The organism is Isoptericola hypogeus (assembly GCF_039531145.1).
GTDB lineage: Bacteria > Actinomycetota > Actinomycetes > Actinomycetales > Cellulomonadaceae > Isoptericola > Isoptericola hypogeus.
Genome location: NZ_BAAAPM010000003.1, coordinates 308601 through 391447, shown reverse-complemented (window position 1 = coordinate 391447; position 82847 = coordinate 308601). Strand labels below are relative to the sequence as shown.

The following is an 82847-nucleotide window of genomic DNA, read 5'->3' as shown; positions in this document are numbered from 1 at the left end:
CCTTCTGCCCGGCCCGCGGGTGACCATGGGCGGGTGAGCGCACCGCCGACCCGTACCGCCAGCAACCCCCGCACCGTCGAGGAACCCCGGCCGGTCCGGCTCCTGGGCCGTGGGAGCGAGCGGTTCGCGGCGGCGACGTCCGGCGTCTGGGCGACTCTGCAGGGCGTGGTGCTGTCGTACGCGGTGGTCGTGCTGCTCGCGGTCGTCGGCGTCCTCGGCGGGGCGCAGACGCCCGACGCTGCCTGGACGTCGGCGTTCGGCGTGGCCACCGGTCTCTGGCTGCTCGGGCACGGGGTGCCGGTGGCGGCGGGCGGCGCCACGATCACGCTCGTGCCGCTCGGCATCGGCGCGCTGGCCGTCTTCACCGCCTACGTCTCCGTGAAGCGGTCGACCCTCCCGACGCTCGCCGCCTGGGTGGGGGCGGTCGTCGCGTACGCGGTGGTCACCGCTGCCCTCGCCGCGGCGACGGGCGCGCAGGACCTGGGCAGGGTGGCGCTGGCCGTCGTCGGCGGCGCGGTGGTCGGGGGGCTCGGCGCGGCGCTCGGCATCCTCGTCCCGCCGGAGCGCCCGGTGGTCGTCGAGCCCGGCGGGAGGCTCGACCGGTGGGTGCCGGACGTGATGCGGCTCGGCATGCAGGCGGCCGCCGTCGCCCTCGCCCTCCTCGTGGCGGCCGGCGCGCTGCTGACCGTGGTGTGGGTGGTCGCGGGGCGCGCGACGTCGGACGACATCGTGGGCGGGCTCGCGCCCGGCTGGATCGGCGGCATCGTGCTCGCCGTCGCGCAGCTGGCGCTGCTGCCCAACCTGATCGTGTGGGCCACGGCCTGGCTGGCCGGGCCGGGGTTCGCGGTGGGGGCCGGGACCGTCTTCGCGGCGAGCGGGACCGTTGCCGGCCCGCTTCCCGCCGTCCCCCTGCTGGGCGCGCTGCCCGGCCCGGACTGGGCCGGGCCGGCCGCGGTCGTGTGGGGTCCGGCGCTGGTGGTCGGGTGCGGGGTCGCGGCGGGCGCCTTCGCATGGCGGCGGCTCGACCCCGACCGGGTGCGCTGGGCCGACGTCGCGTGGGTGCTGGCGGGGCTGGTGCTCGTCGTCGTCGCCGTCACCGGGCTGCTGCAGTGGTGGGCGGGCGGTGCCGTGGGCGCCGGGCGGCTCGCAGACGTCGGGGGAGACCCGCTGCTCGTCGCGGGCGTCGTCGCCGGGGAGGTCGGCGTCGGCGCCGCGGGCGCGCTCGCCTGGGCGCACCTGGGCCTCGGGGCGCGGCGACGACGCGGGTAGGCGCCAAGGCGGGCGCCGGTAGGCTGGCGGCCGTGCAGACCCCCTCCGGCCACCCTGTCGCGTCCACCTCCCCGGAGTCGACCGCGCAGGCGCGGCTCGTCGTCCTCGCGTCGGGCGGAGGCTCCAACCTCGCGGCCCTGCTCTCCGCGCACGACGACGCCGGGTACGGCGCGCGGGTCGTCGGCGTCGTGTCGGACAAGCCCGGCGCCGGCGCGCTGGACCTCGCACGCGACGCCGGCGTGGCGTCCGTCGTCGTGGCTCCGGCGGACTTCGAGGACCGGGCCGCGTGGAACGTCGGCGTCGCCGAGGCCGTGGCGGTGTTCCGGCCCGACTACGTGGTGCTCGCCGGGTTCATGCGCATCCTGGCGCCGTCCTTCGTGGACCGGTTCGCGGGGCGGATCGTCAACACCCACCCCGCGCTGCTGCCGTCCTTCCCCGGCGCGCACGGCGTGCGCGACGCCCTCGCCTACGGCGTCAGGGTCACCGGCTGCACGGTGCACGTCGTGGACAACGGCGTCGATACCGGGCCGATCCTCGCCCAGGCCGTGGTGCCCGTGGCCGACGGCGACGACGAGGCGAGCCTGCACGAGCGGATCAAGGTCGCCGAGCGCGCGCTGCTCGTCGAGACCGTCGGGCGCATCGCGCGCGAGGGGCTGCGGGTCGACGGGCGCAAGGCCGTCATCGGCTGACGGCGGTCGTCAGTCCGTCGTCTCGCGCTCTCGGGCGGCCTCGCGCGTGCCGTCGGGGTCGTCGCGCGGCGCGACGGCGGTGAGCACCTGGTAGACCTCGCGCGGGGTGTCGGCGCCGTCACGTGCCGCGGCGAGGCTGCGCTCCGACCAGCGGTTCAGGAGCTCCGAGAGCTCGTGCACCAGCTCGTTCCCCTCGTCGTGCGTGAGCAGCATGGTGGTGAGCATGAACGTCCGCCCGGTGCCGCGGGTCTCCTCGTGCTCGCCGTGCGCGAAGACCTCCGTGAGCCACTCGACGGTCGGACGCAGGATGAGGTCGGCGGCGCCGCCGGCGCTCGGCTTCACGTTGTAGCTGGTCGCGACGTTGGTCCAGACGCGGTCCCGCTTGTCGCGGGCGTGCTCGGGAGCCTCGACGATCATCCCGGCCTTGGCGAGCACGCGCAGGTGGAAGCTCACGGAGTTGGCCGGCTGGCCGATCGCGGCCGCGAGGTCGGCGGCCCGTGCGTGGTCGAGGACGGCGAGCTGCATGAGGATCCGCTGGCGCACCGGATGGGCGATGGCGCGCAGCGTCTCCGGGTCGCGGACCTCCATCGTCTCCATGCGGGGGTTCGGGTCAGGCACGGGCCGAGCCTAGCAAGAGCCCGCAGGGAACATTGCGCAATAGCTATTGCGCAATGAGAGTTGCGGGTCTACCGTCGTGGGCATGAGCCACACCACGGCCGCCGAGCCGTCCCGCGCGACCGCCGCCGAGCCCGCCGATGCGGCCGCCCCGCCAGTCGCAGCGGCGCCGCCGGACCCGGCCGCCCCCTCGGCACCGTTGCGGCGCAACCGGCCGTACATGCTGCTCATGTCGGGGCTGACCACCCAGTCCCTCGGGGTGAGCATCGCGAGGTTCGCCGTCCCGCTGCTGGCGCTGGAGCTCACGGGCTCGCCCACCGCGGCGGGAGTCGTGGCGGCCGTCGGCCAGACCGGGGCCCTGCTGGCCGCCCTCCCGGCCGGCGTCGTGGCGGACCGCACGGACCGGCGCAGGCTCGTTGTCGGGGCGGCGAGCGTCGCGGCCCTCTTGTGGGCCACCGTGGTGTTCGCCGGCGTCACGGGCGGGCTGACGGCGTGGCACCTCGCCGCCGTCCTCTTCGGCGCCGCCGTGGCGACCGCGTTCCTCGACCCTGCCATCAGCGGTGCCTTCCGCGCCGTCGTCCCGCAGGCGCAGCTGCCCACCGCGTACGCCGCCGCGCAGGGGCGGGACGCCGTCGCGGGGATGCTCGGCGGACCGCTCGGCGGCGTGCTGTACGGCATCGGTCACGTCGTCCCGATGATCGGAGCCGTCATCGGTGAGGCGGCGACGGCGATCTGCGCCTTCTTCGTCAAGGAGCCGCTGAACGGAGACGTGGCCGACCAGCGCGCCACCCGACCGCTGGTCGCGCTGAAGCAAGGGCTGCGGTTCGTCTGGTCGGTGCCCCTCTTCCGGGCGTGCCTCGGGCTGTTCGTCGTGGTGAACGTCGCGCTGAGCGGCATGATGATCGGCATCAACCTCGAGCTCGCCGGCAACGGCACCCCGCCGGTGCTCATCGGCGTCCTCGGCATGGTCACGGCGGGGTCGATGCTCCTCGGCGCCGTGGTCGCGCCCCCGCTCGTGGCCCGGCTGCGGCTCGGCGTCGTGACCGTGCTCGCGCTCGGGCTGCTCGTCGTCGCCTTCGCCGTCATGGCGCTCGTGCAGACCTACCTCGGGTACGTGATCCTCACCGGGGTGGGGGTGCTGCTCGTCCCGGCGGTGAACGCCGGGATGGCGGGCTACATCGCGGCGATCACGCCGGGGGAGATGCAGGGCCGGCTGTCCTCCGTGCTGGGGCTCAGCGGCGTGGCGGCGCTGCCGATCGCGCCGCTCGTGGGCGGCACCCTGCTCGACGTCGGCGGCATCGGCGTCGTGCTGTGGACGCTCGTGGCGCTGCTCGCCGCGACCACCGTCGCGCTCTCCCTGGTGCGGTCGCTGTGGAGCGTCGGGACGCCGGACACCTGGGCCGACGACGCGCTCCCGATGCCCGCGGAATGACGCCCCGACCGGGAGCTGTCGGAGCCAGGTCGGTCCATTCCCTCACCTGGCTCCGACAGCCCATGGGTCAGACGGCGGACCAGCCGCCGTCGGACGCGACGATCGCGCCGTTGAGGTTCACGGCGTCCCGCGAGAGCAGGAACGTGATCGACGCGGCGAGGTGCTCCGCCGTCGCGACCCCCGGGATGTTGCCCATGAACTTCCCGAGGCGGGCGCCGCCGAACTCGGCCTGGGCCGGCACCCGGATGCCGGTGGCCACGCCGCCGGGCGCGACGGCGTTGACCTGGATCCCCGTGCCCGCGTACATCACCGCCGAGGACTTGGTGAGGCCGACCACGGCGTGCTTCGAGGCGGTGTACGCGGCGCCCGCGGCGGAGCCGCGCAGGCCCGCCTCCGACGCGACGTTGACGATCCGCCCGCTACGGGCCGCGAGCATGCCGGGGACGACGGCGCGCATGAGGCGCATCGTGCCGTCGACGTTCACGCGCATCACGCGCTCCCACGTCGCGTCGGTGAGCTCGTGGACCGCGCCCATGTCGTCCATGATCCCGGCGACGTTCGCGAGGGCGTCGACGCGGTCGCCCGCGGCGCGAAGGATCTCCTCGACCGACTCGGAAGACGTGATGTCGCCCGCCACGGCGACGACCTCGGCGCCCGACAGGGCCTCGACCAGCTCGTCGAGCTTCTCCTTGGCGAGATCGACGGCGACGACGCGCCCGCCCTCGCGGGCCACCCGGGAGGCGACGGCGCGGCCGATGCCCGACGCGGCGCCGGTGACGATCACGGTCTGGCCGGTGAAACGACCCGGGATGATCTGCTCGACCCAGGGTCCGGTGCCGGGCGCGGCGGCGGGGGCGTCGTCCTCGGCGTCCTCGGGCGCCTCGGCGCGGTAGGCGGCGACGAGGCCGTCCACCATCTCGGCGGGGAACTGGCCGTTCGACAGCGTGACGAGCTGCCCCAGCGGGAGGTTGCGTGCCGGGGCCAGGGCCTCGGCCGACGCGCCGGCCTGCTCGAGGACGGCGCCGAAGATACGGCCGCCGACCGGGTGGTCGATCCACTCGCCGACGGTCGAGGATGCGGACAGGGCCATGGTGCACTCCTTGCTGGCAGGTCCCTCACGGGCTATCCGGACAACTCTGTCCGGTTGCTAGTGTAGTCCGGTGCCCGCCGACCGGAGCAAAGCCCGCCCGACCACCCGGAGCAACCCCGGACCCGCGGCGGCCGCGCGCAACCGTGCCGCCCTCCTCGCCGCCGCGCACGGGATCTTCGCCGAGTCCGGGACCGCGGCCCCGCTGAGCGCGATCGCCCGCCGCGCCGGCGTCGGGCAGGGCAGTCTCTACCGCCACTTCCCCGACCGGCTGGCGCTCGTCGCCGCGGTCGTGGAGGAGAACGTCGACGAGCTCGAGACGGCGTCCGGCCGGGACGCCGCGAGCCTGCCGGACCTCCTCGGGCTGGTCACGCGCCACGCCGTCGAGTCCGTCGGGGTGGTCGACCTGCTGGTCGAGGACCGGCCCGGCCGGATGCTCGCGCTGCGCGACCGGGTCGAGGCGGCGCTCGCCGCGCACCTCGACGCGGCGCTCGCCTCGGGCCGGGTGCCGGCCGGGACGACGACGGCCGACGTCATGCTGGGCGTCGAGATGGTGTCCGGCGCGCTCACCCGTCGCCCGTCGTCCGAGCGCCCGGCCCTGGCTGCGAGGGCCTGGAGCCTCCTCGGCATCGCGGTCACGCTGCCCCGGTGACGGCAGCGCGGGTGATCGGGCCCGGCGGTATTCGGTAGACTCGCCGCGGCCGTGACTGGCGAGGGTGGGTCACCACCGGGGAGCGGCCGACCGGTCGTCGACGCAGCACCGCGCGACCGGCCGCCATGCGCGCCGCCCGCCTGGGTGCGAGGGTCTTTCCGCGAGAACCCTGCCCCCGAGGAGAAGACATGTCCGGCGCAGCCTCCACCCCGCACATCACCGCCCCCGACGTCCAGCTCGCCGACGACGCCCAGCGCCCCGTGAAGCGCGCGCTGCTCAGCGTCTACGACAAGACCGGCCTGACCGAGCTCGCCACCGCGCTGCACGCCGCCGGCGTCGAGCTCGTGTCCACCGGCTCCACCGCCGCGCGCATCGCCGACGCCGGCGTCCCCGTGACCCGGGTCGAGGAGCTCACCGGCTTCCCCGAGTGCCTCGAGGGCCGCGTCAAGACGCTGCACCCGCGCGTGCACGCCGGCATCCTGGCCGACACCCGCAAGGCCGACCACCTCACCCAGCTCGCCGACCTGGGCATCGAGACGTTCGAGCTCGTCGTCGTGAACCTGTACCCGTTCGCCGCCACCGTCGCGTCCGGGGCCGGGCCGGACGACGTCGTCGAGCAGGTCGACATCGGCGGCCCGTCGATGGTCCGCGCCGCGGCGAAGAACCACCCGAGCGTGGCCGTCGTCGTCGACCCGGCGCGGTACGACGACGTGGTCGCGGCCGTCCAGGCCGGGGGCTTCACGTTCGCGGGGCGCAAGCGCCTCGCCGCCGCCGCGTTCGCGCACACCGCCCAGTACGACGTCGCGGTCGCCTCCTGGTTCGCCAGCGTCTACGCGCCGGACGAGATCGCGCTCGAGTCCCACATGCCCGACATCGCGGGCGCCACGTTCGAGCGCGCCGCCGTGCTGCGGTACGGCGAGAACCCGCACCAGCGGGCCGCGCTGTTCACGCGCACCGACGGCGCGGCCGGGCTCGCCCAGGCCACGCAGCTGCACGGCAAGGCGATGAGCTACAACAACTACGTCGACGCCGACGCCGCCTGGCGCGCCGCGCACGACCACGACGCGCCCGCCGTCGCGATCATCAAGCACGCCAACCCGTGCGGCATCGCCGTCGGCGAGGACGTCGCCCAGGCGCACGCCCGCGCGCACGCCACCGACCCGGTCTCCGCGTACGGCGGCGTCATCGCCGCGAACCGCGTCGTCACCCGGGCCGCGGCCGAGGGGATCGCGCCGATCTTCACCGAGGTCGTCCTCGCCCCGGGCTTCGAGCCCGAGGCGCTGGAGATCCTGCAGAAGAAGAAGAACGTGCGCCTGCTCGTCGTCGACACCCCGCCGCACGCCGTCGCCGAGAACCGGCCGATCTCCGGCGGCATGCTCGTCCAGGAGGTCGACCGCTTCCAGGCCGAGGGCGACGACCCCGCGTCCTGGACCCTCGCCGCCGGGGAGGCCGCGGACGAGGCCACCCTTGCCGACCTCGCGTTCGCCTGGAAGTCGGTGCGCGCCGCGAAGTCGAACGCCATCCTGCTCGCCTCGGGCGGCGCGGCCGTGGGCATCGGCATGGGCCAGGTGAACCGGGTCGACTCGTGCCGCCTGTCGGTGGAGCGGGCCAACTCGCTGGCCGAGGGCGACGCCGGCCCTGTCGAGCGCGCCCGCGGCGCCGTGGCGGCGTCCGACGCGTTCTTCCCGTTCGCCGACGGCCTGCAGGTGCTGATCGACGCGGGCGTGCGTGCGGTCGTGCAGCCGGGCGGGTCCATCCGCGACGCCGAGGTGGTCGAGGCCGCCCGCGCCGCTGGCGTCACGATGTACTTCACCGGCACGCGCCACTTCGCCCACTGACACCGCATCGCCGGTTGAGCTTGTCGAAACCTGTCTTGGTTTCGACAAGCTCAACCGGCGACGGCGTCCTTGAGCCGGACGGCGGGATCGGTGGCACGGCCGAGGTCCAGGCGTAGCGGCTCGCCGCGGTTCATCAGTCGCCGCACGCCGCCGACGTCGCGGGGCGAGTCGACGAGCAGCACCGCGCGGACCGTCGCGACGCCGTCGACGGGGGCGCCGGACGCCTGGCCGGGGTCGAGGTAGAGCGCCGCCCACGGACCGTCGCCGGGCGTCCCGCGCCAGACGACCGGGCCGTGCGCGGCGCCGTCCGTGGCCGGCAGGCCGAGCAGCGCGAGGTCGTGGCCGAGCTGCTGCGAGAAGACGTACGGCGCGTGCGCCTGCCCCGGCCCGACTCCGAGCACGGACCGGGCGGTCGCGTCCGGGTCGTGCAGCGCGGCCGACCAGTGCCCGCCAGGCACGGTGCCGAAGACCGGGTGCGCCCGGGAGGCCACGTCGCCCACGGCCCACACCCGCGGACGGCCGGGGACGGCGCCGTCCGCGTCCGTCAGCACGGCACCGCGCGCGTCGAGCGGGAGCGACCCGGCGAGCCACCGCGACGCCGGGCGGGCGCCGACCGCCGCGAGCACCAGGTCCGCCGGCAGCTCCTCGCCCGACGCCAGCTCCACGCCGGCCGGGCGCACCGCCGCCACGGGGACGCCGGTGCGCAGCCGCACGCCCGCCGCGTCGTACCAGCCGCTCAGGTGCGCCCCCACCTCGGCGCCGAGCTGACGGGTCAGCGGGCTGGCCGCCGCCTCGACGACGGTCGCGTCGGCGCCCGCGCCCGCGGCCACGCCCGCGATCTCGGCGCCGATCCAGCCCGCGCCCACCACGACGAGCCGCAGACCCGGCCGCTCCCGCAGCGCGGCGCGCAACCGGTCGGCGTCGTCGGCGGTGTGCAGCACGGCGGCCGATTCCCAGCCGGCCGGCCGCACCGGCTCGGAGCCGACGGCGAGCACGACGGCGTCCGCGACGAGCCGCGCGCCGGAGGCCGTCGTCACCTCCGCGCCGTCCGGGCGGGACTCGAGTCGGGTCGCCGGATCCGCGAGGCGCACGTCGTCGGCGAGCTTCTCCACGTCGACGCCGAGGTCGTCGCGCAGCCACACCGGCGCCGGTCGGGTGAGCAGTTCCTTGGACAGCGGGGGACGGTCGTAGGGCGGCACCCCCTCGGCGCCGAGCAGGGTGATCCGGCCGTCGAAGCCGTGGGCGCGCAGGGCCGCGACCGTCTGGGCTCCGGCGAGCCCTGCCCCGACGACCACGACGGAGCGCGGGGGGCGGGCGGGCGGGTCGAGGGCGGGTGCTGGTTCGGGTGCGGTCGGGACGCTCACCCTCCGAGGGTAGGCTCGGCTGCCGTGGATCCCCGAGCGCAGCCCGACCCGGCAGGGGGGCGCCCCGAGCCCGCGCCCGTGTGGCACTCCGTCGACCGCTCGGACGAGGGCGCGCCCGCCTCCGGGCGCCGTGTGCCCGGGCCGGAGCGCGCCATCGTCACCGTGCTGGTCGGCGTGGTGCTGGCCGTCGTGCTCGGCGTGCTGGTGGGCGCACGGCTGGGCACCCTCACCGTCGCGGTCACCCTCGCCGTCGCCGGGACGTGGCGCGCGACGTCGCCGTCCGGACCGATGGGCCTGGTGGTGCGCAGCCGCGGGTTCGACGTGCTCACGTGCTGGACGGCGGCCGTCGCCATCGGCGTGCTGGCGCTCACCGCCCCGGGCGTCGGCTGAGGCGGAGCGGAACCGCAGACTCGGCCGACCGACGGCCCGGCTGAGGCGGAGGTGCAGCGGAGGGTGCGGGCCGAGGTACGAGGCACGCGCCCGGAGCGGAACCGCAGACTCGGCCGACCGACGGCCCGGCTGAGGCGGAGGCTCTCGGAGACGACGAGGGCCGGCTCCCCGCGATCACGGGGAGCCGGCCCTCGGCGTGGCCGGGTCGAGGGTCAGGCCCTCGGGGCCTCGCCGTCGCGGCGGCGGTCGGTGTCGACGTCGGTGTCCGTGTCGGCCACGTCCGTGGCGGCCTCGTCGGACGTGTCGTCGGCGTCGTCGGGCTCCGCGCCGGCCAGGGCGCCGTCGTCGACCACGTCGTGCTCGGCCGGCTCGTCGTCGAGCGTGTCGCCGGCCTGCGATCCGACCTCGACCTGCGCCACGGCCGGGACCGGGGCGAAGGCGCGGTAGAAGAGCGCGGCGAGCGCGGCGCCGACCAGGGGGGCCCAGAGGAACACCTGGAAGAACTGGCCCCACGTCCAGCCGCCGGCGAACACGGCCGACGCGAGGGAGCGGGCCGGGTTCAGCGAGGCGTTCGTGACGGGCCAGGCGACGATGAGCATCGCGCCCAGCGTCAGGCCGATGACGACCGGCGCGTAGTTCACGGTGGTGCGCTTGCTGGTCACACCGAGGATGACGCCGACGAACACGGCGGTGACGACCACCTCGACGAGGACCGCAGCCCACATGGAGAACTCGGCGGGCGAACCCGACTGGGCGGTGAGCGCGGCGAGCGGCGAGTGGGTGCCGAAGCCGTTCGCGGTGCCCTGGAAGAGCGCGGCCTTGTCCGCGGCGCCGGTGAGCGCCGGGAACGCGTCGGGGATGATCGAGTACATGACGGCCGAGGCGGCGATGCCGCCGACGAACTGGGCGACCCAGTAGGGCAGCAGGTCGCGCCACGGTGTGCGGCCGGCGAGCGCCAGGCCGAACGTCACCGCCGGGTTGAAGTGGCCGCCGGAGACGCCGCCGACGGCGGCGATGGCGCCCATGACGAGGATGCCGCCGGCGAGCGCCACGGGCAGGATCTGACCGCTGTTGACCGCGTTGAACGTCGCGGTGCCGACGATGCCCAGCACCAGGACGAAGGTGCCGAACGCCTCGGCGGCGAGTCGGGCGAAGAGGCCGTGCTCGGGTGCCGTCGACTCCTCGACGGCGACCGCAGGCGTGCCGCTCTGTGCGGCGAGGTCCTGGGACATGAGGTCCTTCTCTGTTCGGGAGACGGGCGTCTCGGTGTGCCCCCGGGTGGGGGCGTTCTGTCGGCGACCGTGGTCGCGGCGGGCATGCTGCCACCGGGTTCTGGACGATTCCTGGGTGCCCCGGCCGGTGTCGTCCCTGGTCGCACCGTATCGCGCTCCCCGGCGCCGCGCGGGACGGTCGCGCGGGCGCGTCGCCGAGCCGTGGTGTCGGCACGGCGCGACGCCGGTCGCGAGATGCGGTCGACCCAGGCCGCCCGCTGCGCCACAGTAGGGGCATGACGACACCAGTGAACGTCACCGTCACCGGAGCAGCCGGCCAGATCGGGTACGCGCTGCTCTTCCGGATCGCGTCGGGCGCCATGCTCGGCCCCGAGGTCCCCGTGCGGCTGCGGCTGCTCGAGATCCCGCAGGCGGTGAAGGCCGCCGAGGGCACGGCGATGGAGCTGGACGACTGCGCGTTCCCGCTCCTGGCGGGGATCGACATCCACGACGACGTGGCCGCCGGGTTCGCGGGGACCAACGTCGCGCTGCTCGTGGGTGCCCGGCCGCGGGGTGCGGGCATGGAGCGCGCGGACCTGCTCGAGGCCAACGGCGGCATCTTCGGCCCGCAGGGCCGGGCCATCAACGACCACGCCGCCGACGACGTGCGGGTGCTGGTCGTGGGGAACCCGGCCAACACCAACGCGCTCATCGCGGCGTCGAACGCCCCCGACGTGCCCAAGGACCGCTTCACGGCGATGACGCGCCTCGACCACAACCGGGCGCTGTCCCAGGCGGCGGCGCGCGCCGGGGTGCCGGTGGCGCAGGTGCGGCGGCTGACGATCTGGGGCAACCACTCCGCGTCGCAGTACCCCGACCTGTTCCACGCCGAGGTGGGCGGCCGGCCGGGCGCCGAGCTGGCCGCCGACACCGCGTGGCTCACCGACGACTTCATCCCGACGGTCGCGAAGCGCGGCGCCGCGATCATCGACGCGCGCGGCGCGTCGTCGGCGGCGTCGGCCGCGAACGCGGCGATCGACCACACGCGCGACTGGACGCTCGGTACGCCCGAGGGCGACTGGACGAGCGCGGGCCTCTGGTCGACGGGGCAGTACGGGGTGCCGGAGGGGATCGTGTCCTCGTTCCCGGTGACGTCCTCGGGCGGGACGTGGGACGTGGTCGATGGCATCGAGATCGACGACTTCTCCCGGGCGCGCATCGACGCGAGCGTCGCCGAGCTGGTCGAGGAGCGCGAGGCGGTGCGGTCGCTCGGACTGATCTGAGCGGGGCGGATAAAGAGCGGCGGCCTGTCGGCGGGGGCACATAGGCTTCTCGGGCCATGATCCATGCCCCCGCTGTGACGCCCGACGCCACGTCCGCGCCCTCGCCCGTGCCCACCGACCCCTCCCGCCGGCTGGACTGGCGACGCCTGCGCGGGCCGGTCGCCGCCGTCGCCCTGCTGGCGCTGACGCTCGGCGCCGTCGGGACGGCGCTCGGCACCGTCATCGCGGGGCGGCTCGCCGACGACCCGACGACGGCGCTGCTCGCGCTCCTCGCGACCTGCGTCGTCGGGGCCGCCCTGTTCGACACGGCCGGCCAGGTGGTGTGGGCCGGCGTCGTCGACCGCGCCGAGGGAAAGCTTCGCGGGGACCTCCTCAGCGCGGCGCTCCACCAGCCGCTGGCCACGCTCACCGAGCAGGCGGTCGGCGAGGTGCTCGACCGGGTCGACGACGACACGCACGCCGTCGGCACGCTGGTGCGCCGCCAGCTGTGGGGCGCGGGGCGCACGCTCGTCGGGGTCCTGCCGATGTGGGTCGTCGCGGGCGTGACCTGGTGGCCGGCCTGGATCCTGTTCCCGGCGCTGGCCGCGCTCGCGGCGCTGCTGGTACGGCCGATGCTGGGCGAGATCGCCCGGCGGAAGGTGATCGAGGAAGCCGCCTGGACGGACCACGCCGCGGCGTTCGAGGAGTCCGTGGCCGCGCGCAACGACCTGCGTACCAGCCTGGGGCAGCCGTTCGCGATCCGCCGCCTCGCCCAGCGGTCGGCCGAGGTGCACCGCCGGTTCCGCGACGTCGTGACGGTGGAGGCGAAGATGCTGCGCCGCGCCGGGCTCGTGCTCGCCGCGCTGCTCGCCGGGGTCGCCGTGGCGGGCACCGCGTTCGCCTCCAGCGGCGGGCTTCCCGTGGACCGGCTGGTCACGCTCTTCCTGGTCACGGCGATGTTCGTGGGCCAGGTGGACAACCTGATCCACCACCTCCCGGACATCCAGGAGGGCCTGGGTGCGATCACCCGCATCCGGCAGATGCTGTCGGTCGTCCCGGAGCCCGCGGGCGGCGCCTCCGTGCCCGACCCCCGCTCGGGATCGAGCTGCGCGACCTGCACTTCTCGTACGCCGAGGGCACGTTCGCCCTGCAGGGCGTGAACCTGCGGGTGCCGGCCGGCGAGACCGTCGCGCTGGTCGGCCGCACGGGCTCGGGCAAGTCGACGCTCGCGTCGCTGCTGTCCCGGGCCGTCGAGCCGGAGCCGGGCTCCGTGTTCCTCGGTGGCACGGACGTGCGCGACCTGGACCTGCAGCAGCTGCGCGCGTCGGTCGGCGTCGTCACCCAGCGCACCGAGATCCTCGCCGGCACCCTCGCCGAGAACATCGCGCTCTTCGCCGACGTGCCCCGCTCCGACGTCGAGGCCGCCGTCCGCGAGCTGCGTCTGGACGACTGGGTGAGCGGCCTGTCCGACGGGCTGGACACGCTGCTCGGTCCCGGCGGCACCACGCTGTCCGCGGGGGAGGAGCAGCTGGTCGCCTTCGCGCGCCTGCTCGTGCGCGACGTGCAGGTCGTCGTGCTCGACGAGGCCACGGCGCGCATGGACCCGCTGACCGAGGCGCGCGTCGTCGCCGCGTCCGACCGGTTGCTCACCGGGCGCACCGGTGTGCTCGTCGCGCACCGGCTCACCACCATCGAGCGCGCGGGCCTCGTCGCGGTGCTCGACCACGGCCGCGTCGTGCAGCAGGGCCCGCGGGCCGAGCTCGCCGCGGCTCCCGGCCGATACCGCAGCCTGCTGGAGGCGAGCGCGTCCGACGGCGGCCTCGACGGGAGCGTCGACGGCGGGGTCTCGTCGGTCGAGCCTGTCGAGACCCCGGTCGAGCCCTCGTCGGTCGAGCCTGTCGAGACCTCGGTCGTCGCGACCGACGCCGTGGGAGGGCGCCGCCGCCGCGGCGCGCCACCCGAGCTGGCCGACCCGGGCGACGGGCCGAGCCTGGCCCGCGGCGTGCTGCACGCGCTGGTCGTGCGGCCGGCGTGGGGACTCGTGGGCGCGGTGCTCTTCCTGGTGGCCAGCCTGGTCTCCGCGCAGGGCGCGCTCACCGGCTTCCTGTTCGGGCACGCCGTCGAGGGCCTGGAGACCGGCGGCTTCCCGACGGTGCTGCTGGTGCTGCTCACGGTGCTGCTCGTCGCCGCGCCGCTGGCGCTCGCCCGCGCGCTGTACGTGTACCCGCGCTGGTGGGTCGAGGTGCTGCTGCGGGTGCGCATGGCCGTGCTGGCGGGCCAAACGCGTCAGCACCGGCTCACGGCCACGCCCCCCGGCGAGGTGGTGGCGCGCGCCATGGACGCCGACCGGTTCGTGCGGTACTCCGACCGCTGGGTGGACTTCGTCAACGGCCTGGTCATCGCGGGCGTGACGGCGCTGCTGAGCCGCTCGTGGCTCGCCGGCGCCGTGCTGCTCGCCGTCATGGTCGTCTCGGCCGCGGCGTCCGCGATCGGGCGGCCGATCGCCGGCCGCTCCGCCACGCGCTCGTCGGCCGCGCGCGCTGGCTTCGGGCGGGCCCTGGTCTCCGCGCTCGACTCCGCGCGCACGGTCAAGCTCGCCGCGCGCACGCCGCAGGTGCACGCCCACCTGCGCGAGGTCGACGCAGGCCGCGTGCGGGCCGCGATCTTCGAGCACCGGGTGCAGGCCGCCCTCGACGGCGTGCCGATGATCATGATCCAGCTCGGCGTCGTCGCGGCGTGGGCGGGCCTCCTCACCGGGACCTGGAGCCTGGCCACCGCGCTGCTCGTGTCCAGCGCCGTGAACGGCTTCGGCTGGTTCGGCGTCGTCGCCGGCGCGGTCGTGACGGAGGCGCCGGGCACCCGGTCCTGGCAGCAGGCCACCAGCCGGTTCGCGGCGGGCGCCGACCTCATGGACACCCCGCCCGGCGTGGACCTGGTCACCGGCGACGCCCCCGCGCCCGACCAGGGTCCGCGCCGGGAGCTGGAGCGGCTCGAGCTCGCCGGCATGACGGCGGTGCACGACGACGGCACCATCGGCGTCTCGGGCGTCGACCTGGCGGTGCGGCGGGGCGAGCTGGTGCTGCTGCTCGGGCAGGTGGGCTCGGGCAAGTCGAGCCTGCTCTCGGCGCTGGCGGGCCTGATGGAGCACACGGGCCGCATCCGGTGGAACGGCGCGGATGTCACCGACACCCAGACGTTCCTGCGGCCCGGGCAGGTCGCGCACGTCGCGCAGGTGCCGCGGGTGCTGTCGGGGACGTTCGCCGAGAACGTGCGCCTGGACCACGAGCGCGAGGTCACCGGGCCGGTCGCCGCGGCCCGGATGGAGCAGGACGTCGTCGAGGCCGGCGGGCACGGTGCCCTCGTGGGGCACCGCGGCGTCCGGCTGTCCGGCGGTCAGGTGCAGCGCCTGGCGCTGGCGCGCGCGCTGGCCGCCGACGCGGAGCTGCTGCTCGCCGACGACGTGTCCAGCGCCCTGGACGCGGCCACCGAGATCGAGCTGTGGGAGTCGCTGCGGGCGCGCGGCACCACCGTCGTCGGTTCGACGTCCAAGCGGGCGGCGCTCGCCCGGGCCGACCGCGTCGTCGTGCTGGTGGACGGCGAGGTGGCCGACGTCGGACCATGGCGCGACCTCTCGCCGCGCTGGAGCCACCTGGCGGGCTGACCCCCTCCGCAGGGGACGAGAAGGGCTGGAATCCGTACCCGGGTTCCAGCCCTTCGTCGTACCCGCCCGCTCTGCTCGTACCTCTTGCTGCAAACTTGCAGCAACGCTACAGTCGCGGCGGGTCGCGACTCGCGCGCCCGGACGACGAAGGAGTCCTCCTTGCCCGCTGTTGACGAGCCCCGCGCCCATCGGCTCCACAGTCCTCGACGGCCCGCGACCCGCGCGGCGGCGTCGCTTACTGCCGTCGCGCTCGCCGTCCCGGCCCTCGCCGCGGGGCTCGCGGGCGTCGCCGTGACGACCGCCCCGGCGGCCGGCGCCGCGGACCGCACCGCGACCCTCGTGGGCAGCCTCCAGACCGAGCTCGGCTGCGCCCAGGACTGGGACCCGGCCTGCGCGGCCACCGCGCTCGCTCCCGCGGGCGACGGCACGTTCACCGCCGAGCTCGACCTGCCCGCCGGGACGTACGAGTACAAGGTGGCGCTCGACGGCGGCTGGGACGAGTCGTACGGCCGCGAGGGCACGGACGCGAACGCGCCGCTGGTGCTCGGCGGCGACGCGCGGGTCCGGGTCACCTACGACGACACCACGCACCGCATCGCCGTGGTCCCGCTGACGCTGGCGGGCGGCTACGACGAGGCGACGGACGCGGCGCTGGTCGCCCCGCCGGTGCGCCAGGCCGGCTCGGACGAGCGGTTCTACTTCGTCATGACCGACCGCTTCGCCAACGGCGACGCGACCAACGACGCCGGCGGGCTCGAGGGGGACCGGCTCGCGACGGGCCTCGACCCGACGGACAAGGGGTTCTACTCCGGCGGCGACCTCGCCGGGCTGCGGGAGAGGCTCGACTACGTCGAGGGCCTCGGCACCACGGCCATCTGGCTGACGCCGTCGTTCCTCAACCGCCCGGTGCAGGGCACGGGCGACGACGCGAGTGCCGGCTACCACGGCTACTGGATCACGGACTTCACGCGGATCGACCCGCACCTGGGCACCAACGCGGAGCTCGAGGCGCTCATCGCCGACGCGCACGAGCGCGGCATCAAGGTCTACTTCGACATCATCACCAACCACACCGCCGACGTCGTCGACTACGCCGAGGGCACGTACGGCTACGTCGACCAGGCGACATCGCCGTACACCGACGCCGACGGGAACGCCTTCGACCCGGCCGACGTCGCGGGCACGGCCGACTTCCCGGCGCTCGACGCGGCGACGTCGTTCCCGTACACGCCGCAGGTCGCGCCGCAGGACGCGGACCTCAAGGTCCCGGCCTGGCTCAACGACCCGACGCTCTACCACAACCGAGGCAACTCGACGTGGACGGGCGAGTCCGTCACCTACGGCGACTTCGACGGCCTGGACGACCTCATGACCGAGGATCCGACGGTGGTGGACGGCTTCGTCGACGTCTACACCGACTGGGTCGACCTGGGCATCGACGGCTTCCGCATCGACACGGTCAAGCACGTGAACCCGGAGTTCTGGGAGACGTGGTCCGCCGCGGTCATGGACCACGCGCACGCGGCGGGCAAGGACGACTTCTTCATGTTCGGCGAGGTGTACGACGCGGATGCCGCCAAGACGTCCCCGTACGTGCGCGGCACGGACATGAGCTCCGTGCTCGACTTCTCGTTCCAGGCGGCGGCCACGAGCTACGCGAGCGGCAACAGCGCCCGCGGCCTGGCGAGCCTGTTCGCGAGCGACGACCGGTACACGACGCCCACGAAGTCCGCCTCCGCGCTCCCGACGTTCCTCGGCAACCACGACATGGGCCGGGTCGGGTACATGCTGGCCGGCACCGACGACCCGCTGGGCCGCGACGAGCTGGCGCACGAGCTCATGTACCTCACGCGCGGCCAGCCGGTCGTGTACTACGGCGACGAGCAGGGCTTCGCGGGCACCGGCGGGGACAAGGGCGCCCGCCAGAGCCTGTTCGCCACCCAGGTCGACGAGTACGCCGACCAGCCGCTCGTGACCGGCGAGCAGGCGGGCAGCGTGGACCGCTACGACACGGGCGCGCCGCTGTACACGCACATCGCCGAGCTGGCGGCCCTGCGCGAGGCGCATCCGGCGCTCGCCACCGGGGCGCAGTTCGAGCGGTACGCCGAGAACGGGGCGGGGATCTACGCCTTCAGCCGCGTGGACCGCACCGAGAAGGTCGAGCACCTGGTCGCGGTGAACAACGCGGCGTCCGAGAGGTCCGCGACCTTCGCGACCCTCACGCCCGGTGCGTCGTACGACGTCCTGTACGGCGGCCTGGCGGGCGAGGGCGAGACCCTGACCGCCGCCGACGACGGCACCGTGACCCTCACCGTGCCCGCGACGTCCGCCGTCGTGCTGCGCGCGGACCGCACCGTGGGCGCGGGCGGCGACGGCGCGATCGACGTCGCCGTCCCCGCGCCCGGCGCGGCCGTGACCGGCACCGCCGCCGTCGCGGCCGACGTCGACGACGACGCGTGGGCCGAGACGTCGTTCGCGTGGCGCGAGGTCGGCACCGGCGGGTGGCACCACCTCGGCACCGCCGAGGACACGACGCCGCGCGTCTTCCACGACGTCGACGACGACGCCTCCGACCTGGCTGAGGGCACGCTCGTGGAGTACCGGGCGGTGACGACCGACGCCGACGGCGACCGCGCGGCGTCGTCCACCTTCGCCTCCGTGGGGGTGGACGTCTCCGGCGCGGTCGGGGACATCGAGCCCGAGCCGGAGATCGACCTGGTCACCGTGCCGGGCAGCCACAACAGCGAGATGGGCTGCGCGGGCGACTGGACGCCGGACTGCGAGGGCGCGCGCCTGACCGAGCGCCCGGACGGCGTCTGGGAGGGGACGTTCGACCTGCCCGCCGGCGACCACGAGTACAAGGTCGCGGTCAACGGCTCGTGGGACCTCAACTACGGCGTCGGCGGCGAGGCGGGCGGCGTGAACGCCACCTACTCCCACGACGGCGGTGAGATCACGTTCTACTGGGACCCGGTGAGCCACGACTTCTCGTCGACGGCGCAGGGTCCGGTGGTCACGCTGGCCGGGTCGTTCCAGGACCAGGTGGGCTGCCGGAGCAGCTCGGGCGAACCTGTCGCCTGGGCGCCGGACTGCCTGGCGTCCTGGCTCAAGGACCCGGACGGGGACGGCACGTACACCTGGTCCACGGACCGGCTCGCCGCGGGCGCGTACGAGGCCAAGGTGGCACACGGCCTGAGCTGGGCCGAGAACTACGGCGTCGGCGGCGCGCCCGACGGCGCCAACTACTCCTTCAGCGTGGGCGACCCTTCGACAGGCTCAGGAGGGGCCCGCGAGACGGTGACGTTCTCGTACGACATCGCCTCCCACGTCCTCGAGATCGGGGTGGAGAACCCGCCGCTGCCCGGGGTCGGCCAGCAGGCCGCGCACTGGGTGCGGGAGGGCCTCCTGCTCGCGCCGGGCGACCTCGGCGCCGGCGAGGAGTGGACGCTGTGGGCGGCGCCCGACGGCGGGCTCGCGGTCGCGGACGGCGAGGTGCGGGGCCCGGACGGCGGGGAGCTGCCGGAGGGGGCCGCGTCGTACGCGCTCGCGCCCGCGGGGGACGTGCCCGACGACGTCGCGCGCGACTTCCCGGCGCTCGCGGGTCACGCCGTGCTCGCGCCCGTCGGCGACGACCCTTCGACCCTTCGACAGGCTCAGGACAGCGCAAGCTCAGGACAGCGCGGCGAGCCGCTGGGCCGCGCCGTCGTCGAGGATCTGCTGACGGGCCAGCTGCTCGTGACGCGGGAGTCCGGCGACGGACTGACGGCCGCGACCGGCGTCCAGGTGCCGGGCGTGCTCGACGACCTGTACGCCGAGGCGGCCGCGGACCGGGACCTCGGGGCGCAGCTGCACCCGAGCGGGAAGTGGGCGTCGTTCGCGCTGTGGGCGCCGACGGCGAAGGACGTGGACCTGCTGGTCTGGCCCGCGGGCCGCGACCTGGACGACGACCCGGAGCGCTTCGACGCGGTCCGCGAGCGCGACGGGTCGTGGACGCTCGACGGCAAGCGCGCGGCGAAGGGCCTCGCGTGGGACGGCGCCCGCTACCGGTACGCGGTCACGGTGTACGTGCCGGGCACCGGGAGGGTCGAGACGAACGTCGTCACCGACCCGTACTCGGCCGGCCTCACCCTCGACTCGACGCACTCGGTGGTGCTCGACCTCGACGACCGCCGGTGGCAGCCGCTGCTGTGGCGGCTCGCCCGCCAGCCCGTCGTCGAACGGCTCGTGGACCAGACGATCTACGAGCTGCACGTGCGCGACTTCTCGATCAGCGACGAGACGGTCCCCCCGCGGCTGCGCGGCACGTACGGCGCGTTCGCGGTGCCGTGGTCGGACGGCATGCGGCACCTGCGCTCCCTCGAGCGTGCGGGGCTGACGACGGTGCACCTGCTGCCCACGTTCGACATCGCGTCCATCCCCGAGGACCGCGCCGACCAGGAGACGACGGGCGACCTGTCCGGCCTCGCGCCGGACTCGGCGGAGCAGCAGGCGGCGGTGGCGGACGTCGCCGCGAGCGACGGCTTCAACTGGGGCTACGACCCGCTGCACTTCTCGGTGCCGGAGGGCTCCTACGCGGTGCAGGCCGACGGCGGGGCCCGCGTCGCGGAGTTCCGCACCATGGTGGGCTCGCTGCACGCGTCGGGCCTGCAGGTCGTGCTCGACCAGGTGTTCAACCACACAGCGGCGAGCGGGCAGGACCCGAAGAGCGTGCTCGACAAGGTCGTGCCGGGCTACTACCACCGGCTGAACCCGACGACGGGCGCGGTCGAGACCAGCACCTGCTGCCAGAACGTCGCCACCGAGCACGCGATGGCGGAGAAGCTGATGGTCGACTCCGTGGTCACGTGGGCCCGCGACTACAGGGTCGACGGCTTCCGCTTCGACCTCATGGGCCACCACTCGCGGGACACCATGGAGGCCGTCCGGACGGCGCTGGACGAGCTCACGCCCCGCAAGGACGGCGTGGACGGCTCGCGGGTGTACCTGTACGGCGAGGGCTGGAACTTCGGCGAGGTCGCGGACAACGCCCTGTTCACGCAGGCCACGCAGGGCCAGCTCGGCGGCACCGGGATCGGCACGTTCAGCGACCGGCTGCGCGACGCCGTGCACGGCGGGTCGCCGGTGGACGCGGCGTCGCGGTTCACGCAGGGCTTCGGCACCGGGCTGTTCACCGACCCGAACGGCCGGGAGGCGACCGAGGGCGAGCCGGGCAGCGTCAACGACGGCTCCGGCGACGAGGCCGCCGACCTCGGCCACCAGACCGACCTCGTGCGCCTCGGGCTCGCGGGCAACCTGCGCGACTTCGCGTTCCGGGCGACCGACGACGCCGCCGGCGAGGTCACGCGGGGCGAGGACCTCGACTACCGCGGGGCGCCGGCCGGGTACGCCGACTCCCCGGAGGAGGTCGTCACCTACGTCGACGCGCACGACAACGAGACCCTCTTCGACCTGCTGACGCTCAAGCTGCCGCAGGAGACCGCGATGGCGGACCGGGTGCGGATGAACACGGTCTCGCTCGCCACGACGGCGCTCGCGCAGACCCCGTCGTTCTGGCACGCGGGCACGGACCTGCTGCGCAGCAAGTCGCTGGACCGCAACTCCTACGACTCGGGCGACTGGTTCAACGCGATCGACTGGTCGGGGCAGGACAACGGCTTCGGCCGCGGCTTGCCGCCGGCGGCCGACAACTCCGAGGCCTGGCCGGTCCTGGCCCCGCTCCTGGCGGACCCGGCCCTCAAGCCGGCACCCGCCGACATCGAGGTGGCCTCCGACGCCGCCCGCGACCTGCTCGAGCTGCGCTCCTCGACCCGGCTGTTCCGGCTGGGCAGCGCCGCGCTGATCGAGCAGAAGGTGTCGTTCCCCGGCGCCGGGCCGGACGCCGCCCCGGGGGTCGTCGCGATGGCGGTCGACGACACCGTCGGCCGGGACGTCGACCGGCGGCGGGACGGCGTGCTCACGGTGTTCAACGCCTCGCCGGACGCCGTCACGCTGGAGCTCCCGGAGCTCGCCGGCCGCGACTACGCGTTGTCGCGCGTCCAGGCGACCGGGAGCGACGACGTCGTGCGACAGACGGGGTGGGACGCGCGCACGGGCACGGTGACCGTGCCCGCCCGCACGGTCGCCGTCCTGGTCGACCGGCAGTAGGACGACCGGTGGTCGAGCCCGCCGGGACCCGCCGCCGAGGTGCTGGTCTCGACGGGCTCGACCACCGTTGTCAGTCCAGGTGCGCGAGGCGGGGCCAGACGGCGTCCCAGCCGCCGACGGGGTCGCGGCAGATCATGACGGCGACGCCCTGCTCCTCGGTGTCGACGTCGACGCCGTTGTCGAGGCGGTCCGCGACCTCGCACGCCGCGAAGCTCCGCGACCACGCGGAGACGCCGTCCCCGACGACGACCGCGACCGTCGCGTCGTCGGGCGGCGGGCCGAGGGCGTGCAGGGCGTTGTGGCCGGAGTACACCGGCAGGTGGGCCGCGAACCGGTCCACGGCTCCCGCCTCGCCGTAGTTCTGGGTCACGACGACGGACCGCTCCCGGTCGGCGTCCGGCAGCGCGTCGTGGACCGCCTCGATCTGCCGCACGTAGTCCGGCCAGCCGACGGCGTCCCGCGCCGTCTGGTTGAGGTCGGGCACCGGCGTCTCGCCGAGCGTCGTCACGGGCACCAGCGGGAGGGCGATCAGCGCGCAGCCCACGGCGTTGAGCGTCACGAGCCCGACGACGGCGACCCGCCGCGCCGTCGTGCGGGCCCATTGCGCGACGACGACCGCCCCCGCGGCGAGGAACGCCGTGACCAGGCCGGACGCGTAGTAGACCTGCGCGCCCGCGGCGAAGGTGAACGCGAGGAGCACCGGGTAGGCGACCACGAGGCCGCGCAACGGGCGCCAGGCCGGCCGGCGCCAGAGCGCCACGAGGCCGACCACCCAGACCACCGCCAGCGGCGGTCCCAGGGTCAGCAGCTGGAAGAGCCACATGTCGACGCGGACGTCGGCGGCGTTCGCCGCGCGCAGGGCCTCGCCCATCGCCAGCTGCGGCCACCCGTGGCCCGCCTGGTAGAGCAGCTGTGGCAGGCCCACGACCTGCGCCGTCGCCGCGCCCGCCCAGGGCCAGGGCGTCGCCAGCGCGCGGCGCGGGCCGGCGACGAGGATCCCGACCGCGAGCGCGCCGAGCAGCGCGCCGACGAGCAGCTTGTTGTACATCCCGACGCCGGCCACCGCGCCCGCGACCACCCAGAACCGGTGGTCGGCCAGCAGCGCCCGTGCCACGCACCAGAGCACTCCGCCCCACACGACGAGGTCGAGGCTGGCCGTCAGGAACGTGTGGCCGAAGATCAGCGGCGTCGCGGCCGTGCCGAAGGCGCCCGCCGCGAGCACCTGCGCGCCTCCGCGCCCGCCCAGCTCCCGGGCCAGCAGTGCGGCCAGGAGCACGGCCCCGACGAGGCTGAGGGTCGCAGGTACCCGCATCGCCTCGACCGTGTCGCCGAGCATGCGGGTGAAGGCGCGGGCCAGCCCTGGTGTCAGCGGTGGCTGGTCGACGTACCCCCAGGCGGGGTCGAGCATGCGGAAGTAGAGCTCGTCCCGGTGGTACCCGTACCGGCCGCTCGTCGCGGTGAGGACGGCCGCGAGCGCCACGGCGACCGCACCGACGGGCAACCAGGCGACGGCGGGGAGCGTGCGCCCCGCCGTGGTCCGGCCTGCCGTCATGGTCACCGCGGCAGGCCGAGGGGATCGGCGTCGTGGTGCACGTGTCCACGGTGGCACACCGCGGTCGCGGCCCAGGCGACACGGCGACGTCGCTCCTGGCCGTTGTGTTCGGAGCCCGAACTAACGCGGGGTGCGGACAGGACCCTCGTCTCGGGCGGTGCGTTCGAGCAACGACGGGCGGTCCCGGCCGCCCGCTCCGGGGGCTCCGGCGCTGTGATCGGATCGTTATCGCCTTCACCCCCTCGGACCTTTGACTTCGGAAGTCGAAGACAGCAGGCTGTATTGCGGACCGGCTCGACCGGCCGGGTGCGCCCGGCCCGGAGGGCGCCGACGGCGATGGTCGCCGCCGGGGGACACTCGACGACGAGAAGGAGCGCGAGGATGCGACTCGCCAAGACCATGAGCGCGGTGGCCGCCGGTGCGGCACTGACGCTGGCGCTGACCGCCTGCGGCGGTGAGGGCGCCGGAAGCGGTGGAGAGAGCCCGGCCGCGGGGAACGGCGACGAGGAGATCAAGGTCGGCGTCGCGATGCCGACGGAGACCTCCGAGCGCTGGATCGCCGACGGCGACGCCGTGAAGTCGGGCCTCGAGGAGGCCGGTTACGAGGTCGACCTGCAGTTCGCGGGCGACGACATCCCGACCCAGACCCAGCAGATCGACCAGATGATCACCCAGGGCGCGGACCTGCTGATCATCGCGGCCATCGACGGCACGGCGCTGACCAGCCAGCTCGAGGCCGCCGCGGCCGAGAACATCCCGGTCATCTCCTACGACCGGCTCATCCGCGACAGCGAGAACGTCGACTTCTACGTGTCGTTCGACAACGAGAAGGTCGGCGTCGCGCAGGCCAACGCCCTGCTCTTCGGCCTGGGCCTCACCGACGAGGCCGGGGAGCCGACCGGCGAGAAGGGCCCGTTCAACATCGAGCTCTTCGCGGGCTCGCTGGACGACAACAACGCGCACTTCTTCTGGAGCGGTGCGATGAAGACGCTCCAGCCGTTCCTCGACGACGGCTCGCTCGTGGTCCCCTCGAACCAGACGGACATCGAGCAGGCCGCGACGCTGCGCTGGTCCCAGGAGGCCGCCCAGGCCCGCATGGAGAACCTGCTGACCTCCACGTACTCGGGTGACACCAAGCTCGACGGCGTGCTCTCGCCGTTCGACGGCATCTCCCGCGGCATCATCACCGCGCTCCAGGGCGAGGGAATGGGCCCGACCATGGAGGAGGGCCTGCCGGTCGTCACCGGGCAGGACGCCGAGATCGCGTCGGTCAAGCTCATCCAGGACGGCGTGCAGCAGTCCACCATCTTCAAGGACACGCGCCTGCTCGCCGACCAGGCCGTCGTCGCCGCGGAGGCGTTCCTCGCCGGCGAGGAGCCCGAGGCGAACGACACCGAGACGTACGACAACGGCGTGAAGGTCGTGCCGTCCTACCTGCTCGACGTCGTCACCGTCTACGCGGACAACATCCAGTCCGAGCTGGTCGACAGCGAGTACTGGACGCAGGACGAGATCGACGCCGGTCAGGCCTCCTGACCCGATCCACTCCCGCGGGTCCCGGCACGTCCACACGGGCGGGCCGGGGCCCGCTTCCCCGAAGGAGGGACGAGGGCGCATGAGCACGATCCTCGAGATGCGAGAGATCACCAAGGAGTTCCCCGGCGTCAAGGCGCTCGCCGGAGTGAGCCTGGACGTCACCGAGGGCGAGATCCACGCGATCTGCGGCGAGAACGGCGCGGGCAAGTCGACGCTGATGAAGGTGCTGTCGGGCGTGTACCCGCACGGCACCTACAGCGGCGACATCGTCCTCGACGGGAAGGCTGCGGAGTTCGGGTCGATCAACGACTCCGAGGCCGAAGGCATCGTCATCATCCACCAGGAGCTCGCCCTGGTGCCGTACCTGTCCGTGGCCGAGAACATCTTCCTCGGCAACGAGCGCCGCGGGCGCGGCGGGCTCATCGACTGGAACCAGGCCAACTCCGAGGCGCTGGCGCTGCTGCGGCGGGTCGGCCTCGACGAGAACCCCGTCACGCCCGTCAACCAGCTCGGCGTGGGCAAGCAGCAGCTCATCGAGATCGCCAAGGCGCTGTCGAAGAAGGTGCGCCTGCTGATCCTGGACGAGCCCACGGCCGCCCTGAACGACACCGACTCCGAGCACCTGCTGGGGCTCCTGCGCGGTCTCAAGGACCAGGGCATCACGTCGATCATCATCTCCCACAAGCTCAACGAGATCGCCGAGATCGCCGACCGCACCACGATCATCCGCGACGGGAAGACGATCGAGACGATCGACATGTCCGACCCGTCCTCCACCCAGGAGCGGATCATCCGCGGCATGGTCGGCCGCGACCTCGAGCACCGGTTCCCGGAGCGCTCGAGCGTGGTGGGCGACGAGGTGCTGCGCGTCGAGGACTGGACGGTCTTCCACCCGACGCAGGTCGGCCGCAAGGTCATCGACAACGCGTCGTTCACCGTGCGCGCCGGCGAGGTCGTCGGCATCGCCGGGCTCATGGGCGCGGGCCGCACCGAGCTCGCGATGAGCGTGTTCGGGCGTTCGTACGGCCGCAACATCTCCGGCCGCCTGTACAAGGACGGCAAGCAGATCCAGGCGCGCTCGGTCGCCGAGGCGATCGACCACCACATCGCGTACGCCACCGAGGACCGCAAGGTCTACGGCCTCAACCTCATCGAGGACATCCGGCGCAACATCTCCTCGGCAGGCCTGGGCAAGCTCGCCCCCCGCGGCTGGGTCAACGGCAACGAGGAGCTGCGGGTCGCCGAGGAGTACCGGCGGAGCCTCAACATCAAGGCGCCGAACGTCACCTCGGTGGTCGGCCAGCTCTCGGGCGGCAACCAGCAGAAGGTCGTGCTGTCCAAGTGGCTGTACACCGAGCCGGACGTCCTCATCCTCGACGAGCCCACGCGCGGCATCGACGTCGGGGCCAAGTTCGAGATCTACACGATCATCAACAAGATGGTCGCCGCGGGGAAGGCGGTCGTCGTCATCTCCTCCGAGCTGCCCGAGCTGCTCGGCACCTGCGACCGGATCTACACGCTCGCCTTCGGTCGCATCACCGGTGAGGTGCCCGTCGCGGACGCGACGCAGGAGCGCCTCATGGAGCTCATGACGATCGAGCGCGACCAGCCCATGCCCACGAAGGAAGACGCCTCATGAACGCCATCGCCGGGGTCCGGGACCTGCTGACCCGGAACATGCGCCAGAGCGGGATCTTCATCGCGCTCGTCGCGATCGTCGCCCTGTTCGCCATCCTCGACCCGATGTTCCTCTCGTCGCGGAACCTGACGAGCATCGTCCTGCAGTACACGTACATCCTCATCCTCGCGATCGGGATGGTGATGGTCATCATCGCCGGCCAGATCGACCTGTCCGTGGGGTCGGTGGTCGCGCTGACGGGCGCCGTGTCGGCGGTCGTCGTGATCCAGGGCGGCGCGCCCTGGTGGGCCGGTGTGCTCGCCGCGCTCGTCGTCGGCCTCCTCGTGGGGGCCTGGCAGGGGTTCTGGGTCGCCTACGTGGGCATCCCGGGCTTCATCGTGACGCTCGCCGGCATGCTCCTGTTCCGCGGCCTGACCTACGTCGTGCTGGACAACGTGTCCCTCTCGCCGTTCGGCGGCACGTACTACGAGATCGCCAACGGGTTCCTCAACGGCCTGTTCGGCGGTCAGGGCTACGACGTCTTCACGCTGGTGATCTTCGGCCTCGGCGTGGCCGGCTACGCCGTCTCCCAGTGGCGCACCCGCCGCGGCAAGATCGCCTACCAGCAGACGGTCGAGTCCATGCCGCTGTTCGTGGCGAAGATCGTCGTCGTCGCGGTCGTCGTCATGTGGTTCGGCTACCAGCTCGCCACCTACCGCGGCCTGCCGGTCGTGCTGATCCTGCTCGCGGTGCTGGTCATCATCTACTCGCTGGTCACGCAGCGGTCGGTGTTCGGCCGCCACGTGTACGCCGTCGGCGGCAACCTGCACGCGGCCCAGCTGTCGGGCGTGAAGGTCAAGCGGGTGAACTTCTGGATCTTCGTCAACATGGGCTTCCTCGCCTCCATCGCGGGCGTCGTGTACTCGTCGCGCGTCAACGGCGCGCAGCCCGGGGCGGGCAACATGTTCGAGCTCGACGCGATCGCGGCCTGCTTCATCGGCGGCGCGTCCACGTCCGGCGGCGTCGGCCGCGTGGGCGGCGCGATCATCGGTGGCCTGATCATGGCCGTCATGTCGAACGGCATGCAGCTCATGGGCGTGTCGCAGGCGGTCCAGCCGATCGTCAAGGGCCTGGTCCTGCTGCTGGCCGTCGCCTTCGACATCTTCAACCGGCGCCGCGCGGCCGCGCTGCGCTGACCGTGACGGTCCGGCAGCGCCGGGCCACGTCCCCGCGGCGCGCGGGGCGGCGGACGACCGCCGTCCCGCGCGCCGTCGCACCCTAGACTTCCCGGCGTGAGAGGACGGCTGCCGATGGTGGGGTCGCAGTCCTCGTTGCGCGAGGCCAACCGCGCCCGCGTGGTCGACGCCGTGAAGCGGCACGGCGGGCTCACCCAGGTCGAGCTGACGGGGGCCACCGGCCTGTCTCCGGCGACGGTCTCGACGATCGTCAAGGAGCTCGTCGGCGCGGAGCTGGTCGAGGTCCGAGGCACGATCCGTTCCGGGCGGCGGGCCCAGCTCGTGACGCTCGCACACCGCGTCGGCCTGGTGGCCGGCGTCCTCGTGGGCACGCGCCACCTGACGGTCGCGATCGCCGACGTCTCGCACGAGGTGCTGGCGGAGCAGGTGCTGCCGCTGCCGGACGAGCACCGCGCCGACACGAGCCTCGACCGGGCGGCGCTCCTCGTCGTCGACCTGCTGGACCGCGTCGGGGCCGGCCTGGACGAGGTGCTCGGCATCGGGATCGGGCTGCCCGCCCCGGTGGACGCGTCCTCGGGCCAGGTCACCGTGCGCGGCATCCTCCGGGGCTGGGACGGCGTGCCGGTCGCGCAGGTGCTGGAGAAACGGCTCGCGCGCCCGGTCTACGTCGACAACGACGCGAACCTCGGGGCGCTCGCCGAGAGCACCGTCGGGGCCGCCCGCGACGTGCACGACGCGCTCTACGTCCGCGCGGGGCACGGCGTGGGGGCGGGCATCGTCCTCGGCGGCCGCGTGCACCGCGGGGTCGCCGGGACCGCGGGCGAGATCGGGCACGTCCAGGTCGACCCGGGGGGCAACATCTGCCCGTGCGGGAGCCGGGGCTGCCTCGACACGGTGGTGGGCGACCGGGCGCTCCTCGAGCCGCTGCGCGCGAGCCACGGCCGCCTGACGCTGCGTGACGTCGTCCGGCTCGCGAACGACGACGACCCCGGATGCCGTGAGATCGTGGCCGACGCCGGCACGGTGATCGGAGGCGTCGTCGCGGGCCTGGCGACGTCGCTCAACCCCGAGCTCGTCGTCGTGGGCGGGGCGCTCGCCGAGACGGGCGAGGTGCTCCTCGGCCCGCTGCGGGACGCGCTGCGCCGGCGCACGCTGCTGCAGCAGGTCTCCCCGCTCGACGTCGTGCCGGCGCAGCTCGGCACGCGCGCCGAGCTGGAGGGGGCCCTGGCGCTCGCGCTGGCGCACACGGACGTCTTCGAGCGTCCCGACGAGACGACGCAGAGAGGAACCCCGTGAAGGCACGCACGCCGCTGCTCTCGCTGCGCGAGGTCAGCAAGTACTTCGGGGCCGTGGAGGCGCTCGTCGAGGTCGACCTCGACGTGCATGCCCACGAGGTCGTGGCGCTCGTCGGCGACAACGGCGCCGGGAAGTCGACACTGGCCAAGATCGTGTCCGGGGTGCTCACCCCGTCCTCGGGCATGGTGGAGATCGCGGGGGAGCAGGTGACGCTCGGCTCGCCGTCGGCGGCGAACCAGCTCGGGGTCGCGAGCGTGTTCCAGGACCTCGCCGTGTGCGAGAACCTCGACGTCACCGCGAACGTCTTCCTCGGCCAGGAGCTGCGCTCGCGCGTCGGGCTCCTGCACGACGGTGAGATGGAGACCGAGACGCGGCGGCTGCTGGACCATCTGACCGTGCGGATCCCGTCCGTGCGCACGCCGCTGCGCCACCTGTCGGCCGGGCAGCGCCAGGCCGTGGCGATCGCGCGCACGCTCATCGGCTCCCCGCGGATCGTCGTGCTGGACGAGCCGACGGCCGCGCTCTCGGTGGCGCAGACCGCCGAGGTCCTCACGCACATCGAGCGCCTGCGGGACCTAGGATTGGGCGTCATCCTCATCAGCCACAACCTCAACGACGTGCGGGCTGTGTCCGACCGCATCGAGGTCCTGCGGCACGGCCGCAACAACGGGTCGTTCCCCGCGACCGCCACGCACGAGGACATCCTGGCCGCCATCACCGGCGCGGCCTGACGCGGCCGTTCCGGTCAAACCGGACTCCACGCCTTCGTCAGGTCACCATCGGGACACGGCTTGTGTTCAGAAGTTGACGACAAGAAATCGTCCGGTCTAGCGTCGCCGGTGCCCGACTTACCGGACAGTCAGTGATTGCCTGTCCGTCGCTCGAAGGAGATGCGATGCCCGATCGCCACGCCGTGCTCGAGATGCGGTCGATCACCAAGGAGTTCCCCGGGGTCCGCGCCCTGGACGACGTGTCGCTCGAGGTCCGGGCCGGCGAGATCCACGCCATCTGCGGCGAGAACGGCGCGGGCAAGTCCACGCTGATGAAGGTCCTGTCGGGCGTCTACCCGCACGGCACCTACTCGGGCGAGATCGTCTACCAGGGCGAGGTCGTCGAGTTCAAGGACATCCGGTCCAGCGAGCACGCGGGGATCGTGATCATCCACCAGGAGCTCGCGCTGATCCCCGAGCTGTCGATCACGGAGAACATCTTCCTCGGCAACGAGGTCCGCGGGCGGATCGGCATCGACTGGGACGACGCCCGCCGGCGCGCGACCGAGCTTCTCGCCCGGGTCGGGCTGCGGGCGTCGCCGGACTCGCTGGTCAAGAACATCGGCGTCGGTCAGCAGCAGCTCGTGGAGATCGCGCGGGCGCTCGCGAAGGACGTCAAGCTCCTCATCCTGGACGAGCCCACCGCGGCCCTCAACGAGGACGACTCCGAGCACCTGCTCGACCTGCTGCGGGGCCTGCGCTCCAAGGGCCTGACGAGCATCATGATCTCCCACAAGCTCAACGAGATCGAGGAGGTCGCCGACTCGATCACGATCATCCGCGACGGCAAGGCGGTCGAGACGCTCGACATCGCCGCCGGCGAGATCAACGAGGACCGCATCATCCGCGGGATGGTGGGCCGGTCGCTCGAGTCCCGGTTCCCCGACCACACCCCCACGATCGGCGAGACCTTCTTCGAGGTCGACGGCTGGACGGTCGAGCACCCGGAGGTGCCCGGCCGCCTGGTGTGCAAGCAGTCGACGTTCTCCGTCCGGCGCGGCGAGATCGTCGGCTTCGCCGGCATCATGGGCGCCGGCCGCACCGAGCTGGCGCGCTCGATCTTCGGGCGCAGCTACGGCCGCTACCTGTCGGGCACGATCCGCATGGACGGCAAGCAGATCTCGGTGCCCGACGTCCTGTCGGCCATCCGGCACCGCATCGCCTACGTCTCCGAGGACCGCAAGGCGCTCGGCCTCAACCTGCTCGACACCATCAAGGAGACGGTCGTCGCGGCGAACCTGCGCCGGGTGTCGACCGGGCCGGTGATCGACGACGACAAGGCGTTCCTGTCCGCCGAGGAGTACCGCAAGTCCCTCGGGGTCAAGGCGCCCAGCGTCCGCGACGGCGTCTCCACCCTCTCGGGCGGCAACCAGCAGAAGGTGCTGCTCGCCAAGTGGATGTTCACCGAGCCGGAGCTCCTCATCCTCGACGAGCCGACGCGCGGCATCGACGTCGGGGCCAAGTACGAGATCTACGGCCTCGTGCAGCGCCTCGCGGACGAGGGCAAGGGCGTCGTCGTCATCTCCTCCGAACTCCCTGAGCTCCTCGGCCTCTGCGACCGGATCTACACCGTCTTCGAGGGGCGCGTGACCGGTGAGCTGTCGCGCGAGGACGCCACCCAGGAGGAGCTCATGCGCCTCATGACCGGCGCCCCGACGGCCGCCGCGCGCTGACCAGACCCACCCACGAGCACGAGAAGGAACTCACGACGATGTCGTCACTCAAGCAGCTGTTCGGCGGCGGGATCCGCCAGTACGGCATGGTGGTCGCGCTGCTCGCGCTCATCGCCTTCTTCCAGTGGAGGACCGGCGGCCTCGTGCTCACGCCCTCCAACGCGCAGAACATCATCATCGGGAACTCCTACATCCTCATCCTCGCGATCGGGATGGTCCTGGTCATCATCGCGGGGCACATCGACCTGTCCGTCGGCTCGGTGGCCGCGGTGACCGGCATCATCGTGGCCATCGCGCTGCGCGACTGGGGGATCCCCTGGTGGGTCGGCATCCTGCTCGGCCTCGCGGTCGGGGCGGTGATCGGCGCCTGGCAAGGGTTCTGGGTGGCCTACGTCGGCATCCCGGGCTTCATCACCACGCTCGCGGGCATGATGTTGTTCCGCGGCCTCAACCAGCGCATCGGCCACTCGTCGACCGTGCCGGTGCCGGAGCAGCTGCAGCAGCTGGGCGCGGGCTACCTGCCCGAGTGGGGACCGAACACGGGGCTCAACAACTCCACGCTGCTGCTGGGCGTCCTCGCGATCGCCGCCGTGGTCTGGTCGGAGCTCCGCCGCCGGGCCCGCGCCACGCGCCTCGGCCTCGAGCTGCCGCCGGTCTGGGTGGCGATCGTGCGGGTCGTCGTCGTCGCCGCGGTGATCGGGTACGTCACGTACCTGTTCGGCAGCGGCCGGTACGGCACCTCGTTCCCGATCCCGGGCGTCGTGCTCGCCGTGCTCGTCATCTTCTACAACTTCATCGCGTCGCGGACCATCGGCGGCCGTCACGTCTACGCCGTCGGCGGCAACCGCGCCGCCGCCGCGCTCTCGGGCGTGAACATCCGCCACGTGAACTTCTTCGTCATGATGAACATGTCGATCCTCGCCGCAGTGGCCGGCATGGTGTTCGTGGGCCGGGCCACGGCGTCCGGACCGTCCGACGGCAACATGTGGGAGCTCGACGCCATCGCGGCCGTGTTCATCGGCGGCGCCGCGGTCTCCGGCGGCGTCGGCACCGTCGTCGGGTCGGTCATCGGCGGCCTCGTGATGGCGGTGCTCAACAACGGTCTGCAGCTCATGGGCGTCGGCTCCGACACCACGCAGATCATCAAGGGCCTCGTGCTCCTGGTCGCCGTCGCCTTCGACGTGCACAGCAAGGTGACCGGCCGCCCGTCGATCATCGGGCTGGTCTTCCCGTGGCTCGGCAAGAAGGGCGCGACGCCCGGCACGGAGGAGCCGCAGGCCGAGCTGCCCGTCGCCGACGGGGCGAGCTCGCGCAACTGACCACCCTTCCCTGAAGCCTCTCTCCCTCCCCCAGGCATCCGACGACGGGTGCCTCGTAGAAGAAAGTTGGACCCCATGAAGACGAAGTTCGCAACGGGCCTCGTGGCCTTCGCGGCGGTGAGCGCCCTGGCGCTGTCCGGCTGCTCCGGTTCCGACCGCGGCGGTGAGACGCCGGACGAGGGCGGCGAGTCCGCGGCGGCCGGCTTCGAGGACGGCGCCAAGATCGGCGTCGCGCTGCCGCAGAAGACGTCGGAGAACTGGGTCCTCGCCGAGAACCTGTTCAACGACGGCCTCACCGAGGCGGGGTACGACCCGATCGTGCAGTTCGCCAACGGCGGCGTCTCGGAGCAGCAGAACCAGATCCAGGCCATGATCGAGCAGGGCGTCAAGGTGCTCGTCGTCGGTGCGATCGACGGCTCGCAGCTCGGCTCGCAGCTCGAGGCCGCCGAGAGCGCCGGCATCCCCGTCATCGCCTACGACCGCCTCCTGCAGAACACCGACGCGGTCGACGTCTACGAGGCGTTCGACAACTTCCACGTCGGCGAGCTCCAGGGCCAGGCCCTGCTCGAGGGCCTCGCGGAGCGCAAGGGTGAGGGCCCGTACAACATCGAGCTCATCGCCGGCTCGCCCGACGACGCGAACTCGAAGCCGTTCTTCGACGGCGCGATCAGCATCCTGCAGCCGAAGATCGACGACGGCACCCTGGTCGTGAAGTCGGGCCAGGTCACCCAGCAGCAGGCCGCCACGCAGGGCTGGGAGGCGGAGAACGCCCAGAACCGCATGGACACCATCCTGTCGGGCAGCTACAAGGACGACGACCTGCACGGCGTCCTGTCCCCGAACGACACCCTGGCGCGCGCCGCGCTGACGTCGGCCAAGCAGGCCGGCAAGGACGTCCCGGTCATCACCGGCCAGGACTCCGAGGTCGAGTCCGTGAAGTCGATCATGGCCGGCGTGCAGTACTCGACGATCTACAAGGACACGCGCCAGCTCGTCCAGGCGACGATCGACGCCGTCGACGCGTACAAGGCCGGCGAGGAGCCCACGGTCACCGACACCGAGACGTACGACAACGGCGTCAAGGTGGTCCCGGCCAACCTGCTCGAGCCGGTCATCGTGACCGAGGAGAACGCGGCGGACGTCTACGCGGGCGACCCGACGCTCGAGGACCTCACGATGTGATGCGGTATCCGGCGGCCTGAGCCGCCGGCGTTCGACGACGGGCCACGATCCTGCGGGATCGTGGCCCGTCGCCGTGTCGGCGCCGCCCGCGGCCCCTACCGGTCGTGCTCGCGCCCGAGGCCGAACCTGTCGTGCGGGTCGATGTGGGCCAGGACCTTGCCGAGCGCGCCGGAGAGCGCGGCGACCTCGTGGGCGTCGAGGTCGTCGTAGACGCTCTCCAGCACCGTGCGGGCGTGCCCGGGGGCGCTCGCGACGACCTTCTGCCAGCCGTCCTCGGTGAGCCGGGCGACCGTCGCCCGCTTGTCGTCGGGCGCGGCGGTGCGCACGAGGTACCCCCGGGCCTCCAGACGCCGGGCCACGTGCGACAGCCGGGGGAGCGTGGCGCTGGTGAGCCGCGCCAGCTCGCTCATGCGCAGCTCGCGGGACCGGGCCTCGGAGAGCATCGCGAGCACCACGTACTCGTAGTGGGTCAGTCCGGCGTCCCGGCGCAGCTGCTGGTCGAGGGCCGCGGGCAGCAGCTCGATCACCGCCTGCAGCCGGAGCCAGCTGCGCATCTGCTCCGCGTCGAGCCAGCGCGGCGCGTCGGACGGTCCGGTCGTCGCGCCTGCTGTCGCATCGGTCGTCACGGTGACTCCTCTTCGTCTCTCCGGTTCAGAAGGTTGACGCTACAACTATAGCGGCGTACGTTGGTTGTCACGTCAACCAAACCGGCTGGCGCGGAACCGAGGAGGACACCATGGCCACCATCAGCATCATCGGCAGCGGGAACATGGGCGCCGCGATCGCAGGGCTCGCGCTCGCGGGCGGCAACGACGTCCAGGTCGTCGCCCGCGACCGGGCCAAGGCGGCGGCCACCGGCGCCGACGTCACAGCGACCGGCTTCGGCGAGCCGCTGGTGGGCGACGTCGTCGTCCTCGCGCTCCCGTACCCGGCACTCGACGACGTCGTCGCGACCTACGGCGACCAGCTCGCCGGTCGCACCGTCGTCGACATCACCAACCCGCTGGACTTCTCGACGTTCGACTCGCTCGTCGTGCCGGCCGACTCGTCGGCCGCCGCGGAGCTCGCCGCGAAGGTCCCGGGCGCGACCGTGCTCAAGGCGTTCAACACCAACTTTGCCGCGACGCTCGCGAGCGGCACCGTCGACGACGTGCCGACGACCGTCCTCGTCGCGGGCGACGACGCCGACGCCAAGGCGGGCTTCGCCGCGGCGTTCGACGGGTCCGGGGTCCGGGTCGTCGACGCCGGCTCGCTGGCGCGCGCCCGCGAGCTCGAGGCCCTGGGCTTCCTGCAGCTCACCCTCGCCGCCGGCGAGAGGACGCAGTGGACCACCGGGTTCGCGCTGCTCTGAGCCGTCCGCGTCACCCTCCGCGTCACCCTCCGCGTCCCACCCCCAGGAGCCGATCATGACCCGCACCGCAGACCTCCTCGCGGCCGAGACCGCGATGGGCGCCGTCACCCTGCACGTCGGGGACCTCTCAGCGATGAGCGCCTACTACCGCGAGGCGCTCGCGCTCGAGGAGATCCCGGCGTCCGGAGCACGTGAGTCCGTGGCCCCCGGCCGGGTGGTGCTCGGCCGCGGTGGCGTGGCCGTCGTCGTGCTGCAGCACACGCCGGGCCTGCCGGCGGCGTCCCGCGGGCAGGCGGGCCTGTTCCACACGGCGATCCTCTTCGACACGGAGGAGGCGCTCGCCTCCGCCGTCGCGCACGCCGCGCAGCACCCGCTCTCGCGGTTCGCCGGCAACGCGGACCACTGGGTCTCGCGGGCGTTCTACTTCACCGACCCCGAGGACAACGGCGTCGAGCTGTACTGGGACCGGCCGCGGGACACCTGGCAGCGCGACGGCGACCGCGTGGCGATGGGCTCCGACTGGTTCGACCCGCAGCAGTTCCTCCGGCGCCACCTCACCGAGGAGGCGCTGGCCGGCACGGCCGGGCAGGCCGCGCAGGTGGGCCACGTCCACCTCCAGGTGGGCGACGTCCCGACGGCGCAGAGGTTCTACGTGGACACCCTCGGCTTCGAGATCATGGCCACGTTCCACGGCGCCCTGTTCGTGGCCGCCGGCGGCTACCACCACCACATGGCGATGAACACCTGGAACAGCGCCGGGGCCGGGCCCCGCGCCGCCACGCTGGGGCTGGGTCAGGTCGCGCTCACGGTGCCCACGCGCGACGAGGTCGGCGCCCTCGCCGACCGGCTGCGGCACGCGGGCGTCGCCACGCGCGACGACGGGCGGACCCTGAGGTTCGACGACCCGTGGAACACCCTCGTCGAGGTCTCCGTCGCCTGACGCGCCCAAACCCGGAACGCCGAACAGGCGGTTGACTCCGCTTTGGCCGCATCGCGGCCCGCATCACGGTGTCAACCGCCTGTTCGGCAACAGGGGGTGCCGGGGTGAGTCCTCAGCGGAAGACGACGGTGCGGTGGCCGTCGAGCAGCACGCGGTGCTCGGCGTGCCACCGCACGGCGCGCGCAAGGGTGCGCCGCTCGACGTCCTCCCCGAGGGCCACGAGGTCGGCGACGGCGCGTGAGTGGTCGACGCGCTCGACGTCCTGCTCGATGATCGGCCCCTCGTCGAGGTCGCCGGTGACGTAGTGCGACGTGGCGCCGATGAGCTTGACGCCGCGGTCGTGCGCCTGGGCGTACGGGCGGGCGCCCTTGAAGCTGGGCAGGAACGAGTGGTGGATGTTGATGACCCGGCCCTGCAGGTCGCGGCACAGCCCGTCCGACAGGATCTGCATGTACCGGGCGAGCACGACCAGCTCGACATCGAGCTCGGCGACCAGGTCCCGCAGGCGGTCCTCCGCCGCGGCCTTGGTGGCGGCGGTGACCGGCACGTGGTGGAACGGCTTGCCGTAGAACGCTGCCATGTCGGCCAGGTCGGCGTGGTTGCCGACGACGCCGACGACGTCGACCGGCATGTCCTGGTAGCGCTCGCGGTACAGGAGGTCGACCAAGCAGTGCGGGGCCTTGCTGACCAGGACGAGCGTCCGCAGGCGCCGGCCGACGACGTCGAGCTCCCAGGTCATCCCGAACTGCTCGGTCACGGGTGAGAGCGCGGCCTCGAGCTCGGCGCGCCCCGCTCGAGCCTCGACCTGCACCCGCATGAAGAACAGCCCCGACGCCGGGTCGCCGAACTGCTGCGACTCCGTGATGTTGCCGTCGTGGTCGGCGAGCACCCCGGCGACCGCGTGCACGATCCCGGGCCGGTCGGGGCACGACAGCGTGAGCACCCACTCGGTGGTGGCGTCGCGGTCCCCGAGGCTCGTCGTCACCCGGCCATTGTGCCGGACCGTCCCGCCCGACCGACGACACGTCCGTCGTCGTCTGCGACGATGAACCCATGAACGACCCTTCCGGCACCGACGCCAAGGACACGACGGCCACGGACATGCGGATCGCGCTGGTCGACGACGCGCACGCGGGCGAGCTGCTCACCCTCCGGCGGGCGGCGTTCGTCAGCGAGGCGCAGCTCTACGACGACCCGCACATCCCGCCCCTGACGCAGACCCTGCACGAGCTGCGCGACGACATGGCGCGCGACGACGTCGTGACGGTGGGCGCGTGGGAGGGGCACCGGCTCGTCGGGTCGCTGCGGCTCGAGATCGAGGGGTCGAAGGCGACGCTCGGCCGGCTCGCGGTGGCCCCGGACCAGCAGGCCCGCGGCATCGGCACGTCGCTGATGTTCGCCATCCTGCAGTTCCTGCCCGAGCAGGTCACGGAGATCTGGGCGTTCACCGGCAAGGACTCGAAGAACAACCTCGCCATGTACACCAAGCACGGGTACACCGAGCAGTACGACCGTGCCGCGGGCAAGCTCACGCTCACCTACCTGCGCCGCGTGCTCGGCGAGGTCGACGCGCGCAACGAGGCGTCGGGGGCCGACGGTGCCCGCGCGGACGACGCCCGTTGAGGTGAGCGACGTCGTGACCGGGCCGCGCCCGCGCCCCGGGCGGCGGCCGTCGATGGCGGACGTCGCGGCCGTCGCGGGGGTGTCGCACCAGACGGTCTCCCGGGTGCTCAACGACCACCCGAGCGTGCGCGGCGAGACGCGCGAACGGGTGCTCGCCGCGATCGCGACCCTCGGCTACCGCCGCAACAGCGCCGCCCGCGCGCTCGCGACGGCCCGGTCCACCACCCTGGGCGTCGTGACCACGGGCTCGGCGCTGTTCGGCCCCACCAGCACGCTCATCGCGATCGAGGGCGCGGCCCGCGACCACGGCTACTACGTCTCGGTCGCCACGCTGCGCCGGTACGACGCCGTGGCGATGCACGAGGCGCTCGAGCACTTCATGGACCAGGGCGTGGAGGCGATCGTCGTCATCGCGCCGCAGGACGACGTCGCGGCGGCCGTGGAGTCGTTCCGCGCGCCGGTCCCGGTGCTGGTGGTGGCCGCGCTCGAGCACCTGCCCGCCGACACGGGCACCACCCCGGCGGGGCCGACGACGCTGTCCCTCGCGGTCGACCAGCGGGCGGGCGCGCGCGCGGCGACCGACCACCTGCTCGACCTCGGGCACCGCGACGTGCTGCACGTCGCCGGGCCGCAGGACTGGTTCGACGCGCGCGAGCGCGCCGCGGGCTGGCGCGAGGCGCTGGAGGCGCGCGGCGTCGTCCCGACCCGCCCCCGGCAGTGCACCTGGTCGGCCGAGGACGGGTACGCCACGGGCCGGGACCTCGCCGAGGCGATCGCCGCGGGGGAGGGGCCGACGGCGGTGCTCGCCGGCAACGACCAGCTCGCGCTCGGCATGCTGCGCGCGTTCTGGGAGCGCGGTCTCAAGGTGCCGGAGGACGTGTCGGTCGTGGGCTTCGACGACGTCGCGGGCGCGGCCTACTTCGTGCCGCCGCTGACCACGGTGCGCCAGCCCTTCGACGTCCTCGGCGAGCGCAGCGTCGCGCTGGTCGTCGGCGCGCTCGACGGCCGGCGCGTGGCGACCGAGCGCATCGCCCCTCGGCTCGTCGTGCGGTCCAGCACGGGCGCGCCCGGGCGGGTCTGAGCCCGAGTCCGGCAACCTTCCGGCACGTTGACCTGCGCCCTCGGGTGTCGGTAGGTTCTCCGCGTCTGAAGTTCTACATCGTTGTAGAGGAGTGGGGATGCACAGTTCGACGACGAGGCGCGCCGCCGCGGTGGTGGCCGGCGCGCTGGCCCTGGCCCTGGCCGTGCCGACGGCGGCAGCGGTCGCGGGGACGACGGCGACGACCGGCGCGACGTCCGGCACGATCGACAGAGCGGCCGCGGCGCTCGCCGGCGGGGGAGTGAGCACGCTCGCGGACCTGCGCCGGCCCGACGTCCGCCCGGACGCGCTGCCGACAGGCGGCCTGTCGGTGACCGGTGAGACGGCGCCCATCCATGACCCGGCTCTGATCATCGACGACGACGGCACGTGGCGCGTGTACTCGACGGGCCTGGTGAACCGCGAGAACGGCGGCACGATCCAGATGTGGTCGAGCCACGACGAGGGCGTCACCTGGGCCAATGACGGCACGGTCTGGGACGAGATCCCGGCGTGGATCGATGAGCGGTTCGCCGGGCCGGACGGGCAGGGCACGCTGCCGGACAACCTGTGGGCGCCGGAGGTCTACGAGCACGACGGGACGTACTACCTGTACTACTCGGCGTCACGCTTCGGGACGAACACGTCCGTGACGGCGCTCGCCACCAACACGACCCTCGACCCGGAGGACCCGGACTTCGAGTGGGTCGACCAGGGGCCGGTCATCAGCTCCCCGAATGAGATCGCGGGCGGCAAGACGTTCAACGCCATCGACGCGGGCATCGTGGAGGGCGAAGACGGCACGCCGTACATGGCGATCGGCTCGTACTGGTACGGCATCTTCCTGGTCGAGCTCGAGTGGCCCAGCGGCACGCTCGCCGACGGCGCGCTGCAGAACGCCACGCACCTCGTCGACCGGATGATGGCGGGGAATCCCGTCGAGGCGCCGTACATCGCGGAGCACGACGGCTGGTACTACATGTACGTCTCGTTCGACGCCTGCTGCCAGGGCCTCGACAGCACGTACAAGGTGGCGGTCGGCCGCTCGCGCGACGTCACCGGCCCGTACCTCGACGCCGACGGTCGGGACATGGTCGACGGCGGCGGCACGATCATCCTCCAGTCGCACGGCTCGGTCGTGGGCCCGGGCGGGCAGTCGGTGTCGGACGGCGTCGTCGCCTTCCACTACTACGACGCCTCCAACGCGGCGGCCCCGGGCTTCCCGACCCTCGGCCTGCAGCGCCTGGCGTGGGAGGACGGCTGGCCGGTCGTCGACCAGACCGCCGCGGCACCGACCGTGACGGCAGCGCCCGATGACCTCACGGTGCGGGCCAACCGGCGCGCGAGCTTCGAGGTCGAGGTGTCGGGCACGCCCGTGCCCGTCGTCACCTGGGAGGTGTCGGCCGACGGCGGCACGACCTGGACAACCGCGTCCGCCCGCGCGACGCGCGCCGCGGACGGCACGGCGACCTGGACGATCAAGCACGCACGCCGCGACCAGGACGGCCTGCAGGTGCGCGCCGTCGTCGCCAACGCCCACGGCACCGTGCGCACCGACGCCGCGACGCTCGACGTGACCAGGCCGGACCACGGCCACGCGAGATAGTCGTCGCGGCACGCAGGCAGCCATCGGTCGAGCCCGCCTTGCCATGTGCGATGGCGAGGTGGTGCACCCAGAGAGGGCCTGCTCTCCTCGTCCCCGCGCAACGGTGAGGTGGGGTGCGAGAGGGTGGTGGCCATCGCCTCGCCACGTGCGACGGTGAGGTGATGCACGAGAGTTGGGTGGTGCTCGCCGCGCCACGTGCGACGGTGAGCTGATGCACGAGAGTTGGGTGGTGCTCGCCGCGCCACGTGCGACGGTGAGCTGATGCACGAGAGTTGGGTGGTGCTCGCCTCGCCACGTGCGACGGCGAGGTGATGCACGAGAGTTGGGTGGTGCTCGCCTCGCCACGTGCGACGGCGAGGTGATGCACGAGAGGGGTGGTCGGGTTCCTCCGCGCGGTCGTATCTTTCCCGAAGTGGAGCGCCCCCTGGGGCGCGTGAACGCGACCGCGCGGAGGAACCCGACCACCCCTCGGGCGCAACCGTGGTCTCGACAAGCTCGACCGACGGCGTCTCGACAAGCTCGACCGACGGCGTCTCGACAAGCTCGACCGACGGCGTCTCGACAAGCTCGACCGACGGCGTCTCGACAAGCTCGACCGACGGCGTCTCGACAAGGTCGACGGACGGGCTACGTTGCGAGGGGGTGTTGCCGCGGGGTCGCGTGACCTCGGAGGTTGGTGCCGCTGCATGTGAGCGCTAACATCATGCAGGCACTGACAGCACGCAGGGACGGACGACCGCGGCACGCGGCGGACGAGGACGGAGCAGCGATGGCGCAGCAGGGCGAGCCCCGAGGAGACGCCGCCGACGTGGCAGGTGTCCAAGCCGCGATCAGCGCGGGCCGCACGACGCTCGGCATCGAGCTCGGCTCCACGAACATCAAGGCGTGCCTCGTCGGACCGGACCACACGGTCCTGGCGAGCGGCGCGCACGCGTGGGAGAACGAGCTCGCGGACGGGGTGTGGACCTACTCGCTCGACGCCGTGCACACCGGGCTGCAGGGCGCCTACGCGGCGCTCGTGGGCGACGTCGAGCGGCGCTACGGCGTGCGACCCACGACGTTCGGCGCGCTCGGCGTGTCGGCCATGATGCACGGCTACCTCGCGTTCGACGCGGCCGGCGAGCTGCTCGTGCCGTTCCGGACCTGGCGCAACACGAGCACGGGCCGGGCCGCCGCCGAGCTGTCCGAACTGTTCGGGTACAACATCCCGTTGCGCTGGTCGATCGCGCACCTGTACCAGGCGATCCTCGACGACGAGCCGCACGTGCCCCGGGTCGCGTCGTTCACCACGCTCGCCGGCTACGTGCACCGCGCGCTGACGGGCCGGCACGTGCTCGGCGTCGGCGACGCCTCCGGCATGTTCCCGGTCGACCCGGCCACGCGGGACTACGACCAGCGCATGCTGGAGCAGTTCCGCCATCTGGCCGCCGCGAAGCGACCGGGCCTGCACGTCGAGGGCCTCCTGCCCGAGGTGCTCCCCGCGGGCGCCGACGCGGGCCGGCTCACGGCCGAGGGCGCCGCGCTCCTCGACCCGGCCGGCGGCCTGCGCCCCGGCGTCCTGCTGTGCCCGCCCGAGGGCGACGCCGGCACGGGGATGGTGGCCACGAACTCCGTCGCACCCCGCACGGGCAACATCAGCGCGGGCACGTCGATCTTCGCGATGGTGGTGCTGGAGAAGCCGCTGTCGAGCGTGCACCACGAGCTCGACCTGGTGACCACGCCGGCGGGCGACCTCGTGGCGATGGTGCACTGCAACAACGGCGCGAGCGAGCTCGACGCCTGGGCCGGGCTCTTCGGCGAGTTCGCCGCGGCGCTCGGGCACCCGAGCACGGCAGACGCCGTCTTCGGCGCGCTCTTCACCGCGGCGCTCGACGGCGCCCCGGACGGAGGTGGTCTGCTGGCCTACAACTACCTCGCCGGCGAGCCGATCACCGGCCTCGACGAGGGGCGGCCGCTGATCGTGCGCACGCCGGGCAGCCGCCTGACGCTCGCCGACTTCATGCGCACGCAGATCTACGGCGCGTTCGGCACCCTCGCGCTCGGCATGCGCGTCCTGGCCGGCGAGGGCGTCGGCATCGACGCGATGTTCGCGCACGGCGGCGTGTTCCGCACCGCCGGGGTGGCGCAGCGCCTGCTGGCCGGCGCCGTCGACGCGCCCGTGGCCGTCGGCACGACGGCGTCCGAGGGCGGCGCGTGGGGCATCGCCGTGCTGGCCGCCTTCGCCCGGGCCACCGCCGACGCCGGCGAGGGTGACGCGCCGACCCTGGACCGATACCTGACCGAGCGCGTGTTCGCCGGCGTCGACCTCGACGTCGCCGAGCCCGACGCCGACGACGTGGCGGGCTTCGCCGCCTACCTCGAGCGGTACACCGCCGGCCTCGCGATCGAGCGCGCCGCCGTCGAAGCCCTCTGAGCCGAGCACTGGAGCAAGCATCATGAGCACCCTCACCGAGGTCCCCGCCGCGCTGCGCGCGGCCGTCGACGCCGCCAAGGAGCGCGTCGCCGCCCTGCACGCCGAGCTGCCGCGCTGGGAGCTCGTCGTCTGGACGGCGGGCAACGTCTCCGAGCGCGTGGTCAACCCGGACGGGGAGGACCTGCTGGTCATCAAGCCGTCCGGCGTCTCCTACGACGACATCACCCCGGACGCGATGGTCGTGTGCCACCTGGACGGCACCCTCGTGGAGGGCGACCGGTCGCCCTCGTCCGACACGGCCGCGCACGCCTACGTGTACCGGCACATGCCCGAGGTGGGCGGCGTCGTGCACACGCACTCCACCTACGCGACGGCGTGGGCCGCGCGGGGCGAGGAGATCCCCTGCGTGCTGACGATGATGGCCGACGAGTTCGGCGGCCCGGTCCCCGTGGGGCCGTTCGCGATCATCGGCGACGACTCGATCGGCCGCGGCATCGTCGAGACGCTGCGCGGGTCGCGGTCCAAGGCCGTGCTCATGCGCAACCACGGGCCGTTCACCATCGGCACGGACGCGAGGTCCGCCGTGAAGGCCGCGGTGCTGTGCGAGGAGGTCGCGCGCGCGGTGCACGTCTCTCGCCAGCTCGGCGAGCCGCTGCCCATCGCCCAGGAGCACGTCGACGCGCTCTACGAGCGCTACCAGAACGTCTACGGGCAGCGCTGACGCGCCGGCCTCGTCGGTCGAGCCTGTCGAGACCACGAAGGCTCAACCACCGGACCGGGTTTCGACAGACTCAACCACCGAAGGAGACACCCCCATGTCCAAGCCGTACGCCGACCGCGAGGTCTGGTTCTTCACCGGTAGCCAGGACCTGTACGGCGAGGAGACCCTGCGCCAGGTCGCCGAGCAGTCCCGCGAGGTCGCCCGCGCGCTCGACGCGTCGTCCGACGTGCCGGCGAACGTCGTCTGGAAGCCCGTCCTCAAGGACGCGGACTCGATCCGCCGCGCCATGCTCGACGCCAACGCGGACGACAACGTGCTCGGCGTCATCACCTGGATGCACACCTTCAGCCCGGCCAAGATGTGGATCGGCGGCCTGGACGCGCTGCGCAAGCCGCTGCTGCACCTGCACACGCAGGCGAACGTCGAGCTGCCCTGGGCGGACATCGACTTCGACTTCATGAACCTCAACCAGGCCGCGCACGGCGACCGCGAGTACGCCTACCTGGCCACGCGCCTGGGCGTCGCGCGGACCACCGTCGTCGGGCACGCGTCGAACCCCGCCGTGACCCGCCGCGTGGGCACCTGGGTGCGCGGCGCCGCCGGCTGGGCCGCCACGCACGAGCTGAAGCTCGTCCGCTTCGGCGACAACATGCGCAACGTCGCCGTCACCGAGGGCGACAAGACCGAGGCCGAGCTGCGCTTCGGCGTCTCCGTCAACACGTGGGGCGTGAACGACCTGGTCGCGGCCGTCGACGCGGTGGACGACCCGGCCGTGGACGCGCTCGTCGCGGAGTACGAGGAGCTCTACGACGTCGTCGCCGAGCTCCGCCGGGGCGGCGAGCGCCACGAGTCGCTGCGCTATGCGGCGCGCCAGGAGATCGCCATGGAGGCGTTCCTGGTCGAGCGCGGCGCCAAGGCCTTCACGACCAACTTCGAGGACCTGGGCGCCCTGCGCCAGCTCCCCGGCATCGCCGTGCAGCGCCTCATGGGCAAGGGCTACGGCTTCGGCGCCGAGGGCGACTGGAAGACGGCCGTGCTGGTGCGCGCCGCGAAGGTCATGGGCGAGGGGCTGCCCGGCGGCGCGTCCCTCATGGAGGACTACACCTACGACCTCACGCCGGGCTCCGAGCTCATCCTCGGCGCGCACATGCTCGAGGTCTGCCCGTCCCTGACGACGTCGAAGCCGCGCGTGGAGATCCACCCGCTCGGCATCGGCGGCAAGGAGGACCCGGTCCGCATGGTGTTCGACGCGGACACGACCGAGGGCGCCGTCGTGGTGTCGCTGGCCGACATGCGCGACCGGTTCCGCCTCACGGCGAACGTGGTCGACGTCGTCCCGCCGACCCAGGACCTGCCGAACCTGCCGGTGGCCCGCGCGGTGTGGAAGCCCCGCCCGGACTTCACCACGTCGGCCGAGGCTTGGCTGACCGCCGGCGGCGCGCACCACACGGTGATGTCGACGGCGGCCGGCGTCGAGGCGTTCGAGGTGTTCGCCGACATCGCGCGCACCGAGCTGCTCGTCATCGACGAGTCGACCACGCGCCGCGGCTTCGCCGACCAGGTGCGCTGGAACCAGGTGTACTACCGCCTCGCGCAGGGGCTCTGACCCCAGACCGCTGGACGCGAGATCGACCTTCCCGTCGCGAGGTCGACCCACTGAGGGTCGACCTCACGACGGGAGGGTCGATCTCGTCGTGAGCCCGGCGACGAGCAGGTCGACGACGTCGGCCAGGGCGGCCTCGTCGGGTTCCTCGCCGATCACGAAGACGCTGAAGAACAGCGCGCCGCCGAGGACCCGGTGCACCGTCGCGACGTCGGGCCGCGTCGGCAGCTCGCCGCGGCCGGTGGCGCGGTCGAGGACGGCGTCCACCTCCGCGCGCTCGCCGGAGACGAACACGTCGCGCAGCCGGCGGGCGGCCTCGGGGGACCGGGCGACCTCCGCGACGACCTGCGGCGCGACCTCCCGAGCCGCGGGCGTGGTCATGTCGGAGAGCACGCGACGGGCGAGGGCCGCAAGGTCGCCGGCCAGGGACCCGGTGTCCGCCGTCGGCGCCGGGGCGGGGGAGTGCACGGCCGCCGCGAAGAGGAGCTCCGCCTTGGAGCGGTACCGGCGGTAGATCGCCGCCTTCGACGTGCCGGCGCGGGCCGCGGCGGCGTCCATGGTGACGGCGGCGTAGCCGACCTCGGCGAGCAGCTCCCGCGCCGCGCCGAGGACCGCCTCGTCGATCTCGGAGTCCCGCGGCCGCCCCGGCCCTTGACCTGTCCGCACCATGGTGGCAGCATACGATACGCCAGTATCGAAACTCGGGTAGCGAAATATCCCCGCGACGCGGGACGGGTCGCGGGTCTCGCGGGTGGGGTGACGAGGGTGCGCAACGTCGTGATGACCGGAGGGACGTCCGGGTTCGGGCTCGTCGCCGCGCGGCGCCTGCTCGCCGAGCCGGGCACGCGCCTGCTGCTCGGCACCCGGGGCTCGCCGGTGCCGGACGGGGCCGGCGGGGTGCCGCTCGACCTCGCCCGCCTGGACGACGTGCGCGCGTTCGCGGTCGCGGTGACCGAGCGCCTCGCGGGGGCGCGGATCGACGCGCTCGTGCTCAATGCCGGGCTGCTGCGTCCGGACGCCGACGGCCGGACGCCGGACGGCTTCGAGACGACGTTCGCCGTGAACCACCTGGCGCACTACCTGCTGCTGCGGCTCCTGGTGGGCCGGCTGGCCCCCGGTGGCGTCGTCGTCCTCACGACGAGCGGCACGCACGACCCGGCGGAGCGTGCCGGGCTCCCCGTGCCGCGGCACGCCGACGCCCGGCTGCTCGCCCACCCGGAGCGCGACGTCCGGGAGCGACCGGGCACCGCGGGACGCCGGGCGTACACGGCGTCCAAGCTGTGCGTCGTGCTGACGGCCCGCGCCCTCGCGTCCTCGCCGGTCGCGCTGGAACGGGGGATCGCGGCCGTCGCGTTCTGCCCCGGTCAGATCCCCGGCACCGGGCTCGTGCGGGACATGCCGCTGCCGCTCCGGGCCGGCTGGCGGCTCCTCGGCGGGCCGCTGCGCGCGCTGAAGCCCGGGGCGGGACGGCGGGCCGACGCGGGCGCGGCGCTGGCCGGGATCGCCCTCGGCGGCCTCCGGCCCCCGCCCTGCGAGAGCTATGCGGCCCTGCGCGGAGGGCGTGTCGTGTGGAAGGAGCCGTCTGTCCTCGCCCGCCGCGACGACGTGGCGCGGCGGCTGTGGGAGGAGAGTGCGGCGCTGGTCGGGCTCGACGCGCGAGCCGGGGGCCGTGCGCCGGCGACCTCGTGGAGCGGACCCCTTGCCCTCGGCGACGGTGTTACGGAATCGTGATCCCGAGGGCCGGGCATTCCCTGTCCCCTGAACCGGGCCCGCGCTATGTTAGCGCTCACAACGCAAGCTCTGCCGGAGGGTCGACGTCGACCCACGGACCGGGATCGACCGGTCGGCCGGCGTCTCGAGGAGGAGAACATGAGCAGGAACTTCCGACGCGCCGGGGCGGCGGTCCTCGCGGCCCTCACGGCGACCGCGCTCGTCGCGTGCAGCAGCGAGCAGGCGCCCCAGGGCGAGGGCGGCGAGGGCGAGAGCGCCGGCTCGAGCACGGACACGATCACGCTCGGCTTCTCGCAGGTCGGCGCCGAGTCCGGCTGGCGGGCCGCCAACACGAAGTCCATCCAGGACACCCTGACCGCGGAGAACGGGTTCGACCTCAAGTTCTCCGACGCGCAGCAGAAGCAGGAGAACCAGATCCAGGCGATCCGGTCGTACATCCAGCAGCAGGTCGACGTGATCGCGTTCTCGCCGGTCGTGGAGACCGGCTGGGACGCCGTGCTCGAGGAGGCGAAGGCCGCGGGCATCCCCGTGATCCTCACCGACCGCGCCGTCGACAGCGAGGACGACACCCTGTACGAGTCCTTCATCGGCTCGGACTTCGTCCTCGAGGGCCAGACGGCCGGCGAGTGGGCCGTCGAGCAGTACGACGGCGAGGGCTACAAGGCCGTCGAGCTGCAGGGCACCACCGGCGCCGCCCCGATGATCGACCGGCAGCAGGGCTTCGCCGACGCGATCGCGGGCAGCGACATCGAGATCATCGACTCCCAGACGGGCAACTTCACCCGGACCGAGGGCAAGCAGGTGATGGAGGGCTTCCTGCAGAAGTACGACGACATCGACCTCGTCTTCGCCCACAACGACGACATGGGCCTGGGCGCGATCGAGGCGATCGAGGCCGCGGGCAAGGTGCCCGGCGAGGACATCAAGATCATCACGGTCGACGCGGTCAAGGACGGCATGCAGGCCCTGGCCGACGGCAAGATCAACTTCATCGTCGAGTGCAACCCCCTGCTCGGCCCGGACCTCGCGGAGATCGCCAAGAAGGTCATCGCCGGCGAGGAGGTCCAGAAGCGCATCGTGGTCGAGGACCAGGCCTTCGACCAGGAAGCCGCCAAGGAGGCGCTGCCCGACCGTCAGTACTGACGGTTCCCGCCGGCCCTCCACGCGAGGGGCGGCCGTCCACCGAGACCCGCGGTGGGCGCGGCGAGCACGTGCCGCGCCCACCGCGTTCCACGGAAGGTCAACGATGACGAGCACTCCCGCCGGCGCGCCGGGCAGCCCGCCGGGCGCCTCCCCGGGCGGCGGCCTCCCCGACGCGGCGCGTCCGGTCGTCGAGATGTCCGGCATCTCGATCGAGTTCCCGGGCGTCAAGGCGCTCGACGGCGTCGACCTGCGGCTCTTCCCGGGCGAGGTGCACGCCCTCATGGGCGAGAACGGCGCCGGGAAGTCCACGCTGATCAAGGCGCTCACGGGCGTCTACGGCATCGACGCGGGCGAGATCCGCGTCGGGGGCGAGGCCAGGCTGTTCTCCGGCCCGGGCGAGGCGCAGGCCGCCGGCGTCGCGACGGTCTACCAGGAGGTCAACCTCTGCGAGAACCTCACCGTCGCGGAGAACATCATGCTCGGCAACGAGCCGCGACGGCTCGGTGCGATCGACTGGCGCCGCACGCGCCGCCAGGCCGCGGAGCACCTGGCCACCATGGGCCTCGACATCGACCCGGCCTCGTCGCTCGGCTCGCACTCCATCGCGGTGCAGCAGCTCGTCGCGATCAGCCGGGCCATGGTCGTCGACGCCAAGGTGCTCATCCTCGACGAGCCCACCTCGAGCCTCGACGCGGACGAGGTGGCGCGGCTCTTCACCGTGGTCCGGCAGCTGCGGGAGCGCGACGTCGCGATCCTGTTCGTCTCGCACTTCATCGAGCAGGTCTACGAGATCTCCGACCGCATGACGGTGCTGCGCAACGGCGCCCGCGTCGGCGAGTACCTCACGGCGGAGATCACTCGGGCCGAGCTGGTCTCGCGGATGATCGGCCGCACGATGGAGGTGCTCGACGACCTGCAGGTGCGCACCGAGCACACCGTGGACGCGGCCCAGGGCCAGGTGCCGTTCGTCCGAGCCGTCGGGCTCGGGCGCCGCGGCGGCGTGCAGCCGTTCGACCTCGACGTGTTCCCGGGCGAGGTGGTGGGCCTCGCCGGCCTGCTCGGGTCCGGGCGCACCGAGCTCGCGCGCCTGCTGGCCGGAGCCGACCGCGCCGACTCGGGCACGGTCGAGGTCAAGGGCGCGCCGGCCCGGTGGCGCACGCCGCGTGGCGCGATCGCGCACAAGATCGCCTTCTCGTCCGAGGACCGCAAGGCCGAGGGCGTCGTCGGCGACCTCACGGTGCGGGAGAACATCGTCCTCGGCATGCAGGCGGAGCGCGGCTGGCTGCGCCGGCTGCCCGGCAGGCAGGTCGACGAGATCGTGGACCGGTACGTGAAGGCGCTGAACATCCGTCCGGCCAACCCCGACGCCCTGCTGCGCAACCTGTCGGGCGGCAACCAGCAGAAGGTGCTGCTCGCCCGGTGGCTCGCCACCGCGCCCGAGCTGCTGCTCCTGGACGAGCCGACCCGCGGCATCGACGTCGGCGCGAAGGCCGAGATCCAGCGCCTCGTCGCCGACCTCGCCGGGCGGGGGATGGCCGTGGTCTTCATCTCAGCCGAGCTGGAGGAGGTGCTGCGCCTCAGCCACCGGGTCGCCGTCATGCGCGACCGCGAGAAGGTCGGCGAGCTGACCAACACCTCGGACTTCGGCATCGACGACGTCGTCGAGCTCATCGCGAGCGGAGGGGACCGCTGATGTCCGCCACCAGCCCGGCGCCCTCGACCGTGACCGCCTCCGGGTGGTTCGGCGAGATGGTGCGGCACCGCCTGTTCTGGCCCCTGTTCGCGCTGGTCGCGCTGCTGGCCGTCAACACCGCCTTCCGGCCCGACTTCCTGGCGGTCTCCGTCCTCGACGGGCACCTCTTCGGCTCGCCGATCGACATCCTGCGCAACTGCGCGCCGCTGATGCTCGTGGCGCTCGGCATGACGCTGGTGATCGCGACCCGCGGCATCGACCTGTCCGTGGGCGCGGTCGTGGCCATCGCCGGCGCGGTCGCGCTGACGTACATCGCCCGCTCCCCGGACCCGGGCTCGGTGACCACCGCGCTGACGGCGATGGGGATCGCGCTGGCGCTGAGCCTCGTGCTCGGCACCTGGAACGGGTTCCTCGTCTCGGTGGTGGGGATCCAGCCGATCATCGCGACCCTCATCCTCATGACCGCGGGCCGCGGCATCGCGATGCTCATCACCCAGGGGCAGATCACCACGGTGACCAGCGCCCCGTTCAAGACGCTCGGCGCCGGGTTCTGGCTCGGGCTGCCCGTGGCCACGCTGGTCGCGTTCGGCGTGTTCGCCCTCGTGGCCGCCCTCACCCGGCGCACCGCGCTGGGCATGCTGGTCGAGTCGGTGGGCATCAACCCGTCGGCGAGCCGGCTGGCAGGCGTCCAGGCGCGCACCATCGTGTGGACCGTCTTCGCGCTGTGCGGGCTGTTCTCCGGGCTGGCGGGGCTCATCCTGGCGTCGAACGTCATGGCGGCCGACGCGAACAACGCCGGGCTGTTCATCGAGCTCGACGCCATCCTCGCCGTCGTGATCGGCGGCACCTCGCTGGCCGGCGGCAAGTTCTCGCTGTCGGGGACGTTCGTCGGCGTCCTGATCATCGCGACGCTGACCCTCACCGTCACCAACCTGGGGATCTCCCCGCTGGTGACGCCCCTGTTCAAGGCGCTGGTGGTCGCCGCGGTGACGCTGGTGCAGTCGCCCGTGGTGCGGCGCAGGCTCGCCGAGAGGTCACGGCGGTCCGCCGCCCGTTCGAAGGTGGTGGCGTGATGACGACGACGACCCCGAAGGGCGCGGCCCGGGCCTCCGGACGCGGCGGCGGTGCGCGGGTGCCCGCGGTCGGCCGGCGGCTGCGGCTCGACCGGCGCTACCTGCCGGTGGTCGGGACGCTCGTGGTCCTCGCGCTGATCCTGGTGGTCGGCGGGGTGCGCTACGACAACTTCCTGTCCGTGGGCGTGCTGGCGAACCTGTTCATCAACAACTCGTTCCTCATCGTGCTCGCCGTGGGCATGACGTTCGTCATCCTCACGGGCGGGATCGACCTGTCGGTCGGCGCCGTGCTGGCGCTGTCGGGGGTGACGGCCGCGTACCTGCTGAACGCGGGGGTGCCGTCGGCGGTGGTCATCCCGCTCGTGGTGCTCATCGGGTCGCTGATCGGGCTCCTGATCGGCACGATGGTGCACGTCTTCGAGGTGCAGCCGTTCATCGCGACGCTCGCCGGGATGTTCTTCGCCCGCGGCCTGTGCTTCCTCATCGCCCCGGAGTCCATCCCGATCACCGACGAGGGCTTCGTCGCCCTCGCCGGCTGGGACACGTGGATCGCCGGGCAGTGGCGGGTGACGTCCAGCGTCGTGATCGCGCTCGTCGTGGTCGCCGTCGCGTTCTACCTGCTGCACTACACCCAGTTCGGCCGCACCGTGTACGCCATCGGCGGCGGGGAGGCCTCGGCGCGGCTCATGGGCCTGCCCGTGACCCGCACCAAGGTGCTCGTCTACGTCATCAGCGGCACCTGCGCCGGCCTGGGCGGGCTGCTGTTCGCGATGTACTCCCGCTCGGGGTACTCGCTGACCGGGGTGGCGATGGAGCTCGACGCCATCGCGGCCGTCGTCATCGGCGGCACCATCCTCACCGGGGGCACGGGCTTCGTGCTCGGCTCCGTGCTGGGCGCGCTCGTGCTCGGTCTGATCCAGACGGTCATCACGTTCGAGGGCACCCTGAGCTCCTGGTGGACCAAGATCGTGATCGGCGGGCTGCTGCTGGTCTTCGTGGTCCTGCAGCGCGTGCTCGCCGTCCGGCGCACCTGACGCACCGGACCTCACCACCCAGGGCGGCCGCGTCGCCGGCGTCGCGGCCGCCCCACCCCGACGTCGCCGGCACGCACCGAGACCGGGCGCTCGACCACCGCACTATGTGAGCGCTCACATGTTTGGCCCTCCCGACTTCTCGACGACGAGAGAGCGAGTCATGGACCGTCACCGCACCACGCCACCGGCACCGTCCGCACCGTCCGCACCGCCGGCCCGACGGCCGGCCGGCCGGCACGCCCGCGGCGCCGTCGCCCTGCTGCTCGCCGTCGCGCTCGTCGCCCTCGCCGGCATCCCGGCCGCCGCGGCGCTTCCCGACCGCGCCGCCGGCTCGGCCGCCCCCGCGCCTGCCCTCGCGGCGGTACCCGCCGCCACGCCGGCCGAGGCCGTCGCGGCCGACGCGGCGGGCGTCGTCGTCCCGCACCTGGACGACGTGCGCGGGAACGTCACGCTGCCGGCCACCGGCGCCGGCGGGTCGGCGCTCGCGTGGACCTCGAGCGACCCCGCCGTGATCGCCCCGACCGGCGAGGTGACGCGCCCCGCGCACGGGGCCGACCCGGTCGCCGTCGACCTCACCGTCACCGCGAGCCTGGACGGCGCGCAGGCCACGCGCAGGTACGCCGCGACCGTGCAGCCCGCGCCGGCCGAGCAGGAGTACGCCGGCTACTTCTTCCCGCACTTCGTCGGGGAGTCGACGGACGACGGCGAGGAGATCTACTTCGCCGCCAGCGAGGGCAACGACGCCGAGCGGTGGGTCTCCCTCAACGACGGCGAGTCCGTGCTCTCCTCGAGCCTGGGCACCGAGGGTCTGCGCGACCCGTTCGTCATCCGCTCGCCCGAGGGCGACCGGTTCTTCCTCATCGCGACCGACCTGCAGATCTACGGGGGCGGGAACTTCGGCGACGCCCAGGAGACCGGCTCGCGGAAGATCATGGTCTGGGAGTCCACCGACCTCGTGCACTGGTCCGACCAGCGCGAGATCGAGCTGGCTCCCGAGAACGCGGGCAACCTCTGGGCGCCCGAGGCGTACTGGGACGAGGCCGGCGGCGAGTACGTCGTGTACTGGGCGTCCGCCCTGTACCCGGAGGACGTCGCGCCCGAGGACCGGGACATCGCCGACTCCTACCAGCGGATGATGTACGCCACGACGCGCGACTTCGTGACCTTCTCCGACCCGCAGGTGTGGATCGACGAGCCGCAGGGCGACGGCCTCGGCATGATCGACTCCACCGTGGCGCGCCAGGGCGACACCTACTACCGCCTCACCAAGGACGAGTCGTACATGGGGATGCGGCAGGAGTCGTCGACCGACCTGCGCCGCACCCAGGGCGTCACCGAGGGCGACGGCTGGGACCTGATCGCCGAGCGCATCGGCTTCGGGCAGCCCAACCCGTGGGGCGGCACCTTCTCCGGTGGCGAGGGCCCGTCGGTCTTCCGCTCCAACTCGGGCGACACCTGGTACCTGCTGCAGGACCAGCCGTCGTACCACGGCGGCCAGGGCTACATGCTCTTCGAGACGGACGACCTCGCGTCGGCCGACTGGACCGCCGTCCCGGACGCCGAGCTCCCCGAGAGCCCGCGGCACGGCACCGTCCTGCCCGTGACGGCCGAGGAGTACCGGGCGCTGCTGGAGACCTACCAGCCCGAGCTGCTCGACGAGGGCGTCACGCTGGACCGCACCGAGGTGCGCCTCGTGCCCGGCGCCAGCGCGACGCTCGAGGCCACGGTGACCCCTGTCGACGCCGCGGACCGGTCCGTCGCGTGGTCGTCCGATGACGAGTCCGTCGCCACGGTCGACGCCGAGGGCACCGTCACGGGCGTGGCCGCCGGCACCGCGACGATCACCGCGACGTCGGCGCACGGCACCGCGACCGCGACGGTCACGGTGGCCGAGCCGACGGCCGCCCCGCTGCCCGACGGCGCGTGGGTCGACCAGTTCGACGGCGACGACCTCGACGCGCGGTGGGGCATCGACCGCGAGGAGGCGTCCGCGTGGTCGCTCGGCGGCGGCGCGCTGACGCTGCAGTCGCAGCCCGGCGACACCTACCAGGGCGACAACACGCACGAGAACGTGTTCCTCGTCGACGTGCCGGCCGGGGACTTCACCGCCCAGACGTCGCTGTCGGCCACGCCGGCCGCCGACTTCCAGGGCGCCGGGATCATCGCCTGGCAGGACGCGGACAACTACGTGCGCGCCGGCCTGACGCACGCGTCGGTCTTCGGCGACCCGCCCGTGGGCATCGAGACCGGCACGGAGACGGGGGCCGTCTACTCGTCCACGTTCGCGCCGCGGGCCGGCTCGACGGGGGAGACCTTGCGCCTGCAGCGCGCCGGCGACGAGCTGACCGTGTCCGTGTGGGACGACGTGGAGTGGACGCAGGTCGCGACCACGACGCTCGACCCCGAGACCACGCAGGTCGGCCTGTACGCGCTCGCGGCGGGCAGCGCGCCCAGCCACGAGGTGGTGTTCGACTACTTCGCGCTCGTGGAGCCGGAGGGCGCCGACGTCGTGCCGGGTGGCGAGTTCACGCTGCAGGGCGCGGACGGGCGGTACCTGGTGGACACTTCGACAGGCTCAGCACACCGCGACGGCGGGCTGGCGCTCGTCACCGAGCGGCCGTTCGCCACGACCAGCCTGGTCGCGACGGAGGTCGACACTTCGACGGGCTCAGTGCACCGCGGCGGGATCACGCTGGCGACGCCGGACGGCGACCCGCTCGTCGCCGACGGCGACCGGCTCACCGTGAGCGCGGCGGGCGGCGAGCCCGCCGTCGTGCGGCTGCGCGACGTGGGCGGCGGCAAGGTCGCGGTGCTGGTCGGCCCTTCGACAGGCTCAGGACAGCGCGACGAGGCGCTGGTCGAGCGCACGGACGGCGCGCTCGTCGTGGGCGACGCGGCCGAGGCCGCACGGCTCGTCGTCGTGCCGGTCGAGGTGACCGAGCACGAGCTGACGATCGACGCCGACGCCGAGCGCACCGACATGAGCGACGACCTGTACGGCGCGTTCTACGAGGACATCAACTACGCGGCCGACGGCGGCCTGTACGCCGAGCTCGTGCGCAACCGGTCGTTCGAGTTCAACTCCTCGGACAACGGCTCGTTCACCGGCCTCACGGGCTGGTCGCAGGTGGGTGGGGGCGACATCGCCGTCGAGAACGAGCGGGGCGAGTGGCTGAACGACTCGAACCGCTACTACCTCACGGTCGACTCGGACGGGTCGACCGGCGTCGCGAACTCCTCGTACAACGAGGGCGTGGCCGTCAAGGGTGGCGAGAGCTACGACGTCTCGCTGTGGGCCCGCACCCCCGTGGCGCAGGACCTCACCGTCCGGGTGGTCTCGGCCGACGGCGCGACGACGTACGCGACCGGGACCGTCGCGGTCGACGGCTCGGACGAGTGGGCGAAGGTCGCCACGACGCTGGCGGTCGAGGGGACCGCGAACGACGCCCGTCTCGAGGTCGTCTCCGGCGCCGCGGGCACGCTGCGCCTGGACATGGTGTCCCTGTTCCCGCAGGACACGTGGGTCGGGCCGGTCAACGGCAGGAGCGTGCTGCGCAAGGACCTCGCGGAGATGGTCGAGGAGCTGGACCCGAAGTTCCTGCGGTTCCCCGGCGGCTGCGTGACCAACGTCGGCACGTTCGACACGTACCTCGAGTCCGACGGCCAGGACCGGCGGCGCACGTACCAGTGGAAGGAGACCGTCGGCCCGGTCGAGGAGCGACCCACCAACTGGAACTTCTGGGGCTACAACCAGTCGTACGGCATCGGGTACCTCGAGTACCTGAAGTGGGCCGAGGACCTGGGCGCCACCCCGCTGCCCGTCGTCTCCGTCGGGGCCAACGGGTGCGGCTCGACCATCCCGGAGATGACCGACGACGAGCGCATCGACCGGTGGGTCCAGGACACCGTGGACCTCATCGAGTTCGCCAAGGGCGGCGTCGACACCGAGTGGGGCGCCGTGCGCGCCGAGCTCGGCCACCCGGAGCCGTTCGACCTGAGGTACATCGGCCTCGGCAACGAGGAGAACACCGACACGTTCCAGGCGAACTTCCCGCGCTTCCGCGACGCCGTCGCCGCGGCCTGGCCCGACGTGGAGATCATCAGCAACTCCGGCCCCGACGACACGGGCGCCCGGTTCGACGAGCTGTGGGAGTTCAACCGCGAGCAGGGCGTCGACATGGTCGACGAGCACTACTACAACGACCCGTCGTGGTTCCTGCAGAACGACGAGCGGTACGACTCCTACGACCGCGAGGGCCCGCACGTCTTCCTCGGCGAGTACGCGTCGCGCGGCAACACGTTCGGCAACGCGCTCGCCGAGGCGGCGTACATGACGGGGCTGGAGCGCAACTCCGACCTCGTCGAGCTCGCCTCGTACGCGCCGATGTTCGCCAACGAGGACTACGTGCAGTGGTCGCCGGACATGATGTGGTTCGACAACGACGAGGTCTGGGGCTCGGTGAACTACTGGAACCAGCAACTGTTCATGAACAACGTCGGCGACCAGGTGGTGCCGAGCACGCACTCGGGCCCGCCGGCGGCGGGGAACGGGACGCTCGACGGCGGCGTCTTCCTGTCCACCTGGGCCACCCGGGCGGCGTACGACGACGTCACGGTCACGGACAACGCGACCGGCGAGGAGCTGTTCTCGGACGACTTCTCGGGCGATGCGTCGCAGTGGGAGCCGGTCGGCGGCGAGTGGGCCGTGACCGGCGGAGAGTACGTGCAGTCCGGGACGGTCACCGACGCGCGGAGCGTGCCCACCGGCGCCTACGACGTCGACTGGTCGGACTACACGCTGGAGCTGGACGCCCGGAAGGTCTCCGGCAACGAGGGCTTCCTCGTCGGCTTCGCCGCCGGCGGCGCGAACGACTACTACTGGTGGAACCTCGGCGGGTGGAACAACACCCGCTCGGTCCTGCAGCGTGCGTCGGGCGGCTCGGCGAACGAGGTGAAGGCGGTCGAGGGGCACGCGATCGAGACCGGTCGCGACTACCACGTGAAGGTGGTCGTGGAGGGTCGCACGATCGAGCTGTACCTCGACGGCGAGCTGCAGCTGACCTACACGGAGCCCGCCGAGAAGTCGCTGTACCAGGTCGTCACGCACGAAGACGACACGGGCGAGCTCATCGTCAAGGTCGTCAACCCGGGCGCGACGACCGCGCGCACCGACGTCGCGGTGACCGGCGGGTTCGCCGTCGACGACCGGGTGGCCGTCACCGAGATGGTGGCCGACCCGTCGGCGACCAACACGAAGGCCGACCCGACCAACGTCGTGCCGGTCGAGCGCACGTGGGACGGGGGAGCGAGCGAGTTCACCTACGACTTCCCGGCCCACTCCGTGACCTTCCTCCGGCTGGCGGAGGCGGAGGCGGGGCCGGCGGCCTGGGACACGCAGGCCACGTACACCGCCGGCGACCGGGTGTCGCACGACGGCGCGGTGTGGGAGGCGACCTGGTGGACGAGGAACCAGACGCCCGGCGCGTCGGTGTGGGGCCCGTGGCAGGAGATCGCCGAGGCCGCCGACGGCACCGTGGTGTGGACGCCGTCGCGGATCTTCGTCGCCGGCGACGTCGTCATCACCCACGACGGGAGGACGTACACCGCGCGGTGGTGGACCAGGAACCAGGAACCGGGCGACCCGCACGGGCCCTGGACGCCGACCACCTGACCCACCTTCCACCGCGTCCGAACACGGGGTTGGCGTCGCAATCCGGCCGGATTGCGACGCCAACCCCGTGTTCGGACGCGGTGGAAGGGGTGCGGAAGGTGGCCCGCGAGCGGTCCACGGGGACGGCGTGTGCGGCAGGGTTGCCCACGAAACGGCCGGTTTGCCTGCTCCGCAAGGGCCTGCAAGTGGCGCAAGCCATTTGCGTGAAGAGGTGTACCCTCGAGCCATGTCGAGACGACTGGCCGACGTGGCCGCCAAGGTGGGCGTGAGCGAGGCGACGGTCAGCCGGGTGCTCAACGGCAAGCCCGGGGTGTCGCCGGCGACGCGCGACGCGGTGCTCACGGCGCTCGACGTGCTCGGCTACGAACGGCCCACCAAGCTGCGCGGCGACCGGCCGCGGCTCGTGGGCCTGGTGCTGCCGGAGCTGGCCAACCCGATCTTCCCGGCGTTCGCCGAGGTGGTCGGCGGGGCGCTCGCGCAGCAGGGGTTCACGCCGGTGCTGTGCACGCGGACCGCGGGCGGGATCTCGGAGGCCGAGTACATCGACCTACTGCTGGGCCAGCAGGTGTCGGGCGTCATCTTCGCCGGCGGCTTCTACGCCGAGCGGGACGCCGACCACGCCCACTACGAGCGCCTCGAGGCGCTGAACCTGCCGGTCGTGCTCATCAACGCGTCGATCGAGAGCCTCGACTTCCCGCACGTGTCCTGCGACGACCTGGTCGCCACGCAACAGGCGCTCGAGCACCTGGTGTCGATGGGCCACGAGCGGATCGGCCTGCTGCTGGGCCCCGAGGACCACGTGCCGAGCGAGCGCAAGCTGGCCGCGGCCCGCGGCTTCTCCGAGCGGCACGGGCTCGCGCCCCTGGAGGTCGCGCACAGCCAGTACTCGCTGGAGAGCGGGCAGGCGGCGACGAACCGCCTGCTCGAGGCCGGAGTGACGGCGATCCTGTGCGCCTCCGACCCGCTGGCGCTGGGCGCGATCCGGGCCGTGCGCCGGGCCGGCCTCGAGGTGCCGCGGGACGTGTCGGTCGTCGGTTACGACGACTCCGCGCTGATGAACTCCACCGACCCGGCGCTGACCACGGTGCGCCAGCCCATCGACGCGATGGGGCGCGCCGCCGTCGACCTGCTGGCGAACATGATCGCCGGCGGCTCCGTCTCGCGCGACGAGCTGCTGTTCGAGCCGGAGCTCGTCGTCCGCCGCTCGACGGCGGCGGCGCCGCGGGCCGCGTCCGCCTGAGGCCGCCCCTTCCGGACCGGCCGCCTCGGCCGGTCCTTCGTCGTGCCCAACCCATGCTGTGTCGCAGTTCGATAACGGTCCTGTCGAGTTCTTGCGTCGCAGGTGTGGTGTCGTTACGGTCCTGATCATCGACGACGATGCGAAGGAGGCTCACCGGTGAGCGACGGTCCAGACGCCGAGTGGTGGCGCAGCGCGGTGATCTATCAGGTCTACCCGCGGTCGTTCGCCGACGGGAACGGCGACGGCACGGGCGACCTCGCCGGTGTCCGGCAGCACCTGCCGTACCTCCGCGACCTGGGGGTCGACGCGATCTGGTTCACCCCCTGGTACGCGTCCCCGCTCGCGGACGGCGGCTACGACGTCGCCGACTACCGCGCGATCGACCCCGCGTTCGGCACCCTCGCCGAGGCCGAGGCGCTCATCGCCGAGGCCCGGGAGCTCGGGATCCGCACGATCGTCGACGTCGTGCCGAACCATGTGTCGTCCGAGCACCGCTGGTTCCGCGAGGCGCTCGCCGCCGCCCCGGGCTCGCCGGAGCGCGACCGGTTCTGGTTCGCCGACGGCAAGGGGCCGGACGGCGACGAGATGCCCACGCGCTGGGTCTCGAGCTTCCAGGGCGAGGTCTGGACCCGGACGACGAACCCCGACGGCACGCCGGGCCAGTGGTACCTGCACCTGTTCACGCCCGAGCAGCCGGACCTCAACTGGGACCACCCGGACGTGCGCCGCGAGCACGAGGACGTGCTGCGGTTCTGGTTCGACCGCGGCGCGGCGGGCATCCGCATCGACTCCGCGGCCCTGCCGGTCAAGGACCCGGCGCTGCCGGAGATCCCGGACACGTGGGGGCCGGGGGAGCACCCGCACCTGGACCGCGACGGGCTGCACGACGTCTACCGGGCGTGGCGCGCCGTCGCGGACGCCTACGACGAGCCGCGCGTCCTCGTCGGCGAGATCTGGCTGCCCGACCCCGAGCGGTTCGCGCAGTACCTGCGCCCCGACGAGATGCACACCGCCTTCAACTTCGACTTCATGACGCGCCCCTGGGACGCCAAGGAGCTGCGCGAGGCGATCCGGTCTACGCTCGAGGCGCACGCGCCGGTGGGCGCGCCGCCCACCTGGGTGCTGTCGAACCACGACGTCACGCGCCCGGTCACCCGGTACGGCCGCCAGGACAGCTCGTTCGAGTTCGCCCGCAAGAGGTTCGGCACGCCGACCGACCTCGACCTCGGCCGGCGCCGCGCGCGGGCCGCGGCCCTGCTCACCGGCGCCCTGCCCGGGTCGCTGTACCTGTACCAGGGCGACGAGCTCGGGCTGCCCGAGGCCGACGTGCCGCCGGGTGCGATCCAGGACCCGATGCACTTCCGTTCGGGCGGCGTCGACCCCGGTCGCGACGGCTGCCGCGTGCCCCTGCCGTGGGCGCGCTCGGGCGCGTCGTTCGGCTTCGGACCCGACGACGGCGCCCCGCCCTGGCTCCCGCAGCCCGCCGGCTGGGGCGACCTGTCGGTCGAGGCGCAGGACGGCGACCCGGGCTCGATGCTCGCCCTGTACCGCCGGATGCTCGCCGTCCGCCGCGCGGAGCCGGCGCTGCACGGCGACGGGCTCGCGTGGGTCGACCTGCCCGGCGCGGGCGACGACGTCCTCGCCTTCGTCCGCGGGTCCTCCGGCGGCGGCCCCGACGGCGGCCCCGGCGGCGGCCCCGACGGCGGCCGCGCCGTCGGGTGCGTCGTCAACCTCGGCGCCGACGCGGTCGCGCTGCCGGCCGGCGCCGAGATCCTGCTGACCAGCGCGCCGCCTTCCGAGCCCCTGGAGGGCGTTCTGCCCCCCGACACCGCGGTCTGGTACCACGCCCGACCGGCCCGACCCATCCCGAGCAGTTCCTGACCAAGGAGTGACGATGAAGTCATCACGCCGCAAGATCGCCCTCGTGCTCGCCGGAGCGACGGCGCTCGGCACCGTCGCCGCGTGTTCCGGCGGCGAGGAGCCCGAGGACGCCGCCACGAGCGCCGGGGGAAAGGTCACGCTCAGCGTGGTCTCCCTGCTGCCCGGCTCCACGGAGGAGGCCATCAAGGCCTTCGAGGACCAGGTCGCCGAGTTCGAGGCGGCCAACCCGGACATCGACGTCGAGCCCGAGGAGTACGAGTGGAAGGCGACGACGTTCGCCGCCCAGCTCGCCGGCGGCACCCTGCCGGACGTCTTCGAGATCCCGTTCACCGACGCGCAGGGCCTGGTCGAGAACGGCCAGCTCGCTGACATGGACGCCCAGTTCAGGTCGCTGGCGTACGCCGACAAGTTCAACCCGACGATCCTCGAGGCCGGCACCGGTGAGGACGGGCACGTCTACGCCATCCCGGCGAAGAACGCGTACCCCGTGGCGCTGCACTACAACCGCCAGCTCTTCGAGTCGGCAGGGCTCGACCCCGACCAGCCGCCCACCACGTGGGACGAGGTCCGCGAGTACGCGAAGCAGATCGCCGACGCCAACCCGGGCGTCGCCGGCTACGCCACGATGACGCAGAACAACACCGGCGGCTGGCAGCTGACGGCGCAGACCGCGTCGCGCGGCGGACGCACCGTCGAGGTCGACGCCGAGCAGAAGGCCACGGCCACCCTCGACAACGCGGGCACGAAGGAGACCCTCGAGTTCCTCCGCAGCCTGCGCTGGGACGACAACTCCATGGGCGGCAACTTCCTGCTCGACTGGGGCACGATCAACCAGGAGTTCGCGGCGGGACAGGTGGGCATGTTCACCTCCGGCTCGGACATCTACACCTCGCTGGTGCAGACCAACGCCGTCGACCCGAAGATGTACGGTCTCGCGCCGATCCCGCTCGACGACTCGCCCGAGGCGGCGACCCTCGCCGGCGGCACCCTCGCCGGGGTGCCGGCCAACGCCGACGACGCGGTGAAGGACGCCGCCGTCCAGTGGATCGACTTCTTCTACCTCAGCAAGCTGGTCGACGAGGACCGTGCGGTCGCCGACGCGAAGACCCTCGCTGCCAACGAGCAGCCCGTGGGCACGCCCGTCCTGCCGATGTTCTCCGAGGAGCAGTACCAGGAGAACCAGGAGTGGATCGCGGAGTACATCAACGTCCCCATGGACCAGATGACGGCGTTCACCGACGCGATGTTCGAGCTCCCGCTCGTCGGGGAGCCGTCGCAGAAGACCCAGGAGGTCTACGCGCTGCTCGACCCGGTCGTCCAGGCGGTGCTGACCGACGAGAACGCGGACATCGACGCCCTGCTCTCGGACGCGAACTCCCAGGCCCAGGCCCTGCTCGACCAGGGCTGAGCCGCACCGGCCGGGCCGCCGTTCGCGGCCCGGCCCACCGGTCCACCGATCCCCGGCGGCGGCGCAGGTGCCGCCGCCGGGGACCGCCGCACTCGCCGAAGGATGTCCTGTGAGCACGACCGCCGCCCCGCCGAGGAGCGGGGACGCCGTCCCTGCCCGGCCCGCCGTGGGGCGTCGCCGTCCCCGCCGCAGCCCCGCGACCTGGCTGCGCGGCGGAGGGCTGAGCAACCTGATCTTCCTGCTGCCGCTGCTCGTCGTCTTCGGCGTCTTCTCGTGGTTCCCGATCGTGCGCGCCGTGATCATGAGCGTCCAGGAGACGAACCTCGTCACCGAACCGGTCTTCGTCGGGCTCGACAACTTCCGGCAGGTGCTCGCCGACCCCCTCCTGTGGAAGGCGGTCCGGAACACGCTCTACTTCGCGTTCCTCGCGCTGGTCATCGGGTACCCGGTACCGCTCGTGGCGGCGGTGCTCATGCGCGAGGTCCGTCGGGCGCGCGGGGTCTACTCCGCCCTCGCGTACCTGCCGGTCGTGGTCCCGCCGGTCGTCGCGGTGCTGCTGTGGAAGTTCTTCTACAAGGGCAGCCCCACCGGCGTCTTCAACACGATCCTCGGCTGGCCAGGTCTTGGCCCGTACCCCTGGCTGCAGGACGCGTCGTGGGCGATGCCCTCGCTCGTGCTCGCCGCCACCTGGGCCGGGGCCGGCGGCACGGTGATCATCTACCTCGCCGCGCTGACGAGCGTGCCGGCCGAGCTCTACGACGCGGCCGAGGTGGACGGCGCGGGGCTCTGGCGCAAGGTCTGGCACGTCACGCTCCCGCAGCTGCGCGGGATCCTGTTCATCACGCTGATCCTGCAGATCATCGGCACCGCGCAGGTGTTCCTCGAGCCCTACCTCTTCACCGGGGGCGGGCCGAACAACGCGACGGTGACCGTCCTGCTGCTCATCTACCGGTACGCGTTCCAGAACAGCCTCGGCGGCGACTACGGCGCCGCCACGGCGCTGTCGCTCATGCTCGCGCTCGTCCTCGCGATCTTCTCGGTCCTCTACTTCCGGCTCACCCGGTCCTGGAGCACGTCATGACCCTGTCGCCCACCAACGGCGTGCCCGGCGGCGCCCCCGCCGTGACCGCCGAAGCCGCGGCCGACGGCGCGCCCGGCACGACGGCTCCCGGCCCTTCCGGGGCGTCCGGGTCGTCGCCCGGTGCGTCGTCGGCCGGCTCGCCACGAGCACGCCCACGGCGAGCGACTCCTGACCTCGGCGCCGACCGCGGGGCGCTCTCCGAGTCGGACTGGCACCGGCCGTCAGTGCGGTGGGGGATGGGCGGCACGCACGTGCTGCTGCTCGTGCTGCTGGTGGTCGTGGGCCTCGGCCCCATGCTCCTGCTGGCGAAGTTCGCGGTGACCCCCACCCAGGACATCCTGCGCACCCCGATGGCGGTCTTCCCGAACGGCATCGAGTGGGCGAACCTCGAGCGGGCCTGGAACGACGTCGAGATCAGTCGCTACTTCCTCAACACGATCTGGCTGGCCCTGGGCTCGTGGGCGGTGCAGATCGTCGTGGCGACGACCGGCGGCTACGCGCTGTCGGTGCTGCGGCCGCGATTCGGCAGGGTCGTGCAGGCGATGGTGCTCTCGACGATGTTCGTCCCCGCCGTGGTGCTGCTCGTGCCGCTCTACCTGACGGTCCTCGACCCGCCCTTGCTGGGACGGTCCCTCATCGACAGCTTCTGGGCGGTGTGGCTCCCGGCCGGCGCGAGCGCCTTCAACGTGCTGCTCGTGCAACGCTTCTTCGACAACCTGCCGCGCGAGGTCTTCGAGGCTGCGCGCGTCGACGGGGCCGGCCCGTACCGGCTGTTCTGGTCGATCGTGCTACCGATGTCGAGGCCGATCCTCGGCGTCGTGTCCGTCTTCGCGGTGATCGCGGCCTGGAAGGACTTCCTGTGGCCGCTGCTCGTGCTCAAGGACCCGGCGATCCAGCCCCTGTCGGTGCGGCTCCCGTCGATCGAGGCCTCTACGGACCTCGGCGTGTTCCTCGCGGCGCTCGCGATCTCCACCCTCATCCCCGTTGCCGTCTTCCTGCTCTTCCAGCGCACGTTCCTGCGCGGTGCCGGCCTCGGGGGAGCGGTCAAGGGCTGAGTGGTCGAGCCCGCCATCACCTGACGAGCGCCGTCGTCCTCTCGGCCTGCATCACCCTGGACGTGCCTGGAGGAGACGTTCGCCAGTCGTCGCCGGATCGATCGAACAGGCTGGGCCGTCAGACCCCGGCCCGTTCTCGCGACGTCCGCGCCAGCTGTTCGACGAGGTCGTCCGGGATCGGCCTGCGCGGCGAGAAGGTGATGCCGGTCTTGGTCGCCTTGAGGCCGGCGGCTGCGATCTCCTCGGCATGCTCGGCGATGGCGCCCGGAAGGACATACAGCCCGCACTGCTTGCTGAACGCCGCGAAGCTCGCGACGACCGAGCCGCCGATGCTGAACCCCGGCATGTCGTAGGCGACGATCTCGTCGGCTTCCGGCAGGACGCGGGACAGAAGCATGCGCACGTTCGTCAGCGCGGGCCGAAATGCCTCGGGTGCCGCGGCGATGTAGGCGTCGTGGTCGGCGATCGTCCTCATGGCTTGACCCGCTCCTGATTCCTCGTCGTTGCCAAGATCTTCGCTCACTCCCGCCTCACGTCAACTTCCTTGCCCGGCCAGCTCTCGCCCAGCTTGGCGACGAGGAAGGTCCGCCAAGGAACCCTTCGGCGCGTGGCCCATGATTCGGGTCGGCCGTCACGCGTCGAGCGACCGCTGCGCGGGAATCGATCGGAGGTGGACCGCGGTCGTCAGCGCAGTGCCGCCAGCATCGCCCCCGCCGTCGCGGCGGCGAGAGCGACGAGCACCAGCGTCGGCAGGCGCTGCCAGAACGATCTCTTCACGCCGTCATCCCCTTCCCCGGTCCGGCCCGCTGCGGTCCTCGTCCTGCTCGTCCTCGCGCTCGTCCTGCTCGTCGTCCTGCTGGTCCTGCTCCTCGTCGAGCTCGTCGTCCTGCTGGTCCTGCTCCTCGTCGAGCTCGTCCTCCTGCTGATCCTGCTGCTGGTCCTGCTCGTCCTCCAGCCGTTCCCGCTCGGCCTCGGACGGCGGCCCGGCGGCGCTGAACCAGGCGAACCCGCCGATCCCGGCCACGACGGCGACGCCGAGTCCCTCCAGGACGCCGCGCCGCGCGGGGCCGGGATCGGCGGTGGAGGGGCCTTCCGGCGTGCTGCCGTGGGCGGCGGGTTCGTCGTCGGGCGCCGTCACCACGTGCTCCCGGAGAAGTACCACAGCGCCGACGTCGACCAGACGAGCGCGAGCAGGGCGATCACGAGCCCGCCCAGCACCGGCAGCACGACGGGCGGCAGGCCGCGCACGCGCAGGGCGAGCATCTTGACCGTGAACACGCCGTAGAACAGGCAGCCTGCGACGGAGTGCACCAGGACGCGAGTGGGCTCGTCCTCGAACCCGATGGACCAGACGCAGGCGAAGGCGACCGGCAGCGTCAGTCCGAACGCGGCGACGCCGCTCCACCGGTGCACCAGGGCGACCCAGCCGGGGGCGCTCCGCACGCCGGGCAGCCGGCCGTACATCGCCAGCGCGGAGACGAGCTGGACCAGGAGGAGGGCGGCCGCGCCGGTGGCCAGCCACGCCTTCATCTCCAGCATGCTGGAGAACCAGAGGGTCAGCAGGGCGGCGTCGTCGCCGGGATGGGCGTCCGCGTACGCGCCGAGCGCGGCGACCACGGCCACGCCGGCCGCGGTCGCGGCGCCCAGCGCCCAGCGCCACGTCGCGCGGGGGCTCGAGGGGGTCTCGCCCATGTCAGCACAGTGCCGGGTCCGGCCGGCACCGGCCACCGGACACGCCGCGCCGACCATGTGGTTCCGCCCGCACGAACAGGCGGTACCTCCGGGATTCGTGCACCGAATCCCGGAGGTACCGCATGTTCGGCAGGCCGGGCCGGGCGTCAGGCGCGGGCGAAGGTGCCCCCGAAGGCCGTCCACGACTCGGGGGCGAGGCGCAGCGTCGTCGTGCCGCCCGCGGCCGGGGCCACGGCGGACGCGACGTCGACGGCGGACCAGCAGGCCTCGGCGACCTTGGCGGCGTGGTCGGGGCCCTCGACGGCGGGCACGTGGTCGGCGACCATCTGCCAACCCTCCGTCAGGCGCAGCGCGGCGCCGACGTGCGCCAGCTCGACCTCGACGACCTGGTCCGACCGGTTGGTGACGAACAGACCGAGGGTGCCGTCGTCGTCGACCGTGGCCGCGGCGGTGACCACCGGGGCGTCGCCGTGGCGGCTGGTCGGGAACGACGGCGCCTCGACCCGGACGTCGAGGGCCTCGCCGCGCGCGAGGCGGGCCGTCGTCGCGAACGGATGGAAGGTGGGCTGGCGCCAGGCCTCCCCGCCCGGCTCCGTCATGATCGGCGCGATGACGTTGACGAGCTGCGCGAGGCACGCGACCGGCACGCGGTCGGCGTGGTTGAGCAGCGTCACCAGGAGGTCGCCCACGACGACGGCGTCGAGCCCGGAGTACACGTCCTCGATGATGCGCGGCGCGTCGCGCTGGATCGGCAGGTTGGCCTCGCCCGGGAAGCGGGACTCGAGGTACCAGACGTTCCACTCGTCGAAGCTGATGGTGATCCTCTTGTCGCTGCGGCGCTCCGCGCCGACCGCGTCGGCCGAGGCGACGACGCGGTCGATGAACCGGTCCATCGCGGTCCCCGACGCGAGGAACGACGCGCGGTCGCCGTCCAGCTCCTCGTAGTAGGCGTGCATGGAGACGTGGTCGACCAGGTCGTACGTGTACGACAGGACGGTGCGCTCCCACTCGCCGAACGTGGGCATCTGCATCGACGACGAGCCGCACACCACGAGCGAGATCGACGGGTCGACGAGCTTCATCGCCTTCCCGGCCTCGGCGGCGAGCTTGCCGTACTCGTGCGCGTCCTTGTGGCCGATCTGCCACGGCCCGTCCATCTCGTTGCCGAGGCACCAGAGGTGCACGCCGTAGGGCTTGACCCGGCCGTTCGCGATGCGCAGGTCGGCCCAGCGGGTGCCGGCCTCGCCGTTGCAGTACTCGACCAGGGCGGCCGCGGCCGCGACGCCGCGCGTGCCGAGGTTGACCGCCATCATCGGCTCGACGCCCTCGCGCTCGGCCCACTGCAGGAACTCGTCCGTGCCGACGAGGTTCGGCTCGACGGTCCGCCATGCGAGGTCGAGGAACGGCTTGCGCTCCTCGACCGGGCCGACGGCGTCCTCCCACACGTAGTTGGAGACGAAGTTGCCGCCGGGGTAGCGCACCATGCTCACGCCGAGCTCGCGGGTCAGGTCGGCGACGTCGCGCCGGAAGCCGTGGGAGTCGGCGGTCGCGTGGCCCGGCTCGTAGATGCCGGTGTACACGGCGCGCCCCAGGTGCTCGACGAACGAGCCGAAGAGGCGGCGGTCGACGGCGCCTCGGCGGAAGTCGGGGTGCAGGGTGACCCGCGCGCGGGGGGCGGGACGGGGGTGGGCGCTGGCCTCGGGCATGGATGTCTCACGTTCCTCGTCGAAGTGTTCCGAGGCGGCGATGCCTCGATATACAACGATGTAGAGTCAATCACGACGAGCGGCGCCCGCACCAGTCGACGGCGTGGTGACCCAGGCTTGCGGCGGGGCGTCACGGGTTTGGTGATCCACGCCACCCCGTGTTCCACTGTCCGGCGTTACATCGTTGAAGATGTTCGGCGCGGGGTCAGGACGGTCTGACCGCCTCGCCGGCTCGAGGAGGATTCCGCATGCGCTTCAGCACGCGACGCGCCCTCGCGGTCATGGCGTCGGGCCTGGTAGGTCTGTCGGTCGCGGCGTGCGCGCCGGGCGAGGGCGCCGGGGCGAGCAGCACCAGCTGCACGAACGAGATCGCGAAGCCGGACGCCACCCGCGTCACGCTCTGGGCCTGGTACCCGGCCGTCGAGCAGATCGTCGACCGGTTCAACGCCGAGCACGACGACGTCCAGGTCTGCTGGACCAACGCCGGCCAGGGTGCCGACGAGTACGGCAAGTTCTCCACCGCCCTCGAGGCAGGCACCGGTGCGCCGGACGTCATCCAGCTCGAGTCCGAGATCCTGCCGACCTACACGATCCTCGACGGCCTGACCGACCTCGCCCCCTTCGGCGCCGGCGACCTGGCGGACGAGTTCCCGGCGGGCGCGTGGTCGGACGTCTCCGACGGCGACGCCGTGCACGCGGTCCCCGTCGACGGCGGCCCCGTCGGCATGCTGTACCGCGCCGACATCTTCTCCAAGTACGGCGTCGAGCCGCCGACCACCTGGGACGAGTTCGCCCAGGCGGCCCAGGACCTGCGCGACGCCGGCTACGCCGGCTTCATCACCAACTACGCGACCAACGGGGGGGCGTTCAACTACGCCCTGTTCGCGCAGGCCGGCTGGGCCCCGTTCGACTACGACAGCTCGCGCCCGGCCGAGATCGGCATCGACGTCGACACGCCGGCGGCCCGCAAGGTCCTGTCCTACTGGGAGGACCTCGTCGACCGCGGGCTCGTGTCCAGCGACGACGCCTTCACCAGCGACTACAACACCTCCCTGGTGGACGGGACGTACGCCGTCTACATCGCCGCGGCCTGGGGCCCGGGCTACCTCGAGGGGCTCTCGGACGCCGACTCGGGCGCCGAGTGGAGGGCCGCGCCCCTGCCGCAGTGGGACCCCGCCAACCCGGTGCAGGTGAACCAGGGCGGCTCGGCGCTCGCCGTCACCTCGCAGGCCACCGACCCCGAGGCCGCCGCCACCGTCGCGACGGAGCTGTTCGACGACACCGAGACGTGGCACGTCGGCGTCGAGGAGGCCGGCCTCTTCCCGCTGTGGAACCTCGCCTTGGAGGCGGACTGGTTCACCGGCCGGCGGTACCCGTTCTTCGGGGGCCAGCAGGTGAACCGGGACGTCTTCCTCGACGCGGCCGCGCAGTACCCCGGGTTCACGTTCAGCCCGTTCCAGGTCTACGCCTACGACCGTCAGACCATGGCGCTGTACGACATGGTCGAGGGCCCGGCGACGGCCGCCGACGCGCTGGCCACCGTCCAGGACGGCCTGGTGCGCTACGCCGAGCAGCAGGGCTTCACGGTCCGATGACCTCCGCCGACCGACCCCGAGAGGGCACCCTGTTGACCTCGTCGACGACGGCCGCGACGCCCGCCGCGGCCCCCGCCCGCGCGGAGCGCGCCCGGCGCCGGTCCGCCGGCGCGCTGGACACCCGCCGGCAGTGGTGGGGCTGGCTGTTCCTGGCCCCGTTCACCGTGGTGTTCGTGCTGTTCCTGCTCGTGCCGCTGGGGTACGCCTTCTGGCTCAGCCTGCACACGAAGGGCATCGCCACGGGCGGCGAGAGCGTGTTCACGGGCGTGGCGAACTACGTGCGCGTGTTCACCGACGCCGACTTCCTGTCCGGGATGGCGCGGGTGGGCAGGTTCGTGCTCGTCATGGTGCCGATCCAGGTCGGCCTCGCCGTGGCGATCGCGCTGGTGCTCGACACGCTCGCCACCCGGCTGTCGAAGGCCTCGCGCCTGCTGGTCTTCGTGCCGTACGCGATCCCCGCGGTCATCGGCGCCCTGATGTGGGGCTTCCTGTACAGCCCGCGGTTCGGCCCGGCGAACGACCTGTTCGGCCTCTTCGGTCTAGACGCCCCGGACTTCCTCAGCCGGGACCTGATCTTCGGCTCCCTGGTCAACATCGTGACCTGGCAGTGGGTGGGCTACTACATGATCATCGTCTACGCGGCGCTGCGGGCGATCGACCCCTCGGTGTACGAGGCGGCGCGGCTCGACGGCGCCGGCAACCGGCAGATCGCGTTCCGGATCAAGATCCCCATGATCGCGTCGTCGATGGTGATGATCGTCGTCTTCGCGCTCATCGGGACGCTCCAGTTCTTCACCGAGCCGACGGTGCTGCGGTCGGTCGCGCAGGGTGCGATCCCCACCACCTACACCCCGAACCTGTACGCGTACTCGATGGCGTTCTCCTACAGCCAGTTCAACTACGCCTCCACGATCGCGTTCGCGCTGGGGATCCTCGTGTTCATCGGGTCGTACGTCTTCCTGTACGCGACCCGCAAGCAGAGCGGACTGAAGTGATGACGACGTCGCACACCTCGCGCCGGGCCGGTGGCCGGCGCCTCGGCTCCCACGTCTTCCTGCTCCTGGCCGTGCTCTACTTCGTGGTCCCGCTGTGGTGGCTCGTGGTCGGCTCGACGAAGTCCAACAGCGGGCTGTTCGTCGGCACCGGCGGCGCCCTGTGGTTCGACGACGAGCTCGCGCTGTGGGACAACGTCACGCAGCTCTTCACGTACCAGGGCGGCATCTACTGGACGTGGCTGCGCAACTCGTTCGTCTACGCGTTCGCCGGCGGCGTCGGGTCCACCGTGCTCGCGGTCCTCGCGGGCTACGCGCTGGCGAAGTACCGCTTCCGCGGCCGCAACCTCTACTTCTCGATGCTGCTGGGCTCGGTGATGGTCCCGCTCACGGCGCTGACCATCCCCACGTTCGTGCTGCTGAGCCAGCTCGGGATGATCAACACGATGTGGGCGGTCATCCTGCCGTCGCTGCTGAGCCCGATCGGCGTCTACCTGGTGCGGGTGTACGCCGTGGACGCCATCCCGGACGAGATGCTCGACGCCGGCCGCGTCGACGGCGCCGGCGAGCTGCGCCTCTTCGTCCGCGTGGCGCTGCCGCTGCTGCGGCCCGCCTTCGTCACGGTGCTGCTGCTGACCACGGTCGCGACCTGGAACAACTTCTTCCTGCCGCTGGCGGTGCTGCGTGACCCACAGCTGCTGCCGGTCACGGTCGGGATCAACCAGTGGCAGGCCCTGTCGAACGCGGGGGCGGGCGGGGAACAGGTGTGGAACCTCATCGTCACGGGCGCGCTCGTGTCCATCCTGCCGCTGGTGGCCGCCTTCCTGGGCCTGCAGAAGTACTGGCAGGGCGGGCTGTCGCTGGGGGCGATCAAGTGAGCGCCGCGAAGGTGGGGCCCCTGGGCGGGCCGCTGCCGCACGCGCGCACGCGGCCGCTGCCGGCGGACGCCGTGCGGCTGCTGTCGACCGGGCACCTGGGCGCCTGGCAGGAGCGCAACGCGACGGCCACGGTCCCGCACTGCCTGGACGCCCTCGAGGCCTCGGGTGCCCTGGACAACCTGCGCCGCCTGCTCGACCCCGCAGACCCGGAGCACCACGCGGGGCCCTACCGCGGCTTCAACTTCGCGGACTCCGACGTGCACAAGACGCTCGAGGCCGTCGCCTGGGAGACGGCGCGGCAGACGGCGCTGGAGACGGCGCGGGAGGCAGCGGGCCGCAGGCCGGGTGCGGACGGCGGGCCGGCGCGGGCCGAGCCCCCGCACGAGGGGACCGTGCGCCGCGTCGTCGACCTCCTGCGCCGCGTGCAGGCGCCGTCCGGCTACCTCGACTCGCACGTGCAGGGCGGCGCGGCGCCGTCGCGCGAGCCCTACGCCGACCTGCGCTGGGGACACGAGCTGTACGTGCTCGGCCACCTCCTGCAGGCCGGCGTGGCGCGGTCCCGCGCCACCGGCCGCGACGACCTGCTCGACGTCGGGATGCTCTGGGCCGATGACGTCGCGGACCGGCTCGCGGCCGGCGAGGAGCTGTTCTGCGGCCACCCCGAGATCGAGTCGGCGCTGGTCGAGCTCCACCGCGAGACCGGCGACCACCGCTACCTCGACGCCGCCCGCCGCATGATCGACCTGCGCGGGCACGGCCGTCTCGGCTCTGGGCCGTTCGAGCCCGCCTACCACCAGGACGCCGTGCCCGTGCGCGAGGCGACCGAGGTGACCGGTCACGCCGTGCGCCAGCTCTACCTGCTCGCCGGCGTCGTCGACGTCTACCTGGAGAGCGGGGAGGCCGCCCTGCTCGAGGTGGCCGAGCGGCTGTGGGACGACGCCTTCGGCCGCCGGGCCTACGTGACGGGCGGCATGGGCTCGCGGCACAAGGACGAGTCGTTCGGCGACCCGTTCGAGCTCCCGCCCGACCGTGCGTACGCCGAGTCGTGCGCAGGCATCGCGAGCGTGCTGTGGGGGTGGCGGATGCTGCTCGCCACGGGCGACGGCTGCTACGCCGACGCGATCGAGCACGCCCTGCACAACGTCGTCGCGGCCGCCGTCTCGCTGGACGGCACGCGGTTCTTCTACTCCAACCCGCTGCAGGTGCGCGACGGGCACGACGGCGCCGACGAGTACCACGCCTCCGGACGCCGGGGCTGGTTCGCCTGCGCCTGCTGCCCGCCCAACCTGGCGCGGCTCGTCGCCTCGCTCCAGACCATGGTCGCGACGGCCCGCGACGACGGCATCCTGGCGCTGCACCTGTACGCCGACGCCGACCTCACCGTCCCGGGCGCCGCCGTCCCGGGCCCCGACGACGGCGGCAGGCCCGTGCGGCTGTCGGTGCGCACCGGCTACCCCTGGGACGGGGACGTCGTGCTCGCCGGCGACGCGCCGCTGCCCGCGCTCGCGCTGCGCGTGCCGGGCTGGGCCGACCCCGGCCGCGTGCGGCTGGAGGTCGACGGCGCCGCCGCGCCGCTGCCGGAGGTCGAGCGGGGCTACGCCGTCGTGCCCGCCGGTGCCCGCGAGGTGCGCCTCTCGCTGCCGCTGGACGTGCGGGTGCTGCGCGCCCACCCGCGGGTGGACGCCGTCCGGGGGTGCGTCGCGCTCGCCCGCGGCCCGGTGGTGCACTGCCTCGAGCAGGCCGACCTCGTGGTCGGCACGGCGCGCGCCGCCTATGCGGACGGGACGCCGGTGGTGCTGGACGACGTCGAGGTCGACCTCGCGTCGCCCGTCGACGTCGGCCCGCCCGACGCCGCGCTGGGCGTCGGCGCCGTGCTGCGGCTCGCCGTCGTCACGCGGCCGGCCGACGGCGAACCGCTGTACGTCCCGACGTCCGCGCCCGGGACAAACGGCGCCGCGACACCCACGACGCCACCCGACGGGCTCCGACTGTCCGTGCGGGCGGTGCCCTACGCTGTGTGGGGAAATCGAGGAGAGGGTCCGATGCGGGTCTGGATGCCGGCTGCGCGGCCGGAAGGGGTGTGATCGCGTGCCGGTGACCATGCACGACGTCGCGCTGCGCGCGGGCGTCTCCATCAAGACCGTGTCGAACGTCGTCAACGGCTACCCCCACATCCGCCCGGAGACGCGGGAGCGGGTCGAGGAGGCCATCGAGCACCTCGGCTACCGGCTCAACACCACGGCCCGGAACCTGCGCACCCGCCGCACCGACATGATCACGCTGGCCGTGCCGGAGCTGTCGCTGCCGTACTTCGCCGAGCTCGCCGACTCGGTCATCCGGGCGGCGGAGGAGCGCGGCCTGACCGTCCTCATCGAGCAGACCAGCGCCAGCCGGGAGCGCGAGGTCGAGGTGCTCACCGGCCGCCGCCGCCACCTCACCGATGGCCTGATCTTCTCCCCGCTGGCCCTCGGGCCCGAGGACGTGGACCTGCTCACCACCGACGCGCCGCTGGTCGTGCTGGGCGAGCGGATCTTCGACGCCCCCGCCGACCACGTGACGATGAACAACGTGGCCGCGGCCCGCGCCGCCACCCTGCACCTGGCGTCGCTCGGGCGCCGCCGCATCGCCGTCGTGGGCGCGCACGAGGGCGAGCTCGTCGGCTCCGCGGCGCTGCGCACCGAGGGCTACCGGCAGGGCCTGGAGGCCGCCGGGCTGCCCTACGACCCGGCGCTGGTCGGCGAGGCGGGCCTGTGGCACCGCTCCACGGGAGCCGAGACCATGGCCCGGTTGCTCGACGCCGGGGTCGAGGTGGACGCCGTGTTCGCCCTGAACGACGCGATGGCCCTGGGTGCGCTGCACGCGCTGCACGCGCGGCGCCTCGACGTCCCCGGCGACGTGGCGCTCGTCGGCTTCGACGACATCGACGACGTGAAGTACGCCGTGCCGACCATCAGCTCGGTCGACCCGGGCCGGGAGCAGATCGCGCGCACGGCGGTGGAGCTGCTCGTCGAGCGGATCGCGGGGAGCGGCACGCCGTTCCGCCGCGTGGTGCCCGGTTCGCGGCTCGTCGGGCGCGAGTCGACGGGCGACGTGCCCGAGGGCGGGGGAGAGGTCGTCGCCGCGGTGCAGCCGGGCGGCACCGAGGAGGTCGCGCCCCGCTCCTGAGACGGCGCTGCCGTGGGTCAGGAGGCGGCGGCGTCGATCCGGTCGAGGCTGTCGTCGACGAGGCGGCCGGTGGCCCACAGGGGGAACGACGCGCCCGCCAGCGCGAGCGCGAGCGGCATCGCCCACCCGGCGAGCGCCGTCGCCCCCGCCACCACGAGCACGGCGAGGGTCGTGGTCGGCGCCAGCAGCGGGGCGAGCAGCAGGAACCGCCAGGTCTCGAGCGGCCCGCGGTCGTAGCGCGCCGCCACCCGCACCCAGTACGACACCGCGACGAGGGCCCACGCGCCGACGACGACCAGGCCGAGCTGCAGCGAGGCGCGCGCGGGGCCGTCGAGGAGCCCCAGCGCGACGGCGTCGAACCACAGCAGGAGCCCGATCACCCAGGCCGGGGCGAACAGGAGGTTCGTCCGCCCGAAGCCCGCGCGCCACGTGCGCCAGAAGGTGCGCCAGGGGGTGGGGCCGGCCGTCATCCCGGCGGCCACCGCGCCACCCGCGCGCAGCGCCGGGCCCAGGCCGAGCACCACGCCGCCGGCCAGCGTGCCGAGGACCACCATGGCGTTGACCTCGACCAGCAGGGTCGCCCAGCGCAGGGCCGCCATGACCCCGCCCGCCCAGCCGGGCACCTCCGCCTGGGCGACCCGCCGCCGGGCGGCGTCGCGCAGGTCGGCGGGGTCGGACGGGAGCCGGTCGCCAGGGGGCGTCGCGTTCATGGCCGGACCTCCTCCGTGAGGCGGGTGGCGAGCAGCGTGCGCCCGGCGTCGTCGAGCGTGGACAGGCACAGCGTCGCACGGTCGCGCACGGCGTCCCAGCCCGGGTGCACGACGGCGGAAACGGCCGCGCCGTCGGGCGACGTCCAGGCGAACCGGCCGCGGCCGAGCGCCCGGGCGTCCGCCCCCACGTCGAGCGGGACGACGGCCCCCGCCTGCACGCGCGTGGGGTCCGCGCCGGGGCGCAGGACCTCCCACGTCCCGGCCAGGGCGGCGACGTCGGACGGCCACGCGTCCTCGTCGTCCTGCTCGCGGGCGTCGCCGGCCCACGGCTGGGGCGAGACGAGGGGCCACGCGTCGTGCGTCCACACCAGGCGGCGCACCTGGAGCCGGTGGGCGGTCGGGGCGTCCGCGTCGCGGACGTGGTGCACGAGGAGCTGGCGGCCGGGCCGCTCGCCGCCCGCGGGCTCGGTGAGCACCGAGGCGTGGCCGGGTGCCAGGATCCCGGGCCCGCCGGCGAACCGGTGCCCCGTGAGCACGGGCACCCCGACCGACCACGGCTCCGCGGCCGTGTCGGTGAGCGCACGCCCCGCACGGTCGACGAACGGCCCGGTCACGGCGTCGGCCACCGCGGCGCGCAGGTGGTACGAGCTCGCGAGCGAGTCGTAGGACACGAGCAGCGCCCAGCCCCCGCCGGGGCGGGGGAGGGCGAACGCCCCCTCCACCGCGCCGTTGTCGACGTGCGGGGCGCGGCGCGCGAGCAGCGTGCCCGGGTGGGCGGTGAGCCCACCGGGCACGGCGGAGGCCGCGGCGTAGTCGGCGACGAGGCCCGTGGCGGGGTCGAGCGGCAGCACGTGGAGGCCGCCGAAGAAGGACCCGTACACGAGCCAGTGTCGCTCGCCGTCGACGACGACGTTCGCGTCGATCGCGTTCGGGTGCCCGGCGCCCGCGGGCGGGTCGTGGTGCTCGCTCGCGACCACCAGCCCGCGGTCGGCCCACGGGCCGCGCGGGTGCGGCGCGGTAGCCAGCCCGATCGCCGACCGGCGCGAGCCGAACGTCGACGCCGAGTAGTACATGCGCCACGCGCCGTCTCCCGCCGGCCCGACCCGGACGACCTCCGGGGCCCACAGGCCCTCGGCGCCGGACCAGGCCGCGGCCGGTCCGGGGACGCCGTCGAGCGCCCACCCGTGGAAGTCCCACCGCACCAGGTCGGTCGAGCGCCGGACCTGGACGCCCCCGCGCACGGGGCCGTCGTAACGCGCGTCGGTCGAGAAGCACCAGTAGGTGCCGTCGTCGTCGCGCACGATCGTCGGGTCGTGCGCGTGCCGGCCGCCCCAGGCGTCGAGGTCGGCGGGCGCCTCCCGGTCGTCGACGCCGTCGTCCACGCGGTCGTCCGCGGGCGCGGCGGGGGCCTCGACGGGCGGCGCGGTCGGCCCGTCGAGCAGCTCGTCCGTCATGTCAGCCCTTCGTGCCGGTGAGCGCGACGGACTCGATGATCTGCCGCTGGAAGATCAGGAAGACCACGAGGATGGGCAGGACCGCGACGACCGAGGCCGCCATGATCAGCGGGTAGTCGCGCTGGGTCGCGTACTCCACGTTCATGTTGGCGATGACCACCTGGAGCGTCTGCTTCTCCGGCGTGTTCAGGTACAGGATCGGGGCGAGGTAGTCGTTCCAGACCGCCATGAACCACAGGATGAACTGGGCCGCGACGGCGGGCCGGATGATCGGCATGATCATGCGCCAGAAGATCTGCCAGTAGGAGGCGCCGTCGATCTTGGCCGCCTCGACCAGCGAGTCGGGCACGCTCGACAGGTACTGCCGCAGGAAGAAGATCATCACGATGTTGCCGAAGATCGCGGGCACGATCAGGGGCAGGAGCGTGTCCACCCAGCCGATCTTCGAGAACATCACGAACTGCGGGATCATGATCGTCGGGAACGGGATCATGATGCCGGTGAGCAGCCCGATGAAGATCGCGTTCTTGAACGGCATGCGCATCTTGGCCAGCGCGAACGCGGCCAGCGAGCAGGTGAGGGTGCCGATCACCGTGACGCTCAGCGACACGATGACGCTGTTCCTGATGCCGTCCAGGACGTACGAGTCGGTCCACATCCGTACGTAGGTGTCCCACTGGAGCACCTCGGGGATCCACACCGGGGGCAGCGCGAAGACCTCGAGCTTCGTCTTGAGGGACGTGGAGAACATCCACAGCAGCGGGGCGACCATGAAGATCGCGCCGGCGGCCAGGATGATCCACACGACGGTGTCGGTGAGACGGGAGCGCGCCGCGCGGCTCAGGTCCATTCGGGTCATGGTGCTCATGGCTGTCTCCGGGCCTCAGTCGATGACGAAGCTGCTGTTGCGCTTGTTCAGGCGGAACTGGATGAGCGTGATGAGGAGGATGAGGACCCCCAGCACCACCGACATCGCGGTCGCGTAGCCCATCTGCTGGTACCGGAACGCCTGCAGCCAGATGTGGTAGACGACGGACGCCGTGGAGTACTCGGGACCGCCGGTGGGCGTCATGATCTGGATCTCGATGAAGATCATCGCGCCGCCGATGACCTGGGTGACGACGAGGAAGAACGTGACGGGCTGCACCATCGGCAGGGTGATGGAGCGGAACTTCTTCCAGCCGTTCGCGCCGTCGAGCTCGGCGGCCTCGTAGAGCGAGCGCGGCACGGACTGGATGGCGGCCAGGTAGAGCAGCATCGAGTACCCGAGGCCCTTCCAGACGGCCATCATGATGATCGCGGGCTTGGCCCAGGTCGGGTCGGCCAGCCAGTTGGGCCCGTCGATGCCGAAGATCGCGAGGAACTGGTTCACGAGGCCGAAGTCGCCGTTGTACGCCCACTGCCACAGGATCGCGATCGCGGCGATGGAGGAGATCACCGGGATGTAGTAGATCGTGCGGAACGCCGTCCGGCCGATCAGCTTGCGGTTCATCATGACCGCCAGCGCGAGCGAGAGCGCCAGGCCGATCGGGATGCCGATCATGTAGAAGAACGTGTTGAACAGCGACTGGCGGAAGCGCTCGTCGCTCATGAGCGCCACGTAGTTGTCGAGGCCGATGAACTGCATCGGGCCGAGCCCGTTCCACCGGGTGAGCGACGCGTACAGCGCGTACCCGGTCGGGTAGGCGATGAAGAGCAGGTAGCCGAGCACGGGCGCGGCCACGAAGATCAGCGCCCACTTCTTCTCGTGCCGGTGGAGCCGCCTGGTTCCGCCGCCGGGGGGCTGGCGCGGCGTCGTCGCCGGTGCCGAGGTGCGAGCTCCGGTCGCGGCCGGCGTCGCGGTGGACGTCATCGCAGACTCCTTCGTCCTGAGGGTGCGGGGAGGCCGTCGCGGCCGCCGCGGGATCGCGGCGGCCGCGCGGGGAGAGCGGGTGGCGTCACGACGCGGCGGCGGCCGCGGCCGCGGCCTGCTCGGCCTGGGCGTTCGCCTGGTCGAGCAGCTCCTGCATGCGGGGCTGGACCTCCGCGAGGTACTCGGCCGCGGGCTTGTCGCCGTCGATCACCGGCTGGATGCCGACCCACAGCTCGTCGTACCACTCGCCGCCGTAGGTGTAGGAGGACGAGCCTGCGCGGCCGTAGTCCTCGGCGATGTCGAGGAACTCCTGGCGGTTCTTCGGCTTGACGCCCTCCTCGGTGGCCTCCGCGGCCCACTTCTCGGCGGTGTCGATCCGGTTCGGGATCTGGATGCTCGCGTCGACCAGCGTCTCCTGCGCGGTCTCGTCGGTGGACAGGTAGGTCGCGAGCTGGACGGCCTCGTCGGGCATGGCCGTGGTGTTGGAGACGCCGATGCCGAGGGTGCCGATCCAGGTGGCGGGCTCACCGGTCTTGCCGACCGGCCAGGGCAGCAGGTCGTACTCGAAGTCGAGCTCGTTGTACACGCTCATGTCCCACGGGCCCACCGGGAAGAAGCCGATCTCGCCCGCCATGAAGCGCTGGTAGGTGTCCAGCGTCTGCGACTGCTCGGGGTTCGGGGTGACGCCGTGCTCGTTGGTGAGGTCGGCGATGAACTGGATGGCCTCGGCGAACTCCGGGGTGTCGACCGTGACCTCGGTGAAGTCCTCGTTGGTCCAGTCGCCGCCGTTGCTCCAGACGAAGGCCTGCGAGTTCCACTGGACGTTGAGGCCGGTGCCCCACTGGTCGACCTCGCCGTCGCCGTCCGTGTCCTGGGTGAGCTTCTGGCAGATCTTGAGCCACTCGTCCCAGGTCAGGGGCTCGTCCGGGTCGGGGCGCTCGATGCCGGCCTTCTCGAGCATGTCGGCGTTGTACCCGAAGGCGAACGGGCCGATGTCCTTCGGCAGGCCGTAGAGGCGCCCCTCGGACGTGCCCTGGACGGAGCCGTCGAAGCGGTAGGAGTCGAGGCCGTACTCCCAGATGTTGTCGAGGTCGGCGCCCTGCTCGGCCACCTTGTCGGTGATGTCCATGAGGACGCCGGAGCTCACGTACGACTGCAGGCTGGCGGTCTCGATGTAGAAGACGTCCGGGACCTTGTTGCCGGCCACGGCGGCCTGGAGCTTCTGGGCGTACTGGTCGGCGGACGTGACGATCATCTTGACCTCGACGCCGGTGTCCTCGGTGAACCGGTCGATGGCCTCCTGGTAGGCGGCCTTCTCGTCCTCACCGCCACGGAACATGAACGTGAGCGTGTCGTCGGAGCTGCTGCTGCCGCCGGAGCTGCAGGCGGCGGTGCCGGCGACCGCCAGAGCGGCGACGATGCCGGCGGTCAGGCGTGACTTCCTCATCACGGGGTCCTCTCGGTCTTCCGGGTCCGGGACCCGGTGGACCGGGCCCGCGGCCGAGGCGACCTCGCCTCGGCTTTACATCGATGAAGAGCCATCGACCGGCCAACCGTGGCACGGCCCCCGGCGTGCGGTCAAGTGGCCCAGGTCACGAGAATGCAACGATGTAACGCCGCGCTGCGGCGTCCGCCCGGCGACCCCGCCCGCGCTTGACGGCGCCGTCCGACCCGGGGCATGCTCACGCTTCTACAACGATGTACAAGCGTCCGCGGCGGAGCCGGTGCGGGCGCGGCGAGGAGAACGATGCAGCACGGCGCAGCGGCGGGGCCGCCCCTGGGGTGGAACTCGTGGGACAGCTATGGCACCACGGTCACCGAGGCCGAGGTGCTGGCCAACGCCCGGTTCCTGGCCGACCGCATGGCCCAGGTCGGCTGGGACACCGTCGTCGTCGACATCCAGTGGTACGAGCCCACGGCGCGTGCCGGCGGCTACAACGACGACGCCCCGGTGCGGTTCGACGACCGCGGCTTCCTCCAGCCCGTCGTCGAGCGCTTCCCGTCGGCCGCCGCCGGCGCGGGCTTCGCCCCGCTCGCGGCGGCCGTGCACGACCTCGGGCTGCGGTTCGGCATCCACCTCATGCGCGGCATCCCCCGACGGGCCGTCGAGGCAGACCTGCCGGTGCCCGGCACCCCGTACCGCACCGGCGAGATCGCCGACCGGTCGAGCACCTGCTCCTGGAACTCCGACTGCTACGGCCTGCGGCACGACCACCCCGGCGCACAGGCCTGGCTCGACGCGATGATCGACCACGTCGTCGGCTGGGGCGTGGACTTCCTCAAGGTCGACGACATGCTCGCGCCCTACCACGCGGCCGCGATCGAGGCGCTGAGCCTCGCGGTCCGGCGCGCGGAGCTCGCGCACGGCCGCCCGGTCACGGTCTCGCTGTCACCGGGAACCGACCTCTCGCTCGCGCACCTGGAGCACCTGCGCGAGCACGCCGACCTCTGGCGCGTCTCCGACGACCTGTGGGACCGGTGGTCCGACGTCGAGGACCAGCTCGGCCGCATGGCCCGGTGGGCGCCGCACTCGGGCCCCGCCGGCTGGGCCGACGCCGACATGCTGCCGCTGGGCCGCATCGGCCTGCGGGCCGAGCGCGGCGAGCCGCGGATGAGTCTGCTCACCGTCGACGAGCGCCGCGCGCTGCTCACCCTGTGGGGCCTGGCCCGCTCGCCGCTCTTCGTCGGCGGCGACCTGCCCTCGTCCGACGACGGCACGATCGCCGACCTCGTCCACCCCGGGCTGCTCGACCTCACCCACCGTTCCGCCGACGGCCGCGAGCTGCTGCGCGAGGGGAACCGCGGGGCCGAGACGGTCGTGTGGGGCGCCGAGGGCACCGGCGCGCGTGACGGCGCCCGCTGGGCCGCCGTCTTCAGCACCGCCGACGTCGCGCGCCGCCTGCGCGTGCCGGCCGCGTCCGCGGGCCTGCCGGGCGCCCCGCTCGCGCTCACCGACGTCTGGTCCGGGGTACGCGTCGACCTCGCGCCGCCCGGCGCGGCCTCCGGCGGCGACTCCGTGCTCGACGTCGAGGTGCCAGCGCACGGCGTGCGGCTGCTGCGCCTGGACCCCGCAGACCGCCCGACCACCGACCACTCATGAGGAGCCTCATGCTGTCCGCCACCGTCACCCTCGATCCCGCGTTCGTCGTCGGGCCCGTGCGCCGCCGTACGTTCGGTTCGTTCGTCGAGCACCTCGGCCGCTGCGTGTACACCGGCATCCACGACCCCGAGCACCCGAGCGCCGACGCGGACGGGTTCCGCGGCGACGTCGTCGACCTGACCCGCGAGCTCGGCGTGAGCACGGTCCGCTACCCGGGCGGGAACTTCGTCTCCGGCTACCGGTGGGAGGACGCGATCGGCCCGGTCGCCGAGCGGCCGCGCCGGCTCGACCTCGCCTGGCACTCCACCGAGCCCAACCTCGTGGGCGTGGACGAGTTCATGCGCTGGTGCGCCAAGGCCGGCGTCGAGCCGATGATGGCCGTCAACCTCGGCACCCGCGGCGTGCAGGAGGCCCTGGACCTGCTCGAGTACTGCAACGTGCCGGGCGGCACCAACTGGTCCGACCGGCGTCGGGCCAACGGCGCCGCCGACCCGTACCGCGTGAAGATGTGGTGCCTCGGCAACGAGATGGACGGCCCGTGGCAGATCGGGCACAGGACGGCCCACGAGTACGGGCGGCTCGCCGCCGAGACGGCGCGGGCGATGCGCATGGTCGACCCCGACCTGGAGCTGGTGGTGTGCGGGTCGTCGGGCTCGGTGATGCCGACGTTCGGCGAGTGGGAGCGCGTGGTGCTCTCCGAGACGTACGAGCACGTCGACCACGTCTCGGCGCACGCGTACTACTGGGAGGAGGACGGCGACCTGGCGTCGTTCCTCGCCTCCACGGTGGACATGGACCACTTCGTGGAGTCGGTGACGGCGACCGCGGACGCCGTGCGCGCCGCCGGCAAGCACGCCAAGCGGATCAACGTCTCGTTCGACGAGTGGAACGTCTGGTACCAGAGGCGCGCCGAGTCGCGACCGCCGTCGGGCGACGACTGGCCCGTCGCCCCGGTGCTGCTCGAGGACCGGTACAACGTCGCGGACGCCGTCGTCGTGGGCTCGATGCTCATCTCGCTGCTGCGGCACACCGACCGGGTGCACGCCGCGTCGCTCGCCCAGCTCGTCAACGTCATCGCGCCGATCATGACCGAGCCGGGCGGGCGGGTCTGGAAGCAGACGATCTTCCACCCGTTCGCGCTCACCTCGCGGCACGCGAAGGGCGAGGTGCTGCGGCTCGCGGTGGACTCGCCCGTGCACTCCACGGCGAGGTTCGGCGACGTTGCGACGCTCGACGCGGTCGCCACGCACGACCCGGAGACCGGCGAGGTGGTGCTGCTCGCCACCAACCGGTCCGTCACCGAGGACGTCGTGCTCGACGTCGACCTACGCGGCTTCCCGGGGCTGCGCGTCGTCGAGGCGCTCACGCTGGCCAACCCCGACCACACGTGGTCCGCCACCGCCGACGACGACACGTCCGTGCTGCCGCGGGCGAACACGACCGCGAAGGTCGCCGACGACCGGGCGCGCGCCGAGCTGCCGCCCGTGTCGTGGTCGATCGTCCGCCTGGGCCGGGCGTAGGGCTCGTGCGTCAGGAGCGCAGGACGACCTCGCGACCGCGACGACTCCGGGCGACGACGGCGGCCGCGCTGGCCGTCGTCGT

Annotated in this window: 59 protein-coding genes and 1 pseudogene; 43 read left to right on the top strand and 17 right to left on the bottom strand. The window is 73.0% G+C overall.

What is annotated here, in order from left to right; genetic code table 11:
- Nucleotides 1-33 precede the first annotated feature (33 nt).
- On the top strand, nt 34-1269 hold the full coding sequence (locus tag ABD254_RS04050) for a cell division protein PerM (protein WP_344245902.1): 1236 nt from the start codon (nt 34-36) through the stop codon (nt 1267-1269).
- A 32-nt stretch (nt 1270-1301) separates the two neighbouring features.
- A complete protein-coding gene (gene purN / locus ABD254_RS04045; RefSeq protein WP_344245900.1) occupies nt 1302-1958 on the top strand; it encodes a phosphoribosylglycinamide formyltransferase in 657 nt (218 codons plus the stop codon).
- A 9-nt stretch (nt 1959-1967) separates the two neighbouring features.
- Here the strand turns inward: purN and ABD254_RS04040 are convergent, their stop codons facing one another.
- Nucleotides 1968-2576, bottom strand: coding sequence for a winged helix-turn-helix domain-containing protein (locus ABD254_RS04040; RefSeq protein ID WP_344245898.1), 609 nt, complete (start codon nt 2574-2576; stop codon nt 1968-1970).
- 82 nt (nt 2577-2658) lie between these two features.
- On the opposite strand from ABD254_RS04040, the gene ABD254_RS04035 reads away from it, so the two are divergent.
- Nucleotides 2659-4005: an MFS transporter gene (locus tag ABD254_RS04035; protein ID WP_344245896.1), complete on the top strand. Its 1347-nt coding sequence runs from the start codon at nt 2659-2661 to the stop codon at nt 4003-4005.
- Between the two features lie 67 nt (nt 4006-4072).
- Here the strand turns inward: ABD254_RS04035 and ABD254_RS04030 are convergent, their stop codons facing one another.
- Nucleotides 4073-5095 (bottom strand): SDR family NAD(P)-dependent oxidoreductase, encoded by a 1023-nt coding sequence (locus tag ABD254_RS04030; protein WP_344245894.1) that lies wholly within the window; start codon nt 5093-5095, stop codon nt 4073-4075.
- A 70-nt stretch (nt 5096-5165) separates the two neighbouring features.
- Between ABD254_RS04030 and ABD254_RS04025 the strand changes: the two genes are divergently transcribed.
- Together ABD254_RS04025 and purH are read left to right on the top strand one after the other, a co-directional pair.
- On the top strand, nt 5166-5744 hold the full coding sequence (locus tag ABD254_RS04025) for a TetR/AcrR family transcriptional regulator (RefSeq protein ID WP_344245892.1): 579 nt from the start codon (nt 5166-5168) through the stop codon (nt 5742-5744).
- Nucleotides 5745-5932: 188 nt separating this feature from the next.
- Nucleotides 5933-7582 (top strand): bifunctional phosphoribosylaminoimidazolecarboxamide formyltransferase/IMP cyclohydrolase, encoded by a 1650-nt coding sequence (purH, locus tag ABD254_RS04020; protein ID WP_344245890.1) that lies wholly within the window; start codon nt 5933-5935, stop codon nt 7580-7582.
- Between the two features lie 50 nt (nt 7583-7632).
- Here purH and ABD254_RS04015 read toward each other — a convergent pair whose 3' ends face one another.
- Entirely contained in the window at nt 7633-8946 is a 1314-nt protein-coding gene (locus ABD254_RS04015) for an NAD(P)/FAD-dependent oxidoreductase (RefSeq protein ID WP_344245888.1), read from the bottom strand.
- 24 nt (nt 8947-8970) lie between these two features.
- On the opposite strand from ABD254_RS04015, the gene ABD254_RS04010 reads away from it, so the two are divergent.
- Nucleotides 8971-9336 carry a DUF3017 domain-containing protein gene (locus tag ABD254_RS04010; RefSeq protein WP_344245887.1) on the top strand — a complete coding sequence of 122 codons (366 nt, stop codon included), beginning with the start codon at nt 8971-8973 and terminating at the stop codon, nt 9334-9336.
- A gap of 212 nt (nt 9337-9548) precedes the next feature.
- On the opposite strand, the gene ABD254_RS04005 is transcribed toward ABD254_RS04010, so the two are convergent.
- Nucleotides 9549-10568 carry an aquaporin gene (locus ABD254_RS04005; RefSeq protein WP_344245886.1) on the bottom strand — a complete coding sequence of 340 codons (1020 nt, stop codon included), beginning with the start codon at nt 10566-10568 and terminating at the stop codon, nt 9549-9551.
- A gap of 275 nt (nt 10569-10843) precedes the next feature.
- On the opposite strand from ABD254_RS04005, the gene ABD254_RS04000 reads away from it, so the two are divergent.
- From ABD254_RS04000 to pulA, 3 genes and pseudogenes are all read left to right on the top strand, one after another.
- Nucleotides 10844-11830, top strand: a complete 987-nt coding sequence (locus ABD254_RS04000; protein ID WP_344245884.1) for a malate dehydrogenase — start codon at nt 10844-10846, stop codon at nt 11828-11830.
- 56 nt (nt 11831-11886) lie between these two features.
- A pseudogene (locus ABD254_RS03990) lies at nt 11887-15470 on the top strand (ATP-binding cassette domain-containing protein).
- 159 nt (nt 15471-15629) lie between these two features.
- A complete protein-coding gene (pulA, locus tag ABD254_RS03985) occupies nt 15630-21614 on the top strand; it encodes a pullulanase-type alpha-1,6-glucosidase (RefSeq protein WP_344245879.1) in 5985 nt (1994 codons plus the stop codon).
- Between the two features lie 70 nt (nt 21615-21684).
- On the opposite strand, the gene ABD254_RS03980 is transcribed toward pulA, so the two are convergent.
- Nucleotides 21685-23166, bottom strand: coding sequence for a glycosyltransferase family 39 protein (locus ABD254_RS03980; RefSeq protein WP_344248487.1), 1482 nt, complete (start codon nt 23164-23166; stop codon nt 21685-21687).
- A 381-nt stretch (nt 23167-23547) separates the two neighbouring features.
- On the opposite strand from ABD254_RS03980, the gene chvE reads away from it, so the two are divergent.
- The 8 genes from chvE (at nt 23548) to ABD254_RS03940 (ending at nt 33756) form a co-directional block, all read left to right on the top strand.
- Nucleotides 23548-24702 (top strand): multiple monosaccharide ABC transporter substrate-binding protein, encoded by a 1155-nt coding sequence (gene chvE / locus ABD254_RS03975; RefSeq protein ID WP_344245877.1) that lies wholly within the window; start codon nt 23548-23550, stop codon nt 24700-24702.
- A 79-nt stretch (nt 24703-24781) separates the two neighbouring features.
- Nucleotides 24782-26341: a multiple monosaccharide ABC transporter ATP-binding protein gene (mmsA, locus tag ABD254_RS03970; RefSeq protein WP_344245875.1), complete on the top strand. Its 1560-nt coding sequence runs from the start codon at nt 24782-24784 to the stop codon at nt 26339-26341.
- Nucleotides 26338-27516: a multiple monosaccharide ABC transporter permease gene (gene mmsB / locus ABD254_RS03965; RefSeq protein WP_344245873.1), complete on the top strand. Its 1179-nt coding sequence runs from the start codon at nt 26338-26340 to the stop codon at nt 27514-27516. Before mmsA (ABD254_RS03970) ends, mmsB (ABD254_RS03965) begins: the two co-directional genes overlap by 4 nt.
- 114 nt (nt 27517-27630) lie before the next feature.
- Entirely contained in the window at nt 27631-28812 is a 1182-nt protein-coding gene (locus tag ABD254_RS03960; protein ID WP_344248486.1) for an ROK family transcriptional regulator, read from the top strand.
- Nucleotides 28809-29543 carry an ATP-binding cassette domain-containing protein gene (locus ABD254_RS03955; RefSeq protein WP_344245871.1) on the top strand — a complete coding sequence of 245 codons (735 nt, stop codon included), beginning with the start codon at nt 28809-28811 and terminating at the stop codon, nt 29541-29543. Before ABD254_RS03960 ends, ABD254_RS03955 begins: the two co-directional genes overlap by 4 nt.
- A gap of 164 nt (nt 29544-29707) precedes the next feature.
- On the top strand, nt 29708-31255 hold the full coding sequence (mmsA, locus tag ABD254_RS03950) for a multiple monosaccharide ABC transporter ATP-binding protein (RefSeq protein ID WP_344245869.1): 1548 nt from the start codon (nt 29708-29710) through the stop codon (nt 31253-31255).
- Nucleotides 31256-31293: 38 nt separating this feature from the next.
- Nucleotides 31294-32574, top strand: coding sequence for a multiple monosaccharide ABC transporter permease (gene mmsB / locus ABD254_RS03945; RefSeq protein ID WP_344245867.1), 1281 nt, complete (start codon nt 31294-31296; stop codon nt 32572-32574).
- Between the two features lie 75 nt (nt 32575-32649).
- Nucleotides 32650-33756, top strand: a complete 1107-nt coding sequence (locus tag ABD254_RS03940) for a substrate-binding domain-containing protein (protein WP_344245865.1) — start codon at nt 32650-32652, stop codon at nt 33754-33756.
- Nucleotides 33757-33851: 95 nt separating this feature from the next.
- On the opposite strand, the gene ABD254_RS03935 is transcribed toward ABD254_RS03940, so the two are convergent.
- Nucleotides 33852-34382, bottom strand: a complete 531-nt coding sequence (locus ABD254_RS03935) for a MarR family winged helix-turn-helix transcriptional regulator (RefSeq protein ID WP_344245863.1) — start codon at nt 34380-34382, stop codon at nt 33852-33854.
- Nucleotides 34383-34492: 110 nt separating this feature from the next.
- Here ABD254_RS03935 and ABD254_RS03930 point away from each other — a divergent pair, with 110 nt between their 5' ends.
- Together ABD254_RS03930 and ABD254_RS03925 are read left to right on the top strand one after the other, a co-directional pair.
- Entirely contained in the window at nt 34493-35107 is a 615-nt protein-coding gene (locus tag ABD254_RS03930) for an NADPH-dependent F420 reductase (protein WP_344245861.1), read from the top strand.
- 55 nt (nt 35108-35162) lie between these two features.
- Nucleotides 35163-36047 (top strand): VOC family protein, encoded by an 885-nt coding sequence (locus ABD254_RS03925; protein ID WP_344245859.1) that lies wholly within the window; start codon nt 35163-35165, stop codon nt 36045-36047.
- A gap of 112 nt (nt 36048-36159) precedes the next feature.
- On the opposite strand, the gene purU is transcribed toward ABD254_RS03925, so the two are convergent.
- Nucleotides 36160-37032 (bottom strand): formyltetrahydrofolate deformylase, encoded by an 873-nt coding sequence (purU, locus tag ABD254_RS03920; RefSeq protein WP_344245857.1) that lies wholly within the window; start codon nt 37030-37032, stop codon nt 36160-36162.
- Nucleotides 37033-37100: 68 nt separating this feature from the next.
- On the opposite strand from purU, the gene ABD254_RS03915 reads away from it, so the two are divergent.
- The 6 genes from ABD254_RS03915 to araA all read left to right on the top strand — a co-directional run bounded on the left by ABD254_RS03915 (nt 37101) and on the right by araA (nt 45094).
- Nucleotides 37101-37670 carry a GNAT family N-acetyltransferase gene (locus tag ABD254_RS03915; RefSeq protein WP_344245855.1) on the top strand — a complete coding sequence of 190 codons (570 nt, stop codon included), beginning with the start codon at nt 37101-37103 and terminating at the stop codon, nt 37668-37670.
- Between the two features lies 1 nt (nt 37671).
- The gene (locus ABD254_RS03910) at nt 37672-38751 is read left to right on the top strand and encodes a LacI family DNA-binding transcriptional regulator (RefSeq protein WP_425553635.1); all 1080 of its coding nucleotides are present in this window, start codon (nt 37672-37674) and stop codon (nt 38749-38751) included.
- A gap of 97 nt (nt 38752-38848) precedes the next feature.
- Nucleotides 38849-40354 (top strand): glycoside hydrolase family 43 protein, encoded by a 1506-nt coding sequence (locus ABD254_RS03905; RefSeq protein WP_344245853.1) that lies wholly within the window; start codon nt 38849-38851, stop codon nt 40352-40354.
- A gap of 769 nt (nt 40355-41123) precedes the next feature.
- Nucleotides 41124-42767 carry a xylulokinase gene (locus ABD254_RS03900; protein ID WP_344245851.1) on the top strand — a complete coding sequence of 548 codons (1644 nt, stop codon included), beginning with the start codon at nt 41124-41126 and terminating at the stop codon, nt 42765-42767.
- Between the two features lie 22 nt (nt 42768-42789).
- Complete coding sequence (locus tag ABD254_RS03895) at nt 42790-43488, top strand: L-ribulose-5-phosphate 4-epimerase (RefSeq protein WP_344245849.1); 699 nt, start codon at nt 42790-42792, stop codon at nt 43486-43488.
- Between the two features lie 94 nt (nt 43489-43582).
- Nucleotides 43583-45094 (top strand): L-arabinose isomerase, encoded by a 1512-nt coding sequence (gene araA / locus ABD254_RS03890; protein ID WP_344245847.1) that lies wholly within the window; start codon nt 43583-43585, stop codon nt 45092-45094.
- Nucleotides 45095-45157: 63 nt separating this feature from the next.
- Here the strand turns inward: araA and ABD254_RS03885 are convergent, their stop codons facing one another.
- Complete coding sequence (locus tag ABD254_RS03885) at nt 45158-45760, bottom strand: TetR/AcrR family transcriptional regulator (protein ID WP_344245845.1); 603 nt, start codon at nt 45758-45760, stop codon at nt 45158-45160.
- A 111-nt stretch (nt 45761-45871) separates the two neighbouring features.
- On the opposite strand from ABD254_RS03885, the gene ABD254_RS03880 reads away from it, so the two are divergent.
- From ABD254_RS03880 to ABD254_RS03830, 11 genes are all read left to right on the top strand, one after another.
- Complete coding sequence (locus ABD254_RS03880) at nt 45872-46822, top strand: SDR family NAD(P)-dependent oxidoreductase (RefSeq protein WP_344245843.1); 951 nt, start codon at nt 45872-45874, stop codon at nt 46820-46822.
- A gap of 138 nt (nt 46823-46960) precedes the next feature.
- Nucleotides 46961-47965: an ABC transporter substrate-binding protein gene (locus ABD254_RS03875; RefSeq protein WP_344245841.1), complete on the top strand. Its 1005-nt coding sequence runs from the start codon at nt 46961-46963 to the stop codon at nt 47963-47965.
- Nucleotides 47966-48158: 193 nt separating this feature from the next.
- A complete protein-coding gene (locus ABD254_RS03870; RefSeq protein ID WP_344248484.1) occupies nt 48159-49658 on the top strand; it encodes a sugar ABC transporter ATP-binding protein in 1500 nt (499 codons plus the stop codon).
- Nucleotides 49658-50731 carry an ABC transporter permease gene (locus tag ABD254_RS03865; protein ID WP_344245839.1) on the top strand — a complete coding sequence of 358 codons (1074 nt, stop codon included), beginning with the start codon at nt 49658-49660 and terminating at the stop codon, nt 50729-50731. Before ABD254_RS03870 ends, ABD254_RS03865 begins: the two co-directional genes overlap by 1 nt.
- Nucleotides 50731-51765 carry a galactofuranose ABC transporter, permease protein YjfF gene (gene yjfF / locus ABD254_RS03860; RefSeq protein ID WP_344245837.1) on the top strand — a complete coding sequence of 345 codons (1035 nt, stop codon included), beginning with the start codon at nt 50731-50733 and terminating at the stop codon, nt 51763-51765. Before ABD254_RS03865 ends, yjfF begins: the two co-directional genes overlap by 1 nt.
- Nucleotides 51766-51925: 160 nt before the next feature.
- Nucleotides 51926-57436 (top strand): alpha-L-arabinofuranosidase C-terminal domain-containing protein, encoded by a 5511-nt coding sequence (locus ABD254_RS03855; RefSeq protein WP_344245835.1) that lies wholly within the window; start codon nt 51926-51928, stop codon nt 57434-57436.
- Nucleotides 57437-57662: 226 nt separating this feature from the next.
- Nucleotides 57663-58676 (top strand): LacI family DNA-binding transcriptional regulator, encoded by a 1014-nt coding sequence (locus ABD254_RS03850; RefSeq protein ID WP_344245833.1) that lies wholly within the window; start codon nt 57663-57665, stop codon nt 58674-58676.
- A gap of 156 nt (nt 58677-58832) precedes the next feature.
- Nucleotides 58833-60557, top strand: coding sequence for a glycoside hydrolase family 13 protein (locus ABD254_RS03845; protein ID WP_344245831.1), 1725 nt, complete (start codon nt 58833-58835; stop codon nt 60555-60557).
- Nucleotides 60558-60570: 13 nt separating this feature from the next.
- Nucleotides 60571-61965, top strand: a complete 1395-nt coding sequence (locus ABD254_RS03840) for an ABC transporter substrate-binding protein (protein ID WP_344245829.1) — start codon at nt 60571-60573, stop codon at nt 61963-61965.
- Between the two features lie 166 nt (nt 61966-62131).
- Nucleotides 62132-63046, top strand: a complete 915-nt coding sequence (locus ABD254_RS03835; RefSeq protein ID WP_344248483.1) for a carbohydrate ABC transporter permease — start codon at nt 62132-62134, stop codon at nt 63044-63046.
- A complete protein-coding gene (locus ABD254_RS03830) occupies nt 63043-64101 on the top strand; it encodes a carbohydrate ABC transporter permease (protein WP_344245827.1) in 1059 nt (352 codons plus the stop codon). The genes ABD254_RS03835 and ABD254_RS03830 overlap by 4 nt, the downstream gene beginning before the upstream one ends.
- A 118-nt stretch (nt 64102-64219) precedes the next feature.
- On the opposite strand, the gene ABD254_RS03825 is transcribed toward ABD254_RS03830, so the two are convergent.
- The 4 genes from ABD254_RS03825 to arfA (ABD254_RS03810) all read right to left on the bottom strand — a co-directional run bounded on the left by ABD254_RS03825 (nt 64220) and on the right by arfA (ABD254_RS03810) (nt 67499).
- Nucleotides 64220-64576: an iron chaperone gene (locus tag ABD254_RS03825; RefSeq protein ID WP_344245825.1), complete on the bottom strand. Its 357-nt coding sequence runs from the start codon at nt 64574-64576 to the stop codon at nt 64220-64222.
- 306 nt (nt 64577-64882) lie between these two features.
- Nucleotides 64883-65239 (bottom strand): hypothetical protein, encoded by a 357-nt coding sequence (locus tag ABD254_RS03820; RefSeq protein ID WP_344245823.1) that lies wholly within the window; start codon nt 65237-65239, stop codon nt 64883-64885.
- Nucleotides 65236-65793 carry a DUF6529 family protein gene (locus ABD254_RS03815; protein ID WP_344245821.1) on the bottom strand — a complete coding sequence of 186 codons (558 nt, stop codon included), beginning with the start codon at nt 65791-65793 and terminating at the stop codon, nt 65236-65238. The genes ABD254_RS03820 and ABD254_RS03815 overlap by 4 nt, the downstream gene beginning before the upstream one ends.
- A gap of 146 nt (nt 65794-65939) precedes the next feature.
- On the bottom strand, nt 65940-67499 hold the full coding sequence (gene arfA / locus ABD254_RS03810; protein WP_344245819.1) for an arabinosylfuranosidase ArfA: 1560 nt from the start codon (nt 67497-67499) through the stop codon (nt 65940-65942).
- A 248-nt stretch (nt 67500-67747) separates the two neighbouring features.
- Here arfA (ABD254_RS03810) and ABD254_RS03805 point away from each other — a divergent pair, with 248 nt between their 5' ends.
- The 5 genes from ABD254_RS03805 to ABD254_RS03785 are packed head-to-tail and all read left to right on the top strand — an operon-like array spanning nt 67748 to nt 74129.
- Nucleotides 67748-69094: an ABC transporter substrate-binding protein gene (locus tag ABD254_RS03805; protein WP_344245817.1), complete on the top strand. Its 1347-nt coding sequence runs from the start codon at nt 67748-67750 to the stop codon at nt 69092-69094.
- 32 nt (nt 69095-69126) lie between these two features.
- Nucleotides 69127-70089, top strand: a complete 963-nt coding sequence (locus ABD254_RS03800; RefSeq protein WP_344245815.1) for a carbohydrate ABC transporter permease — start codon at nt 69127-69129, stop codon at nt 70087-70089.
- Nucleotides 70089-70964 carry a carbohydrate ABC transporter permease gene (locus ABD254_RS03795; RefSeq protein ID WP_344245813.1) on the top strand — a complete coding sequence of 292 codons (876 nt, stop codon included), beginning with the start codon at nt 70089-70091 and terminating at the stop codon, nt 70962-70964. Before ABD254_RS03800 ends, ABD254_RS03795 begins: the two co-directional genes overlap by 1 nt.
- Complete coding sequence (locus ABD254_RS03790; RefSeq protein ID WP_344245811.1) at nt 70961-73048, top strand: glycoside hydrolase family 127 protein; 2088 nt, start codon at nt 70961-70963, stop codon at nt 73046-73048. Before ABD254_RS03795 ends, ABD254_RS03790 begins: the two co-directional genes overlap by 4 nt.
- A 4-nt stretch (nt 73049-73052) precedes the next feature.
- On the top strand, nt 73053-74129 hold the full coding sequence (locus tag ABD254_RS03785; RefSeq protein WP_344245809.1) for a LacI family DNA-binding transcriptional regulator: 1077 nt from the start codon (nt 73053-73055) through the stop codon (nt 74127-74129).
- A gap of 17 nt (nt 74130-74146) precedes the next feature.
- On the opposite strand, the gene ABD254_RS03780 is transcribed toward ABD254_RS03785, so the two are convergent.
- The 5 genes from ABD254_RS03780 to ABD254_RS03760 form a co-directional block, all read right to left on the bottom strand.
- A complete protein-coding gene (locus ABD254_RS03780; RefSeq protein ID WP_344245807.1) occupies nt 74147-74839 on the bottom strand; it encodes a YesL family protein in 693 nt (230 codons plus the stop codon).
- Nucleotides 74836-76293, bottom strand: coding sequence for an arabinan endo-1,5-alpha-L-arabinosidase (locus tag ABD254_RS03775; RefSeq protein WP_344245806.1), 1458 nt, complete (start codon nt 76291-76293; stop codon nt 74836-74838). Before ABD254_RS03775 ends, ABD254_RS03780 begins: the two co-directional genes overlap by 4 nt.
- Nucleotide 76294: 1 nt before the next feature.
- Entirely contained in the window at nt 76295-77161 is an 867-nt protein-coding gene (locus tag ABD254_RS03770) for a carbohydrate ABC transporter permease (protein WP_344245804.1), read from the bottom strand.
- Nucleotides 77162-77176: 15 nt separating this feature from the next.
- The gene (locus tag ABD254_RS03765; RefSeq protein ID WP_344245803.1) at nt 77177-78145 is read right to left on the bottom strand and encodes a carbohydrate ABC transporter permease; all 969 of its coding nucleotides are present in this window, start codon (nt 78143-78145) and stop codon (nt 77177-77179) included.
- 85 nt (nt 78146-78230) lie between these two features.
- On the bottom strand, nt 78231-79592 hold the full coding sequence (locus ABD254_RS03760) for an ABC transporter substrate-binding protein (RefSeq protein ID WP_344245802.1): 1362 nt from the start codon (nt 79590-79592) through the stop codon (nt 78231-78233).
- A 300-nt stretch (nt 79593-79892) separates the two neighbouring features.
- Here ABD254_RS03760 and ABD254_RS03755 point away from each other — a divergent pair, with 300 nt between their 5' ends.
- The gene (locus ABD254_RS03755) at nt 79893-81245 is read left to right on the top strand and encodes an alpha-galactosidase (protein ID WP_344245800.1); all 1353 of its coding nucleotides are present in this window, start codon (nt 79893-79895) and stop codon (nt 81243-81245) included.
- Between the two features lie 8 nt (nt 81246-81253).
- Nucleotides 81254-82765: an arabinosylfuranosidase ArfA gene (arfA, locus tag ABD254_RS03750; protein ID WP_344245798.1), complete on the top strand. Its 1512-nt coding sequence runs from the start codon at nt 81254-81256 to the stop codon at nt 82763-82765.
- Nucleotides 82766-82847 lie beyond the last annotated feature (82 nt).

Coding starts and splice junctions, on each gene's coding strand:
- ABD254_RS04035 (WP_344245896.1), top strand. CDS start 2,659: ATGAGCCACACCACGGCCGCCGAGCCGTCCCGCGCGACCGCCGCCGAG.
- ABD254_RS04030 (WP_344245894.1), bottom strand. CDS start 5,095: ATGGCCCTGTCCGCATCCTCGACCGTCGGCGAGTGGATCGACCACCCG.
- purH (WP_344245890.1), top strand. CDS start 5,933: ATGTCCGGCGCAGCCTCCACCCCGCACATCACCGCCCCCGACGTCCAG.
- ABD254_RS04005 (WP_344245886.1), bottom strand. CDS start 10,568: ATGTCCCAGGACCTCGCCGCACAGAGCGGCACGCCTGCGGTCGCCGTC.
- ABD254_RS04000 (WP_344245884.1), top strand. CDS start 10,844: ATGACGACACCAGTGAACGTCACCGTCACCGGAGCAGCCGGCCAGATC.
- ABD254_RS03980 (WP_344248487.1), bottom strand. CDS start 23,166: ATGACGGCAGGCCGGACCACGGCGGGGCGCACGCTCCCCGCCGTCGCC.
- chvE (WP_344245877.1), top strand. CDS start 23,548: ATGCGACTCGCCAAGACCATGAGCGCGGTGGCCGCCGGTGCGGCACTG.
- mmsA (WP_344245875.1), top strand. CDS start 24,782: ATGAGCACGATCCTCGAGATGCGAGAGATCACCAAGGAGTTCCCCGGC.
- mmsB (WP_344245873.1), top strand. CDS start 26,338: ATGAACGCCATCGCCGGGGTCCGGGACCTGCTGACCCGGAACATGCGC.
- ABD254_RS03960 (WP_344248486.1), top strand. CDS start 27,631: ATGGTGGGGTCGCAGTCCTCGTTGCGCGAGGCCAACCGCGCCCGCGTG.
- mmsA (WP_344245869.1), top strand. CDS start 29,708: ATGCCCGATCGCCACGCCGTGCTCGAGATGCGGTCGATCACCAAGGAG.
- mmsB (WP_344245867.1), top strand. CDS start 31,294: ATGTCGTCACTCAAGCAGCTGTTCGGCGGCGGGATCCGCCAGTACGGC.
- ABD254_RS03940 (WP_344245865.1), top strand. CDS start 32,650: ATGAAGACGAAGTTCGCAACGGGCCTCGTGGCCTTCGCGGCGGTGAGC.
- ABD254_RS03930 (WP_344245861.1), top strand. CDS start 34,493: ATGGCCACCATCAGCATCATCGGCAGCGGGAACATGGGCGCCGCGATC.
- ABD254_RS03925 (WP_344245859.1), top strand. CDS start 35,163: ATGACCCGCACCGCAGACCTCCTCGCGGCCGAGACCGCGATGGGCGCC.
- ABD254_RS03915 (WP_344245855.1), top strand. CDS start 37,101: ATGAACGACCCTTCCGGCACCGACGCCAAGGACACGACGGCCACGGAC.
- ABD254_RS03905 (WP_344245853.1), top strand. CDS start 38,849: ATGCACAGTTCGACGACGAGGCGCGCCGCCGCGGTGGTGGCCGGCGCG.
- ABD254_RS03900 (WP_344245851.1), top strand. CDS start 41,124: ATGGCGCAGCAGGGCGAGCCCCGAGGAGACGCCGCCGACGTGGCAGGT.
- ABD254_RS03895 (WP_344245849.1), top strand. CDS start 42,790: ATGAGCACCCTCACCGAGGTCCCCGCCGCGCTGCGCGCGGCCGTCGAC.
- araA (WP_344245847.1), top strand. CDS start 43,583: ATGTCCAAGCCGTACGCCGACCGCGAGGTCTGGTTCTTCACCGGTAGC.
- ABD254_RS03885 (WP_344245845.1), bottom strand. CDS start 45,760: ATGGTGCGGACAGGTCAAGGGCCGGGGCGGCCGCGGGACTCCGAGATC.
- ABD254_RS03880 (WP_344245843.1), top strand. CDS start 45,872: ATGACCGGAGGGACGTCCGGGTTCGGGCTCGTCGCCGCGCGGCGCCTG.
- ABD254_RS03875 (WP_344245841.1), top strand. CDS start 46,961: ATGAGCAGGAACTTCCGACGCGCCGGGGCGGCGGTCCTCGCGGCCCTC.
- ABD254_RS03870 (WP_344248484.1), top strand. CDS start 48,159: ATGTCCGGCATCTCGATCGAGTTCCCGGGCGTCAAGGCGCTCGACGGC.
- ABD254_RS03865 (WP_344245839.1), top strand. CDS start 49,658: ATGTCCGCCACCAGCCCGGCGCCCTCGACCGTGACCGCCTCCGGGTGG.
- yjfF (WP_344245837.1), top strand. CDS start 50,731: ATGACGACGACGACCCCGAAGGGCGCGGCCCGGGCCTCCGGACGCGGC.
- ABD254_RS03855 (WP_344245835.1), top strand. CDS start 51,926: ATGGACCGTCACCGCACCACGCCACCGGCACCGTCCGCACCGTCCGCA.
- ABD254_RS03850 (WP_344245833.1), top strand. CDS start 57,663: ATGTCGAGACGACTGGCCGACGTGGCCGCCAAGGTGGGCGTGAGCGAG.
- ABD254_RS03840 (WP_344245829.1), top strand. CDS start 60,571: ATGAAGTCATCACGCCGCAAGATCGCCCTCGTGCTCGCCGGAGCGACG.
- ABD254_RS03830 (WP_344245827.1), top strand. CDS start 63,043: ATGACCCTGTCGCCCACCAACGGCGTGCCCGGCGGCGCCCCCGCCGTG.
- ABD254_RS03825 (WP_344245825.1), bottom strand. CDS start 64,576: ATGAGGACGATCGCCGACCACGACGCCTACATCGCCGCGGCACCCGAG.
- ABD254_RS03815 (WP_344245821.1), bottom strand. CDS start 65,793: ATGGGCGAGACCCCCTCGAGCCCCCGCGCGACGTGGCGCTGGGCGCTG.
- arfA (WP_344245819.1), bottom strand. CDS start 67,499: ATGCCCGAGGCCAGCGCCCACCCCCGTCCCGCCCCCCGCGCGCGGGTC.
- ABD254_RS03805 (WP_344245817.1), top strand. CDS start 67,748: ATGCGCTTCAGCACGCGACGCGCCCTCGCGGTCATGGCGTCGGGCCTG.
- ABD254_RS03795 (WP_344245813.1), top strand. CDS start 70,089: ATGACGACGTCGCACACCTCGCGCCGGGCCGGTGGCCGGCGCCTCGGC.
- ABD254_RS03780 (WP_344245807.1), bottom strand. CDS start 74,839: ATGAACGCGACGCCCCCTGGCGACCGGCTCCCGTCCGACCCCGCCGAC.
- ABD254_RS03775 (WP_344245806.1), bottom strand. CDS start 76,293: ATGACGGACGAGCTGCTCGACGGGCCGACCGCGCCGCCCGTCGAGGCC.
- ABD254_RS03770 (WP_344245804.1), bottom strand. CDS start 77,161: ATGAGCACCATGACCCGAATGGACCTGAGCCGCGCGGCGCGCTCCCGT.
- ABD254_RS03765 (WP_344245803.1), bottom strand. CDS start 78,145: ATGACGTCCACCGCGACGCCGGCCGCGACCGGAGCTCGCACCTCGGCA.
- ABD254_RS03760 (WP_344245802.1), bottom strand. CDS start 79,592: ATGAGGAAGTCACGCCTGACCGCCGGCATCGTCGCCGCTCTGGCGGTC.
- ABD254_RS03755 (WP_344245800.1), top strand. CDS start 79,893: ATGCAGCACGGCGCAGCGGCGGGGCCGCCCCTGGGGTGGAACTCGTGG.
- arfA (WP_344245798.1), top strand. CDS start 81,254: ATGCTGTCCGCCACCGTCACCCTCGATCCCGCGTTCGTCGTCGGGCCC.